Here is an 81,512-nt window from a genome sequence, read left to right as displayed (position 1 = left end):
AGATGAACTTCCTTTATCGGAAGTTCATCTTTTTTTATACTACGCGAAAATAGGCTACCGGAGTGGAGGGCCGCGACTCCAGTGACGAGCATATGCTTCACGAATAAACTTCGAGTTGTCTCGACGCACATAACAACAAAGCAACACTTGCAGAGGCAGAGACAGGACCCATGTACTTTAGCAGTATACAAAATGTATAGTGTGGAGTCTGAGGCGTTGCCCACAGGACGTGGGCTGCCCTTAGGCATAATTGTTCCGCATAAAACGGATGAACTTCCATATGAGTATTATCATCCCCCATGGTGCAAATATCCACTTGCATGTGTGGTCTACCTGAAAATAAAGGTGGTTCAGTAAAGCTAGAGATTATAAGCTCTATTTTCTACATATATTTTAGCTTCTCTCTACTGTCCCTCAATTATAAGAACAATCATTCCATTTAACTAATGGTTTCCCTAATTTTAAACCAACTTCAAGAGCACTTTAGTTCCTCCTTACATCAAATTTATAATGTTAAAGTATAAAAATCACCTCCTTTCAAAGACTACCTACAAAGGAGGAGGATTACTTTTATGAACAAAGTAACGAAAGTATTTTGGATTTCTCTTGTTATGGCACTAGCATTTGTCCTTTGGGGAGTTATTGCACCAGGCCATTTGGAAGGGGTCATGAATGTTACATTAAGTTTTTTTATGCATAACTTTGGTTGGTTTTACCAACTATCTGCCACTTTCTTTTTAGTGTTCGCCCTGTTCCTTATTTTTAGTAAGTATGGAAAAATTAAATTAGGTAAAGACGAGGATAAACCTGAATTTAGCCGTGGGACTTGGTTTGCTATGTTATTTAGTGCAGGCATGGGTATAGGCTTATTATTTTTCGGCGTTTCTGAACCTATTTCTCACTATGCAAACCCACCCTTTATTGAAGGAAATACTAGTGATGCCGCCATTATGAGCTTACGATACACATATCTTCATTGGGGATTTCACGCATGGGCTATTTATGCAACGATCGCTTTAGCTCTAGCTTACTTTAAATTTAGAAAAGGATTGCCAGGTTTAATGAGTGCTACACTTTATCCCATATTAGGAGATAAAGTAAAAGGTCGTACTGGTATCATTATTGATATTGTGGCTGTATTTGCAACAATATTCGGTGTCTGTGCCTCACTTGGGCTAGGAGCAGCTCAAATAAACGGTGGACTGAGTTATTTAACAGGGATGCCAAATAATTTTAGTATTCAATTCATTATTATCTCTATTGTAACGGTTCTTTTCCTTATTAGTGCAGGAACTGGAATCAAGAAAGGGATTAAATACTTAAGTAATACGAACATGATATTAGCAGTCATTTTATTTGCTGCTGTTTTAATACTTGGGCCGACAATATTTTTATTAGATTTGTTTACAACCACCTTTGGAAGTTACATTCAAAACTTGCCGGCTATGGGATTACGTCTTTCTCCTTTTGATTCTGGTAATGCTGCTTGGTTACAGGGTTGGACAATATTTTACTGGGCCTGGTGGATAGCATGGGCACCTTTTGTTGGCACTTTTATTGCTCGTGTATCTAAAGGAAGAACAGTAAGAGAATTCGTTGTTGCCGTACTTGTGGTTCCAACCATCGTATGTACATTATGGTTCTGTGTCTTTGGTGGAACAGGTATTTTTTATGAATACAATCTAGGGTTAAATATTTCTGGGCAAACCCTTGAAACTGCCCTATTTTATGTATTCGAACAAATGCCATTAAGTGGCATCCTTGCATTCATTACAATCTTTCTCATTAGCACGTTCTTTATTACATCTGCAGATTCCGCTACTTTTGTACTTGGTATGCAAACGACAAATGGTAGTACTGAACCACCTAATATCGTAAAATATATATGGGGATTAATACTAGCTGCATCAGCAGTTGTATTACTTGCTTCCGGGGGATTAGAGGCGATGCAAACTGGGATTATTGTAAGCGCATTTCCACTAACAATTGTCCTGTTTTTCACGTCTTTCTCCATGCTAAAGGCTTTTAAAGCAGAAATATTGCCGAAAAAAGTGCCACGTAAGGAAGAAAAAAGAAAAAAGTTCACACTTAAAGATGATGATGAACAAGTAAATCCTACTTAAAGTTATTTTAATGAATACCGGGGTTTTTCCACCCGGTATTTTTATACTACTGTAAGCAAAAGGGGGATAAGGAATGAAATTTACGTTTTTAGGTACTGGTTCTGGTGTCCCTGCCAAACATCGAAATGTTGCTTCTTTAGCGTTACATTTAATGAATAAGGAAAGTGCAATTTGGTTGTTTGATTGTGGAGAAGCTACTCAGCACCATATTTTACATACATCAATTAAACTGAGAAAAATGGAAAAAATATTTATAACACATTTGCATGGTGATCATATCTTTGGATTACCTGGACTATTAGGTAGTCGTTCCTTTCAAGGTGGTGAATCACCTTTGACGATTATTGGGCCAAAAGGGATCCGTGAATTTGTTGAAACATCTATTCGTATAAGTACTAGTCACATAAATTACCCACTACATATTGAAGAAATTGAAGAAGACGGAATCGTATATGAAGATGATTTTTTTATTGTAAAAACGCGTGAATTAATTCATGGAATACCATCTTACGGATTTAGAATCCAACAGAAAGATCTACCTGGTCCTCTGCTTATTTCAAAAGTGAAAGATGCTGGAATTCCACCTGGTCCTGTCTACGAAAGGCTTAAAAAAGGGGAAGAAGTGATTTTACCAGATGGTCGTATTTTTCAGGGGAAAGATTTCATTGGTCTCCCTAAAAAAGGAAAAATAATAGCCATTATAGGAGATACACGATTGTCTGAAAATGCCATTCACCTTGCTAAAGGAGCTAATACGTTAGTTCATGAAGCAACCTTTTCAAGTGTAGATGAGGAAATTGCTTACACATACTTCCATTCCACCACGAAAGATGCTGCAAAAGTTGCCAATTTAGCTGGAGTTAATGAATTAATTCTCAATCACATTAGTTCAAGATACCAACAGGAAGATTTAGGGCAATTATTATTGGAAGCAAAGTCTATTTTCAGTAACACCTTTATTGCTGAAGATTTTTCTACTTTTACAGTTTAATTCGTATGGTTCATCATTTAAAGACACAGTATTGGATAATATTGTCTCGTTCATTTCATTCCTTTTACGACGTGAAAATCTTCCTACTATTCCTCCCCAAACTACGTTTTTTTATGATAAAATTAGTATTTGTTATATATAGACGAGCTATATATAATGTTAGGAATAGGCGGTGTACATGATGACACAAACGTTAATGGAAACAGAAATAGAAAGTAATAAAAGTAATAGTTCAAAAACATTACTACCTTTTCGATATCCAGGTGGTAAATATTATGCTATAAAAAAACTCCAGCCATTTCTTGATGCTGTAGAGTATGACGAATATAGAGAGCCATTCTTTGGGGGAGGGGCCATATTTTGGTCCAAGCCGAAATCAACCTATAACTGGATCAATGACCTCTACGAAGACTTAGTATTAACCCTTCAATATATTAGCGATGAAGAGAATCGAAATGAACTCCTTACGCTTTTTGAAAACGAAATGGAAGCTACGAAAGAAAAATATCAAGAGGTAAAAAATTTAGAGCCTCAAACTCTTCTTGAAAGAGTGTATAAGTTTTACTACCTTAACCGAACCTCCTTTAGTGGTAAGATGAAAAGCCCTTCATGGGGATATAGGCCAAAAAGAAGCTTACCACCTCATCGATGGAAAGAAAGAATTATACCTTGTGGTAAGAAGCTTGAAGGGGTAAAAATAACAAATATAGACTTTGAAGATGTAATTAAAGCACCTCCTAGAGGAAATAAAACACTCCTATTTTTAGACCCACCATATTTCAAGGCAAAACAAGAAAGCCATTACGTATGTTCCTTTACGCATGAAGATCATTTACGATTAGCGGAAGTCGTGAAGGATACGGAACATTATTTTTTCTTAACTTATGATGATTGTGATGAAATAAGAGAACTATATAATTGGGCTTATATATATGACCTTAATTTTTACTATCGATTAGATAATTCTAGAGATAACGAAAATAAAAGAAAAACAGGAAATGAAGTAGTGATAACAAATTATCCTCTTTTTATAGGTGATTCTGATACTGTTAGTGAAGAAAAACAAGAAAGTGAAAGCATGGTTAATAGTGACGGGGAACAATTATCTTTATTCAGTACTAACGAGATAGAAGTAAAAGAGGAAAAGGTAACGTTTGAAGTAATGAAAGCTGTATCAAATAACATTCTTGAAAAAGTCAGTCCACCGTTGCGTTATCCTGGAAGTAAATTTCGTGCCCTTAAACGAATCGCACCTTTTTTTCAGAATGTTGATCATGATGAATTCCGTGAACCCTTTTTAGGTGGGGGAGCCGTATTTTTTGGGAAACCACTTGTACAAAGTAATTGGATAAATGATATAGACAGAGAGTTAATGATTACTTACGAAATAATGGCTAATGAAACGTTGCGTGAACAACTGTGTGAAGCAGTTAAAGATGTACAACCTTCTAAAGAATACTTTGAACAGTTGAAGGGGCAACAGCCTACAAGTAATTTTGATATCGCATTTAGATTTTTTGTTATAAACAGAACCGCTTATAGTGGGATTATGAATAAGCCCAATTTTGGGTTTCATCCAATAAAAAGTGTTCAACCAGATAAATGGCCTGAAAGGATACGTACTGCAGGTGAAAAGCTACAGCATGCAAGGATGACGAATCTCCATTTTAGAGACGTGATTACGTCACCAACGGAATATGAATCTGTCTTCCTTTTCGTTGATCCTCCTTATTTTAAGGCTGATCAAAAAAGAGCTTATCTCCATTCTTTTACGGAAGAAGATCATCTTGAATTATTAGAGCTTTTAAGAAACACAAATTATAAATTCTGCCTTACGTATGATAATTGTGAAGAAATAAAACACCTTTATTCTTGGGCAAATGTCCACGAAGAAACGTGGAGATACAATACTGCAAACTCTAATCATACATCACGTAAAATGGGGAAAGAATTAATCATCACCAACTATTGACATAAATGACATTTGATATTTTATAACGAAAAAGATGGATGAGTAGATCATCCATCTTTCATTTAAATTATTTAAAATTATCAGGAACTTCATTTAAGTACCAAGGACCTTCTTCTCTAAAGGCAATAGAATTTCGGTAATTATTCCATGGCTTTAAATAGACCCCTCGATCGTCCTCACCTACGAAAAATTTAACTCCTTCATATAATTTATCTTCTGTCCCCCATTTGTCGTTTTTATAATGTAAAGGTAAGGCATTAACGGGAATAAGACAAAAGTGATAGTCATTCATTTTTAAGTCTAAATGAGGTGGAAGCTTATTAGGGTCAATAACAAGACCAAAATAGTCAAAATCTTTTTGAGAATACCTTCTGTTTGCATCCCTACCATGTGTCCCCATCACTTCCGCACCTATAATATTTCTTTCGGGTTTTGTTAAGTTTTTGGATGGACCCTTTATTTGAACTCGTTGACGCGTTAGTTTCGTGATTCTATCATACTTTGGATATGCATGTGTTGGCTCCTCTGTAATGACTCCCTTTTCTAAAAGCTTATCCGTAAAAATAGGTTCACGTAAATTTCCTCTTAAGTTCATATCAATCATCCGAAAATTTTCTGGTTTGATCCACATTTCTACAATTTCAAGATCAGTGAGGTTCACTTCCTTTGCAATTTTTGGTAGTTTTTCTTGAAGAGGGATGCTTCTTCTTTCCAATGTCTTCCCTTTCAAGTCTGGATATCCTAATAAGTCCCATCTATTTAACCATTCACTATCCCACTCAAAATAAGCTGGATCAGCAAAATGGCCTGGGTACTTCTGACTTTCAGGAATAGCAACCTTTGGAACGATTAGTACACCGCTTACTGGGTGAAGTATGACTAAGAAATCTGGAAATACATCACCATCATGCTCGCAAATTGGACACGGCCAATTCATCGGATACAAATTTTTCGGTCTCTTTTCTTGACCGTGAGTTTTGTGTAACGATACTCCAAATTTTTTCCCTAGTTTTATTGTGCTGGAAGCTGGAGTCTTAAGCTGTAACGTATGTTTTTTCATTTGGCCATTTATGAGCTCTCTATCTACACTCGTGTCTCCACCAACATCCTGGACAGTAGCGCCTAATGATTTTATTGCAACTTCATCAAATAAAATTTCAAAGGCATGTCCTTTAACCGGTCGTAATATATTAGCATCTGAAACAACTAAATCATCAATTACTGACCAAGCTATATCTGCTCCGAGTCTTACTTTAAATTCTTCAAATGACTGTATTGCTGTTCTCACATACAACACCCTCTCAGTTTAGTAGTTTTTTGTTTTTGTGATAATTTCACAACGGGTCGTATTTATTTTAACTATATTCATAATAAGCTAGATATTTCATGGTGTCAATGTTATAGTTTCAAACCCACATTTAAAATTCCTACATTATTGATAGCTGCTCTTGACATTTTCATACTTTGGTTTCTAATGTTTCACATTCTTATATTCAAGCTAGACATCTCATGCAAATGAAATTATCACCATAAAGTATGAAAAACTCTTTTTAAAAGGATTCATCCGTTACTGATGAATCCATTATGCCTAAGTACCGCTTACGTCCTGTAGGCAATGGTATAATGTCACCGTCCCGGTTCCGGCAATGCCTCAGCCTCCACACTATACATTTTGTATACCACTAACGTAAATGGTCCAGTCTCTGCCTCTGCAAGTGTTGCTGTGTTGTTATATACGTCGAGACTACTCGAAATTAATTCGTGAAACATATTCTAGTAGCTGGAGTAGTCATCCTTCACTACTGAACTTTCTATTTCATGGTAGCCTTAAGAAAAAACTAAAAAAACCCCTAAGATTGTTAATCTAAAAAAAATATACTATTTTTTCGTTTTTCCTATTGCTATTTTGATTATAAGTTGTTAATCTAAAGGAGCGTTAATTGGAAAGCGAATATTCAATACATTTTATCAGGTCTTTCCAAGCAGATAATTTTGACCACTTCCTTTAGGAAGTTAAGGCAACGGTTCGCCGGGTCATATGCCGATTGGCAACTTTAGTTGCCTTATTGATTGAGTTAAAAGCTCAAATTTTATAAGTTGGTTACTTTACAACCAGTGCATATGCACATCAACTTGTGAAACGGTCAATAAGAGTGCTAACAGTAATTATTTGCTATATAGACTCTGATCCCATTATGATATATTTTGAATATTAAAGAGCTTTCTATCATAATAACATACGAAGTTTATGGTAGACGCATACTCATGGCTTTCTTCATGAATATACTTATGCTTCTTTAATTTGATTATTGTATCTTAAGCAAGTGTTGTGCGCATATATGCGTTTTCACTTGTTTTTTTGTTGTTATAAAGGGGTACTGCAATAATATCCTAAGTAGTTCTCACACCGCTAGTTAGGTTGTTAAGTTCTACCTCTTATCGTTGTAAAATTTATTCAGTAAGGAGAGATTAGAATTGGGAAAAGCACTAATTATCGGTTGTGGAGGAGTTGCATCTGTAGCTATCCATAAGTGTGTTCAAAATAGTGAGGTCTTTGAGGAAATTTGTATTGCAAGTCGTACAAAATCAAAATGCGATGACTTAAAAGCAAAACTAGATGGTGGAAATACTAAAATTACAACAGCACAGGTTGACGCAAATAATGTTGATGAGTTAATTACCTTAATTGAAGAAGTAAAGCCCGATATCGTCATGAATTTAGCATTGCCGTATCAAGATTTAACCATTATGGATGCTTGTCTTGCTACTAAAACACATTATATGGATACAGCTAATTATGAGCCGGAAGATACGGCTAAATTTGAATACAAATGGCAATGGGATTATCGTGAACGCTTTGAAAAAGCAGGTATTACTGCACTTTTAGGCAGTGGTTTCGATCCTGGAGTTACTGGCGTGTTTTCTGCATATGCCCTTAAGCATTATTTCGACGAAATTGAATATATCGATATTCTTGATTGTAATGCAGGGGATCATGGATATCCCTTTGCAACGAATTTCAATCCTGAAATTAATATTCGTGAGGTTTCTGCTAATGGCCGTTATTGGGAAAATGGGGAATGGATCGAAACTGAGCCAATGGAAATCAAGCGAGTATATAACTTCCCTGAAGTAGGGGAGAAGGACATGTATTTGCTGTATCACGAAGAGCTGGAATCTCTCAAAGATAACATTCCAGGAATTAAAAGAATCCGTTTTTTCATGACATTTGGTGAAAGTTACCTTACTCACTTAAAATGTCTTGAAAATGTAGGAATGACGTCTATCGAACCCATTGAGTTTGAAGGAAAACAAATTATTCCACTTCAATTCTTAAAAGCAGTGCTACCTGATCCAGCCTCCCTTGGTCCTCGTACAAAGGGTAAAACAAACATAGGTTGTATCTTTAAAGGTAAAAAGGACGGAAAAGAAAAAACATACTATGTTTATAATGTTTGTGACCATGAAGAATGCTATAAAGAAGTAGGCTCCCAAGCTGTTTCTTACACAACAGGAGTTCCAGCCATGATTGGGGCAATGATGATCATGACTGGATTATGGAATAAACCAGGTGTCTACAATATTGAAGAATTTGATCCAGATCCATTCATGGATGCATTAAATAAATGGGGATTACCATGGAAAGAGGACTTTAATCCACAGCTTGTTGATTCTGAGCCAATCAAAGAGCAACAACCGGAGTACAGTCGTTAAGATGCAGTTTAATGAATTACCAACACCTTGTTATGTTGTTGATGAAGGATTAATAGAAAAAAATTTAAAAATCTTGCAAGGAGTAATAGAACGGACAGGATGTAAAATCGTTTTGGCTCAAAAAGCATTTTCCATGTCTACTATGTATCCTCTCATTGCTGAATATTTAAATGGAACGACAGCAAGCGGATTATTTGAGGCTCGCTTAGGTCACGAAGAAATGGGAAAAGAAAACCATATCTTTTCCCCTGCTTATCGTGATGATGAAATAGATGAAATTGTAGAGATATGTGACCATATCATCTTTAATTCTTTCTCACAGTTAGAGAAGTTTAAAGAAAAAGCCCTTGCTGCTGGAAAAAAAGTGGGCCTACGTATTAACCCCGAATGTTCTACACAAGTAGGGCATGAAATATATGATCCTTGTTCTCCAGGTTCTCGATTTGGTGTAACTAAAGAGCATTTTCGTGGGGACTTGTTGGATGGGGTTTCTGGACTGCATTTCCATACACTTTGTCAGCAAAACGCTGATGATTTAGAGACAACATTACATGCAGTGGAAGAAAAATTTGGTGAATGGTTACCACAAATGCAGTGGATAAACTTTGGTGGTGGTCATCATATCACGAGAGAGGATTACGATATCCCATTATTAGAGGCTAGTATAAAGAGAATGCAGGATAAGTACGGATTAGAAGTTTATTTAGAACCAGGTGAAGCTGTTGCTCTTGATGCAGGGTTCTTGATTTCAACTGTTCTTGATACCCTTCAAAATGGAATGGATATCGCTATTCTTGATACATCTGCTTCTTGTCATATGCCTGATGTCCTTGAAATGCCTTATCGTCCACCTCTTTTAGGATCAGGTGAAGTAAATGAGAAGCCATTTACATATCGTCTTGGTGGGCAAACTTGTCTTGCAGGAGATGTAATCGGTGATTATTCCTTTGATAAGCCTTTAAAAAGTGGAGATCGTTTAGTTTTTGGTGATATGGCTATTTATTCCATGGTGAAAAATACTACGTTTAACGGCATGCCTTTACCATCCATCGCAGTTAAAGATAAAGATGGAGATTGTCGAGTCGTTCAAAAATTTGGCTATGAAGATTTTAAAATAAGATTAGCTTAAAAACACTTAACTCATTGACACCTACAAAAAACCAGATTCCTTTGGAGTCTGGTTTTTCGTAGCTTAGATTGTTCAAGTGTTATCCCTCCATTACATTAACATTGATTGTCTATTCAGAAATGCTACTTTTTCCTAGAAAAAGAACGTAATGTTACTTATACTTTCTGCAATGTATTCAAATTTTCTTTCCCGATAGATTGATTTCCCCTCGACAACCTCAGAGTGGCCATTGTTGAAGTATGGATTTCATTGAGCAGCTTAGGATTTTCCATTAGTGATAAGCCATAGGAAGGAATCATTTCCTTTATTTTCGTCTCCCATCCTAGTACATGTTGCGGGAAGCACTTTTTTAGTAACTCAAGCATGACGGAAACGGCAGTAGAAGCACCTGGAGATGCACCAAGTAATGCAGCGATTGATCCATCTGCAGCACTAATCACTTCTGTACCAAATTGAAGCATGCCTCTTCCCTTTTCAGTATCTTTTATCACTTGCACCCGTTGTCCTGCTGTGACTAAATCCCAATCTTCGCTTTTGGCGTTTGGAATAAATTCACGTAATTCTTCCATTCGTTGTTCTTTTGATAACCTAACTTGCTGGATCAGGTATTTTGTCAATGGAATGTTTTTCGCACCAGCTGACAACATTGTTACAAGATTATCTGGTTTTACGGAATTAACTAGGTCAAGCTTTGAACCAGTTTTTAAAAACTTAGGTGAAAAGCCTGCAAATGGTCCAAAAAGTAAAAACTTCTTATTGTTAATATAACGTGTATCAAGATGGGGAACAGACATTGGAGGAGCCCCTATCTTTGCATTGCCATATACTTTTGCATGGTGGGCTGCCACAACATCGGGATTATTACATGACATAAATATTCCACTTACGGGAAATCCACCGATGTATTTACTTTCAGGAATACCAGATTTCTGAAGTAAGTATAAGCTTCCTCCCCCTGATCCGATAAAAACGAATTTTGCAGTATGTTGTTCTACAGTACGATTATCCACATTTCGCACTTTTACTTCCCATAAGCCCTCCCATGTACGGTAAAGATCCATTACACGATTTCTATAGTTTACTTTCACATTTTCACTCTCTAAGTAGTCGAACAACATACGTGTTAAAGCACCAAAATTAACATCCGTTCCAGTTTCCATTTTTGTAGCTGCTATAGGTTCTTTCTCTGTCCGATCTTGCATAATAAGCGGAATCCAATCCATCAGTTTTTTTGGGTCATCAGAAAATTCCAACCCTTCAAAAAGAGGATTGTAAGCCATCGCTTCAAATCGTTTCTTTAAAAAAGTTACATCATGTTCTCCCTTTACAAAGCTCATGTGAGGCAAAGGCATAATAAAGTTCTCCGGGTTACATATTCTGTTATTCTTTACAAGATGGGACCAAAACTGAATTGATTCAAGAAACTGCTGATTTATATTAATGGCTTTACTAATATCTACAGAACCATCTGGCTTTTCATTAGTGTAGTTAAGCTCACACAATGCTGCATGTCCTGTACCAGCATTATTCCATTCATTAGAGCTTTCTTCTCCAGCGTTCCCAAGTCTTTCAAACACTGTAATTTGCCAGTCAGGTACTAACTCTTTCAACAATGCACCTAAAGTTGCACTCATGATACCAGCACCAATTAAGATAACATCCGTCTTATTCTGTCCGTTGCTCATTTTATCCTTCCTATACTCTAAGAATTCAGAATGGATGTACTACTCAGATAACACTGTATACAAATCGAGTTACACATCATTTCCGGATTATGAATAACTAAAATAAATATCGTGATTTACTATTAGTATGTTAATAATAAGTTATTTTATAATCCGGTAAGAAGTGGGAAATTTGTCCTTGAAATCTTGAGAAGTGTTGGCTGAGACTTATTAAATAATTCATAAAAAAACGGTAAGCATGGTGTGAACCTCGCTTACCGTTTCCTATAAAATACTTTTAGTTTATTCGTTGTTTTTTTCTAATAAATAGAAGTGAGAAGCCTATAATAAGTATTAATAACCCCACGAATAAAGTCGTATACATGGATGTTGCAGTACTTGGCAATACTTTTTGACCATCTTTTTCAACTGCAAGCTCTTGTTTATTTTCCTTAGAGACTTCTTTCGCTTCTTTTAAGTCTTCTTCAGCTTCTTTTTCCACTTCAACTTCTTCTTTCGTTGTTTCTTCTAACACTGGAACAGTTTCTTCTTCAACTTCTGGTTCAGTTATTTCAAAAATTGTAAATACACTAAACTTATTAATGGAGAATTTAAATCCTTGAGGGAAACCATTTTCATCAAAAACAATTTCTCCTTCTTGAACAACAATATCACCATCACTGTGTTCGATATAAACTCGAAGCATCTCTAAATCAATACCTTCGTAATAAATATCCTCTAATGGCAGAATGACATCAGTTGAATAACCTTTATAGTTAGTCTCAATCTCGATAGGATTACCTAGAATTTTGATTTGTCCAGATTCACCTAAAGCTTCAGTGACTGCTCCAATTACCACTGAACTATCTGACAACCTTTGACCTAAATTCTCTTGTTCACCCTGGTCATTTACTGGAACAAATCGGAAGTACAAGTCAATTTTTGCAGCCTGCATTGCTTCGATCTCATCACTTGAGATAAAGATAACACCATAGTCTGTACGTACTTCAAGATCCCCTGTTATTTTCTCTAATACATCAAGTGGGATTTCAATAGCATACTCATCAGCCTTGTTTGATACATCACTTGGTAAATGTACTTTTACCGTTTGTAATTGTGACTCTGGAATCATTTCATCTGTTACGATCAACTTATCAATCTTATTTATTATTTTCGATGAATTTTGATCTAACAAATTGATTCGTTGAATTACTTTGTGATTGTTATTTGTCAAACCTGTATCAACAGTTGCTTCTCTAAGCACTGTTTCAGTAACTTTCTCCCCAGCCCCTGTCCTCTTAACAATTAGAAGGAAAGTTCTCTCTGTTACTTGTCCTCCATGGGAAATAGTTGCTGTCAAAATGCTAGATTCATCTTTTGTTTTTCTAGTTACTGTAGCGATATCATCTGTAACAGAAATGACCTGACCATTACTTGACTCCCAGCTAATCTTAGTACCATATGCACCTGCATTTAATGCGAAAAAGTTAGTTGTAATACTCTCCCAAGTGTCGCCATTTTGGAATGTAAAAGCATTCTCTCTTGTTAAGGATAACGCATCTACAGTTAATTCGTGCAGTACCGTCAAACGTTCCTGTTCAGCGGATACCTTTTGAATTATAAATTCAATTGTTTGATTTTGCACTTTTTGGAACTTCTGATCTTTCGTCGGTACATCCGTTACTGATAACTCTCTGATTCCTTTCTCAGCTAATCGAATATATGCATTTTCCTTTGCATTCGAAGATTTGTCCGAATGAGTAATTGCATGTTCTACCTTAGTTAAATCTTCTGAGTTATGGAAAACAATAGTACTATCATCTAAAAGAGCTTTATCTGTAAAATATCCGAAAACCATTTGTCTGTCTTCTTTTGTTAAGGCTGCCTCTTCAATTGCTGTATACACTGAACTCATTTTTGAAACATTATTCATTTCATCTATTTTATTGAATAACTGGCCTTTTAAAATTGTGCTTGTTACGTTATTTATTTGATCAACTGTAGCATTTACTTGTTCCGCTGCTGTATGGATAGCTTTTGTATCTTGTGGTGTTGCCTCTATTAAACTATTTAATTCAGACACCGCCAGATACAATACTTCATAGACTTTTGCATTTATGTCACCATCTGCAGCACGATATAATTCCATTGCTTTTTCCGCTTGTGCTTGCGCTACTTCCGCTGCTTTTAACGCATTTTCTAGTTCCTTTGCTTCACTTGCTTTTTCTAGCTCTTTTACTGCTTTTAATAAATTCTTTGTTGCGGATTCAATTGCTTCTGTATTTTGTGGGGCCGTTCCAACTTGCTCAGCTAATGTTGCCTTCGCTTCCTGGACTTCCTCATATACTTCTGCTGCTTTATCTCCGTCTGCTTTTGTATAACGGTTTTCAGCTTTTTCCGCTGTTGCTTGAGCTGCTTCCGCTGATTCTAATGCATTTTCTAATTCCTTTGCTTCACTTGCCTTCTCTAACTCTTTTACAGTTTTTAATAAGTTCTTTGTTGCAGATTCGATTGCTTCTGTATTTTGAGGGTTTTCATCTACTAATTCAGCTAATGCTGCCTTCGCTGCTTGAACGTCCGCATATACTTCCGCCTCTTTATCTCCGTCTGCTTTGGAGTAACTGTTTTCAACTTTTTCCGCTGTTGCTTGTGCTGCTTCCGCTGATTCTAACGCATTTTCTAATTCTTTCGCTTCACTTGCTTTTTCTAGCTCTTTTATGGCTTCTAATAAGTTCTTTGTTGCTGTTTCTATTGCTTCTGTATTTTGCGGTGTCGCTTCTACTAATTCAGCTAATGCTTTCTTCTCTGCTTGAACTTCCTCATATACTTCTGCTTCTTTATCTCCGTCTGCTTTTGTATAACGAGTTTCCACTTTTTCCGCTTTTGCTTGTGCTGATTCTGCTGCATCTAATGCATTTTCTAGTTCCTTGGCTTCGCTTGCCTTTTCTAACTCTTTTACTGCTTTTAGAAGATTCTTTGTTGCAGCTTCGATCGCTTCTGTATTTTGTGGATTTTCATCTACCAATTCTGCTAACGCTGATTTCGCTGCTTGAACGTCCTCATATACTTCTGCTGCTTTATCTCCGTCTGCTTCGGAGTAACGGTTTTCAGCTTTTTTCGTTTTCGCTTGTGCTGCTTCCGCTGATTCTAAGGCATTTTCTAATTCTTTTGCTTCACTTGCCTTTTCTAACTCTTTTACTGCTTTTAGTAAGTTCTTTGTTGCTGATTTGATCGCTTCCGTATTTTGCGGTGTCGCTTCTACTAATTCAGCTAATGCTGACTTCGCTGTTTGAACGTCCTCATATACTTCCGCTTCTTTATCTCCATCTGCTTTTTCATAGCGATTTTCCACTTTTTCCGATGTTGATTGTGCTAGCTTTGCTGCTTCTAACGCATTTTCGAGTTCCTTTGCTTCACTTGCTTTTTCTAACTCTTTTACCGCTTCTAATAAATTCTTGGTTGCGGATTCGATTGCTTCTGTATGTTGTGGTGTTGTTCCTACTTTCTCCGCTAATGCTTTCTTTGCTTCTTGAACATCCCCATATACTTCTGCTTCTATATCTCCATCTGCTTTTTCATAGCGCGTTTCCACTTTTTCCGCTTGTAACAGAGCTGATTCGGCTGATTCTAACGCATTTTCTAGTTCCTTTGCTTCACTTGCTTTTTCTAACTCTTTTACTGCTTTTAGTAAGTTCTTTGTTGCTGATTCGATCGCTTCTGTATTTTGTGGGTTTTCATCTACTAATGCAGCTAATGCTGACTTCGCTGCTTGAACGTCCCCATATACTTCTGCTTCTTTATCTCCGTCTGCATTGGAGTAACGGTTTTCCACTTTTTCCGCTGTCGTTTGAGCTGCTTCCGCTGCTTCTAAAGCATTCTCTAATTCTTTCGCTTCACTTGCCTTTTCTAGCTCTTTTACTGTTTTTAGTAGATTCTTTGTTGCTGATTTGATCGTTTCCGTATTTTGCGGTGTCGCTTCTACTAATTCAGCTAATGCTGACTTCGCTTTCTGAACGTCCCCATATTCTTCTGCTTCTTTATCTCCGTCAGCTTTTTCATAGCGTGTTTCCACTTTTTCCGCTTCTAACTGGGCTGCTTCCGCTGCTTCTAACGCATTTTCGAGTTCTTTTGCTTCACTTGCTTTTTCTAACTCTTTTACTGCTTTTAGTAAATTCTTTGTTGCAGATTCGATCGCTTCTGTATTTTGTGGGTCTGCATTCACTAATGTGTCTAGCTGTACTTTCGCAGTTAGAACATCCCTATATACCTCTGCTTCTTTATCTCCATTTGCATTATCATAACGAGTTTGTATTTTTTCAGCAGCTTCACTGGCCACTCTTGCTTTCTCTAATGCATTCTTTAATTCAAGATCGTCACTTAGTCTTTCTACTGCTTTAACAGCTCTATATAAATGGAGAGATGCTGCCTTAATTTCATCCTTGTCATGTGGAAGAGGATTTTCCAATAATGATTTTAAGTGAAACTTTCTCCATTGTACTGTTTGGTATTCAACTGCTAGCTGCTCTCCACCAGCATTGTTAAATCTTTCTTCAGCTCTATCAGCAAATTCTAGAACTTCCTCTGCAGATTCGAGGGTATTTTCTAGCTCTTTAAGTTCACTAGCTTTATTTAACAATTCAACCGCTTCTTGCAAATCATTTGTTGCTGTTTTTATAGCCACTGTATCTTGAGTTGTAGGTGTATCCAACAATTCTTCAAGATGTTCTTTAGCAATATTCACTGCCTCAAATACTTCTGCTTCTTTATCACCATTAGCATTTTCATATCGAGCTTGTCCTTGGTCTGCACTAATAATTGCTGCATTAGCTAAAACTACTGCATTAATAAGTTCAAGTTCTTCACTTGCAATCAGTAATTGATCAATAGCTTTATTTAAAGCTGACGTGGCTGTCTCTATTAACTCCTTGTTTTTAGGATTTGCATTTAATAGTATATCTAGCTCTACTAATTTGACTACTACATCTGCAAATACAGGTTGCCGGCTATCTCCTCCTGCCGTAGTAAATTTACCTTGAACAGTATTAGCTCTGTCTTTTTCTGCCTCAGCCGCAGCTACTGCATTAGCTAATTCCAACGCTTCACTAGCCTTGTTCAAATTACCTACCGCTTCTCTCAATAATGCTGTAGCAGCTTCTATTTTTCGTACATCTTTTGGTGTTTCATTCAATACATCATCTAAATCTGCATGTGCTAATATTAAAGCTTCAAAAACTGAATCCTGTTTTTTCCCACCTGCTCCTTGATATCGTAGGGAAGCCTGTTCAGCATCATCCATTACTTCATTTGCTGCCTTCAATGCATTCTGTAATTCCTTTTCATCACTTGCTGATTCCAATGACTTAATAGCTGATATTAATGTATCTGTTTTATCTTTGATTACATCTTTCAGCTGTGGATTTGCATCCAATCCTTGTTTAAGATCTTCAGCTTCACGTACAACTTCTGAATAAACAGCATCACCGGTATTTCCACCAACAGATGTATAGCGTTCTTTAGAGTTTTCAGCTTTTTCTAATGTAAGCTCTGCCTTATCAATTGCATCCTGTAATGGTTTTCCATCGTCAGTTGGGCCGATACGACTCCATTTTACAACGAGATTTTCTTCTATTTCGACCACTTCAATATAACTTCCGTTTTCCACCTGAACTGACGCAGATGTTCCTTCCACCACTGACCAACTACTTAGTTTCACTTTTTGTCCTAGGTTTAAAGGAAGTGAATCTATATTACCTATTCGATAAAACACTTTATTGCCATTTCCTATTGTTTCGTTAATGGAAAGTTCCACAACTCCTGGCTGAACTGGCTTAAAAGCCTCTGTATCTACTGAAATTTCTGGAGCTGGTAGTCCTGCTTTCACGTTCACAGTAAAGGTTTTTGTAGTCGTATTCCCATTTTTTGGAATTCTTGCAGTTAACACAACTTGTTGATCGCCTAGTACATGAGATGGTCTCGTTACTTCACCAGTATCTGCATTAATATATAAATTTGAATCACTAGACCACTGGATTGTTGCTCCATCTTTCGGTTCTGTTACTAAAACTAGATCCTGCGTTACATTTCCACTGTTATCCCCCTGAGCATAGTGGATAAGTGCTTCATTTTGCACTTCTTCAGTTACAGTAGTCGTTTTATTATCTGCGTTCTTAATTTCGATCTCCAACGTTCTCTCTGGTAAGTCTGGATCAGGTGATGTATTTTCATAAGTTATTAATCTTGCCACCTGTTGAACAACAGCATCATTTGCTGCATTACCGAAGTAACGGATATTATCGATGTAAAGGGACGCACCCATTAATCCGCCACCAGTAGCATCGTAAGAACCACTAATAAATTTAAAACGGTAATTTCCATCAGCAGGAATTTCTGCTCCCGTAGTAATCCATGGCTGTACAAATCCTCTTCCATAAAACAATTCAATTTCATTTCCTGTTTCTACATTTTCTAAAAATGCATACACATCATAATCATCTCCACCATTTACAGCGGACCAATCTAAAGCGATGGTATCTTCCTTATATGCATAGAAAGCATCACTGATTGCCCACGGACCATGGAACACAGCATAATTAGGGTTCCTTAAGTTATGTGGATGACTACTTCTTTCATTTACCCAATACCTTGACTCTAGTCTTAAAGCGTAATTACCAGTAGACTTCTCACTACTTTGCACTTGAAACTGCATTCTAAAATCATTTGCTTGCGTACCACTAGTAACTAATGTCCCTTGAGTTCCTTGCTTTAATTGGTCAATTCTATATTCCCCTAAAGTGATATCCCAACCGTTAATTCGATGCGTTTGCCCCATTTGGTTCTGTGATGTAATGCTCGCACTCTTCACCTCTTCTTCAAATCCAGAATTCACTAGAGGTGTTGAGAAATCTATTTGAATCGGATGACCATCTTTCCCATTAAGTACCCTATTAACAGTACCAATTTGCCTATACCCTGTACCGTTTCCTAAGTATACGAGGCTATCAACGATTGATACTTCCCCATCTACATCGGATGGACTATTAACAGTGATAATAGATAATGTCTCTGAAGAAGTCATGCCATTTATTCCAAAACGGACATACCCATCTCCATACGAACCTCCACCAGTAATCTCCACCTCTGGAGCAACTTGTACTGGCCCATCCCCCTCTTGATATTCAATTCCTTTTAGGTTAGATATTGAAATACCACCTGCCGCTGTTACCTCTTTCATCCCAACTGCTGTTGTCAGCAACGGTGAAAAAGCAAGTAATGCACAAAGAAAAATAAGTAAATTCTTTTCTAATAATTTTACTTGTTTTTTTAACATACCTTTCACTCCCCACTAAACTAATCCTCTGTATGATTGTAATTACGTTCACTATAGTGGAAATAGGTATAAAGTAGTAGTGACTTATAGTCATATTCTCAAATAAAGTAACAATTTGTAGAATTTTGTGATAAAATTTTAGTATTAAAATCTTTAATCTTACAAATAGTTCTATCTATTGTATGAAAGGAAGTAGCATCATGGAGTCCGATGAAACTTTGAAAATTTTTATAACAGATGATGATATTTTCTTTCGTTCAGGGATTGAATTAGTTATAAACGCCGAAAAGCATTTAACCGTGGTAGGTAGTGCAGGGAATGGTAAAGAAACACTAGAAAAAATTAAGGATCTACAACCTGACGTTATATTAATAGATATAAAAATGCCTATGATGAATGGCATTGAATGCATACGTAAACTTAAATTAGAATATCCACATATGTATATACTGATTTTAACAACATTTAATGAAGAGGAATTCATAATCGAGGGGCTCGCTAACGGTGCAAATGGCTATTTAATTAAGGGAATTGATTTTATAAATTTAGTGAATACAATTCAGGATGTTGTAAAGGGGCAATACATTCTACCGGCAGAAGTAGCCTCAAAGTTAGCGACCTATCTCGTAAACACCATCAATAAGCAACCTAAGCTTCCTGAATTTATTTATTCAAATAATACATTTACAATTCGCGAACAAAAAATCATGTCCTTACTTGTTGAAAGGTATACAAATAAAGAAATTGCCGACAACCTATCAGTAAGTGTCGGCACATTAAAAAACTATTTAACAGTGATATATGAAAAACTACAAGTGAAAAATCGTCAGGAGGCTGCTGCTTTATTGCGTAATAGGTAAGGAAAAATAAAAGCAGCTGCCTTCTCCCATTTTACTTTCTACACCTACTTTTCCTCCGTGTTGTTCAACAATCTCTTTCACGATTGCTAGACCTAATCCACTACCATCAAGGTTTCCTTCTCTTTTTTTATAAAACCGTTCGAAAACATGATCCACTTCTTCTTCGGCAATACCGGTTCCATTATCAATTACTTCTATTATTACCTCATATTCTGATTCCACATTTCTATTTACATAACAATTTAGTGTAATCTCGGTTTCTTTTGATATATTCTTTGAAAACTTAAGAGCATTTCCAATATAATTTTCCATTACTTGTCTGATTCGAATATTGTCCAACTCCACACAGGCTTCTTCTCCATTTATTTTTGTCTCTAACTTAGCGATTTTGAATACTGCCTGTTGAGAAGGTAACATCACTTCTTTTTGTACGGCTCTATATATTTTTGTAATGTATTCTTTTATTTGTACTATTTCCATCTGAAACTTCAAATTTTGAGATTCTAACTTTGATAAATCAAAGAGATCATTATTTAGTCTCCTAATATAAGATATTTCATCTACCAACTTAGGAATTACAATCTGATTATCTAAATCTACTTTTCCCTCTTTCATGATTTGCAAATATGTCTGGACACCAACTAGCGGGGTTCCCATATCATGTGCAATATTCGCTAGTAATTTTGTCCTAGACTGTTGTAATTCAATTAACTCATTATTTTTTTGATGGAGTTTTTCTGTTCTTTCTTGAATTTTGTATTCCAATGTTTCTGTTAATTCGAATAATTCACTTGTTAATGACTCATTCTCTTTGAATAAAACTGTATACTTGTTAGAAATTATTACAGCTTGAAGCATAATAAAAATGATAAAAACATACTGTATCATAGAAAATGTATGTATAAGCATCATACTCTTAAGTAAATCATTTAAAACACCAAATACAATAAACAACGCACCAATAATATGTAAGATAGCCCCTTCTCTTTTTCGGATAATAGCCAAAATACCTACATAGAATACGAAATAGCAAGACAAAGCAACTAATAATAAAATGTGATATGGAAGCATACTTGTAAAGATTTGAGATGGAGTAAATAATATGATTAAACTTAGGAGAGACGCTGTAATAATCGAAATATACACCATTGATTGATGTACTTCTCTAGGAAATAAAAATTTTACTGTAAGAACGAGACATATGAAAAAAATCTCTTCAGATAAATATTCGATTCTTACGAGGTTTTCCCAACCAATCATATCAATAATTGGTAGTATAACAGACTCACTTACTGTAAATGTTCTAATTGCAAGGGCTAATGAGGAGAAACCAATAAATAGAATAGCAGGTTCATTATTTCTCTTAGCATATACTAATAAATGATAAAGCCCTATAATAAATAGTCCACCAATTGTAAAAAAGTTTAAAAGGTTCTCATTAATCAATAAACCAGCCAATGTATCAGGGTCCCCATATGTAACCTCATGAATAATGCCACCTTCCCGAAATGAGAAGTTTGATACTTGAATAACAATTTCCACAATAGTATCAAGAGGTTCAAAAAAGATGATATTTCTTTTTAATAATGGAGTTTCTTCAATAGCATTTGTACCTACCACTCCTGCCCCATCATATTCTTCCCCATCTACCCAAATTCTGTATGCACTTCCGATATAGTGAAACGATATTGCCTTCTGTTTGTTCACATCCTCGTCTGGTATATGTAACTTAAGTCGGTATGTACCATATCCAGTACTTTCTATGGATTCTCTATAAACCTTTCCATCGTTCCACGAAGAAGGAACAGCTATATAATCTGGAATATGCCTACTCTCACTTATATCAGAAGGTTCCAGTAACTCACCCCAATAAAACTCCCATTTACCGTCCAATGGAAACGGATTCTGTTGTTCAGAGTCTAGCACGATACTTCCCATTTCTTCCATATCAATTTGACTGAAAACACTTGTTGCTCCGAACATAATCAATAAAAATATACAAATTATTATCTTTTTCATGCTAGCTCCACCTTAATTACAGTTTCTTATTTTCTTAAGTATAGCATTTTATTTTTTCCAAAAGAATATAGCACGAAAGATGTACAAAGAGACTTAAAATAAGTGCAGGACTCTGCATTTTTCCCTTGCAGAGTCCTGCACTTTTATTTGGTCATGACTCAAATGTCAGTCTAAAGAAGCGTTCATTTTCTGTCGACAATAGGCATTGATGGTGGTACTGAACCTGCTATTTCAGAAGCCAAATCAATATAATCAAATGTTTGTTGAATACAGAAATATCCATTTTTCGTCAAACAATTTAAGCTATATCACTCCACTCATCCTTATTTATACATAACTTTATTTATACCACTTCTCAGAGAGTATATCCTTCTCTAATTCCAAGAGTTCGTTAATTATTTGATCGGCATCAGCAATTGAATTTACTAGAGGATCTGTCAACATAGCCCTTCTAAGTTTTTCATGGGTGCCTTCAATCACAGCTTCTGCCGTCAATTCATGAGTATCCAGTATGAGTTCTTGCATACCACGGATTCCACGAGGCATCTCTCCAACCGGTAACGGCTTCACACCTTCCATCGTAACCTCGCACAACAATTCTAGAAAGGCATCGTTGTTCATATTTGTTACTGCTCCCTCATTAAAGGTATTAATATAAAACGGTTTCCCTAATCCAGCCACCATATTTTCAATAATATCTGTAGCATGGTCTGGACCAAAAGTCGTCATAAACTTCTTAATAGGTGTTTCTCCAGCTAGGAAGCTGTCCACCTGTTGCCACATATCCGCATGGCGTTTATACCGATCTTCTGTTTCCCAAATTGAAAGTGGTGGAATTTGTTCCTTAAGTTTACCGAGTCCCTGCCAATAAGGAACATACTCCTTAGTGTGAGCTGTACATGTGGGGACATATCCAAAGATGTCATACAATTGGTAGCTTATTGCATCATTAAAGAGAGCCTTTGCTCCTGTGTCTCCGCCTACAGTCTCCGTTTCAGCTGATCGTTTCATTGAGTCTGCGATCACATGAAGTACATCCCTTCCCTCGTACTCTGCTTTTAATAGCCATGTAAAGTGATTCACACCGGCTATTCGTATATCGAAATTATCTTCAATCTCCTCTGTATACTCACTTTCATCTCGTATAATACCTGCACGTTTTGCGTAAATGATTTTTTTATGCGGCATATGGTGAGAATCACATAAGGAAAAGCTTTTAAGATTTGGTGCATACCGCTTTAACGCGATTCCGTGCACTGAAGCAGGATTAATATAATTAATGACCCAAGCATTAGGACAGATGTCTTCGATATCTCTAGCACAATCCATAATGACAGGGAGTTCACGCATTGCCCGAAAAATCCCTCCTGGTCCAATTGTATCTCCAGAACACATTCTTATCCCATACTTCTCAGAGACCGAGCAATCAATTCCTCTGTACTTAACCGTATTTTCAGCAAAACTAAGAACTACGAAGTCCGCATCCTTAAGTAACTGTCGCCTTTCAACAGATCCTTCTATCTTCAAATCCACTTTATTTTCTTTGACAACCATTCTAGCTAGCTTCACCAACTTATTCAAGCGTTCTTCATTCGTATCTACTAGAGCAAGAGTTCCTTTGTTTAGGTACTCTGAATGAACCATCTGCCAGATTGCTTGTCGACCAAAAAACAAACTCCCTGCTCCTATTACTACAACTTTTGGTTTATTACTAATCATTCTCCATCTCCTCCAATCATTTACTTCATTATCAATTATCAGAGAATTAAGAAAAATATAAAATGGATGAGAGTAAGTATAACATGTCAATTAGTAAGATTATTTTACCCGGGTAACCCCTTTCGTTATAATAGTTTAGTACACACTATATAAAAAAGTATGGAGTTGAATGCAATGGATTACGTTAATATTTTCAACGACCTCTCTGAACATGTCATGATTCATATAAATTCCTGCAGTGAAATTTCTCACACCAGTAGTTGGATAGAGAGTAAGCATCACCCAGACTTTGACTTATGGTACCTTTATAAAGGAAAAATTGAAATCCATATTCAAGAAAAAGTATATCAAGCTTCAGAAGGAGACCTTATTCTTTTCAGTCCTAAAATAGCATACACGGCAACAGCTCTAAGTTCCGAATGTAGCTTTATTTTTACACACTTTGACTTTGTACTTGGAAATCATTTTGGAATTTTAGACAATTTCCAGCTTTCAGGTATAATTTCAAACAAAATGGTTAAGGAAGAAAGCCGGCTATTTCTAGATACTTTTGACCAATATAAACTGAACACTCCGATGTCAGGCATCCGATTAAAGGGGTGCTTTACAATTCTGATTGCTAAGATTATAGAACTGTATGGAATTGGAAAATATCAAGGGGAATTTAAACATCAATCTTCTGTTCCGAAACAGAAGATGGGTTTACAAAATCTTCAACTGGTCTTTGATTTTATTCAAAATCATTTACATCAAACGATTAGCATTGGGGAGCTTGCTGTAATTGCTGGTATGTCTGAGAAGTATTTTTTCTATTATTTTAAGCAATCCTTAGGTATTACACCTAGTAGGTACATCTATCAATTAAGAATGAATCGTGCTCGTGAGCTTTTATACAGTAATCGATATTCGATTAAACAAATAGCAGAAAAGCTTGGTTACCCTGATCCTTACAGCTTTTCAAAAGCATTCAAGAAGTATTACAAAGTGCCACCTTCTCAGTTTGTTTAATAGTTTGATACATTGTCCAATCCCAAAGGCAAAGGAAGTCTTTTAAGTAGCATCAATCCCAAGAAAAAAAGTGACCTGCCACTGTAAATCTTTACAACACTGGGAGACAGGTCTGCTTTCTTTCTGCACTTTTATTTGGTCATACTCAATTGTTGTTTTATTGCTTTAAATTTGGAGATGGTTTTCCAAATAAGTATCCCTGGAACAATGCATAACCTAACTGTTTCAACCATTCAAAATCGTTTCTCTCCTCGACACCTTCTGCCAATGGTATAGATCCAATTTCCACTGCCTTCTGTAAAAACATTTTAGCAATCTCTTGCTTTTCCAGGTTTTCAGCCACACCTTGTACATATTGCATATCTAACTTCATATACTGTGGCGAGATATCTTCTAACATTTTAAATGTGTTATATCCTTCCCCTACATCATCCAATGCATATTCGAATCCTTTTTCTTTATAGTAAGACAATATTTTTTTCAAGTGTTCAATATCATCTACCTTCTCCGTTTCTACCACTTCAAAAACTAGTTGACTAGGATCCATCTTTAATTGGTTAGCTAACTTCACTGTCGAACGTAAGCAAAACTCAGGTGAGTAAATAGAAGTAGGAAGAAAGTTAATAAATGCTTTTTTATCATTTATATCAGCAGCATACCTCACTGCTGTCATCCTGCATAATTTATCTAATGCATATAAACGACCCCTTTTTCTTGCCGCATCAAAAATGATATTTGGATAGATCAAAGTCCCGTCTTCTTTATGAAACCTTGATAAAATTTCGTAGCCAAATATCTCTTCCTCTCGATTTACGATTGGCTGAAAATAACAAGTAAGATGTTCTTTTTCGATTACTTCATCAATCCACTGCATATTGTAAACTTCCTTTATTTCTGATAATGGACTCCATTCCCCATCATTCGTTCGAAAGAATACTTTAAGTAATGACATATGATCCGAAAAGAAATCAAATAGATCATTTACACCTTTCTCTTCCATAATAATAATATTGCTTTCAAGATAAGCATTAAAATTATTGCGCTTTAAATGGTCTATTACATCATCAATGACGGACGAGTTCTCTTCTCCATCAATCTTTATTTCATATTTCACTTCATCTATTAAACAACTTTTGCATGTCATTATTCATCCTCCTATCTTTTTAAGATAGTTAAGTTAAAAATACTAGGTTCGGTTTCTGTATTCACTATCTGTATATTATACCAATGTTAGTAGAGAAAAAAGTAAAGTTTTACTGAACTTAGGTCCTTCATACGATAGAGTTAGTCATTTTTATGAATCTAAACTTAACAAGGAAAGAAAGAAAAACAAGCATTGTCGTTCACTTTGTTTTATCAATGAGCTCTAAATATTGTGAATCTCCATATCCTATTGTTGGAAAAACTTCGAATAATCGGTTGAGCAATTCAGATGTAGGTAAATGTTTATTTTTTAAAATGTATTTTATTACGGTATTATTCTCTGTTTGCATTTCAAAGAATAACTCTATTGCCTGGTACATTACTGGAAGTAGTTCACATTTAGGCTTCATACGTTTGACCAATACATCTTCATAAACCGAATAATAGCTGCCTAAAGTAAGCTCCGTTTGGCTTACTTTAAATTCATCCTCTCTGAAGCTATTAAAAAACACTTTACCTTGATAGTGAGACTGCTCAAGATAGGCCAGGATAGTTAGAAGATTCATCTGACAAAACATGTCTTCCCCAAACCATAAAACAATATAGTTATAATTTTTCTTAAACAGATTATTTAAAGGTTTTATTACTTTATTGCTGTAATTTTCCAAAGAATCATGATGTCCTGATGCTCTCGTTTGAATAAACGCATGATCGAAAATATTTGTCGTAGTCGCATTTACACACATAGCTTCATTGAATGGTACGTAGTCAGAATCTCCCATAAGCTTTTTATTTTTAAATTCCTCATACATAACTTGACCGTTTAATACGTTTAATACATCTCGATCAAACAATCTTCTTTTTCTTTTTTTTAATTGTTTAACCTCCGTTGCTCTTGATATCTTCATTCTGTAACCCTCTTCCCCCAGATGAATAGTGAGTTTAGCAAATGATTGTACAGGCATTTGATTTAATTGAAATTCTCTTGGACTAACACCAAAAACCGTTTTAAAACTTCTACTGTAGGCTTCTTGTGATGAATAACCATAATCTAAGGCAATATGGATGATTTTCCGGTTATTTGCTAAATCTTCTGTAGATAAATATAGTTTTCTAAGAAGAATGTATCGTCTAATGCTTATACCTGTAGCCTGATGAAATTTAAAAGAGCAATAAAAAGGAGAATAACCCATGTAATTAGCTAAGCCCTCAAGTGAAAGTTCATTTGTCAAATTTTCTTCAATCCAATCAATCATCAACTGTATATACTCATTCAATTGCCTCACCCCTGAAGAAAATTATATACTACAATGATTTTATTCTTTTGATAGTTGTTGTACTTTAATAAATACCGTTCCACAAATATATTTCCATTTAAGCATAAATAAGCGATCATTTTAAAAAAAGCCTATCCAAAAGGTATTGTTTTGGATAGACTTGATTAGTTAGGTATACCTCAATTACTTATGATACGGTTCACCGTAACATAAGTAATGCAAATAATGTTTCCTATATTATTGATATATTTCAATTTTAAGAAACAATTAAAAAACAATTAGAGAACGAATAGAGAATGATTAAGGAACAAATAAGGAATAGTTAAAGTATTTTAATTAACAATAAGGTATAATTAGTGTAGAAAAAATTTCGTAAAGGATGGGATACTATTGTATCACCCTTCGTTTTCGTATACTAATATGATGGTTAGAGACTTGATGTCCATTGAACACTCTCGTGCGATAGTTGAAGTGATGCCCATTCCAGCTCATATTGAACGCGATTTAAAAGAACAAGCAAAGATTAAAATGACTCATTATTCTACAAGGATTGAAGGAAACACTTTAGATCTCGAACAAGTATCACGTGTGGTCAAGCAAAAACAGAACCAAACTCGTATTCCTGTTGAACAGGAAGTCCGAAACTATTGGGAAGCTCTTTCCTATTTAGCCCGAGAAAAGCAAAAAGGAATTCAAATTACAGAAACTTTTATACAGAAACTCCATTCTATTATTATTCAGCAAGGGGTAGGAAGGAAGCCATTTAAAAGTGAATATAGAGGGCCTACTCCACCTGGTGTTTTATTTGCAGTTTTTGATAATATCAGTGGACAACCAGATTACATACCACCAGAATATACGGATGTTTCTTCCCTGATGTCAGAATTTGTAGATTGGATAAAAATTGAGAACGAACTGCCTGCTCCAATTAAAGCTGCTATTGCAAGCTATCAGTTTTTAACAATACATCCTTTTGAAGATGGGAATGGAAGAACTGCCCGAGCACTTGCTTCTTACATTTTGTCTTTAGCTGATTATGATGTAAAAGGATTTCATTCTATGGAAGAATATTATGTTGAAGACCTACAAGGATATTATCAAAATTTACAAATGGGGTTACCCCCTCTTTATTATAGTGGAAGAAATGCACCTACTGATCTGGCCCCGTGGATTGAATACTTTGTTCGAAACATGGCCCTTGCATTTGAAAAAGTTGCAAATCTATCAAAACGTTATGCTAATAATGAGATAGATCCTAATGTTAGCCGTCTTGAACCAAATGAAAAAACGTTGTTGCGTTATCTTATAGAAAAAAATAGACCTGTAAAACCAAAAGAAATAGCAGAATTATTTCAAGTTCATTCAAGGACAATCTCTAAATGGTCTAATCAATGGATTGAAAATGGAATCATTCAACCGGCAAGTGGTGACAAACGAGTTACGTCATATAAACTAGGAGAGGACTTTCAAGATTTAACATTAAATGATCTTGGCTACGCTGAATAATAAATAAAAGCACAAAACAAAAATTAAATTAATTCTTAGTATATTTGAGGTTTTGCAGATGAATATTAAACTTTATATCGTAGGTAACAAAATAGAAAAATTTTATCTCGAAGGAATAAAAGAATATGAAAAGCGTTTGAGTAGATACTGTAAAATTAAGTTGCAAAGGTTTAAAAATGAAGAAGCACTCTTAAAGAAAATCACCGAAAAACATCACAAAATCCTTGTGTCAACTGGTAAGGAATCGTTGATTAGCTCTGAAGGTCTTTCGAAAAATATCGATAGCCTTGGTATTTCCGGTAAGTCAGATGCAGTTATTATAATGGGAACAGAAAGCATAACTGCTGATGAGATAATGAACATTAGTCCAATGGAAATGGATATTGGCTTAAAGACAATGATTATGTATGAACAGATTTACCGAGCATATCGCATCTTACATAATCAACCATACCACAAATAAAGGTGACTATTTTAATGTCACCTTTAACCTTTCATACCAACCTCTTTACTTTGATTATAACGCCATTTTTCATATATAGAACAAATTCTATGTAATCACTAAAATCGATAAATATTGATTAGAGTTTGGTGCGGTAACCATCACCCCGATTAATCCGAAACGCCCTATAAATTTGCTCTACTAATATGAGTCGCATGAGTTGATGAGGAAAAGTCATGTCTGAAAAAGATAAATGAGCTTGTGCTCTTTTTAATACATCACTACTCAACCCTACAGATCCACCAATGACAAAGGCTATTTTGCTTTTTCCATAGGTAGCTAATTGATCCAACTCTTTTGCTAACCGTTCTGAACTCCACTTCTTTCCTTCGATTGCTAAAGCGATGACATATGTATCTGTGGATAACTTAGCTAATATTCGTTCCCCTTCCTTCACTTTTACTTGCTCCATCTCTAAGTCACTCATATTTTCAGGAGCCTTTTCATCAGGTACCTCCACTACTTGAACGTTAGCATATATGGATAATTGTTTTAAATATTCATCTATACCTTGCTTTAAGTACTTTTCCTTTAATTTACCTACAGTTACTATTGAAATGTTCATTTTTCTCTCTCCTCCACACTTATCCACAGAACTTATCCACATATACACAGGTTAGTTGTGGAATTATCCACTAATTACGTACTTAGCACTTTCACCACAAAGAAAACAAGTTTGATTTTCCCCTAACTTTCCATCCACTAATTCTAACTGTGGAGGTAAACCTGTTTGATCAACTACCTCTTCTATTGCTTCATCTATATGGTTTTCACAGCTGTAAACCATCCTTCATCCTCCTTCGATCATTCATTCTTCCTATTTGATTACTCGAATTATAGCATACCCATCAAACATTATTATTCACACACTGTGTGGATAACTTGTAAAATACATAGGCACAGAACCCAATAAAAAGAGGAGAACATATAGCTCCCCTCCAACATTAAATTTATTAATATGATTCACGATCGAGAGTTAATTCTATTTCATGTCTCTCTCCTTGTCGATAATACGTAACTGTCATAGAGTCACCAATTTTCTTTTTTGTATATAGGTAACGTCTAAGGTCATTACTATCTTTAACCTCTTCACCATCTAACTCTACAACAACATCTCCTTCTTGAAGGCCTCCATTAGATGCTGGTGTATTTGGTTGAACCCCTTCAATATATACTCCGCCTTTAATATCTTCAGGTAGTCCTAGTGTATCATGCCAATGGAAGCTTGGAATTTCTTGTAATGACCGTGGATAAATACCCATTTGTGGTCGTTGTACTTCTCCATACTCCTCAAGATCCTGAATAACGGGTACTGCTATTGAGGAAGGAATAGCAAATCCAATTCCTTCTACAGCTGATTGGGCAATTTTCATGGAATTGATACCAATGACATCCCCTTGAATGTTTAATAGAGCACCTCCACTATTACCTGGATTAATTGCGGCGTCTGTTTGTAATACTTCTGCATTCCAGTCAGGGTGTCCATTACCAGATAAATCAATAGGTATGCTTCGTTCTACAGCGCTAATAATCCCTAAAGTAACAGAACCTTCAAATGATAGCGGATTTCCAATAGCAATTGCAGGTTCACCAGCACGTAAATTGTCAGAATTACCAAATTCCGCTACAGCTGTAACCTCTTCTGCGTCAATCGTTAACACCGCTAGATCTGTAAAGACATCTTCGCCTACAAATTCTGCTGGAACTCGTGCCCCACTATTTAGGGTTACCTCTATCTCCGATGCCCCATCAATGACGTGTTGATTCGTTACAATAAATGCACGATCCCCATCCACTTTATATACGACTCCCGAACCAGTTCCTTGTCCACCTGGGTCTAGAAATCCAGAGGACTGTCGCATATTAATAACACCAACAACAGCATCAGATACACGATCAACAGCATTAATTACTTCGGAGGTTATAGATAAATTAACCATCTCCGTTGGCATGTCTCCCAAAACCTCTTCCACTTCCTCTGATTCAAGGGAAGATTCAATGGTTCCTTTAGGATTTATATCATATGGAAGAAAGCCATAGTTTGATAAAACAGGAATTGAAAAAACTACAAGAAGTGCGCCCATCATAGCACTAATAAAAGGATAAATAACAGACCTTTTCGTAATTCTTTCTTTTGTCCTTCTTGATGATTGATAATGACCGTCATAATACCCCATCAAATAACCCTCCTTCAAATTCACATTTATTGAGAAAGATCATCATTACAGAACAATTACAACTACATTTTATAAAACTAGTAATCGTTCCGTCTATTAGAATTCATTATTTTCGATAATTTTCCACACAGTCACAGTTTTTCCCATATCTTATTTAAATAAACAAAAAATATTATACAGATACTAATGGAGTTGGAGAAAATGGATCTGTATCATATAGTTTCACTTGCCTTCCAATTTCAAACCCCTTTTCTTCTAACGTTTGATGAACAGTCATTTTAGCTAGTTCTTTCATATTATTATCTAAACTTAAATGAGCAAGATACACATCTGCAGGATCATCTGACAATATTTCCGCTAAGGCTAATCCTGCATCCACATTGGATACATGCCCTTCATCTCCTAATATTCTTCGCTTCACATTCCATGGATATTTTCCCATTCTAAGCATGTCCATATCATGATTAGATTCAAACACAAACGCATTTGCCCCCTTAGTAATTCCTTTAATCCTCTCACTTACATATCCCGTATCTGTAACAATCGCAAGCTTACGGTTATTGTTATGAAAGGTAAAAAACATTGGCTCCGCTGCGTCATGAGATACACCAAAGGACTCAACATCCAAATCAGCAAATGTCTTTACTTCACCTACTTCAAAGTGAAATCGCTGATCGAGAGAAATCTCCCCTAATGCCTTCTCCATGGCTAACCAAGTCCGTTTGTTTGCATAGATTGGTAGATTATATTTACGAGCTAATATGCCGACTCCTTTTATGTGGTCACTATGTTCATGAGTGACAAAGATACCATCTAATTCTTTTGGTGAAATATCTATTTTTTTAAAGCATTCTTCTATTTTCTTCCCACTTAAACCTGCATCTATAAGGAATCGCTGGTTTTTAGTTTCTACATAAACTGAATTGCCTGTACTTCCACTTGCAAGTACACTAAAACGTAAACTCATGTTGCCACACTCCATCTAATTTGATTGTATAGTGCCATCTATGGCATTTACATACTGATACGTATCACCGATACCTATCCTCCACATAGGAGCATATACTTGAAATTCTCCACTTTGTGGTAAAAGGCTATAAAAGCCAAGGCCTGCATCTTCTATTACTGTATTAGCAGGAATATATTGATTATCAAATAAAATTTCTATTGCTTGTAGAAGTGATAGCAATTCCTGTTCGCGAATTTCTTGATTAATTTCAATATAAGACTGATGGTATCCATCGATTGCTAGCTCCTCATTAACATGAAGAACTAAATGAAAACTTCCTCTTTCGTGGTTATCAATTGGTTGATCCATATATGTTTGAAAAAAACCAATGGTCCCCTGCTCTTCATCAAAGCTGGAAAACCGATAGCTTGTACCATTAAATACATGGTCTTCTAAGAAAGACTCTACACTAGCTTCTAGGTTATTTTCTGACAGTTTATACGGATTCTCTAACTCCGAATAAACCGTCCTTTCATTTGTAGTAATGGTAAACTCTTGATTCTCAAATTGACTTTCTAATGTTTCTAATTGAAATGTTTTTGAAAAACCTATAATTGGTGAACCCATTTTTGTTTCTTCTATATTACTTAAAGTAATTTCAATATTATTTTCTTCTAGTAGCTCATGTAAAGTTTCTCTATATATTAAATTAATGTTACCGGCTGTTTGCTTTTCCACCAACTGAAAACCTAAAAATATATTTAATAATAGAAATGTAACTATAAAAATTGATTTTGTTTTACTCCAATCCATTTTGATCCGCCTCACGATCTAGTACATCTATACTAGCGTTTTCAGGTATAGCAACATGTTTCCACGTTCCACGTTCCTTTACAAACCATGCAGGTTCAAATATAACTAATGAAGCTCCTTGCTTCCTCATGTAATAACCAATTGTTATGTCTTCCACTCGTTCTATTTGAACAGTCTCTATTTCCTCAATTATGTCTAAAAAGATTTCAAATGATGGTAATGTTCTTATCGTAGTACCAAAAGGATTTTCGTCAAGTTGAAATAAAGGGCGTACATATTCGGAAATTTGATTTCCACTACGAGTTATCTGTATGGAATAATGTTCACTGGCGTTATCAAGAGAGCCCATAATTGGCAATCCATCTACAAACAATGTATAAAATGCTCGGTCATTTATTGACCCTTCCTGCCATCGGTCTAATCTGTAGTCGTCCGTCCAACCAGAATGGCCATTTATAAAATCATTACTTGCCTCTAAAATCGAACGATCCCCTCTGACTCTTTGGTTATTGGAAGGATGTATATACCTAAGTACATCTCCATTTTCAATTATATTTAATAATCTATTTCCATCTGTATATGCATTTTCTTGATTTCCCTGGGAATAATGCTTTACACTTTCTGGGTCACTAAATAAGGATTGAACAAATGCATCCTCTGTAAATCTTTCTAAAAAGTAACTGTATTCATTTAATTCAAATGATTCATTAGGGACATAATTTCTTTCATATACATTATTCCTCTGAATCATACTATTTGTTTCTACTGCTACTATTTGATGTAAAAATTGGTTATACAATGTCTTAAGTTGATTTATGGATAGATTTGTATTTCCTTGATAAAAGCTTTGGTCAGAGGTTGAAATTAACCGAATAGATACCTCAGTATTTATTGATCTATCATTAACAAAAAGTAGGAATCGGTCGATAGTATTTAATGAAATATCTTGATCAAAGTTAACATCAAGCATCGTTTCAACCCACTCTATTTTAAATCGATTAGGAAAATATAATTCTATTCCCTCTACATCATATAAGGAATTAGCATAAGAATCTGCCCCTTGATAAAGGTAATCAATTCGAATACCTTGTAAATTTTCCAATATATTATCATAAGAATAATTAGTAGGGTTTAGCCAATAGCTCTGATCCTCTTCATGAATGTATATTTGATTTGGCTTTAAACTCTCTTTTATTGATCGTTCTTCTCCTATAGCTTCACTTTGAAAATAATCTGATTGTGGAATTATTTCATAATCTGGTTGAAACGTCCATATTTGCATCGTTAGTACAACACTTAATATAATCAAAATCCAAAGGGCGATTGTTTTCATATGTTCAATCATAGATCAATCCCCTCCTCTACATAAGGAAGACTAAATGAAATAGTTGTACCCTTTCCCCAATCACTACTTACCCAAATAGAACCACCGTGAGCTAAGACAATTTCCTTTGCAATGGCAAGGCCTAATCCTGTTCCACCTAAGTTTCTTGAACGAGCTTTATCTACACGATAAAACCGATCAAATACATGAGGAATGTTTTCCTTTGGAATTCCAACCCCTTCATCTTTAATACTAATTATTACACGTTCTTTCTCAACTTTCATTGAGCAAGTAATTTCCCCTCCTTCTGGAGAGTACTTCACAGCATTGGATACAATATTATCCAATAATTGCGTTAGTTTATCTCTATCACCATACACATATATATCTTTGTCCGGTATTTTATATTCAAAGTCGATAGATTCGTTCTTTGTGGACATTTCAAATCTTTCCACAACTTGATCTAGAAACTTAGGTAGGTGAATAGACGCAAAATTCATATGATAATCCTTACTATCCATTTTTGACAATTGTAATAAGTCATTTACTAAACGAATCATTCTCTCTGTTTCTGTTTGTGTTACTTTAATAAATCTTGGGGCAACTTCTGGGTCTTCAATTGCTCCGTCAGCAAGTGCTTCCAAATAACTTTTCATTGATGTTAGTGGTGTCCGTAGTTCATGTGATACATTTGCAACAAATTCTCTTCGTTCCTCTTCTATCTTTTCCTGTTCTGTAACATCATGAAGAACGGCAATTAATCCATTTTTTTGTTTGCCATTATCTTTTTCAATTACAGAGAAGTGAGCTTCTAAAATAGTCTCCTCTTCTTCATAATCAAAATCTAATAAAATTGGATCTGTAATTTTATATAAATCATGGTGCTTCATGAATTTATCTAAATTAAGCACCTTCGTAATTTCTGTTCCTAATACTTGATCTTGTTTTTTCTCAAGCATCGATTCGGCTCTTTTGTTCATTAAAATTATTTTACCATCTCTGTCTGTTGCAATAACGCCATCAGTCATATGAGTTAATACAGATGATAGCTTTCTTCGTTCCGCTTCTGTAGTTGCATTTGCGTCCTGTAGCTTGTTGTTTAGTTCATTAAAGGTAGTTGCTAACTGACCTATTTCATCATCACCATACACCTTTACATTCCTTGAAAAATCCCCTCGTCCCATCACTACAGCTTGCTTTTTCATATCTATTATTGGACGAGTAATTGTTCGAGCTAATAAAATTCCTAAAACAGCAGTTATTGCCAAAGCAATAATTGTACCTGTCATCAGAATTTGATTAATCTCCTGGATTTGATCATAAATATCCTCTATAGATGCTTCAATATAAATTGCACCTATCACATCGTCATCAGAATAGATCGGTATTGCTATTACCCTTGTACGATGTCCTGTTACTTCGTTTATTAAAGTGACCTCATCTTCTGTCCCTAATAAAGCTCGTTTTACTCTAAAATTAGTTGTTCTTTGGCCAATATTACTTCTTTGTCTTAGGTTTGAAACACTAATAACCGTATTATTCTTATCAATCACTTGCACATCTGTATTGTCATTATTAAATAAATCTGGATACAATTCATTAATTCTTCTAGATAAACTTCTCTCTTCATTTTCTTCATCTCTTTGCATTTCTTCCATAGAATAATACGCAAGTAAGTTTGCTCTTTCAAATAGGGTATCATTGTAGTTATCTACAAGTTGATCCTCTAATTTCCCAGTAAAATATACCCCAATAACTTGCATTGCTATTAAAATTAAAAGGACATATATAATGACAATTTTTAAGTGGATTGACTTATAAAAGCGAATTTTATTCATTTATTTTAATTCTCCTGATCTGCATTCCTCAAATAATAGCCTACTCCTCGTCTTGTAATAATCCAGTTTGGATGGCTAGGGTTATCTTCAACCTTTTCACGTAGACGACGTACAGTCACATCTACAGTTCGTACATCACCAAAATAATCATATCCCCATACTGCCTGAAGTAAGTGTTCTCTCGTCATCACTTGTCCTATATGGCGTGCTAAGTAGTATACAAGTTCAAATTCACGATGGGTTAGTTCAATTGGTTCTCCTCTTTTAGAAACTAAATATGCGTCAGGTTGAATAAGTAAGGGACCTACTTCAATATTTTTCTTTTCATTTGCTGGTTCTTTTGATTTTTGGTTTCTACGAAGATTAGCCTTAACTCTCGCAATTAATTCTCTCGTACTGAATGGTTTAGTAACATAATCATCTGCACCTAATTCAAGTCCAAGAACTTTATCTATTTCAGAGTCTTTTGCTGTTAACATAATAATTGGCATTTCATAAGTTTTACGTACTTCACGGCAAACTTCCATTCCATCTTGATAAGGTAACATAATATCTAAAAGCATTAAATCTGGTTCATACTTCTTAACCATTTCAATTGCTTCATTACCATCATAAGCGCAATAAACGTCAAATCCTTCTTTCTCTAAACCAAATTTTAAAATATCTGCAATTGGTTGTTCATCGTCAACAACTAGAATTTTATATTTATCCATTTTTACATCCGCTCCTGTAGTCTTAATAGACGTATTTATCTTTATATTTATTTTATCATACAAGATTAGTGCTATCATCTAGTTCATTTAGATCCTGCTAACTTGAATATGTTTACTCCAACGAATACATTTGTTGTTTGTTCCTATGCTGAGTCTTCACCAGTTGCATTTCTCTCAGGAGTCACCGTTTTTCACGCCTGAATTATTTGATTTTCAGGATAGCAAAATTTTTCACAACAAGAGTTTAAGCACGACATCTGTAATTGCTTCACTCTGATCGCAATTATCGTTTTTTCTTTACCGAGGGTGTCTTCTCTGTCGATAGCTGCAATTACGCCTAAGGGCAGCTCACGTCCTTTGAGCAACGGTGTAATGTCGCTGCCCTGGCTCCAACTTGGAAGCATAGAAAGTCTTACTAAATATTTCTTCCCTTCCTCTACTAGTGATGCTTTATCCTTCGAGACAACTCGTAGACTATTCATGATGTAAATGTTCATATCTATTGTTTTTTTTTTTGCTACGTGCCATCAGCAAAAATCAAATTTCTACTAAAACAACACAATCCTTAACAAAACTAAGTTTTATATGATCCTATTAAGAAAAGCGCAAGGCGCCCCAATTACGCCTAAGTACAGCCTAGGTCCTATAGGCAACGGCGTAATATCGACATCCTGTCTCCCACCGATATGCAAATGTTCTGGCCGTTAAAAAGTGCTTTTTACTTTTTATGCGGCCAGGTTATTTGACACGAGGTGATGGCGCCTGAAGCTAGACATCAATAGAAAAAACTTATAAATTATTACCTATTAAAAAATCCTCTTAACTATATATTCTATAGTTAAGAGGATTTTCCTATTATCTATTTAAATAATCCATTGGGTTCCTCAGCTGACCATTTTGGTAAACTTCAAAGTGCAGATGTATTCCTGTTGAGTTACCTGTAGAACCCATTCTACCAATTGTCTGTCCTTTTCCAACCGTCTGTCCAACTCTTACATTTATACTTGCTAAATGAGCATACATTGTTTGCATTCCATTATTATGATTAATTCGAATTGTATTTCCATACCCATTTTCCCAGCCCGCAGATGACACAGTACCATTATCTGCAGCTAAAATATTATGATTTCTTGGTCCAGCAATATCAATACCTCGGTGATACCTTCCCCATCTCATTCCTTGATAACTTGATATATAGCCCCCAACGGCAGGCCATGCTAATTGTCCAGTCCCTCTAGAAGGAGACGTTTTCGTTCCCCTAATAACTACTCTATTAACTGGTTCATTTACAATTTCTTCAGATATGGTTTCTTGCTTAACAGCTCTTCCATTTTCATATATTACAGAGTATTCAACGACCTTTTTTCCGTCTCTTCCTTCTTGGGCTACATTCGTCGTACCACTCCATACGTTATTATCATCACGGGTTTCTGTTTCATATGAAATTGTTTCTTCTCTTATTGATTCCTTTTCAACAATAACACTAATCATCGGTTTTAAAACTGTGACATTTAATTCATCCCCAATTTGTAATAAACTATCCTGTGTTATACCTGGGTTAATAGCCTGAATGTCACTCATTGATAGATCATGAGCAGATGCAATTGTTCCAAGAACATCCCCTTGCTTAACTGTATATAGTTCTTCCTCTAATGTACCTTGCTGTGCAATTTTAATAATTTCATCTAAAGTCAATATTTTATCTGGATGTGTAGATGATTTACTCCACTCAATTTCTTCAGATAAACTAATATCAATTATTCTAGATTTCCCAACTTTGATATCTTCATCTTCTGCTCTTTTTTGAAACTCTTCCAATTCTTCTTCACTTACATATTCTAAAATTAGAAGATTCTCTATCTGCTCTAAATCTTCATCTCTACTTACATGTCCAACAACATGTTCACCAATTGAAACTTTATAAGATTTAGCATTTATTACTACTACTTCATCTAATTCTTGAACTGTACTTGAATTATCAGTACTATGAAAAAAGACACGTTCTGGAATAAGTGAAATAGTATCACTTAAAGCAAAATCTAAGTCTTCAAACTCTTCATTTAGTGATTCTAGAATTCCATCTTTATATTCAGAAATAACATTCTTATCATCGACAATGCCAATTCGTTCTTCTCCATAATAAACATGGTAGATAGTTTCTATATTTAATTCTTGAACATCTTCTTCAGAATTATTAGCACTTGCTAAATTAGAAAATAAGAATATGAGTAAAGTAGATAGTAATAATGTGGATATATATATGAAAATATTATTATTTGAAATATCTCTATTTTGTGCTATGAGATAGTTTTTCGATAAATTCATGATTTTCCTCCTAGTTTACTTATGTATAACTATTGGTTATCTTAGTTATCAATTTACTAGTTCAATATAAGCATTGTTATTTTATCATATATTGTAAGAAATAGGCGGATTGTTTGAAAACGTAAAAAAAATGTATTATTAATGTTACAAATTATAAAACATATTTTTATAATACGACAATTAGTTTCGTACTTATTGTATCTCGAAATATCATTAGAGTCCTTAATTTAATTGACTTTTTTCTAATATTTTTATGTTTACCATGTAAAAATCCGGATTTAAAAAATGGTTTATATTTGTAATTTTGTTAAATATTTTTTGTAACAAAAATGAAATATAATATGAAATTTTTGTATATTAATGGATTATAGTGTAAATTTATTAGACTATTTATTTAAGATATATTATTAAAATTTGTTTTTTTAAGTCTTTAAATTTATTTTGCTTTTTATTCTTGCTCTTAGATGCATTAATTTCGCTTCAACGCTGCCCACGTCCTGTGGGCAACAGCGTAATGTCGCCGTCCTGGCTCTGCAATGCTTTTTTCGTTTAACAGCAATAAAAAAACCCATCCGTTATAAGGATAGGTGTTAGTTTAATTTTATGTGGTGCTGGCCAGAGGACTTGAACCCCCAACCTACTGATTACAAGTCAGTTGCTCTACCAATTGAGCTAGGCCAGCAAGGTTAAGTGGTGGCTCGGGACGGAATCGAACCGCCGACACATGGATTTTCAGTCCATTGCTCTACCGACTGAGCTACCGAGCCTTATTTTCGGCTTGCGATAAACTTCGAATTTCTTTATCAACTGCCTTCTTTCACATCTTCATGTATCTTTAATATACACTCCGGTGTTCAATCAGTTGCTTCCTCGATCTTCTCGTTTCTCCCAACCTTATAGATAGCATTCTAATTTAAAATGGCGGTCCCGACGGGAATCGAACCCGCGATCTCCTGCGTGACAGGCAGGCATGTTAACCGCTACACCACGGGACCTTGTCCAATATTACTATTTTATACAAAATATAAATTTGGTTGCGGGGGGCGGATTTGAACCACCGACCTTCGGGTTATGAGCCCGACGAGCTACCAGACTGCTCCACCCCGCGACGTTATAAAGTTTACGGATGAAGAATATTCAATGATGTATTGAACTCTCCTCTTAACGCTTATGCGTCAAGTTTGTGCTTAGTTAATTTGACGATGTCTTGCTTGTGCTCCACCCAGCGACGATAAAAGTAGTTTATGAAGCCACAAGATTTATTATACTACAAATACTAAGATAATGTAAAGTAAATAATTGGTGACCCGTACGGGATTCGAACCCGTGTTACCGCCGTGAAAGGGCGGTGTCTTAACCACTTGACCAACGGGCCATTAATTTTTTTTAACAGCGACAAGAAATATAATATCATTTTTATTTCATTAATGCAACACCTTTTTTATAAAAAATATAGGCGAAGAGAATCACGTTTTCTATTCTCTTCACCTCAATACCAATTAAAAATATATTAAGCAAAAACACCTCTAACAAGGTTTGTTTGGTTTCTATCAGGACCTACAGAAAAAATAGTTAAAGGAATCCCTGTTAGCTGGGAAATTCGTTCTACATAATAAAGAGCATTTTTAGGTAAATCATGTAATGACTTTACTCCTGTTATATCTTCATTCCAACCAGGAAGCTCCTCGTATACAGGTTCACATTCTGCAAGTACTTTTAAGCTTGCAGGGAATTGTTCAATTATCTCCCCTTTATACTTGTAAGCAACACAAATTTTTAATGTTTCAATACCTGTTAATACATCGATTGAATTTAATGATAAATCAGTTATTCCACTTACTCTTCTTGCATGACGAACAACCACACTATCAAACCAGCCAACACGACGTGGTCTTCCAGTTGTTGTACCGTACTCATTTCCTACCTCTCGAATTCGATCTCCAATTTCATTTTGTAGCTCTGTTGGAAAAGGTCCATCCCCTACTCGTGTAGTATAGGCTTTCGATACACCAACTACATGATTAATCCTTGATGGCCCAACACCGGATCCGATAGTAACACCACCAGCAATAGGGTTTGATGAGGTCACGAATGGATAGGTACCTTGATCAATATCAAGCATTACTCCTTGTGCTCCTTCAAATAAGACACGTTTCCCTGCATCCAAAGCATCATTCAAAACAACAGATGTATCAGTAACATACTTAGCAACTTGTTGTCCATATTCGTAGTATTCATCTAAGATTTCTTCTTTTTTGAATCCTTCTACTTCGTAAAATTTCTCGAACATTTTATTTTTTTCTTTTAAATTATACTCTAGCTTTTCTTCAAATGTTTCCTTATCCAGAAGATCTGCCACACGTATACCAACTCGAGCAGCTTTATCCATATAAGCTGGTCCAATTCCTTTACGAGTTGTGCCTATTTTATTTGCACCTTTACTATCCTCTTCTACTGCATCTAGCTTTAAATGATAAGGTAAAATTACATGTGCGCGATTACTAATACGTAAATTACTTGTATCCACCCCATGGTCATGTAGATACTTTAATTCTGTAACTAAAGCCTTAGGGTCAATAACCATTCCATTTCCGATAACGCAAGTTTTTTCTCCATTAAAAATTCCTGAAGGGATTAGATGAAGCTTATATTTTTTCCCGTTGAATACAATCGTATGTCCTGCGTTATTTCCACCTTGATATCGTGCAACTAATTCTGCTTGTTCTGACAAATAATCTGTGATTTTCCCTTTACCTTCGTCTCCCCACTGCGTACCAACTACTACTACTGATGGCATTTGAGTGCACCTCCATATGAATTACTGCTGTACTTTACTATAAACTGCAGTTCTAGCTCTTTTTAGTGAAAATTTACTCTTTAATAAATTTAATTATAACATTGTTAGTTTGTCTATAAATTTTATAAACATGAAAACCAACGTTAGTTTATCAACAATTACCTTTATAGTCAATAAAAATACGAACGTTTATATAAATATAATACTTTTCGTTCGTTTTTGTTGTTAAATACCATAATAAAAAACCTAACCTTCTATATAGTAAAAGGTTAGGCCCACCTTAAAAAGAACTGTCATCAAACTTATCAATAGGCTGATTTATGTTAAAAAAAAGGTCCAATAGCTAAAAACAACAATCTTTTAGAAAAGCGCCTATCAGTATTAAAGGGCAGGTTAAACATTCGTTCCAATTGGGTTGAAATTATTTTTCATCCTCCATGGTGCAAATTTCTACTTGTATCGAGGACTACCCTCAAAAATACGACAGTCATCTTACTTTTTTATCATCAATATTAAATTTTTGTACTATGCTATTAAGTTCTCCAGAAAGCTTTGCAAGGTCTTCTGAGCTATCTGAAACTCCTTCCATGGAGTTACTGGCTTGTTGGGCTGCTGCAGCTGTTTGCTCTACTCCTGCCGCTGATTCTTCAGCAATTGATGCTATTTCCTCAACAGAAGCATTCATTTCTTGGCTATTTGCTGATATGGTTGTTAATCTTTCTTTTATTTCTTCTACTCTATTCACCATTTCAATCATTGCATCATTTATATTTGTAAACGTTCCACCAGTAATCTTCAGTTGTTTCTTCCCTTTTTCTACTTCTTCATATCCACCTTGTAGAGAGTGAACAACCTCACTAGATTCTGATTGAATACCTTTAACAATTCCTGTAATATCCTTTACCGAAAGTCCTACTTGTTCAGCAAGCTTTCTTACTTCATCTGCAACTACAGCAAAGCCCTTCCCTTGTTCGCCTGCCCGAGCAGCTTCTATTGCAGCATTTAATGCTAATAAGTTTGTCTGATCAGCAATTTCTTGAATGACAGAAATTAATTTTGATATTTCTTGTGATTGCTTGTCTAGACCTTTTACCTTTACCACTGCTTCTTTAACTATATTGTCAATAGTCTCCATCTGTGTAACAGATTTCTCCATCATTTGGTGTCCTTCTTCTGTTAATTCCAAGACTCCATTAGATGCTTCATAAATTTTTTCCCCACTTAAGCTTACATCTTGAACTTCAGAAGAAAATGCTTCCATCCCAGATGATAGATCACTTGCATTGTTTGCTTGTGCTTCAGACCCGGATGCTAGCTCTTGCATTGTTGTTGCAATTTGTTGTGAACCTGCTTTTACTTCATTTGCTGAAGTAGATAACGTTTTACTCTGATCGTTAAGACTAGTTGATGCCTTTAAAACACCTTTCATAATATGCTTTATATTTTCTTGCATTTCATTTAGGCTTATTGCTAGCTGTCCTATTTCATCTTTTCTCTTTGTTTTAATTATATCTCCAGATAAATCTCCATTTGAAATTGCTCTCATACGTACCGTTACTTTACGAAGAGGTGAGCCAATTGCATTGCCCATAATTACACCGATTATTATGGCAAACGCTAGGGCTACAACGCTAGCAACAGTTATAATTATTAATGTTAATGAATAACTACTTTCATTTTGTTCATTTAAGTTGCTAGCTATTTCTTCATTAATATTTCTTAATTCAGTTAAATGATTAGAAGCACGTGAATATGACCCTTCCCCCATTGCTAAACCGTTGTGTGCTTGTTCAAAATTTCCACTTCCTATAAGACTTAAATTCCTAATTACAATATTAGAGAAATTTGCCCAATCAGCTTGAAAAGATTCGAAAACCTCTCTTTCAAAAGTTGCTAGTTCTCTACTTCCATAATATTCAATATAGGTTTCAATTTCCCTTAGATTACTCTCAATCCTTTCAATAAGGGATATATCCTCATTTACAACTGAAGTAACTAGAACTACTCTTGTATTCTCTGCAAGTTGAATAATAGATGCTAAGTCATTTAATGGCTGTACTCGTTCTTCGTACATAATCCGTCCATTATCGTTTATTGTTTGTAATCCCATTATCGCTGCTATTCCTAAACCAATTAATAAAACTGCAATAAGTATGTAAGAAATTAGTAACTTCCCTTTTACTTTCATAAAATACTATTCCCCTTTTTTACAATTATTCTCTTACGAGTCAATTTCATAATTCTTTATTCATTATAAATCACGAACATTTATACAAAAAGCTACTATTTAATTTGATCTCCGCTTCATACGTATCAATTACGCCTAAGGGCAGCCTACGTCCTGTAGGCAACGGCGTAATGTCGACATCCTAGCTGCGGGCACGTCTTCCTCTGCAATCGAAAATAATGTTCGTCTTTTTCAACAATTTACATTTATGAAATTCATTCTTCCAATAAGAAATTCTATTATTCTAGTCTACTTCTATATTTTTTTGAATCTTTTAAATGCATTCCTTTAGTATATCTTTATATAATTTAATTTTCATTACTTTTTCACTATTTTATTATAATTTTATAAATATTTTTACTAATACTCTAAAGACCTCAAAAAAAGAGCTTAGAAATTTCTAAGCTCCAGGTGGCATATCTTGTTCGTCATACCTTCTTTCTAAATTGACAAACTTATTATATTCTTTTACAAAAGCTAACTCTACTGTACCTACTGGCCCATTACGTTGTTTAGCAATAATAATTTCGATAATATCTTTCTTTTCACTTTCTTTATCATAGTAATCATCTCTATAAAGGAAAGCAACAATATCAGCATCCTGTTCAATACTTCCTGATTCACGGATGTCCGACATCATTGGACGTTTATCTGTTCTTGATTCTACACCACGAGATAACTGAGATAAGGCAATTACAGGAACTTCTAGTTCACGTGCTAAACCTTTTAATGAACGTGATATTTCAGAAACCTCTTGTTGTCTACCTTCACCACTACGAGCATCACCTTGAATCAGCTGTAAGTAATCAATCATGATCATCCCTAAACCTTTTTCTTGCTTTAATCTGCGGCATTTTGCTCGTATTTCATTTACCTTTATTCCAGGAGTATCATCAATATATATTCCTGCTTTTGATAAGCTTCCCATAGCCATCGTTAACTTCTGCCAATCATCATCTGTTAATTTACCAGTTCTTAGTCTTTGGGCATCTATATTACCTTCTGCACAAAGCATACGCATAACGAGCTGATCTGCTCCCATCTCTAAACTAAAGATTGCCACATTTTCATCTGTTTTAGTTGCTACATTTTGAGAGATATTTAATGCGAATGCCGTTTTACCTACAGATGGTCTTGCTGCAACAATTATTAAGTCATTACGTTGAAATCCAGCAGTAATCCTGTCTAATTCTGAGAAACCAGTAGGGATACCTGTTACATCACCGGTTTGATGCTGCATCATTTCAATTTTATCAAATGCCTCTACTAACACATCTTTAATGGAAATAAATGCTCCAGAATTCTTTTTCTGTGAAACTTCTAAAATAGTTTTCTCTGCATCATTTAAAATAGCATCCACATCTTCGTCAGCAGCATATCCATCTGATGCGATGTTTGTTGCTACACGAATTAGACGACGGAGAAGAGACTTTTCTTCAACAATTTGGCTATAGTAGCCTACATTGGCAGCAGTAGGTACAGCATTTGCCAAATCACTTATATATGTTACACCACCAATTTCTTCTAACCACTTTTTCGTCTGTAGCTCCGATGTGACTGTAACAAGATCTACCGGCTCTCCTCTTTGTCCAAGAGTTAGCATTACGGAAAAGATACGTTGATGAGCAGCACGGTAAAAGTCTTCTGGAACTAAACGTTCAGAGGCGGTGACGAGAGCTTGTTCTTCAATAAAAATAGCCCCCAACACCGCCTGTTCTGCTTCTATATTTTGTGGTGGTGTGCGATCAGCAAAGATATCACTCATGACACACTTCCCCCGTTTCTCAAGTATTTTCTATTCTTCGATGACTTGAACTTTTAAAGTTGCAGTCACTTTCGAGTGTAATTTCACATTAATATTTGTAAAACCTAATGCACGGATAGGTTCGTCCATTTCAATTTTTCTTTTATCAATTTTAATTTTCTTTTTCTTCAATTGTTCTGCAATCTGTTTATTTGTTACTGCACCAAAAAGCCTACCATTTTCCCCTGCTTTTGCCTTAATTTGTATCGTCATTTTTTCTAGATCTTCTTTTAATCTTTCTGCTTCTTCAACTACTTCATCTGCTTTTTTCTGTTCACTTTCTTGTTTTTTCTCCAAAGACTTCATGTTTCCAGTATTAGCTTCAATGGCTAAGTTATTTTTTAGGAGATAATTTCGAGCATAACCTTCTGCAACATTTTTTACCTCTCCCTTTTTCCCTTTACCTTTAACGTCCTTCAAAAAAATTACTTTCATGACGACTGTCCCCCCTTGAAATAATCATCAATTTTATCCTTTAGCAAATCTTCTGCTTCTTCAATATCAATATCTTCTAATTGGGTAGCTGCATTCGTTAAGTGTCCTCCGCCTCCCAATTTTTCCATTATTACTTGTACATTCACGTCTCCTAAAGAACGACTGCTTATACTTATCCTATCATCACTTAGTTTAGAAATTACAAAAGATGCAATTACATCATTCATTGTTAATAGAGTGTCGGCGGCCTGCGCAATGAGTAACTGTCCATATGTTTCATCTGATTCTCCTTTTGCAATCGCCATACCACCAGAGTATATATATGCTCTTTCTATTAATTTTGAACGTTTTACATATTGATTTAAATCTTCTTTCATTAGCTTTTGAACAAGTGTCGTGTCTGCACCTTTACTTTTTAAGTATGATGCAGCATCAAACGTCCTTGTTCCTGTTCGAATAGCAAAACTTTTCGTATCCACTATAATACCAGATAAAAGTGCTGTTGACTCTAAAACATCCAATTTGGGATGATTTGGCTGATATTGTAACATCTCTGTTATTAATTCAGCTGTGGAGGAAGCGTAAGGCTCCATGTATACAAGAACAGCCTCTTTAATAAACTCCTCACTTCGCCTATGATGATCAATTACAATTACTCTATCCATATTACTTAATAACGAAGGATCGACTACTAGTGATGGTTTATGAGTATCCACTACTACGAGAAGTGTATCCTCTGTACTTTCCTCATAGGCTTCTTCAGGTGATATAAATTGAGCCCAAAGTTCATTATGATTTTTTATTTCTTCAAGTAGCTTAGAAACACTTTGATTCATGTCATTTGGGTCTAATACAATAAAACCTGTTTTACCATTGGCTTCTGCAATCTTTAACATTCCTATTGCTGCACCAATAGCATCCATATCTGGGTTTTTATGACCCATTACAATTACTTTATCGCTTTCAGATATAAAATCCCTTATAGCATGTGAAATAACTCTTGCGCGGACTCTTGTCCGTTTTTCAATGGCATTTGATTTACCACCATAAAAACGAACTTTACCGTTTGATTGCTTAATGGCAACTTGGTCTCCACCTCTACCAAGTGCTAAATCTAAACTAGATTGACTTAATTTCCCTAGCTCTCTTAAGTTAGATTCACCGCTGCCAATTCCAATACTTAGGGTTAGTGCTACCTGCTCTTTCGCTGTTGCTTCTCTCACTTCATCAAGAATGGTAAAGCGGTCCTCTTCTAGCTGCTCTAAAGCTTCTTCGTTAAATATTGCGATAAAACGGTCCGATGATGTTCTTTTAAGCAATATATTATATTTTTGCGACCATTGATTTAATCTATCAGTTACTTTTGTTAATAACCTACTTCTTAATTGATCTTCCATCCCTTGTGTTACTTCATCATAATTATCTAAATAAACAATACCTATATCGGTTTTATCACGTTCAAATAACTCTTTAATTTCTTGCTCTTCTGTCACATTAAAGAAATAGAGAAGACGTTCATTTTTTTCATGGATAATTCGAAAGTTTTTTTCTTCTATAGATAATAAGAATTGCTCTTCCTCTAAATCATCAGGAAGTTCATCAGAAATAAACTGTATAGGCTTACCTATACATTCTTCATCATATAAAGAAGAAATGTACGGATTTACCCATTGTATGTGATTATTCTTATTATATAGTACTATTCCTATTGGTAAACTTGTAACAGCCTTTTCTCCTGCTTTATTAATTCTATATGTTAGCGTTGAAATATAGTTACTTAATTCTTCTGCAAATTGTTTTTTGGCCTTCATCATAAAATAGAAAACAATAGCTAGAGAAATAAAACCTAAAATTCCAATTTTCCATTGAAAGTAAGTTAAAATTCCCGTAAAGAACACTGCTATTGAGAACAGTGCGATTACGTGATAGCCATGCCATCGCTTTAATAAAAAATTGGGCATTCTTCACAACTCCTACTTCTTCGAGTTCAAACGTTTCCTTAATTCGAAACCTAAATCAATTATACCTAAGATCCGGATGATATAAAGCATAAATGGTAAAAGAAAAGTTAATACCACAATTATTATAGGCATCGCTTTACTTTTCCCTTTACTATGAAAATAAAAGAAAATAAAAGAGAAGCCTTGTATTATCATCACTATTTCAAGTATTGGTGCAAGGTTGGCAATCACTATATACATAGTAGAACCGTGTTCTGTTCCAATCAGCATAATGATATATGTAAATAAATAATACCATATAAAGGCTCTTGGGAAAGACCACTCTCTAAATGGTGGAAAAAGAGCAATTTCATAATCTAATTGTCGCAAGAATAAAGAAGAAAGCCATTGTACTAAAAATGCTATACTAATCCCTGTTACAATGATAATCATAGGAGTAATAAATGGAATTTCATCTATGAATGCATATGCATTTTCTACTAAAACTTCTTCATTTTGTCCAACAAAATCAAGCATTTGCTCAGATATTACTATGGAATCTCTTATTAAATCTTGAATGATTTCAACAAGGTTTAAATTAAAAATTACGATACTTCCGATATAGTTTAATATTAATGCTGCTATAAATGATAGCGATCCCCCTAATAGAACTCCAAATGCATCTTTTTTCCTTCTATATAGTTCTCCAATAACAATACCTGTAGCAACGAAGGTTAACGTTAGTGGTAGAGATAACGGGGTTATTATAAATAATAAAAAGAAAGCAATTAACCCAAGTATAATCCCTTGTTTTAATCCGTGCTTACACGTGTAAATAACAAACGGTATTGGTAAAGTTAACATGAGAAATAAACCAATAAAAGGGACAAAGAGTGTTAATAAAATGAGTAATATATAAATTGCTATAAATTTCATGCCTTCTTTCAATTGTTTAGAACGTTCCATCGTATTTTCCCTCTTTCTAGTTTTTCTAATGTTAATATTAGTGTCGGTAATTATTGTAGCATGAGTCAAATAAAAAGAACAAAAAGTTCTTCTATTGATGTTTCATGTGAAACATCAAAATAATCTATCTACTATGTATTTTCTCCTTATTTTATATAGAAACAAACATAAGGATTTAAATAATTTCTGGAATCTTAAAATAAAAAACTCTCAGTAGCTCCGTCACTACTGAGAGTTTTTTATTTTAAAACATTACTCTGTTACGTATGGTAAAAGAGCCATTGAACGAGAACGCTTAATTGCGCGCGTTAATTGACGTTGATACTTAGCGGAAGTACCAGTCACACGGCGAGGAAGAATTTTTCCACGTTCAGAAATAAACTTCTTCAACAAGTCAGTGTCTTTATAGTCAATTTTTTCAATTTTATTTACAGTAAAGTAACATACTTTACGACGTTTTGGACGACCACGACGTGCCATGATAACCCCTCCTTTTCATTTAAATTACTATATTTAATAATTAATTTTGTTTATTTTAAAATGGCAAATCATCATCGTTAATGTCAATTGGTTTACCATCATTAGCAAACGGATCATCATTCGAATTCCCTTGATTGCCACCTTGATTACCTTGATCTCTTTGACCAAAGCCCTGTCCATATCCCTGGTTCGGAGGGTTTTGATAACCACTGTTGCCTTGCCCTTGGCCTTGTCCCATACCTTGACCTTGATTATAGCCGCCGCTAGATTGCTCACGGTTTCCACCACCTGATGCATTACGTGGCTCCAAAAATTGAACACTATCTGCTACAACTTCTGTCACAAATACACGGCGTCCTTCATTATTGTCGTAGTTACGAGTTTGAATTCTTCCTTCAACTCCAGCTAAGCTGCCTTTTTTCAAATAATTAGCTACATTTTCAGCTTGCTTTCTCCAAATCACACAGTTTATGAAATCCGCTTCACGGTCTCCTTGCTGATTTGAAAAAGGCCGATTGACAGCTATTGTAAATGTGGCAACTGCTATACCGTTAGCTGTATACCGTAATTCTGGATCCTTCGTTAAACGACCAACTAAAACAACTCGGTTAATCATCCGAACTCCTCCCCGGAACATAATCTATCTATAAATTATTCTTCATCACGAACGACAATATGACGTAAGATGTTGTCGTTAATTCTTACTAAACGGTTGAATTCATCAATTGCTTCAGTAGGAGCATTTACGTTTAATAGCACGTAATAGCCTTCTTTAAAGTCATTGATTTCATAAGCTAAACGACGCTTACCTTTTTCCTCAGCCTTTTCTACTTCTGCGCCATTGTCCGTTAAAATAGTATTGAAACGTTCAACAACCTCTTTCGTTGCTGCTTCTTCAAGATTTGGACGTACAATGTACATAATTTCATACTTGCGCATGTTTCGTCACCTCCTTTTGGTCTAAGGCTCCACTATTAATTAGAGGAGCAAGGAGCAAATAATTCAGTTATTGCTCGCAATGATCAATTATAGCAGAGTAGAACCTTTTATACAAGATTGTATTAAAAAAATCCATTAAACATTAATTTAATGGATTTTCTCTGAGGATTTTAACTTAATAAAAAGGCTATGTTAAAGGATGGTGTTATTTTATTAGACATTTGATTTTTGCAGATCATGCGAGATTCCTGCGGGAAAAGCAATAGGTGAAGATACCACAGGAAGCGTTCTTTGCTTCCGAGGAAGCTGAAGCATTGGCCGCATTACACTACTTAACTATTTTTATTTTCTGGATAGTCTAAACATTAAACCTGAAATGGATGACATCTCCATCCTGAACGATATATTCTTTTCCTTCTAATCGAACTTTACCGTTTTCTTTTGCAATTGCCATTGATCCAGCTTGTACTAAATCCTCGTATGAAACAATCTCAGCTCTAATAAATCCTCTTTCGAAGTCTGTATGAATGACTCCCGCTGCCTGAGGAGCCTTTGTACCTCTACGGATTGTCCAAGCACGAACTTCTTGTTTACCTGCAGTGAAATATGTTTCTAGACCGAGGAGATTGTATGCTGCTTTAATTAACTGGTCTAAACCAGACTCTTCAATACCAAGTTCCTGCAAAAACTCTTCTTTTTCTTCACCGTCTAATTCAGCAATTTCAGATTCAATTTTGGCACAAACAACGATTACCTCTGAACCTTCTTCTGTAGCAAAATCTTTTACCTTTTGAACATTAGGGTTTTCATCTGCATCTAAAATTTCCTCTTCACTAACATTTGCTGCATATAAAACTGGTTTCATTGTTAATAAATGAAGTCCTTTTGCAATCTTCATTTGTTCTTTTGACATATCTACACTACGTGCTGGCTTTTCATTCTCGAATGCAGTCCGTAACTTATCTAACACTTCAAATTCAACCATTGCTTCTTTATCTTTTTGTTTTGCCATCTTTTCAACTTTACCGATTCTTTTCTCCACTGTTTCTAAATCAGCTAAAATTAGTTCTAAATTAATCACTTGAATATCTCGTATAGGATCTACACTTCCAGACACGTGTGTGATGTTATCATCTACAAAGCATCGAACAACATGAGATATGGCATCTACTTGACGAATATGAGATAAGAACTTATTTCCTAACCCTTCTCCCTTACTTGCACCTTCCACAATACCTGCAATATCCGTAAACTCAAATGCAGTTGGAACTGTTTTTTTGGGTTCTACCATTTCTGTTAGTTTATCTAAACGATGATCTGGGACTTCTACGATTCCTACGTTTGGATCAATAGTACAGAATGGATAATTAGCTGATTCTGCACCTGCTTGAGTAATTGCATTAAATAACGTTGATTTCCCTACATTCGGTAAACCAACAATTCCTGTAGTTAACGCCATAGTAAATTGCTCCTTTATTTAAAAGATAGGAATTATACATATTTCCACGAGAGGTGTCTAGCTTCAGTCATGATAGACGTGTTAGTTACACCTTTCCTATATAAACCTTATTTATATCCCTACCAATTATAGTAATAGTATAAAAAAAGCGCAAGGCGTTAATTTCCCACTAAAAGGTGTATGTAAATATTTCTAATCTTTTTTGTAAATTAGTGGGCAAGCAAAAGAGGATTTATTTTAATAAATTACTATTCTTGATTATGATGAACGATAACTTTCTTCATTTTTTTAGCAAACTCTTTTCTGGGAATCATCACACTATGGTCACATTTACAGCATTTTATACGTATGTCCATACCCATACGTATAATTTTCCATCTATTCTCACCACATGGATGAGGTTTTTTCATTTCCACAATATCCTGTAGATTAAAATCCTTATCGGCCATACGAATTCACTTCCTCTTAATTATTCATTTGTTGAAATTATACTATAACTCATCACAACAGTGCTATTGATACATTTATTCTGTCCTACTGTCATCAAACCGGTGCACAATAGGGTGCAATAAAATTGCAGCCAATATATATAAATTTAATACCCCATACAGAGGATAAAGAATAGCTATCAATTTTGAAAATCCAATGGTTGTAAGTGGCATCATAATAAGTAATAGCATCAAAGCGATTAACCAGAATGGAAATTTAATATATTCATATGTTCTTGTACATAAACCAAGTATTCCAGAAGCTGCAGTTGTATAAATTGCTGCCCATAATAATCCTGACATTACTAGAATCATAAAGTAAGGATAATGTTTTAAAATTGCAAAAAGTGGTATTTCATATAACATCACTTCATTTGCTACCTTTAATAATGAATCATTGTATAACAGTGAAATTAATCCTAATATGATTGCACTACCTAGGCTTGCAATTAACATTTCACCTTTATATGATATTTTATTTCCAATTGCTGCTATGACAGCAACTAATGGTAAAATATTTAGTGCTGTAAAAGTAAATGCTGATGGCCAATTTCTTTGTTCTGTTAATGTCATTTCAATAGAAAAACCTGTTGTTATTTGAAAAACAACTAATGTCCCAACTAAGAATGTAATCAGTATTGGTATTATCATTGCATTCATTGACGTCATACCATTTATACCCCAAACAAATAACAAAACGAGGAGTCCTACAATGATTGCAACACCATACCAATATGGAATATGAACGGCTTCCAATGTTGCTCCTCCACCTGCAATCATGATTACGGTAGTGGAAAATAAATATAATATAATCATCCCATCATATAAACGTGTTAACCTTCTTCCCATCAATTCCTTTAAAATAGGAATATAGTGAGTGGATTTCTTTTCATAGCTTATTTTCATAATTACATAACAACATATAAAAAATAGAATTGAAAATAGGAGTATTGCAAACGTGCTTTCTGTCCCAAAAAATTGCCATAGCTCTCTTCCTGAAGCATACCCTGCTCCAATCATCGTACCTATAATTAAGAACATCCATTTAAAACCTGATAGCCACATCGCTTTCCCCTCTTTTTTTCGTATTTGATGTATAGAACAATAAAAGTTTCCGTATACTGTTACTATTATTGTAGAAATGAGGGTTGTATGATGCTTTCTGGACAACTTTTTCCACAAAAGAAAAATAACTCATTTCGAGTGCATATGAATCAACCAATTGTCATTAGTCATATGGCAAAAAAAATTTTTTCTCTTTTACCAAAAGATAAAGAACAGGAAATTGTGACTGTGTGTATTGGAACTGATCGTTCTACTGGAGATAGTTTAGGGCCATTAGTAGGTACTAAATTATTAGAAAGAGGGTTTAATCAATTTTCAACCTATGGTACTTTGAAAGAACCTGTTCACGCAAAAAATTTAGAAGATATAATTTCTCAAATACAAGTGAATCACCATAACCCATTTATCATTGGTATTGATGCTTGTCTAGGGAGATCTTCCAGTGTTGGTTATTTAACCATTGGAGAAGGACCAGTTCGTCCGGGAGCCGCAGTAAATAAACAATTACCAGCTATTGGTGATATTCATATTACTGGAATTGTAAATGTCAATGGCTTTATGGAAATGATGGTACTCCAAAACACTCGCCTTTCATTAGTAATGGAGATGGCTGATATTATATCTAGAGCAATCGTCCGATCTGCTCGTTGGCAATCAGTTACACCAAATTGGTTAGAACAAACATTAAAACGTGAAAACTATATTTAGAAAGCAAAGCGCAAGGCCCCGTCTGGAGCTAGCCGCCTTTCGTGGTGAAAATATTATAAATTACCTTTCAAAAAAAAGAACTGCATTCCACTTTATAAAAGAATGCAGTTCTTTTTTTTCAAGATAGAACGCCTATGCATGTGAAGACTTGCACCATGGAGGATGAAAATACTCATCAGGAGGTTCATCCGTTTCAGGCAGGCCAATTACACCTAAGATCAGCCCACGTCCTGTAGGCAACGGCGTAATATCGCCATCCTAGCTCCGGGCACGGCCTCAACTTCCTAAAACTTACACAGTAAGCTTTTAGGGGATTTTCGGATCGTGCTGATCCCACTGAAGTCGCTGCCCTTCACTACTGAACTATTTAAGGTACAATAACTTATTTTTCTAATATTGCACAGTCGTATTTTCAGGGTAGACAGACAGTTTTAATCTTATCAAATAAGAACTGTATATGAGTATATCTTGTCCTAGTTATGAATTTTATATTTCATGAAAACTTAGAAACTAGGTATATATTGTAGAATTATTAATAGAATAACAGTAACAATAATTGCAGGTAATAAATTTGCCACTCTTATTTTAGGAATTCCTAATAGGTTAAGTCCAATACCTATAATCATTACTCCACCTACTGCTGTAATTTCATTAATAAATAAATTTAAGAAGTTTTCTGGAACTAAAATCACAATATAAGTAGCAAGTAATGCAATGGTACCTTGATATAGAACAACTGGAATAGCGGAAAACATAACACCCAGGCCCATGGTTGCAGCAAATACTATAGAAGCAAAACCGTCAAGAACAGATTTAGTTAACAAAACAGAATGATCATTTCTAAATCCACTATCTAATGCACCTATAATTGACATAGCACCTACTACAAACAATAGTGTTGCTGCAACAAATCCTTCAGCTAGTTTTCCATCTGCTTTACTTTTCATTTTTTTCTCTACCCAATTACCTACTTCATTTAACTTCCCTTCTAAATTCCACCTTTCTCCTATCACCCCACCTAAAGCTAAACTGAAAATAACAACAAGAAATTGTTCCCCTTCAAAAGCCATGCTTATTCCTAACACAATTACAGCTAAACCAATTGCTTTCATAACTGTTTCTTTTAGATTATCTGAAAAATTCTTTAACTTAATCCCTAATAACGAACCAATGATAATTGCTACTCCATTTACTATTGTTCCAAATAAAATCATCGCTTTTACTCCTTACTAATTACCCAAATTACTTCAAGTGTATTTTTAGATTTATTATACGTTGTTTTCTATGAGATTGTTTTTATAAGAACTATATAGTATGGCTTTAATACACTACAAGCCGGATACTTATAGGCAAGGCACTAGTGTTACATCTGTTCGTAATTTGTAGTTTTTAGAACGGTGGCAACTGCGTATACCTACTGACCTGAATTACTATCCAGTATAAAGTTCAAAGACATTCCATAGTTATCTGTTTATATTAATTAATTATACTTTCCTATTAATACAATTATTAACAAAAAGTGATCATCAAATGATGATCACTAGTTCTAAATTTCATTCTCTTCATTAATTAAATGAAGAATTCGTTCTAAATCGTCATCGGAAAAAAATTCTATTTCGATCTTACCTTTATTTTTTCCTTTTCTAATTTGAACATTTGTTCCAAAATATTCTTTAAGGCTAGCTTCTCTTTCACGAATAAAGGGAGAAACATTTTTTTTAGGAATTGTTTCACGTGGAACATTTTTGTTCACTTGTTGAATCAATTCTTCTAGTTGTCTTACACTTAACTTTTCTTTTATTACTTTTTCAATGATAGCATTAAATTGTTCTTTATTTTTTAAGCCTAATAAAGCACGGCCATGACCCATTGATAGTTTACCATCATCTATTAATGTTTGAGCTACTTGTGGTAATTGAAGTAATCTAACATGGTTAGCTATATGTGGTCTACTTTTCCCAAGCTTTTTTGAAAGCTCTTCTTGAGTAACTTTTAAATGCCCCATCAATTTTTGGTATGCTTTTGCTTCCTCTAAAGGATTTAAATCCTCTCGTTGTAAGTTCTCAATTAATGCAATTTCCATCATTTTTTCCTCAGTTAAGTCTCTAACAACTGCCGGAATAAATGATAAGTTTGCTGCTTTTGCTGCGCGAAATCGTCGTTCACCAACTACAATTTCATATCCTTTAATACTTTTCCTTACGATAATTGGCTGAAGGATTCCATGCTCTAAAATAGATGTTTTTAATTCTTCAATAGCTTCTGGTTCAAAAGTTTTTCTTGGTTGATATGGATTTGGTCTTAATTCGGTAATTTTTATTTCTTGTACTTGTTCATCATTATTATTTTCCGCTTCTGGAAAGAAAGCACTAATCCCTTTCCCTAAACCTCTAGCCATGATTCATCACTTCCTTAGCTAAGTCAATATAAACTTCAGCACCCCTTGATTTCGGGTCGTATGTAATGATTGGTTCCCCATGACTTGGCGCTTCTCCTAAGCGAATATTCCTCGGTATTATTGTTTGGAATACTTTTTCCCGAAAATATTTTTTCACTTCTTCAATAACTTGTATACCTAAGTTAGTTCTTGCATCTAACATTGTTAATAACACGCCTTCAATTTCTAAATCGTGATTTAAATGCTTTTGAACTAATCTCACTGTATTCAATAGTTGACTAAGTCCTTCTAATGCATAGTACTCACACTGTACAGGAATTAATACAGAATCAGCAGCTGTTAATGAATTTATCGTTAATAAACCAAGTGATGGTGGACAATCTATTATTACATAATCATAATCCGATTTCACTTGCTCTATAGCCCTCTTCAACCGAACTTCTCTCGATATTGTAGGTACTAACTCTATTTCAGCACCAGCTAACTGTATAGTAGATGGAATTATATGAAGGTTATCTACGATCGTCGGAATGATAACATCATGTGCTTTACGATCCTCTACAAGAACATTATAAATACAGTGGTCAACGTCACCTTTGTCAATTCCAATACCACTAGTTGTGTTACCTTGTGGGTCAATATCAATTATTAGTGTTTTGCGCCCCACATGGGCGAGACATGCACTTAAATTAACAGCAGTTGTCGTTTTTCCAACACCGCCTTTTTGATTTGCAATAGCTATGACTCTTCCCATTTTGTCACCTACCTTAATTCTAGCATTCTATTTATGAAAATCATGGATGAAATACACCTACACGTACAAATATAGCTATCTCAATAATAGCTATACGTACAATACCATCTGAAAACTCCTTTAAGTAGAGAATCAGTGATTCAGACAATTTCTGTATTGATAAAAACAGATTTAAATAATGTACACTACCTTAAATCTATTACAGTAAAAAAGAAATTGACTGACTGATTCTTATTTTATCATGAAAAGTAGATTTAGTAGGTAATGGTTTTATAAAAAAAAATAAAAACTAATTACAATTAACGTTTTTTCTAGTAAATTCCTTCTGAACTACTAATAATAGTATACGAAAAAATTGTAAAAACAAAAATAATGCATTCGTCTCATTAGACGAATGCTATTTTTTATATCGATTTAGCTATGACAAAAATCAATGTCTATATTTTTAAGTTATGATTTCGGTATTTTGATTGTAAATTGATAGTAATCCTCATGTTCCTCTTCTGAAGTATCTACATTCATTCCTGTTTGAACAACCATATCGACTGATTTTCTAATGGTGTTCATTGCTAGACGCATATCTTTAGAGACACCTTTACGAATTGGTTTTTTCTTAGTAACAGTACCTTCTTTGAGTTTTTTTATAACTTCTTCTGTCTGTTTTACATTTAGTTCTTCACTAATAATTCTCTGTAAAATCTTTTCTTGCTGTTCAACATCCTTTAATCCTATAAGAGCACGTGCATGTCTTTCAGTAATTTTTCTTTCTAATAATGCTGACTGAACAGATTCAGGCAGGTGGAGTAGTCTCAATTTATTTGCTATTGTAGACTGGCCCTTCCCTAAACGTTGAGCCAAACTTTCTTGTGTTAAATTATGAATGTCTAATAGTTTTGCGTATGCAGCAGCTTCCTCAATGGATGTTAAACCTTCGCGTTGTAAATTTTCAATTAAAGCAACGGAAGCAGTTTGTGAATCATTAAATTCTTTAATAATTCCTGGTATGGTTTCCCACCCTAATTTCTTTACAGCTCTCCAACGACGTTCTCCAGCAATAATTTCATACTGGTCATCACGTATTCTTACAACTATTGGTTGTATAATACCGTGGGTCTTTATTGTTTGAGCTAATTCTTCAATACGATCATCTTGGAAGATGGTTCTTGGTTGATAACGATTAGGAACGATTTCATCAACTTTTAATTGCTGAACCTCTTCTTTATCTGAGGTTAATACCTCTTCCTCTTTTTCATTTAATCCGAATAATCGGGTAAATGATTGCTTCATGGTTAACACCACCTTAAGAAAACTACCTCTTTATCTATAATAAAGTTCGAGAAATAAACGGAAAATCCTGCAAATAAAACTATTATATTATTTTTTTACACTTATTTCTCCCTATAATAGTGAAAAGGTGAATAGTTTCTGTTTCTAATATTTTCAATGATAATAGAACATCATATAAACAGAATGTTTCACGTGAAACATTCTGTTTAACTACATTCATAATAGCACATTTAAGTTAGATAAGCTCTGTTATTCTTCATTATGACTTTTGCTGCTAGATACTCCTATTATACCTAAGGGCTAAAATCATCACTACCCATAACAAATATTATTATAAAGGTTGCTTGTTTGGAGTTCCAGGTTTTCTTGGGTAATTTTTAGGTGTGGTCTTCGTCTTGTGAACGATAATTATATTCCTTTCACTCTCTTCATTAGGAAGGAGAAAGGAATAATTGTTTTTCACAACGCCACCTAGTATATTAAAAGCTTTAGTAGAATCAGTAACTTCTCCTTGACCACCAGAACCTTTCATTGCTATAAAGAATCCATCTTTTTTTGCTAAAGGTAAACATAATTCAGCTAAAACTGGTAACCGCGCTACAGCTCTGGCCATTACGATATCATATTTTTCTCTATGGATTTTGTTTTTGCCAAATAATTCCGCACGATCATGGTGAAATGCAACATTTTCAAGTTCTAACTCTGCCGCTAAAGTATTTAAAAAGGTTATTCTCTTATTAAGAGAATCTACAATTGTTACGTCCAAATTAGGAAAACATATTTTTAATGGAATACTAGGGAAACCTGCACCTGCACCTACATCAACTATTTTCAAAGGTGCTGAAAAATTATGAAAAAAAGCAACAGAAATAGAATCATAAAAGTGTTTTAAGTAAACTTCATTTTTTTCTGTTATTGCAGTTAAATTCATCTTTTCATTCCAACTAATGAGTACTTCGTAATATTTTCTGAATTGATCTAATTGAAAGTCGGAAATTTGTATCCCTTTTTTCAATAGTGCATCTTGAAATTCAATTTCATTCACGATTCCTACCTACTTTCTAAAAAGAAAACTTCACGTTTTACAAGAGATTAAAAATAAAGACTACTTTGGAAAATTAGTTCAATAGTGTAACGCGGCGACTCCTGCTGAAAGAAACAGGAGAAGACGTCGTAGTTGAACACATGAGTGTGAAAATATTAAATAATTTAATTAGAGTCTATTATTCATTCGTTAATTAAGCATTACTTTCTACTCTTTTTAGCTTTCCTTGCTCTAAATAAACGAGTAAAACAGAAACATCAGAAGGATTAACACCCGATACTCTTGATGCTTGTGCTACTGATAATGGTCTTACTTCTGCTAATTTTTGTCTTGCTTCCATAGCTAATCCTTTAATGACACTATAATCTAAGTCTTCTGGGAGCTTTTTGTTTTCCATTTTCTTTAGTCGTTCAACTTGTTCTAATTGCTTAGAAATATACCCATCATATTTTACTTGGATTTCTACTTGTTCTTTTACATCTTCATCTAAGTTATGGTTAGGTTTCGATAAACGTTCAATATGCTCATACTTTATTTCAGGTCGTTTTAATAAAGTTGATGCATGTGCAGCATCTTTTAATAAAGCAGCCCCAGCCTCTTCCATTACATTTTGTACATCTTCCGTAACTTTAATAATTGTATTTTCTAATCTTTCTATTTCTGCTTTAATTTCTTCTTTTTTGTTAATAAAACGTTCATATCTTTCCTTAGAAATTAATCCAATGTTAAACCCAACATCAGTTAAACGGAGATCTGCATTGTCATGACGAAGTAATAATCGATACTCAGCTCTTGATGTAAGTAAACGATAAGGTTCATTCGTTCCTTTTGTCACAAGGTCATCAATTAAAACACCAATATATGCTTCTGAACGATCAAGAATAATGGACTCTTTTTCTTGGACTTTTCTTGCTGCATTAATACCAGCCATTAATCCTTGACCAGCAGCTTCTTCATACCCACTAGTTCCATTAATTTGTCCAGCAGTAAAAAGTCCTGTAATCATTTTTGTTTCAAGTGACGGCCAAAGCTGTGTTGGCACAATAGCATCATATTCAATAGCATAGCCAGAACGCATCATTCTAACATTTTCTAACCCTGGAATTGTTTTTAAAATCTCCCCTTGAACATCTTCTGGAAGACTAGTTGATAACCCTTGTACATATACTTCCTTTGTGTTTCTACCTTCTGGCTCAAGGAAAATTTGGTGTCTTGGTTTGTCATTAAAACGGACAATTTTATCCTCAATTGATGGACAGTATCGAGGACCCGTTCCTTCAATCATTCCTGAGTACATTGGAGAACGATGTAAATTATTATTAATTATATTATGCGTATCTTCATTAGTGTACGTAAGCCAACAAGGAAGCTGATCCGTTATAAACTTAGTTGTCTCATATGAAAATGCTCGCTTCACATCGTCTCCAGGCTGGATCTCCGTTTTAGAATAATCGATTGATTCACTATTTACACGAGGTGGAGTTCCTGTTTTAAAACGAACCATTTCAAAACCTAATTCCTGCAAATGATAAGATAAATTAACAGATGGTTGTTGATTATTCGGGCCACTTTCATATGCTAAGTCACCGATGATTACTTTACCTCTTAAATAAGTACCTGTAGTAATAACGACAGCCTTTGCATTATACGTAGCACCTGTTTGCGTAATAACACCTTTTACTTCATTATTTTCTATAATTAACCGTTCAACCATACCTTGTCTTAATAAAAGGTTTTCTGTTTCTTCTATTGTTTTTTTCATCTCATGTTGATATAAAAATTTATCAGCCTGTGCTCTTAGTGCACGTACAGCTGGACCTTTTCCTGTATTAAGCATACGCATTTGAATATGGGTTTTATCAATATTTCGGGCCATTTCTCCACCTAAAGCATCAATTTCTCGGACAACGATTCCTTTTGCTGGTCCTCCAACTGATGGATTACATGGCATAAACGCAACTGCATCTAAGTTTAATGTGAGTATTAATGTATTTGCACCCATTCTTGCAGATGCTAATCCAGCTTCTACACCTGCATGACCAGCACCTATTACAATTACATCAAAATCACCACCGTGATATGTCATTTTTACCCCTCCTTTTCAACTTTCTATTTTATTTACCTAAACAAAACTGCGAAAATAATTGATCAATTAAACTTTCATGAACGCTATCACCTATCACTTCACCTAATAAATCCCAAGTTTTCGTAATATCTATTTGGATCATATCTACAGGCATTCCTGCTTCAATTGCTTGTAACGCCTCGTTAATTGCACGTAAAGCTTCATTTAATAATGCGATATGTCTTGAATTTGATACGTACGTCAAATCATTCGATTCAAGTTCTCCTTGGAAAAATAATAATTTAATTGCTTCTTCTAATTCATCAACACCTTCATCTTTCAATAATGATGTTGTAATTATTGGATCATTTCCAGCAAGATTTTTTACCTTATCTATATCAATTTTTTCAGGCAGATCTGTTTTATTAATGACAATAATTCTATCTCTACCTTCACTTATTTTAAAAAGTTCCTCATCAGAATCCGTTAGTGCTTCATTAAAATTTAAAACAAGAAGAACCAGTTCTGCTTCTAATACTACTTTTCTTGAACGTTCTACTCCGATTTTTTCAACTAAATCCTCTGTTTCCCGAATACCTGCTGTATCTAATAATCGAAGAGGTACTCCTCTAACATTTACATATTCCTCTATTACATCTCTTGTAGTCCCAGCTATTTCAGTGACGATTGCTTTATTATCATGAACCAAATTGTTTAGTAATGATGATTTCCCAACATTTGGACGTCCTATAATAACAGTGGATAAACCCTCTCTTAATATTTTCCCCTGTTGAGCTGTTTGTAAAAGCTTATCTATATCATTTTTTACAAAGGTAGCTTTTTCCTTCAAGATCTCTAATGTCATTTCTTCTGCATCATATTCAGGATAATCAATATTTACTTCAACATGTGCCACAGTTTCTAATAAGGCTTGTCTAAGTCTTTGAATGCGTTTAGATAATTTACCTTCAATTTGAGACATAGCCACATTCATTGCACGATCTGTTTTTGCTCTAATTAAATCCATTACTCCTTCAGCTTGTGATAAATCTATTCTTCCATTTAGAAATGCTCGTTTTGTAAATTCACCTGGTTCAGCTAATCTAGCTCCCTCTTTTAACACTAATTGTAGAATTCGATTAACAGAAACAATACCACCATGACAATTGATTTCAACCATGTCTTCCCTTGTAAATGTTTTTGGTGATAATAAAACTGAAACCATTACTTCCTCAATTTTTTCTTTTGTTTCAGGATCAACAATATGTCCATAATTAATTGTGTGACTTTCTACATCTTTTAAATGTTTCTTTCCTCTGTATATTTTATCTGAAATTTGTATCGCGTCATTTCCACTAATTCGAATTATAGCTATTGCACCTTCACCCATTGCAGTAGATATGGCTGTAATTGTATCCAATTCCACCTACCACACCTCCTATACTTCAAACTCGTTTATCCATCTATTATGGAAAGAATAAACAACTACCCAAATAAATAGAATACCATAAATTTATTCTTGAAAAAAGAACTTATCCACAATACTTATCCTTTTTCTTTCATCCACAATATATATAAAACATTATAGCTTCTTTTTTATCCACATGTGGATAGATGAAATTGTATCATATAGAAAAGCATCAGCAAGTCTAATTGTGGATAAAAATATATTCACCTCATTTGTTTATCATTTTTTTCATCTATTCCATTATTATTCCTATCATAATCTTTATACAGGATTGGAATAAAAAGTAGATAATAACCAATTTAAAAATATGTAATAAGGACATCTGTCCATACTTCATAGTGACTTCTATAGCGCAGCAACGGATCAGCCTCCACACTATCCATTTTGAATACTGCTAAAGTACATGTACATGGGGGTCTGTCTCTGCCTCTGCAAGTGTTGCTCTCTGTTGTTATATGCGTCGAGACAACTCGAAGTTTATTCGTGATGCATATGCTCGTCACTGAAGTCGCCGCAATCCACTCCTGAAATGTTTTATTTTCAGGGTAGACCACCTATGCAAGCAAAACTTGCACCATGAGGGATGAAAATTTTCTATCTAAGATATACTACCTTCCCGCAATTCCAATCTAATACTGTTTGCGGGAACAATATAGACTTCATTCATCCCGCATTTTTGTTTTTCCACCGTTTGCGGGAACAATATCGAGTCTTCTTCCCGCAAATCCACTTTCCCACTATATGCGAGAACTTTCGTATTTTCAGGGTAGAATAAATAAAAAAACACTTATACCATTTTGATATAAGTGTTTAAATAAAGTATGCAATTATTTAAGTGATTCTAAGATGACTGTAACTTCTATTTTGGAGCAACAATAATTCGTCTATTTGGTTCTTCACCATCAGAGTAAGTTGTAATTCCTTTAACATTTTGTAATGTAGTATGAATTATTTTTCGTTCGTGGGCATTCATCGGTTCTAAACGAACTTCTCTTTTCGTACGAAGAGCCTTATTACTTAGCCTCATAGCTAATGTTTCCAGGGCTTCTTTTCGTCGTTCACGATATCCTTCTGCATCTAAATAAATACGAACATAATTATCTGATTGACGATTTGCAACGAGATTAACTAAGTATTGTAGTGAATCTAACGTTTGTCCTCTTTTTCCAATTAATACGCCAATATCAACACCTGTGATATTTAAAAATATACCTTCATTTCTTTCATCTTTTTCTACACTTGCAGAAATACCCATCTTATCAATGGTTTCTCGTAAGAAAAGAATAGCTTCTTTAATTGGATCAGGTTTCAATTTCACCTCAACGACTGCTGGTTTTCCACCTAACAATCCGAAGAAACCTTTTTGGGCTTCTTCAATTACCTTAATCTCCACTTGCTCTTTTGTAGTCTGAAGTTTTGATAATCCTAACTCAACCGCTTCATCCACTGATTTCCCAGATACAGTCACTTTTCTCACTTATTTTTCGCTCCCCCTGTTTCAGGCTCCTTCGCTTTTCCTACGTTTGGCCCAGTAATAAAATACGTTTGAACGATCATAAACAGGTTACCAATTACCCAATAAAGTGCTAGTGCAGACGGGAAGAATGCTGCAAACGCGATAATCATAATCGGCATTAAATACATCATCATACGCATTTGAGGATTATCCGTTACCATCATCATTTTTTGTTGAATGAACGTCGTTGCACCTGCAATTAAAGGTAAAATAAAATAAGGATCGGCACTACCTAATTCAAACCATAAAAATACTTGTGGATCATAATGTCCATATTGAACAGGATCTATTTCTGGATTAATCTGAGGTGTTCGTATAATTGCATGATAGAAACCTATCAATATTGGCATCTGAACAAAAATTGGTAAACACCCAGCTAATGGATTAACACCATGTTTTTGAAAAAGTGCCATCGTTTCCTGTTGTAATTTCTGTTGAGTCTGTTGATCTTTTGCACTATACTGTTCTCTTAATTCTTTCATTTCAGGTTGAATAGCCTGCATTGCCTTCGTACTTTTCGTTTGCTTAATCATTAAAGGTAATATTAAAATACGAAGTAAAATTGTTACAATAATAATCGCTAAACCATAGCTATTTCCTAATGCTTCAGCAATCGTTATCATTAACCAAGATAAAGGATATACAAAATAAGAATCCCAAATCCCCTCTCTTGCATCAGTGATTGGTTGATCTATATTAAAACAACCAGTCATAATAACCATTAAACCTACTAAAATAAATATTAAACTTATTTTCCTTGCCACGTGCTGTCCTCCTAACCTTTTCCTAAAACATAGTATATAAAAACGCCAATCACATCATGATTGCATGTAATAATGTGAATGACCGAAAAAACATGAGAATTCTGCTACTATTTAACCCTTTTTCTATCATTACATTCTGGTACAGGGTCAAATCCACCTGGATGTAATGGTTGACACTTAACAATTCTTTTAATAGTTAACCATGCTCCTTTTAATGCACCAAAACGTTCGATCGCTTCTATACTATATTGGGAGCAAGTGGGATAAAACCGACATGTAGGTGGTGTAAAGCGTGAAATATATCTTTGGTAAAGACCAATTAGTTTTAGAAAGATCCATTTCACTTTCCATTCACCTCTTTATGTCTCTTGCCATGTTTACGGTTATCTCTCTGTAAAACACCAGATAAATGCAATACATGGGATAAAGAGTTCTTCATCTGAGATAACTCCATTTGTGATGTAGGTTTTCGAGCTATAATGACAACATCATAATCATTCATTATGTTTACCATCAATTCTCTCAAAGACTCTCGAATTAAACGTTTAATCCGATTACGCATGACAGCATGTCCTATTTTTTTACTAACGGATAAACCAATTCTAACATTTTTTTGATTTTCCTTTTTTAAGTAATAAACAACAAACTGTCTATTTGCAACAGATTTCCCCTTTTGAAAAACCTCTTGGAATTCCTCATTTTTTTTCAATCGGTTTAACTTTTTCACTTACAAACACCTCATTCAATTTCTATCAAAAAATAAAATGATATCATTAATTTTTGATAGAACCCAAATTACATTATAAAGAAAAAAAGATCATATCGCTACACAAACATCATTATTTCCTTTATTCAGTAACAAAATCCATAAATATACATCATATTTTCCAAAAAAGGCTCCAATAGTGAAAGTCAGACTACTGCAACGAACATCCACTTCACTGACAAATAAAAATTGTATCGAAGCAAATATAACCAGAGTATTACTAGTTGTCTAACTTGAAAATAGCCTAGCCTAGTTAACCATAGTGCAAGATTGAGTTCCAGGAGGTCTACTATAAACAATATAAGAATTTTTAAATTTTATGTATCGTATATAAAAGAAAAGACCACTGAGATCTCAGTGGCCTACTATTATGCAGATAGTACTTTTCTTCCTTTACGACGACGATTAGCTAATACTCTACGTCCATTTTTTGTACTCATACGAGAACGAAAACCGTGAACTTTTTTACGTTTACGATTATTTGGATTAAATGTTGGTTTACCCATCTATAACACCTCCTGCAGGAAATTACGAAAACGACAGTCTTAGAAATTATATGAAAGTCATCCCCGCTTGTCAAGTTTTTATAAAAAATTTACTAAGTTCTGACTACCTTGAAATTATGGCTTAGTTTAGTACCTTTTGCTCTATTAAGTTCTTCCTCATATTACTTCATTATTTATATATTTTTTCATCTTTTACTCTTTTAGTATTCTTCTCGCCTTCAAAAATGTTTACAATGTCACCGTCTTCCATCAACACCTCTAAAAATGACAATTAAAAAATCGATGGAATATTTACTTTTTACTTTTTTATTTGAGGCAAATGGATAAAACATTTATTTAAACTTTTGTCATACAAACTTGTAACTTTTTTTATTTCTCCTAAATGTGGACAACTTTCTACATTTTTTTTATTTGCCCACAGCCTTTTTTTCACTTTTTACACAGTATCTTGTGTTGTGGACAAAAACTAAACACAAGCTATTGAATTATGTGGATAACTATTAGCGATTATTGCCAACAAAGAGTAAATTTGATATGATGTTGTTGTTTTTTTTCGTGGAAAACCTGTGGTAAAATATAAACTATCCACAACTGTGAGTATTTTTGTGGATAGTTATTAAGTGCTCTGTATAACATTGTCCACATATCTGTGAATTACGTGAATTAACATTTTTCTACTATATAATATGTTTTTCCACAATTTTCACCAATGTGTTTATATACAATTCTATACATCATGGCTATACATTTGTTGTACAAAGATGGATTTGTATGTTAAATTCGTTTATCTGTTATGTAACAAATCTAAGCAAAGGAGGGAAAATGTTTGGAAAACTTAAATGACCTATGGGAGCAAGCTTTAAAAATGATAGAAGAAAAAGTAAGTAAGCCTAGCTTTGATACTTGGTTTAAATTTACAAAAGCAGATTCCATTGACCAAGGAACGAATACGATTCATATAATTGCTCCTAATGAATTCGCGAGAGATTGGTTAGAAAACCGTTATTTAAGAATTATTACTGAAACTTTACATGAGTTAACTGGAGCTGAACTTGAAGCTAGGTTTGTTTTACCTAAGGAAGATAAAAGTAATGATTTAGAACTTTTAGAAAAGGTAAAACCACAAGTTAAAACGCCAGTTGAAATGAATGAAGAAATGCCTAAGCATATGCTAAATCCGAAGTATACATTCGATACGTTTGTTATTGGAAGTGGAAATAGGTTTGCACACGCAGCTTCTTTAGCTGTAGCTGAAGCACCTGCAAAAGCCTATAATCCATTATTTATATATGGTGGAGTCGGTTTGGGAAAAACCCATCTTATGCATGCTATTGGCCACTATGTTATTGATCATAATCCAAGTGCAAAGGTTGTTTATTTGTCATCCGAAAAGTTCACAAATGAATTTATAAATTCTATTCGTGATAATAAAGCGGTACACTTTCGCAATAAATACCGAAATGTGGATGTGCTATTAATAGACGATATTCAATTTTTAGCTGGAAAAGAACAAACACAAGAAGAGTTTTTCCATACATTTAATGCCCTTCATGAAGAAAGGAAACAAATTGTTATTTCTAGTGATCGTCCTCCTAAGGAAATTCCTACACTTGAGGATAGATTAAGATCGCGCTTTGAATGGGGATTAATTACCGATATTACGCCACCAGATTTAGAAACGAGGATAGCAATATTACGAAAAAAAGCAAAAGCAGAAAATCTTGATATTCCAAACGAGGTAATGCTTTATATAGCAAATCAAATCGATACGAACATACGTGAATTAGAAGGGGCTTTGATTCGAGTTGTAGCTTATTCTTCGTTAATTAATCAGGATATGAACGCAGATTTAGCTGCTGTTGCTTTAAAAGATATAATTCCTAATTCAAAACCTAAAACAATTACGATCCAGGATATTCAAAAAACAGTTGCTGACATATTTAGAATTCGTGTTGATGAATTAAAAGCAAAGAAAAGAACAAAAAGTGTTGCATATCCTAGACAAATTGCCATGTACTTATCTCGAGAACTTACTGATAATTCTTTACCAAAAATAGGTACTGAATTCGGAGGTAGGGATCACACTACCGTTATCCATGCACATGAAAAAATTTCAAAGCTTTTTTCAACAGATTCGGATTTACAAAAACAAATTCAAGAAATTAAAGAACAATTAAAATCATAAACTGTGAAAACTGTGAATAAATAAGTTCTATTTACCCACAGTTTATCCACATGTGGAAAACCATGCCACAAAAAGAGTTTGGAGAAGTTATCCACATATTCACAAGTATTACTACTAGTACTTCTATTATTTTTATAAATATATTAATAATATATGCTTAATAAAATGAGATTTTTATACATTATGAAATCATAAAGAAAGTGAGGATCGAAATATGAAATTTACTATACATCGTGACCAATTCGTTCAAAGTGTTCAGCATGTATCTAAAGCAATTTCTTCAAGAACAACCATTCCAGTATTAACAGGTATAAAATTAGTAGCTAATGAATATGGTGTTACATTAACTGGTAGTGATTCAGATATTTCCATTGAATCTTTTATACCTAAAGAAGATGGTGATCTTCAATTAGTAGAAGTAGAAGACAAAGGTAGTATCGTACTTCAAGCTCGTTTTTTCTCTGAAATTGTAAAAAAACTTCCAGAGGATACAATTGATATTCACGTAACAGATCAGCTTGTAACAACAATAAAATCAGGTTCATCTGTTTTTAATTTAAATGGTTTAGATCCAGAGGAATATCCTCGTTTACCTGAAATAGAAGAAGAAAATGTATTTAAGCTCCGTACAGATTTACTTAAAAATATTATCCGACAAACCGTTTTTGCCGTTTCAACTATTGAAACAAGACCTATATTAACTGGTGTAAACTGGACAATTGAGGATGGTTTACTCACTTGCACTGCAACAGATAGTCACCGTTTAGCTATGAGAAAAGCAAAAGTAGATACTACAAATGAATTATCATTTACTAATGTTGTTATTCCAGGAAAAAGTTTAAATGAATTAAGTAAAATATTAGATGAAAATGAAGAATGGGTTGATATTATCGTTACAGATAATCAAATTTTATTTAAAGGGAAAAATTTATTGTTTTTCTCAAGATTATTAGATGGAAATTATCCTGCTACGAAGAATATGATTCCAACTCAATCAAAAACTGGTGTAACACTAACTACAAAATTATTTATGCAAGCAATTGAAAGAGCATTGCTTCTTTCTAGAGATGGAAAAAATAATGTTGTAAATTTAAAAACGTTAGGTAATGGGAATATTGAAATTACTTCTGTAACACCAGAGGTTGGTAAAGTTACGGAGGATATAACTACAAATAGTTTCAACGGAGAAGAATTACGTATTTCTTTCAATGGGAAAAATATTATTGATGCATTAAAAGTTATTGAATCAACAGAAATAATGATTGATTTTACTGGAGCAATGAGCCCATTTGTAATTAAACCAATAGAGAATGATAACATGCTTCACCTATTCTCACCTGTTAGAACTTATTAAAATTTTTAATTTCCAATTTGGTTTATGACATAGACTATAGGGACGTTGATAACTACAAGATAGACCGCACATGCAAGTAAAAACTTGTACCATGGAGGATAAAAATACTTTCAAAGGGTGTTCATCCGTTACTGGTGACTCAATTACACCTAAGGTAAGCCCACGTCCTGTAGGCAACGGCGTAATGTCGCCATCCTAGCTCCTTGCACGGTCTCTACTTCCTAAAACTTACAGAGTAAGCTTTTAGGGGATTTTTGTCTCGCGCTGATCCCACTGGAGTCGCTGCCTTCCACTCCTGAACTAATACTTATTTTCAGGGTAGATATTGTAATTAATTAACTTACACAGCTATTTTTCATAAGTGTCTCAAATATTCATGTTTGAGACACTTCTTTTCTGTTACTCCTTTGTTAAAGGTTATCCCCATATCAAGCGTAATAACAAAATCACATTCTAAATTCCTCTAACTACCTAAACATATTTAGTTAATAAAACTATCTAGTTTTAAGGATAAATCGTATATTTTCTGAATAAATTGGCGTATTTGTAAAATTTTTAGTACAATATAAGTTGAGCATTTTTGTGTCAGTTATTATCAAAGTGAAAATATATGAGTAAGATAAAGAGGATGTGACCCAATATGGAACATAATATTACAATTCATGATGAATATATGACATTGGGACAACTATTAAAAGAATTAGGGGTAATTTCCACTGGCGGAGCAGCTAAGTGGTTTTTACAAGAAACTCCAGTCAAAGTTAATTCTGAAATGGAAAACCGTAGAGGAAAAAAGCTATATCCTGGAGATAAAGTTGAAATTGAAAATTTCGGGGTAGTTTTAATTAATAAGTAAGTAATTGAGGGATTCCTTTGTATATTAAAAATATAACCATTAAAAATTATCGGAACTATCACGATTTAACTCTTAATTTTCAAAATAAAATTAATGTAATTATTGGAGAAAATGCACAAGGGAAAACCAACTTAATGGAAGCTATCTATGTGCTTGCAATGGCAAAATCACATCGTACAACAAAAGACAAAGAATTAATTCGATGGGATCAATCCTTTGCTAAAGTAGAAGGTCACTTAGAAAATAGACATGGACCACTTCAAATGGAAGTGGTATTTTCTCATAAAGGAAAAAAAGTCAAACTAAATCATCTTGAAAAAAAAAGGTTGAGTGACTATATTGGTTCTTGTAATATCGTTATGTTTGCTCCTGAGGATCTAAACCTTGTAAAAGGAAGTCCTCAAGTACGGAGACGATTTTTAGATATGGAAATGGGACAAATTCACTCTATTTATCTTTATCATCTATCTCAATACTATAAGATTATGAAGCAGAGAAACCAATGGTTGAAGGATGTTCAACAAAAAAAGAAAAAACAAGATACAACAATGTTGAATGTCATGACAGATCAATTAATTCATTCTGCATGTCATATTATTGAAAAAAGATTTGCGTTTATTAATAAGCTCCAGAGATGGGCTGAACCTATTCATCGAGAAATAAGTCGAGGTTTAGAAACATTAAAAGTAAAGTATATCCCATCAATTAACGTATCAGAAGAGATGGATTTGTCGACACTAAAAATAATACTTCAAGATGAATTTCAACGTTTACAAGAAAGAGAACTCCATAGAGGTACAACGTTAATAGGACCACACCGAGATGATCTTCAGTTTCTTGTGAATGATAGAGATATTCATACGTTTGGTTCACAAGGTCAGCAAAGAACGACGGCACTATCTATTAAATTAGCCGAAATTGAACTAATATATGAAAAAGTAGGAGAGTACCCCATTTTATTATTAGATGATGTTTTGTCTGAGCTAGATGATTACAGGCAGTCACATTTATTAAGTACAATTCAAGGAAAGGTACAGACGTTTGTAACAACAACAAGTGTTGAAGGAATTGAGCATAGCACACTCCGCGAGGCAAAAATTTACCATGTAGAAAATGGAAAAATTAAAGTAAATAAGTGAGGTGTCTAATATGTTTATTCATTTAGGTGGAGATATGGTTTTACGTTCAAATAAAGTTATTGCCATTTTAGATTATCAAAGTAAAGAGGTTTCTCAAGATAATGAGGTATTTATTGAGCATAATGAGTTAAATAAGAAAACAGTGTCTATTTCTAATGATAATCCAAAATCCATTGTTATTACAGAAAATGAGATTTATTTGTCTCCTATATCCTCTCATACTTTAAAAAGACGTGCTGAAACAGTGACGGTTTTAGAAGAAGAATAAATAAACATTCATACTTTTTTAAAATCAACGATTGTTCAAGTGTTGGAAACATATAAATATGCTTCCTTAAATTTTGAACAACATTTTTATAGATATTACTTTGTTGCAGTGCAAAAAACTGCAAGGAAAAGTGTAGGTGAAAAAATTGACTATAGAACAACAATCATATGATGAAAGTCAGATTCAAGTTTTAGAAGGATTAGAGGCCGTTCGTAAAAGGCCAGGTATGTATATAGGATCAACAAGTGCACGCGGATTACACCATCTTGTGTGGGAAATTGTTGATAATAGTATTGACGAAGCAATGGGTGGCTATTGTGACACAATAAAGGTTACGATTGAAGAAGACAATAGTATTACAGTTGAAGATAACGGTCGAGGTATTCCAGTAGGAATTCATGAAAAAATGGGAAGACCTGCTGTTGAAGTTATTATGACAGTCCTTCACGCAGGTGGGAAATTTGGTGGTGGAGGTTATAAAGTATCAGGGGGACTACATGGTGTAGGTGCCTCAGTTGTTAATGCCCTTTCCACTTCACTAGAAGTATTTGTTCATTTAGAAGGGCAAATTCACTATCAGAAATTTAGTCAAGGGGTTCCAGAGGGAGACCTTAAGATTATTGGTGAAACAGAAAAACGAGGAACTATTATTAAGTTCAAACCAGATCCAGAAATTTTTACAGAAACAACAGTATTTGAATATGACATTCTAAAGAATAGATTACGGGAGTTAGCTTTTTTAAATCGAGGGCTACGTATTTTTATTAATGATAAACGTGAAGGTGGAAAAAATGCTGAATACTTTTATGAAGGCGGGATTTCTTCCTTTGTAGAGCATTTAAATCGAACAAAAGAACCATTACATGAACCACCAGTTTTTATAGAAAGTGAAAAAGAAGGTATTTCTGTTGAAATTGCAATGCAGTACAATGATGGTTTTGCAAGTAACCTTTATACCTTTGCTAATAATATTAATACTCACGAAGGTGGTACACATGAGTCTGGGTTTAAAACTGCACTCACTCGAGTAATAAATGATTATGCAAGAAAAAATAGTTTATTTAAAGAAGCGGATCCAAACTTAATTGGAGATGATGTACGTGAAGGCTTAACAGCAATTATTTCTGTTAAAATTCCTGATCCTCAATTTGAAGGTCAAACGAAAACAAAGCTAGGAAATAGTGAAGCCAGAACAATTACAGACTCTTTATTTACAGAGCACATGGCAAAATATATGGCTGAGAATCCAAATGTGGCTAGGAAAATAGTTGAAAAAGGGATTATGGCTTCAAGAGCTCGAGATGCTGCTAAAAAAGCAAGAGAATTAACTAGACGTAAATCTGCATTAGAGATTAGTTCTTTACCAGGTAAACTTGCAGATTGCTCCTCAAAGGATGCATCCATTAGTGAACTATATATTGTTGAGGGTGACTCAGCTGGTGGTTCAGCAAAACAAGGTCGTGATCGTCACTTCCAAGCAATATTGCCACTACGAGGAAAAATTATAAATGTAGAAAAATCTAGATTAGATAAGATTCTTTCTAACAATGAGGTTCGAGCAATTATAACAGCACTGGGAACAGGTATTGGTGGCGACTTTGATATTACGAAGGCAAGATATCATAAAACTATTATCATGACCGATGCTGACGTAGACGGTGCCCATATTCGTACTCTATTACTTACCTTCTTTTATCGTTATATGCGACCATTATTAGAGGAAGGTTACATCTACATTGCTCAGCCACCATTATATAAAATTCAACAAGGTAAACAAATTCATTATGCCTATAATGAAAAAGAATTGGAACGCATTATGGCTGAAATTCCGTCTAATCCAAAACCTGGTCTTCAACGTTATAAAGGTCTTGGAGAAATGAATCCTATACAATTGTGGGAAACGACAATGGATCCAAATACTAGAACAACGTTACAGGTTACATTAGAGGATGCCATGGTAGCTGATGAAACGTTTGAAACATTAATGGGAGATAAGGTTGAACCAAGGCGTGATTTTATCCAAGCCAATGCACACTACGTGAAGAACCTTGATATTTAATTATATCAATCCTATCAATTAACGTTTTAATGAAGACCATGCAGCTTGTAGCTGCATGGTTCATGTACTTTAAATTAAAAGGCATAAATTAAAAGCATTGCAGAAAAAGGATTCTGAAAATTAATATTAAAGCTCATTGTCATATATAGTATTCTTCCATCTAAGCTTTTAAAAGCAAGCTGTTAATATATAAATATTGATTTAGATTCATAAACGGATGAAGCACAAAATTATTCCGTTAGAATTTGGTGAACGGAGGTACAAGGAATGTCTGAACAAGATCAATCAAGAGTAAAAGAAATTAATATTAGTCAGGAAATGAAAACATCCTTTATGGATTATGCGATGAGTGTTATTGTAAGTCGTGCATTACCTGATGTAAGAGATGGATTAAAGCCTGTTCACCGTCGTATATTATATGCGATGAATGAGTTAGGAATGACTTCAGATAAAGCATATAAAAAATCAGCCCGTATCGTTGGAGAAGTAATTGGTAAATATCACCCACATGGTGATTCTGCTGTTTATGAAACAATGGTTCGTATGGCACAAGACTTTAGTTATCGGTATATGCTTGTTGATGGTCATGGTAATTTCGGTTCTATTGATGGGGACGCAGCAGCTGCCATGAGATATACAGAAGCTAGAATGTCAAAAATATCAATGGAGCTTGTTCGTGACATAAATAAAGATACAATAGATTACCAGGAAAACTATGACGGTTCAGAAACAGAACCAATTGTTCTTCCTGCCCGTTTCCCAAATCTTTTAATTAATGGTACTTCTGGAATAGCTGTAGGGATGGCTACTAACATACCCCCACATCAACTAGGAGAAGTTATTGACGGAGTTCTAGCATTAAGTGAAAACCCTTCTTTAACTAGCACAGAATTAATGGATTATATACCAGGACCTGATTTCCCAACAGGTGCAGAAATAGTAGGGATTTCAGGAATTCGTCGTGCATATGAGACTGGAAAAGGATCTATTACAATCCGTGCAAAAGCAGAGATTGAAGATAATAATGGAAAACCAAGGATTATTGTTAATGAAATACCATATCAAGTAAACAAAGCTCGTTTAATTGAAAAAATAGCAGAGCTTGTTCGAGATAAAAAGATAGATGGAATCACAGACCTACGTGATGAATCGGATCGTAATGGTATGCGTATTGTTATGGAGCTACGTCGAGATATTAATGCTAATGTTCTATTAAACAATTTGTATAAGCAAACGGCATTACAAACAAGCTTTGGTATTAATATGCTAGCATTAGTGAATGGTCAACCTAAGGTACTATCGTTGAAGGAAGTCCTATACCATTATTTAGAGCATCAAAAAGTAGTAATTCGCCGTCGAACTGCTTTTGAGCTGAAAAAAGCAGAAGCGAGAGCACACATACTTGAGGGTCTTCGGATTGCATTAGATCATATTGATGAAATAATCACCTTAATTCGTGGATCAGAAACGACTGAAATTGCAAGACAAGGCTTAATTGAACAATTTAACTTAAGTCATGATCAAGCACAAGCAATATTAGATATGCGACTACAACGGTTAACAGGCTTAGAAAGAGATAAAATCGAGTCAGAATATCAAGAACTTGTAGAAAAAATTAAAGAGTTAAAAGCAATTTTAGCTGATGATGAAAAAGTTCTCGAAATTATTCGAGAAGAATTAACTGATATTCGTGATAGATATAACGATGAAAGAAGAACAATTATCACTTTAGGTGAAGATAGCTTAGAGGATGAAGACCTTATCCCTCGTCAAAATGTAGTTATTACCTTATCACATAACGGATATATAAAACGTATTCCACTTTCTACTTACCGTAGTCAAAAACGTGGAGGTCGTGGTATACAAGGAATGGGAACGCATGATGACGATTTTGTACAACATTTATTTATTACAAATTCTCACGATCATATTCTGTTCTTTTCAAATAAAGGAAAAGTATATCGCTTAAAAGGGTATGAAATTCCTTCCTTTAGTAGAACAGCAAAGGGAATTCCTATAATCAACCTTCTTCAAATAGATAAAGATGAGTATATTAGCACGGTCATTCCTATTGAAGAATTTGCTGAGGATCGTTATCTTTTCTTTATGACGAAAGATGGAGTTGCAAAACGAACAAAGCTTCAAGCTTTTGCTAATATCCGTCGTGGTGGTTTATTTGCAATCAATCTTCGTGAAGGCGATACTCTTTATGGTGTTCGTTTAACGGATGGATCTAAGGAAATTATTGCTGGTACTAGAAAAGGTATGTCTATTCGATTCCATGAAAACGATGTACGTTTCATGGGACGTACAGCCACAGGTGTAAAAGGTGTAACATTACAAGAGGACGATCAAGTAGTAGGAATGGATATTATAGAAGAAGGACAGCATGTCTTAATCGTAACTGAAAAAGGCTTTGGTAAGCGGACAGCAGTAGAGGATTATCGTATTCAAAGTCGAGGCGGTAAAGGAATTAAAACATGTAACATAACGGACAAAAATGGAGATCTTGTATCATTAAAGGTTGTAGCTGATGATCATGACCTTATGATTATTACAAACTCTGGTGTTATTATTCGAATGCATGTAAATGAAATATCTATTACTGGTCGAAATACGCAAGGCGTTCGTCTCATCCGTGTAGGAGATGAAGAACAAGTATCAACTGTTGCTCGAGTAAATATTGATGATGACGATGAAACAATTGAAGATTTGGATATAGAAGAAAATAGCGATACCATTAGTGTTGAAATAGAAACTGAAGTAGATAATGTGAACAAGGAAGAAGAATAACATAAACAAATTTATTTTACGAAACTGTCTTAAAGATATTTAGGCAGTTTCTTTTTTTTTTTGAATAAAATAGTGATATTGGTAAAAATTATATATGTTTACAAAATATATTAAGAGGTGGACATATGAACCATGAAAGGGAAGAAAGAGCTACATCGGAACAATTAACGAATAGGCAAGGTCATCCAGTAACAGATAATCAGAATGTAAGAACGGTAGGTAATCGTGGTCCAACTACTCTTGAGAACTATGACTTTTTAGAGAAAATTAGTCATTTTGATCGTGAAAGAATTCCAGAAAGAGTTGTCCATGCAAGAGGAGCTGGAGCTCATGGTTATTTTGAAGCTTATGGGACAATAGGAGATGAACCAATTTCCAAATATACTAGAGCCAAGCTGTTTCAGGAAAAGGGAAAGCAAACTCCAGTATTCGTCCGCTTTTCTTCTGTTGTACATGGGGGACACTCACCTGAAACATTAAGAGATCCAAGAGGATTTGCAGTAAAGTTTTATACAGAGGATGGAAATTGGGACTTAGTAGGAAACAATTTGAAGATATTTTTTATTCGAGATCCACTAAAGTTTCCGGATTTAGTTCATGCATTTAAACCAGATCCAGTAACAAATCTTCAGGATGGAGAAAGAATTTTCGATTTTATTTCTCAAACTCCAGAAGCGATGCACATGATTACATTTTTATTTTCACCTTGGGGAATACCTGCCAATTATCGTCTTATGCAAGGATCTGGTGTTAATACATATAAATGGGTAAATAAAGATGGTGAAGGATTTCTAGTTAAATATCATTGGGAACCAAAGCAAGGAATAAAAAATTTAACTCAAGAAGAAGCGGAACAGATACAGGGGAAAAATTTTAATCATGCAACACAAGATTTATATGAAGCAATAGAAAATGGAGATTTCCCTGAATGGGAATTATTTGTTCAAATTATAAGTGATGATGAACATCCTGAATTAGATTATGATCCATTAGATCCAACAAAATTATGGTATAAGGATGATATACCATGGCAACCTGTTGGTAAAATGGTGTTAAATAAAAATCCAGAAAATTATTTTGCAGAAGTTGAACAAGCAGCCTTTGGTACAGGTGTTCTAGTAGATGGGTTAGATTTTTCAGATGATAAATTGTTACAAGGAAGAACTTTTTCTTATTCAGATACACAACGTTATCGAGTAGGTTCAAATTATTTACAGTTACCAATTAATTCACCTAAAAAGCATGTGGCAACAAATCAACGGGATGGACAAATGGAATACCATGTTGACAAAGGAAAAGGTCAAAATCCACATGTTAACTATGAGCCATCAATTATAGGTGGGTTAAAGGAAGCACCTAAAGAAGGAAAGGATCATACTCCATATGTAGAAGGGGAATTGAAAAGAGAATCTATTGAAAGGCAAAATAATTTTACACAGGCTGGAGAAACGTATAGAAGATTTTCAAATTGGGAAAGAGATGAATTAATAAAAAACCTTGTTAATACTTTAAAACCTTGTCGTGCAGAAATACAAAATACCATGGTGGAATTATTAACGAAATGTGATGAGGAATATGGGAAACGTGTTGAAGATGGCTTGAATTCAGATAACGATGATGAAACGTTATCCCATAGAAACCCTATTGGAAATAAAGATTCCGATGATGCAGTTAAGAAAGCAGAACAAATAGGGCATCCATCAGATCCATATTAATTAAAAACTAACCAAGTGTAGATGTAAATTAGACTTGGTTAGTTTTTTAATATGCATTTTTTCTAAAAGCTTAGTTGATTTTAGTAGTATATTGCTTGTATTGGATATGCTATGGATGAAAATTTTCCATTTGAAGGTAGGATTCTTCACCATTCACTTCTAAATAACTTAATAAAAAAGTAACCAAGATTACGAGGTTGGACTTTTAGAATACACTTTCGTAAAACTAAGTATTGTTATATTAAATAGATTTTTTATATGGAAATTTAATAAATAGTATTATAAATTTATAATTGAATGAATTTCATAAATAAAAATTATTGAAAAGACGTACATTATTTTCGATTGTAGTGGAAGACAGTGATTCTAGCGACGAGAATATGCTTCACGAATTAGCTTCGAGTTGTCTCGACGACATTACGCCGTTGTCCACAGGACGTGGGTTGCTCTTTGGCGTAATTGATCCGTCTGAAGCGAAGATCAAATTAAATATAAGTTTCTTGATATAAATATTCGTGTTTTAGAATGAAATAGTGAACTAGAAATTGACTCAATTATGTATTTAAAAAACTAGTTAAATTTCAAATTTGACAAAGTCTTTAAAAATATTTATAAATTAAAGATTATGGATTAAGAATGAAAAAACAACTATTAAATCCATTATTTTATACTTTCATATTATTTAAGAACAAAATAACGAAATACATATATGACAAAATAAACCAAAATAAGATAATATTATAACTAACTAGTAATGAAGAAATTAGAGAAGATTAATAGTGTATATAAAATAGGAGTGGTTACTAAAAATGAAAGTAAAAATTAATCAATTAATTCCTGGTTGTATTTTATCTGAAGATATTTATAAACATACTAACGCACCAATAATGAAAAAAAAGACTGTCCTAACTAAAGGTCATATAAATATTTTAAAAATATTTGTTATTTCATATGCAGTAGTAGAATCAAGGCTTGTAGATGGAAGAGAATATAAGCCAAGTGAAGTAATACAAGAAGAAAATAGTATTGGGGAAAATAAGACTGATTTCAAATCTACATTTATGGAAAGATATTTAGTTGCTGTGCAAAAATATAAAAAGCTATTTTCTAGTTGGCAAGCTGGGGCAAAAGTAGATGCTTTTGCAATTAGAAAAGTATTTTTACCACTGTATGAAATTAGTCCTACAAAGGATGATTTAATAGAACTCCATCATTATTGCACGAAAGAAGATTATTTATATTATCATTCTGTTGCAGTTAGCATCTTAAGCTATAACTTAGGAAAGAGATTAAACTTATCTAATGGAGAGGTAATTCAATTAGGTTTATCAGCATTGTTATCTGATTGTGGCATGTCCAAATTACCTATGAGTCTATTAATAAAAAAAGATCCATTAACAATTGAAGAATATGAAGAAGTAAAAAAACATCCAATGTTTGCATATCAAATGCTCAAGGATATTCCTGGATTTTCCAAGGCGGCTTTATTAGGTGTGATACAGCATCATGAAAGAAATGATGCTAGTGGCTATCCACTTAAACTTTCTCAAGAAAAACTTCATCTTTTTGCAAAAATTATCTCTATATGTGATATATACCATGCAATGACATCTGAACGTTATTACCGTAAGAAAAGATCTCCATTTAAAGTTATTGAATCTTTAAAGCAAGAGCATTTTAGTAAAATTGACATTATAGTTTTAGAAAATTTTATTCTAATGATATTAGATTTATCAATAGGCAAAAAAGTACGTTTAAACAATGGAGAAATTGGGGAAATAGTATTTCTAGATGATAATGAACCAACAAGGCCAATTGTAAAATTAACTAATAATGAACTATTAAAATTAACAAGTAATCGAGAACTGTATATAGAAGACATGTTATTAAGGGATGAAGTATCGAATTAATTTTAAATTATTTTAAATTTAATATTGATTTAGATTATATAATATGGTAAATTATTATTCGTTGTCTTTAAAAACAACAAATGCACATCTTCAATTAAAGAAAAAAAAGTATTGACTTATATATTTTGATTTGATATGATGTATAAGTCGCTAACAAAAAACACATTAAATGTAAACGTTTATTTTGTTAGTAATTGACCTTTGAAAACTAAACAAAAAGCCAAACGAAGTGGGATATGAAAATATCCCGTCAATGAATTATT

The 81,512-nt window shown here is 34.3% G+C and carries 59 protein-coding genes and 5 tRNA genes; 19 read left to right on the top strand and 45 right to left on the bottom strand.

Annotation, left to right across the window (positions count from 1 at the left end):
• Positions 1-572: 572 nt before the first annotated feature.
• The 3 genes from QA612_RS18500 to QA612_RS18490 all read left to right on the top strand — a co-directional run bounded on the left by QA612_RS18500 (position 573) and on the right by QA612_RS18490 (position 5,086).
• Positions 573-2,123 (top strand): glycine betaine uptake BCCT transporter, encoded by a 1,551-nt coding sequence (locus QA612_RS18500; RefSeq protein WP_278285308.1) that lies wholly within the window; start codon positions 573-575, stop codon positions 2,121-2,123.
• 73 nt (positions 2,124-2,196) lie between these two features.
• Positions 2,197-3,114, top strand: coding sequence for a ribonuclease Z (gene rnz / locus QA612_RS18495; RefSeq protein ID WP_278285307.1), 918 nt, complete (start codon positions 2,197-2,199; stop codon positions 3,112-3,114).
• 181 nt (positions 3,115-3,295) lie between these two features.
• On the top strand, positions 3,296-5,086 hold the full coding sequence (locus tag QA612_RS18490) for a DNA adenine methylase (RefSeq protein ID WP_278285306.1): 1,791 nt from the start codon (positions 3,296-3,298) through the stop codon (positions 5,084-5,086).
• Between the two features lie 67 nt (positions 5,087-5,153).
• Here QA612_RS18490 and QA612_RS18485 read toward each other — a convergent pair whose 3' ends face one another.
• Positions 5,154-6,374, bottom strand: coding sequence for a hypothetical protein (locus tag QA612_RS18485; RefSeq protein WP_278285305.1), 1,221 nt, complete (start codon positions 6,372-6,374; stop codon positions 5,154-5,156).
• A gap of 1,187 nt (positions 6,375-7,561) precedes the next feature.
• Here QA612_RS18485 and QA612_RS18480 point away from each other — a divergent pair.
• Entirely contained in the window at positions 7,562-8,800 is a 1,239-nt protein-coding gene (locus QA612_RS18480; RefSeq protein ID WP_278285304.1) for a saccharopine dehydrogenase family protein, read from the top strand.
• Position 8,801: 1 nt separating this feature from the next.
• The gene (gene nspC, locus QA612_RS18475; RefSeq protein ID WP_278285303.1) at positions 8,802-9,929 is read left to right on the top strand and encodes a carboxynorspermidine decarboxylase; all 1,128 of its coding nucleotides are present in this window, start codon (positions 8,802-8,804) and stop codon (positions 9,927-9,929) included.
• A gap of 155 nt (positions 9,930-10,084) precedes the next feature.
• On the opposite strand, the gene mqo is transcribed toward nspC, so the two are convergent.
• Both mqo and QA612_RS18465 read right to left on the bottom strand, forming a co-directional pair.
• Entirely contained in the window at positions 10,085-11,614 is a 1,530-nt protein-coding gene (mqo, locus tag QA612_RS18470; protein ID WP_278285302.1) for a malate dehydrogenase (quinone), read from the bottom strand.
• A 277-nt stretch (positions 11,615-11,891) separates the two neighbouring features.
• On the bottom strand, positions 11,892-18,920 hold the full coding sequence (locus QA612_RS18465; protein ID WP_278285301.1) for an immunoglobulin-like domain-containing protein: 7,029 nt from the start codon (positions 18,918-18,920) through the stop codon (positions 11,892-11,894).
• Between the two features lie 200 nt (positions 18,921-19,120).
• Here QA612_RS18465 and QA612_RS18460 point away from each other — a divergent pair, with 200 nt between their 5' ends.
• Positions 19,121-19,780 (top strand): response regulator transcription factor, encoded by a 660-nt coding sequence (locus tag QA612_RS18460; protein WP_278285300.1) that lies wholly within the window; start codon positions 19,121-19,123, stop codon positions 19,778-19,780.
• Here the strand turns inward: QA612_RS18460 and QA612_RS18455 are convergent.
• The gene (locus tag QA612_RS18455; RefSeq protein ID WP_278285299.1) at positions 19,763-21,799 is read right to left on the bottom strand and encodes an ATP-binding protein; all 2,037 of its coding nucleotides are present in this window, start codon (positions 21,797-21,799) and stop codon (positions 19,763-19,765) included. The two genes, QA612_RS18460 and QA612_RS18455, sit on opposite strands and share 18 nt — an antisense overlap.
• 339 nt (positions 21,800-22,138) lie before the next feature.
• Positions 22,139-23,518, bottom strand: coding sequence for a family 4 glycosyl hydrolase (locus QA612_RS18450; protein ID WP_278285298.1), 1,380 nt, complete (start codon positions 23,516-23,518; stop codon positions 22,139-22,141).
• Positions 23,519-23,692: 174 nt separating this feature from the next.
• Between QA612_RS18450 and QA612_RS18445 the strand changes: the two genes are divergently transcribed.
• Entirely contained in the window at positions 23,693-24,526 is an 834-nt protein-coding gene (locus QA612_RS18445; RefSeq protein ID WP_278285297.1) for an AraC family transcriptional regulator, read from the top strand.
• A gap of 157 nt (positions 24,527-24,683) precedes the next feature.
• Here the strand turns inward: QA612_RS18445 and QA612_RS18440 are convergent, their stop codons facing one another.
• Positions 24,684-25,670 (bottom strand): EAL domain-containing protein, encoded by a 987-nt coding sequence (locus QA612_RS18440; RefSeq protein ID WP_278285296.1) that lies wholly within the window; start codon positions 25,668-25,670, stop codon positions 24,684-24,686.
• A 199-nt stretch (positions 25,671-25,869) separates the two neighbouring features.
• Entirely contained in the window at positions 25,870-26,946 is a 1,077-nt protein-coding gene (locus QA612_RS18435) for a helix-turn-helix transcriptional regulator (protein ID WP_278285295.1), read from the bottom strand.
• A 390-nt stretch (positions 26,947-27,336) separates the two neighbouring features.
• Between QA612_RS18435 and QA612_RS18430 the strand changes: the two genes are divergently transcribed.
• Together QA612_RS18430 and QA612_RS18425 are read left to right on the top strand one after the other, a co-directional pair.
• A complete protein-coding gene (locus tag QA612_RS18430) occupies positions 27,337-28,452 on the top strand; it encodes a Fic family protein (protein ID WP_278285294.1) in 1,116 nt (371 codons plus the stop codon).
• A 58-nt stretch (positions 28,453-28,510) separates the two neighbouring features.
• A complete protein-coding gene (locus QA612_RS18425; RefSeq protein ID WP_278285293.1) occupies positions 28,511-28,915 on the top strand; it encodes a 23S rRNA (pseudouridine(1915)-N(3))-methyltransferase RlmH in 405 nt (134 codons plus the stop codon).
• Between the two features lie 118 nt (positions 28,916-29,033).
• On the opposite strand, the gene rlmH is transcribed toward QA612_RS18425, so the two are convergent.
• The 26 genes from rlmH to QA612_RS18295 all read right to left on the bottom strand — a co-directional run bounded on the left by rlmH (position 29,034) and on the right by QA612_RS18295 (position 53,693).
• Complete coding sequence (gene rlmH / locus QA612_RS18420; protein WP_278285292.1) at positions 29,034-29,519, bottom strand: 23S rRNA (pseudouridine(1915)-N(3))-methyltransferase RlmH; 486 nt, start codon at positions 29,517-29,519, stop codon at positions 29,034-29,036.
• A gap of 63 nt (positions 29,520-29,582) precedes the next feature.
• On the bottom strand, positions 29,583-29,741 hold the full coding sequence (locus QA612_RS18415; RefSeq protein ID WP_278285291.1) for a CxxH/CxxC protein: 159 nt from the start codon (positions 29,739-29,741) through the stop codon (positions 29,583-29,585).
• 166 nt (positions 29,742-29,907) lie between these two features.
• A complete protein-coding gene (locus tag QA612_RS18410; RefSeq protein WP_278285290.1) occupies positions 29,908-31,131 on the bottom strand; it encodes a S1C family serine protease in 1,224 nt (407 codons plus the stop codon).
• A gap of 172 nt (positions 31,132-31,303) precedes the next feature.
• A complete protein-coding gene (locus QA612_RS18405) occupies positions 31,304-32,098 on the bottom strand; it encodes an MBL fold metallo-hydrolase (RefSeq protein WP_278285289.1) in 795 nt (264 codons plus the stop codon).
• 15 nt (positions 32,099-32,113) lie between these two features.
• On the bottom strand, positions 32,114-32,893 hold the full coding sequence (locus tag QA612_RS18400) for a two-component system regulatory protein YycI (protein WP_278285288.1): 780 nt from the start codon (positions 32,891-32,893) through the stop codon (positions 32,114-32,116).
• Complete coding sequence (locus tag QA612_RS18395; protein WP_278285287.1) at positions 32,880-34,238, bottom strand: YycH family regulatory protein; 1,359 nt, start codon at positions 34,236-34,238, stop codon at positions 32,880-32,882. Before QA612_RS18395 ends, QA612_RS18400 begins: the two co-directional genes overlap by 14 nt.
• The gene (gene walK / locus QA612_RS18390) at positions 34,235-36,055 is read right to left on the bottom strand and encodes a cell wall metabolism sensor histidine kinase WalK (RefSeq protein ID WP_278285286.1); all 1,821 of its coding nucleotides are present in this window, start codon (positions 36,053-36,055) and stop codon (positions 34,235-34,237) included. The genes QA612_RS18395 and walK overlap by 4 nt, the downstream gene beginning before the upstream one ends.
• Before the next feature lie 5 nt (positions 36,056-36,060).
• Positions 36,061-36,768, bottom strand: a complete 708-nt coding sequence (yycF, locus tag QA612_RS18385) for a response regulator YycF (RefSeq protein WP_278285285.1) — start codon at positions 36,766-36,768, stop codon at positions 36,061-36,063.
• A gap of 855 nt (positions 36,769-37,623) precedes the next feature.
• Positions 37,624-39,093 carry a peptidoglycan DD-metalloendopeptidase family protein gene (locus tag QA612_RS18380; protein WP_278285284.1) on the bottom strand — a complete coding sequence of 490 codons (1,470 nt, stop codon included), beginning with the start codon at positions 39,091-39,093 and terminating at the stop codon, positions 37,624-37,626.
• A 606-nt stretch (positions 39,094-39,699) separates the two neighbouring features.
• Positions 39,700-39,775: transfer RNA gene (locus tag QA612_RS18375), tRNA-Thr, on the bottom strand.
• 9 nt (positions 39,776-39,784) lie between these two features.
• Positions 39,785-39,860 (bottom strand) — tRNA-Phe (locus QA612_RS18370).
• A gap of 152 nt (positions 39,861-40,012) precedes the next feature.
• Positions 40,013-40,088: transfer RNA gene (locus QA612_RS18365), tRNA-Asp, on the bottom strand.
• Between the two features lie 36 nt (positions 40,089-40,124).
• A tRNA-Met gene (locus QA612_RS18360) sits at positions 40,125-40,201 on the bottom strand.
• A gap of 192 nt (positions 40,202-40,393) precedes the next feature.
• Positions 40,394-40,468, bottom strand: a tRNA-Glu gene (locus QA612_RS18355).
• 135 nt (positions 40,469-40,603) lie between these two features.
• Positions 40,604-41,890, bottom strand: coding sequence for an adenylosuccinate synthase (locus tag QA612_RS18350; protein ID WP_278285283.1), 1,287 nt, complete (start codon positions 41,888-41,890; stop codon positions 40,604-40,606).
• A 487-nt stretch (positions 41,891-42,377) separates the two neighbouring features.
• Positions 42,378-44,078, bottom strand: a complete 1,701-nt coding sequence (locus tag QA612_RS18345) for a methyl-accepting chemotaxis protein (RefSeq protein ID WP_278285282.1) — start codon at positions 44,076-44,078, stop codon at positions 42,378-42,380.
• A gap of 439 nt (positions 44,079-44,517) precedes the next feature.
• Positions 44,518-45,882 (bottom strand): replicative DNA helicase, encoded by a 1,365-nt coding sequence (gene dnaB / locus QA612_RS18340; protein WP_278285281.1) that lies wholly within the window; start codon positions 45,880-45,882, stop codon positions 44,518-44,520.
• Between the two features lie 30 nt (positions 45,883-45,912).
• Positions 45,913-46,356: a 50S ribosomal protein L9 gene (rplI, locus tag QA612_RS18335; RefSeq protein ID WP_278285280.1), complete on the bottom strand. Its 444-nt coding sequence runs from the start codon at positions 46,354-46,356 to the stop codon at positions 45,913-45,915.
• On the bottom strand, positions 46,353-48,317 hold the full coding sequence (locus tag QA612_RS18330) for a DHH family phosphoesterase (RefSeq protein ID WP_278285279.1): 1,965 nt from the start codon (positions 48,315-48,317) through the stop codon (positions 46,353-46,355). Before QA612_RS18330 ends, rplI begins: the two co-directional genes overlap by 4 nt.
• A 12-nt stretch (positions 48,318-48,329) precedes the next feature.
• Complete coding sequence (locus tag QA612_RS18325; protein ID WP_278285278.1) at positions 48,330-49,262, bottom strand: YybS family protein; 933 nt, start codon at positions 49,260-49,262, stop codon at positions 48,330-48,332.
• Between the two features lie 252 nt (positions 49,263-49,514).
• Positions 49,515-49,742, bottom strand: a complete 228-nt coding sequence (gene rpsR / locus QA612_RS18320; RefSeq protein ID WP_278285277.1) for a 30S ribosomal protein S18 — start codon at positions 49,740-49,742, stop codon at positions 49,515-49,517.
• A 55-nt stretch (positions 49,743-49,797) separates the two neighbouring features.
• Entirely contained in the window at positions 49,798-50,358 is a 561-nt protein-coding gene (gene ssb, locus QA612_RS18315; protein ID WP_278285276.1) for a single-stranded DNA-binding protein, read from the bottom strand.
• A gap of 35 nt (positions 50,359-50,393) precedes the next feature.
• Entirely contained in the window at positions 50,394-50,681 is a 288-nt protein-coding gene (gene rpsF / locus QA612_RS18310) for a 30S ribosomal protein S6 (protein ID WP_278285275.1), read from the bottom strand.
• Positions 50,682-51,039: 358 nt separating this feature from the next.
• Complete coding sequence (gene ychF / locus QA612_RS18305) at positions 51,040-52,140, bottom strand: redox-regulated ATPase YchF (protein WP_278285274.1); 1,101 nt, start codon at positions 52,138-52,140, stop codon at positions 51,040-51,042.
• Positions 52,141-52,388: 248 nt separating this feature from the next.
• On the bottom strand, positions 52,389-52,589 hold the full coding sequence (locus QA612_RS18300; RefSeq protein ID WP_278285273.1) for a DUF951 domain-containing protein: 201 nt from the start codon (positions 52,587-52,589) through the stop codon (positions 52,389-52,391).
• Between the two features lie 75 nt (positions 52,590-52,664).
• Positions 52,665-53,693, bottom strand: coding sequence for a YkvI family membrane protein (locus tag QA612_RS18295; protein ID WP_278285272.1), 1,029 nt, complete (start codon positions 53,691-53,693; stop codon positions 52,665-52,667).
• 87 nt (positions 53,694-53,780) lie between these two features.
• Here QA612_RS18295 and yyaC point away from each other — a divergent pair, with 87 nt between their 5' ends.
• Positions 53,781-54,401: a spore protease YyaC gene (gene yyaC / locus QA612_RS18290; protein WP_481804455.1), complete on the top strand. Its 621-nt coding sequence runs from the start codon at positions 53,781-53,783 to the stop codon at positions 54,399-54,401.
• 503 nt (positions 54,402-54,904) lie between these two features.
• Here the strand turns inward: yyaC and QA612_RS18285 are convergent.
• The 12 genes from QA612_RS18285 to rpmH all read right to left on the bottom strand — a co-directional run bounded on the left by QA612_RS18285 (position 54,905) and on the right by rpmH (position 66,970).
• The gene (locus QA612_RS18285) at positions 54,905-55,615 is read right to left on the bottom strand and encodes a DUF554 domain-containing protein (protein WP_278285271.1); all 711 of its coding nucleotides are present in this window, start codon (positions 55,613-55,615) and stop codon (positions 54,905-54,907) included.
• Positions 55,616-55,947: 332 nt separating this feature from the next.
• Positions 55,948-56,799, bottom strand: a complete 852-nt coding sequence (locus tag QA612_RS18280; RefSeq protein WP_278285270.1) for a ParB/RepB/Spo0J family partition protein — start codon at positions 56,797-56,799, stop codon at positions 55,948-55,950.
• The gene (locus QA612_RS18275; RefSeq protein ID WP_278285269.1) at positions 56,792-57,553 is read right to left on the bottom strand and encodes a ParA family protein; all 762 of its coding nucleotides are present in this window, start codon (positions 57,551-57,553) and stop codon (positions 56,792-56,794) included. The genes QA612_RS18280 and QA612_RS18275 overlap by 8 nt, the downstream gene beginning before the upstream one ends.
• 450 nt (positions 57,554-58,003) lie before the next feature.
• On the bottom strand, positions 58,004-58,840 hold the full coding sequence (noc, locus tag QA612_RS18270; RefSeq protein ID WP_278285268.1) for a nucleoid occlusion protein: 837 nt from the start codon (positions 58,838-58,840) through the stop codon (positions 58,004-58,006).
• A gap of 331 nt (positions 58,841-59,171) precedes the next feature.
• Complete coding sequence (gene rsmG, locus QA612_RS18265) at positions 59,172-59,885, bottom strand: 16S rRNA (guanine(527)-N(7))-methyltransferase RsmG (RefSeq protein WP_278285267.1); 714 nt, start codon at positions 59,883-59,885, stop codon at positions 59,172-59,174.
• Positions 59,886-60,078: 193 nt separating this feature from the next.
• Positions 60,079-61,971: a tRNA uridine-5-carboxymethylaminomethyl(34) synthesis enzyme MnmG gene (gene mnmG, locus QA612_RS18260; protein WP_278285266.1), complete on the bottom strand. Its 1,893-nt coding sequence runs from the start codon at positions 61,969-61,971 to the stop codon at positions 60,079-60,081.
• Between the two features lie 28 nt (positions 61,972-61,999).
• Positions 62,000-63,376 carry a tRNA uridine-5-carboxymethylaminomethyl(34) synthesis GTPase MnmE gene (gene mnmE / locus QA612_RS18255; protein WP_278285265.1) on the bottom strand — a complete coding sequence of 459 codons (1,377 nt, stop codon included), beginning with the start codon at positions 63,374-63,376 and terminating at the stop codon, positions 62,000-62,002.
• A gap of 901 nt (positions 63,377-64,277) precedes the next feature.
• On the bottom strand, positions 64,278-64,895 hold the full coding sequence (jag, locus tag QA612_RS18250; RefSeq protein ID WP_278285264.1) for an RNA-binding cell elongation regulator Jag/EloR: 618 nt from the start codon (positions 64,893-64,895) through the stop codon (positions 64,278-64,280).
• Positions 64,892-65,698, bottom strand: coding sequence for a YidC family membrane integrase SpoIIIJ (gene spoIIIJ / locus QA612_RS18245; protein WP_278285263.1), 807 nt, complete (start codon positions 65,696-65,698; stop codon positions 64,892-64,894). Before spoIIIJ ends, jag begins: the two co-directional genes overlap by 4 nt.
• Before the next feature lie 107 nt (positions 65,699-65,805).
• Positions 65,806-66,042 carry a membrane protein insertion efficiency factor YidD gene (gene yidD, locus QA612_RS18240; RefSeq protein WP_278285262.1) on the bottom strand — a complete coding sequence of 79 codons (237 nt, stop codon included), beginning with the start codon at positions 66,040-66,042 and terminating at the stop codon, positions 65,806-65,808.
• The gene (gene rnpA / locus QA612_RS18235; RefSeq protein WP_278285261.1) at positions 66,039-66,425 is read right to left on the bottom strand and encodes a ribonuclease P protein component; all 387 of its coding nucleotides are present in this window, start codon (positions 66,423-66,425) and stop codon (positions 66,039-66,041) included. Before rnpA ends, yidD begins: the two co-directional genes overlap by 4 nt.
• 407 nt (positions 66,426-66,832) lie before the next feature.
• Positions 66,833-66,970: a 50S ribosomal protein L34 gene (gene rpmH, locus QA612_RS18230; RefSeq protein WP_013490884.1), complete on the bottom strand. Its 138-nt coding sequence runs from the start codon at positions 66,968-66,970 to the stop codon at positions 66,833-66,835.
• Positions 66,971-67,796: 826 nt separating this feature from the next.
• Here rpmH and dnaA point away from each other — a divergent pair.
• From dnaA to QA612_RS18185, 9 genes are all read left to right on the top strand, one after another.
• Positions 67,797-69,155 carry a chromosomal replication initiator protein DnaA gene (gene dnaA / locus QA612_RS18225; protein WP_278285260.1) on the top strand — a complete coding sequence of 453 codons (1,359 nt, stop codon included), beginning with the start codon at positions 67,797-67,799 and terminating at the stop codon, positions 69,153-69,155.
• Between the two features lie 214 nt (positions 69,156-69,369).
• Entirely contained in the window at positions 69,370-70,509 is a 1,140-nt protein-coding gene (gene dnaN, locus QA612_RS18220; RefSeq protein WP_278285259.1) for a DNA polymerase III subunit beta, read from the top strand.
• 640 nt (positions 70,510-71,149) lie between these two features.
• Positions 71,150-71,365: a S4 domain-containing protein YaaA gene (gene yaaA / locus QA612_RS18215; protein WP_278285258.1), complete on the top strand. Its 216-nt coding sequence runs from the start codon at positions 71,150-71,152 to the stop codon at positions 71,363-71,365.
• Between the two features lie 17 nt (positions 71,366-71,382).
• Positions 71,383-72,504 (top strand): DNA replication/repair protein RecF, encoded by a 1,122-nt coding sequence (gene recF, locus QA612_RS18210; RefSeq protein ID WP_278285257.1) that lies wholly within the window; start codon positions 71,383-71,385, stop codon positions 72,502-72,504.
• A gap of 10 nt (positions 72,505-72,514) precedes the next feature.
• Positions 72,515-72,772 carry an extracellular matrix regulator RemB gene (gene remB / locus QA612_RS18205; RefSeq protein ID WP_278285256.1) on the top strand — a complete coding sequence of 86 codons (258 nt, stop codon included), beginning with the start codon at positions 72,515-72,517 and terminating at the stop codon, positions 72,770-72,772.
• 145 nt (positions 72,773-72,917) lie between these two features.
• Positions 72,918-74,831: a DNA topoisomerase (ATP-hydrolyzing) subunit B gene (gyrB, locus tag QA612_RS18200; RefSeq protein WP_278285309.1), complete on the top strand. Its 1,914-nt coding sequence runs from the start codon at positions 72,918-72,920 to the stop codon at positions 74,829-74,831.
• 267 nt (positions 74,832-75,098) lie between these two features.
• Positions 75,099-77,624 carry a DNA gyrase subunit A gene (gyrA, locus tag QA612_RS18195; protein ID WP_278285255.1) on the top strand — a complete coding sequence of 842 codons (2,526 nt, stop codon included), beginning with the start codon at positions 75,099-75,101 and terminating at the stop codon, positions 77,622-77,624.
• 125 nt (positions 77,625-77,749) lie between these two features.
• On the top strand, positions 77,750-79,339 hold the full coding sequence (locus tag QA612_RS18190; protein WP_278285254.1) for a catalase: 1,590 nt from the start codon (positions 77,750-77,752) through the stop codon (positions 79,337-79,339).
• Positions 79,340-80,148: 809 nt separating this feature from the next.
• A complete protein-coding gene (locus QA612_RS18185) occupies positions 80,149-81,249 on the top strand; it encodes an HD-GYP domain-containing protein (protein WP_278285253.1) in 1,101 nt (366 codons plus the stop codon).
• The last annotated feature ends 263 nt before the right edge of the window (positions 81,250-81,512 follow it).

The sequence above is a fragment of the Evansella sp. AB-P1 genome (assembly GCF_029688925.1).
Classification (GTDB): Bacteria; Bacillota; Bacilli; order Bacillales; family Salisediminibacteriaceae; genus Evansella.
This window is presented reverse-complemented; position numbering and strand designations above follow the sequence as displayed.

What these genes read in the sequence shown, in the direction of transcription:
- QA612_RS18500 (WP_278285308.1), top strand. Translation starts at nt 573, where the DNA reads ATGAACAAAGTAACGAAAGTATTTTGGATTTCTCTTGTTATGGCACTA.
- rnz (WP_278285307.1), top strand. Translation starts at nt 2,197, where the DNA reads ATGAAATTTACGTTTTTAGGTACTGGTTCTGGTGTCCCTGCCAAACAT.
- QA612_RS18490 (WP_278285306.1), top strand. Translation starts at nt 3,296, where the DNA reads ATGACACAAACGTTAATGGAAACAGAAATAGAAAGTAATAAAAGTAAT.
- nspC (WP_278285303.1), top strand. Translation starts at nt 8,802, where the DNA reads ATGCAGTTTAATGAATTACCAACACCTTGTTATGTTGTTGATGAAGGA.
- mqo (WP_278285302.1), bottom strand. Translation starts at nt 11,614, where the DNA reads ATGAGCAACGGACAGAATAAGACGGATGTTATCTTAATTGGTGCTGGT.
- QA612_RS18465 (WP_278285301.1), bottom strand. Translation starts at nt 18,920, where the DNA reads ATGTTAAAAAAACAAGTAAAATTATTAGAAAAGAATTTACTTATTTTT.
- QA612_RS18460 (WP_278285300.1), top strand. Translation starts at nt 19,121, where the DNA reads ATGGAGTCCGATGAAACTTTGAAAATTTTTATAACAGATGATGATATT.
- QA612_RS18455 (WP_278285299.1), bottom strand. Translation starts at nt 21,799, where the DNA reads ATGAAAAAGATAATAATTTGTATATTTTTATTGATTATGTTCGGAGCA.
- QA612_RS18450 (WP_278285298.1), bottom strand. Translation starts at nt 23,518, where the DNA reads ATGATTAGTAATAAACCAAAAGTTGTAGTAATAGGAGCAGGGAGTTTG.
- QA612_RS18445 (WP_278285297.1), top strand. Translation starts at nt 23,693, where the DNA reads ATGGATTACGTTAATATTTTCAACGACCTCTCTGAACATGTCATGATT.
- QA612_RS18440 (WP_278285296.1), bottom strand. Translation starts at nt 25,670, where the DNA reads ATGACATGCAAAAGTTGTTTAATAGATGAAGTGAAATATGAAATAAAG.
- QA612_RS18425 (WP_278285293.1), top strand. Translation starts at nt 28,511, where the DNA reads ATGAATATTAAACTTTATATCGTAGGTAACAAAATAGAAAAATTTTAT.
- rlmH (WP_278285292.1), bottom strand. Translation starts at nt 29,519, where the DNA reads ATGAACATTTCAATAGTAACTGTAGGTAAATTAAAGGAAAAGTACTTA.
- QA612_RS18415 (WP_278285291.1), bottom strand. Translation starts at nt 29,741, where the DNA reads ATGGTTTACAGCTGTGAAAACCATATAGATGAAGCAATAGAAGAGGTA.
- QA612_RS18410 (WP_278285290.1), bottom strand. Translation starts at nt 31,131, where the DNA reads ATGGGGTATTATGACGGTCATTATCAATCATCAAGAAGGACAAAAGAA.
- QA612_RS18405 (WP_278285289.1), bottom strand. Translation starts at nt 32,098, where the DNA reads ATGAGTTTACGTTTTAGTGTACTTGCAAGTGGAAGTACAGGCAATTCA.
- QA612_RS18400 (WP_278285288.1), bottom strand. Translation starts at nt 32,893, where the DNA reads ATGGATTGGAGTAAAACAAAATCAATTTTTATAGTTACATTTCTATTA.
- QA612_RS18395 (WP_278285287.1), bottom strand. Translation starts at nt 34,238, where the DNA reads ATGATTGAACATATGAAAACAATCGCCCTTTGGATTTTGATTATATTA.
- walK (WP_278285286.1), bottom strand. Translation starts at nt 36,055, where the DNA reads ATGAATAAAATTCGCTTTTATAAGTCAATCCACTTAAAAATTGTCATT.
- yycF (WP_278285285.1), bottom strand. Translation starts at nt 36,768, where the DNA reads ATGGATAAATATAAAATTCTAGTTGTTGACGATGAACAACCAATTGCA.
- QA612_RS18380 (WP_278285284.1), bottom strand. Translation starts at nt 39,093, where the DNA reads ATGAATTTATCGAAAAACTATCTCATAGCACAAAATAGAGATATTTCA.
- QA612_RS18350 (WP_278285283.1), bottom strand. Translation starts at nt 41,890, where the DNA reads ATGCCATCAGTAGTAGTAGTTGGTACGCAGTGGGGAGACGAAGGTAAA.
- QA612_RS18345 (WP_278285282.1), bottom strand. Translation starts at nt 44,078, where the DNA reads ATGAAAGTAAAAGGGAAGTTACTAATTTCTTACATACTTATTGCAGTT.
- dnaB (WP_278285281.1), bottom strand. Translation starts at nt 45,882, where the DNA reads ATGAGTGATATCTTTGCTGATCGCACACCACCACAAAATATAGAAGCA.
- rplI (WP_278285280.1), bottom strand. Translation starts at nt 46,356, where the DNA reads ATGAAAGTAATTTTTTTGAAGGACGTTAAAGGTAAAGGGAAAAAGGGA.
- QA612_RS18330 (WP_278285279.1), bottom strand. Translation starts at nt 48,317, where the DNA reads ATGCCCAATTTTTTATTAAAGCGATGGCATGGCTATCACGTAATCGCA.
- QA612_RS18325 (WP_278285278.1), bottom strand. Translation starts at nt 49,262, where the DNA reads ATGGAACGTTCTAAACAATTGAAAGAAGGCATGAAATTTATAGCAATT.
- rpsR (WP_278285277.1), bottom strand. Translation starts at nt 49,742, where the DNA reads ATGGCACGTCGTGGTCGTCCAAAACGTCGTAAAGTATGTTACTTTACT.
- ssb (WP_278285276.1), bottom strand. Translation starts at nt 50,358, where the DNA reads ATGATTAACCGAGTTGTTTTAGTTGGTCGTTTAACGAAGGATCCAGAA.
- rpsF (WP_278285275.1), bottom strand. Translation starts at nt 50,681, where the DNA reads ATGCGCAAGTATGAAATTATGTACATTGTACGTCCAAATCTTGAAGAA.
- ychF (WP_278285274.1), bottom strand. Translation starts at nt 52,140, where the DNA reads ATGGCGTTAACTACAGGAATTGTTGGTTTACCGAATGTAGGGAAATCA.
- QA612_RS18300 (WP_278285273.1), bottom strand. Translation starts at nt 52,589, where the DNA reads ATGGCCGATAAGGATTTTAATCTACAGGATATTGTGGAAATGAAAAAA.
- QA612_RS18295 (WP_278285272.1), bottom strand. Translation starts at nt 53,693, where the DNA reads ATGTGGCTATCAGGTTTTAAATGGATGTTCTTAATTATAGGTACGATG.
- yyaC (WP_481804455.1), top strand. Translation starts at nt 53,781, where the DNA reads ATGATGCTTTCTGGACAACTTTTTCCACAAAAGAAAAATAACTCATTT.
- QA612_RS18285 (WP_278285271.1), bottom strand. Translation starts at nt 55,615, where the DNA reads ATGATTTTATTTGGAACAATAGTAAATGGAGTAGCAATTATCATTGGT.
- QA612_RS18280 (WP_278285270.1), bottom strand. Translation starts at nt 56,799, where the DNA reads ATGGCTAGAGGTTTAGGGAAAGGGATTAGTGCTTTCTTTCCAGAAGCG.
- QA612_RS18275 (WP_278285269.1), bottom strand. Translation starts at nt 57,553, where the DNA reads ATGGGAAGAGTCATAGCTATTGCAAATCAAAAAGGCGGTGTTGGAAAA.
- noc (WP_278285268.1), bottom strand. Translation starts at nt 58,840, where the DNA reads ATGAAGCAATCATTTACCCGATTATTCGGATTAAATGAAAAAGAGGAA.
- mnmG (WP_278285266.1), bottom strand. Translation starts at nt 61,971, where the DNA reads ATGACATATCACGGTGGTGATTTTGATGTAATTGTAATAGGTGCTGGT.
- rpmH (WP_013490884.1), bottom strand. Translation starts at nt 66,970, where the DNA reads ATGGGTAAACCAACATTTAATCCAAATAATCGTAAACGTAAAAAAGTT.
- dnaN (WP_278285259.1), top strand. Translation starts at nt 69,370, where the DNA reads ATGAAATTTACTATACATCGTGACCAATTCGTTCAAAGTGTTCAGCAT.
- yaaA (WP_278285258.1), top strand. Translation starts at nt 71,150, where the DNA reads ATGGAACATAATATTACAATTCATGATGAATATATGACATTGGGACAA.
- remB (WP_278285256.1), top strand. Translation starts at nt 72,515, where the DNA reads ATGTTTATTCATTTAGGTGGAGATATGGTTTTACGTTCAAATAAAGTT.
- gyrA (WP_278285255.1), top strand. Translation starts at nt 75,099, where the DNA reads ATGTCTGAACAAGATCAATCAAGAGTAAAAGAAATTAATATTAGTCAG.
- QA612_RS18190 (WP_278285254.1), top strand. Translation starts at nt 77,750, where the DNA reads ATGAACCATGAAAGGGAAGAAAGAGCTACATCGGAACAATTAACGAAT.
- QA612_RS18185 (WP_278285253.1), top strand. Translation starts at nt 80,149, where the DNA reads ATGAAAGTAAAAATTAATCAATTAATTCCTGGTTGTATTTTATCTGAA.